Source organism: Bordetella holmesii, from assembly GCF_020735985.1.
In the GTDB taxonomy this organism is placed as follows: Bacteria; Pseudomonadota; Gammaproteobacteria; order Burkholderiales; family Burkholderiaceae_B; genus Bordetella; species Bordetella holmesii.
Map to the genome: position 1 here is coordinate 1481010 of NZ_CP085973.1, position 111212 is coordinate 1592221.

The 111212-nt window shown below is 62.9% G+C and carries 110 protein-coding genes and 8 pseudogenes (1 of these 118 only partly in view); 61 read left to right on the forward strand and 57 right to left on the reverse strand.

From position 1 onward, the window contains the following. The first annotated feature begins 346 nt into the window (after positions 1 to 346). Genes LK440_RS06995 through LK440_RS07005 form a run of 3 tightly spaced genes read left to right on the forward strand, consistent with a single transcriptional unit; the run spans position 347 to position 2569 of the window. Entirely contained in the window at positions 347 to 1288 is a 942-nt protein-coding gene (locus LK440_RS06995; protein WP_005013989.1) for a S66 peptidase family protein, read from the forward strand. Further along, positions 1285 to 1479 (forward strand): Arm DNA-binding domain-containing protein, encoded by a 195-nt coding sequence (locus LK440_RS07000; RefSeq protein WP_005013988.1) that lies wholly within the window; start codon positions 1285 to 1287, stop codon positions 1477 to 1479. The genes LK440_RS06995 and LK440_RS07000 overlap by 4 nt, the downstream gene beginning before the upstream one ends. 34 nt (positions 1480 to 1513) lie before the next feature. After that, positions 1514 to 2569: a sensor domain-containing diguanylate cyclase gene (locus tag LK440_RS07005; protein ID WP_005013987.1), complete on the forward strand. Its 1056-nt coding sequence runs from the start codon at positions 1514 to 1516 to the stop codon at positions 2567 to 2569. Between the two features lie 45 nt (positions 2570 to 2614). Here the strand turns inward: LK440_RS07005 and LK440_RS07010 are convergent, their stop codons facing one another. Further along, positions 2615 to 3412 carry a helix-turn-helix transcriptional regulator gene (locus LK440_RS07010; RefSeq protein WP_005013986.1) on the reverse strand — a complete coding sequence of 266 codons (798 nt, stop codon included), beginning with the start codon at positions 3410 to 3412 and terminating at the stop codon, positions 2615 to 2617. A gap of 272 nt (positions 3413 to 3684) precedes the next feature. Between LK440_RS07010 and LK440_RS07015 the strand changes: the two genes are divergently transcribed. The 3 genes and pseudogenes from LK440_RS07015 (at position 3685) to LK440_RS07025 (ending at position 7232) form a co-directional block, all read left to right on the forward strand. Then, on the forward strand, positions 3685 to 5892 hold the full coding sequence (locus tag LK440_RS07015; protein WP_005013985.1) for a TonB-dependent siderophore receptor: 2208 nt from the start codon (positions 3685 to 3687) through the stop codon (positions 5890 to 5892). Beyond that, positions 5892 to 6086 carry a hypothetical protein gene (locus LK440_RS07020; protein ID WP_032826666.1) on the forward strand — a complete coding sequence of 65 codons (195 nt, stop codon included), beginning with the start codon at positions 5892 to 5894 and terminating at the stop codon, positions 6084 to 6086. Before LK440_RS07015 ends, LK440_RS07020 begins: the two co-directional genes overlap by 1 nt. 23 nt (positions 6087 to 6109) lie before the next feature. Beyond that, positions 6110 to 7232 (forward strand): annotated as a pseudogene (locus LK440_RS07025) (IS3 family transposase). Between the two features lie 97 nt (positions 7233 to 7329). On the opposite strand, the gene LK440_RS17940 reads toward LK440_RS07025, so the two are convergent. The 3 genes from LK440_RS17940 to LK440_RS07040 all read right to left on the reverse strand — a co-directional run bounded on the left by LK440_RS17940 (position 7330) and on the right by LK440_RS07040 (position 9949). Further along, positions 7330 to 7818, reverse strand: coding sequence for a flagellin (locus LK440_RS17940; protein ID WP_080601020.1), 489 nt, complete (start codon positions 7816 to 7818; stop codon positions 7330 to 7332). Further along, positions 7740 to 9080 carry a flagellin N-terminal helical domain-containing protein gene (locus LK440_RS07035; RefSeq protein ID WP_005013983.1) on the reverse strand — a complete coding sequence of 447 codons (1341 nt, stop codon included), beginning with the start codon at positions 9078 to 9080 and terminating at the stop codon, positions 7740 to 7742. Before LK440_RS07035 ends, LK440_RS17940 begins: the two co-directional genes overlap by 79 nt. A 125-nt stretch (positions 9081 to 9205) precedes the next feature. Continuing rightward, positions 9206 to 9949, reverse strand: a complete 744-nt coding sequence (locus LK440_RS07040; RefSeq protein WP_005013982.1) for an RNA polymerase sigma factor FliA — start codon at positions 9947 to 9949, stop codon at positions 9206 to 9208. A 424-nt stretch (positions 9950 to 10373) separates the two neighbouring features. Between LK440_RS07040 and flhD the strand changes: the two genes are divergently transcribed. From flhD to LK440_RS07070, 5 genes and pseudogenes are all read left to right on the forward strand, one after another. Next, positions 10374 to 10697: a flagellar transcriptional regulator FlhD gene (flhD, locus tag LK440_RS07045; RefSeq protein ID WP_005013981.1), complete on the forward strand. Its 324-nt coding sequence runs from the start codon at positions 10374 to 10376 to the stop codon at positions 10695 to 10697. Positions 10698 to 10729: 32 nt separating this feature from the next. Beyond that, positions 10730 to 11302, forward strand: a complete 573-nt coding sequence (flhC, locus tag LK440_RS07050; RefSeq protein ID WP_005013980.1) for a flagellar transcriptional regulator FlhC — start codon at positions 10730 to 10732, stop codon at positions 11300 to 11302. A gap of 234 nt (positions 11303 to 11536) precedes the next feature. Then, positions 11537 to 11755 (forward strand): annotated as a pseudogene (locus tag LK440_RS17945) (motility-associated protein); the annotation flags it as partial. Between the two features lie 309 nt (positions 11756 to 12064). After that, positions 12065 to 13708 (forward strand): annotated as a pseudogene (locus LK440_RS07055) (methyl-accepting chemotaxis protein). A gap of 141 nt (positions 13709 to 13849) precedes the next feature. Then, positions 13850 to 15485: pseudogene (locus tag LK440_RS07070) on the forward strand (methyl-accepting chemotaxis protein). 41 nt (positions 15486 to 15526) lie between these two features. Here the strand turns inward: LK440_RS07070 and fliR are convergent. The 13 genes and pseudogenes from fliR to fliF form a co-directional block, all read right to left on the reverse strand. Beyond that, the gene (fliR, locus tag LK440_RS07075) at positions 15527 to 16315 is read right to left on the reverse strand and encodes a flagellar biosynthetic protein FliR (RefSeq protein ID WP_005013976.1); all 789 of its coding nucleotides are present in this window, start codon (positions 16313 to 16315) and stop codon (positions 15527 to 15529) included. Positions 16316 to 16320: 5 nt separating this feature from the next. After that, positions 16321 to 16590 (reverse strand): flagellar biosynthesis protein FliQ, encoded by a 270-nt coding sequence (fliQ, locus tag LK440_RS07080; RefSeq protein ID WP_005013973.1) that lies wholly within the window; start codon positions 16588 to 16590, stop codon positions 16321 to 16323. Positions 16591 to 16606: 16 nt separating this feature from the next. Continuing rightward, positions 16607 to 17374, reverse strand: a complete 768-nt coding sequence (fliP, locus tag LK440_RS07085) for a flagellar type III secretion system pore protein FliP (RefSeq protein ID WP_005013972.1) — start codon at positions 17372 to 17374, stop codon at positions 16607 to 16609. A 7-nt stretch (positions 17375 to 17381) separates the two neighbouring features. Continuing rightward, positions 17382 to 17696 (reverse strand): flagellar biosynthetic protein FliO, encoded by a 315-nt coding sequence (gene fliO / locus LK440_RS07090; RefSeq protein WP_005013971.1) that lies wholly within the window; start codon positions 17694 to 17696, stop codon positions 17382 to 17384. Between the two features lie 6 nt (positions 17697 to 17702). Further along, on the reverse strand, positions 17703 to 18224 hold the full coding sequence (gene fliN, locus LK440_RS07095) for a flagellar motor switch protein FliN (RefSeq protein ID WP_005013970.1): 522 nt from the start codon (positions 18222 to 18224) through the stop codon (positions 17703 to 17705). After that, entirely contained in the window at positions 18217 to 19221 is a 1005-nt protein-coding gene (fliM, locus tag LK440_RS07100; RefSeq protein WP_005013969.1) for a flagellar motor switch protein FliM, read from the reverse strand. Before fliM ends, fliN begins: the two co-directional genes overlap by 8 nt. A 2-nt stretch (positions 19222 to 19223) precedes the next feature. Beyond that, positions 19224 to 19811, reverse strand: a complete 588-nt coding sequence (locus LK440_RS07105; protein WP_005013968.1) for a flagellar basal body-associated FliL family protein — start codon at positions 19809 to 19811, stop codon at positions 19224 to 19226. 139 nt (positions 19812 to 19950) lie between these two features. Next, positions 19951 to 21219 (reverse strand): flagellar hook-length control protein FliK, encoded by a 1269-nt coding sequence (locus LK440_RS07110; RefSeq protein ID WP_005013967.1) that lies wholly within the window; start codon positions 21217 to 21219, stop codon positions 19951 to 19953. Between the two features lie 13 nt (positions 21220 to 21232). Continuing rightward, positions 21233 to 21679 carry a flagellar export protein FliJ gene (gene fliJ / locus LK440_RS07115; RefSeq protein ID WP_005013966.1) on the reverse strand — a complete coding sequence of 149 codons (447 nt, stop codon included), beginning with the start codon at positions 21677 to 21679 and terminating at the stop codon, positions 21233 to 21235. Continuing rightward, positions 21672 to 22977 (reverse strand): annotated as a pseudogene (locus tag LK440_RS07120) (FliI/YscN family ATPase). The gene fliJ and the pseudogene LK440_RS07120 overlap by 8 nt, the downstream one beginning before the upstream one ends. Beyond that, positions 22959 to 23696 carry a flagellar assembly protein FliH gene (gene fliH, locus LK440_RS07125; RefSeq protein ID WP_005013965.1) on the reverse strand — a complete coding sequence of 246 codons (738 nt, stop codon included), beginning with the start codon at positions 23694 to 23696 and terminating at the stop codon, positions 22959 to 22961. Before fliH ends, LK440_RS07120 begins: the two are co-directional and overlap by 19 nt. Beyond that, positions 23689 to 24699: a flagellar motor switch protein FliG gene (fliG, locus tag LK440_RS07130; protein WP_005013964.1), complete on the reverse strand. Its 1011-nt coding sequence runs from the start codon at positions 24697 to 24699 to the stop codon at positions 23689 to 23691. Before fliG ends, fliH begins: the two co-directional genes overlap by 8 nt. Next, positions 24689 to 26335 carry a flagellar basal-body MS-ring/collar protein FliF gene (gene fliF, locus LK440_RS07135; protein WP_005013961.1) on the reverse strand — a complete coding sequence of 549 codons (1647 nt, stop codon included), beginning with the start codon at positions 26333 to 26335 and terminating at the stop codon, positions 24689 to 24691. Before fliF ends, fliG begins: the two co-directional genes overlap by 11 nt. Positions 26336 to 26613: 278 nt before the next feature. Here fliF and fliE point away from each other — a divergent pair, with 278 nt between their 5' ends. After that, the gene (gene fliE / locus LK440_RS07140) at positions 26614 to 26952 is read left to right on the forward strand and encodes a flagellar hook-basal body complex protein FliE (RefSeq protein ID WP_005013960.1); all 339 of its coding nucleotides are present in this window, start codon (positions 26614 to 26616) and stop codon (positions 26950 to 26952) included. Between the two features lie 8 nt (positions 26953 to 26960). On the opposite strand, the gene LK440_RS07145 is transcribed toward fliE, so the two are convergent. The 7 genes from LK440_RS07145 to LK440_RS07175 all read right to left on the reverse strand — a co-directional run bounded on the left by LK440_RS07145 (position 26961) and on the right by LK440_RS07175 (position 31524). Continuing rightward, positions 26961 to 27368, reverse strand: coding sequence for a hypothetical protein (locus LK440_RS07145; protein ID WP_005013959.1), 408 nt, complete (start codon positions 27366 to 27368; stop codon positions 26961 to 26963). Continuing rightward, positions 27361 to 27666 carry an EscU/YscU/HrcU family type III secretion system export apparatus switch protein gene (locus LK440_RS07150; RefSeq protein WP_005013958.1) on the reverse strand — a complete coding sequence of 102 codons (306 nt, stop codon included), beginning with the start codon at positions 27664 to 27666 and terminating at the stop codon, positions 27361 to 27363. The genes LK440_RS07145 and LK440_RS07150 overlap by 8 nt, the downstream gene beginning before the upstream one ends. Then, positions 27663 to 28811 carry a flagellar hook-length control protein FliK gene (gene fliK, locus LK440_RS07155; protein WP_005013957.1) on the reverse strand — a complete coding sequence of 383 codons (1149 nt, stop codon included), beginning with the start codon at positions 28809 to 28811 and terminating at the stop codon, positions 27663 to 27665. The genes LK440_RS07150 and fliK overlap by 4 nt, the downstream gene beginning before the upstream one ends. Then, on the reverse strand, positions 28808 to 29158 hold the full coding sequence (locus LK440_RS07160; protein WP_017685369.1) for a flagellar protein FliT: 351 nt from the start codon (positions 29156 to 29158) through the stop codon (positions 28808 to 28810). Before LK440_RS07160 ends, fliK begins: the two co-directional genes overlap by 4 nt. A gap of 47 nt (positions 29159 to 29205) precedes the next feature. Beyond that, entirely contained in the window at positions 29206 to 29634 is a 429-nt protein-coding gene (gene fliS / locus LK440_RS07165; protein ID WP_005013955.1) for a flagellar export chaperone FliS, read from the reverse strand. An 11-nt stretch (positions 29635 to 29645) separates the two neighbouring features. Continuing rightward, complete coding sequence (gene fliD / locus LK440_RS07170) at positions 29646 to 30992, reverse strand: flagellar filament capping protein FliD (protein ID WP_322745865.1); 1347 nt, start codon at positions 30990 to 30992, stop codon at positions 29646 to 29648. Positions 30993 to 31152: 160 nt separating this feature from the next. After that, positions 31153 to 31524 carry a flagellar protein FlaG gene (locus tag LK440_RS07175; protein WP_005013953.1) on the reverse strand — a complete coding sequence of 124 codons (372 nt, stop codon included), beginning with the start codon at positions 31522 to 31524 and terminating at the stop codon, positions 31153 to 31155. 149 nt (positions 31525 to 31673) lie between these two features. Here LK440_RS07175 and LK440_RS07180 point away from each other — a divergent pair, with 149 nt between their 5' ends. Continuing rightward, positions 31674 to 32411, forward strand: coding sequence for an IclR family transcriptional regulator (locus LK440_RS07180; RefSeq protein WP_017685370.1), 738 nt, complete (start codon positions 31674 to 31676; stop codon positions 32409 to 32411). Between the two features lie 5 nt (positions 32412 to 32416). Here the strand turns inward: LK440_RS07180 and LK440_RS07185 are convergent, their stop codons facing one another. The 4 genes from LK440_RS07185 to LK440_RS07200 are packed head-to-tail and all read right to left on the reverse strand — an operon-like array spanning position 32417 to position 36171. After that, positions 32417 to 33583, reverse strand: coding sequence for an acyl-CoA dehydrogenase family protein (locus LK440_RS07185; RefSeq protein ID WP_005013951.1), 1167 nt, complete (start codon positions 33581 to 33583; stop codon positions 32417 to 32419). After that, the gene (locus LK440_RS07190) at positions 33583 to 34800 is read right to left on the reverse strand and encodes a CaiB/BaiF CoA transferase family protein (protein WP_005013948.1); all 1218 of its coding nucleotides are present in this window, start codon (positions 34798 to 34800) and stop codon (positions 33583 to 33585) included. The genes LK440_RS07185 and LK440_RS07190 overlap by 1 nt, the downstream gene beginning before the upstream one ends. After that, positions 34797 to 35756, reverse strand: coding sequence for a Bug family tripartite tricarboxylate transporter substrate binding protein (locus LK440_RS07195; RefSeq protein ID WP_005013947.1), 960 nt, complete (start codon positions 35754 to 35756; stop codon positions 34797 to 34799). Before LK440_RS07195 ends, LK440_RS07190 begins: the two co-directional genes overlap by 4 nt. 28 nt (positions 35757 to 35784) lie before the next feature. Then, entirely contained in the window at positions 35785 to 36171 is a 387-nt protein-coding gene (locus tag LK440_RS07200) for a cupin domain-containing protein (protein WP_005013946.1), read from the reverse strand. 162 nt (positions 36172 to 36333) lie between these two features. Between LK440_RS07200 and folC the strand changes: the two genes are divergently transcribed. The 4 genes from folC (at position 36334) to purF (ending at position 40624) form a co-directional block, all read left to right on the forward strand. Continuing rightward, on the forward strand, positions 36334 to 37638 hold the full coding sequence (gene folC, locus LK440_RS07205; RefSeq protein ID WP_005013944.1) for a bifunctional tetrahydrofolate synthase/dihydrofolate synthase: 1305 nt from the start codon (positions 36334 to 36336) through the stop codon (positions 37636 to 37638). A gap of 118 nt (positions 37639 to 37756) precedes the next feature. Further along, positions 37757 to 38575, forward strand: coding sequence for an SPOR domain-containing protein (locus LK440_RS07210; RefSeq protein ID WP_005013940.1), 819 nt, complete (start codon positions 37757 to 37759; stop codon positions 38573 to 38575). Continuing rightward, positions 38572 to 39060: a CvpA family protein gene (locus LK440_RS07215; RefSeq protein WP_005013937.1), complete on the forward strand. Its 489-nt coding sequence runs from the start codon at positions 38572 to 38574 to the stop codon at positions 39058 to 39060. The genes LK440_RS07210 and LK440_RS07215 overlap by 4 nt, the downstream gene beginning before the upstream one ends. A gap of 43 nt (positions 39061 to 39103) precedes the next feature. Beyond that, positions 39104 to 40624: an amidophosphoribosyltransferase gene (gene purF, locus LK440_RS07220; protein ID WP_005013935.1), complete on the forward strand. Its 1521-nt coding sequence runs from the start codon at positions 39104 to 39106 to the stop codon at positions 40622 to 40624. A 91-nt stretch (positions 40625 to 40715) separates the two neighbouring features. On the opposite strand, the pseudogene LK440_RS17860 reads toward purF, so the two are convergent. The 4 genes and pseudogenes from LK440_RS17860 to map form a co-directional block, all read right to left on the reverse strand. Continuing rightward, a pseudogene (locus LK440_RS17860) lies at positions 40716 to 41197 on the reverse strand (disulfide bond formation protein B). A gap of 13 nt (positions 41198 to 41210) precedes the next feature. Further along, positions 41211 to 41924, reverse strand: a complete 714-nt coding sequence (locus LK440_RS07235) for a MarC family protein (RefSeq protein ID WP_005013932.1) — start codon at positions 41922 to 41924, stop codon at positions 41211 to 41213. A 48-nt stretch (positions 41925 to 41972) separates the two neighbouring features. Then, positions 41973 to 44570, reverse strand: a complete 2598-nt coding sequence (locus tag LK440_RS07240) for a [protein-PII] uridylyltransferase (RefSeq protein ID WP_005013930.1) — start codon at positions 44568 to 44570, stop codon at positions 41973 to 41975. A 26-nt stretch (positions 44571 to 44596) separates the two neighbouring features. Next, positions 44597 to 45418 (reverse strand): type I methionyl aminopeptidase, encoded by an 822-nt coding sequence (gene map / locus LK440_RS07245; RefSeq protein ID WP_005013929.1) that lies wholly within the window; start codon positions 45416 to 45418, stop codon positions 44597 to 44599. Between the two features lie 777 nt (positions 45419 to 46195). Between map and rpsB the strand changes: the two genes are divergently transcribed. The 17 genes from rpsB (at position 46196) to LK440_RS07330 (ending at position 62412) form a co-directional block, all read left to right on the forward strand. Further along, a complete protein-coding gene (gene rpsB / locus LK440_RS07250; protein WP_005013927.1) occupies positions 46196 to 46945 on the forward strand; it encodes a 30S ribosomal protein S2 in 750 nt (249 codons plus the stop codon). 148 nt (positions 46946 to 47093) lie between these two features. Next, the gene (gene tsf, locus LK440_RS07255) at positions 47094 to 47972 is read left to right on the forward strand and encodes a translation elongation factor Ts (RefSeq protein ID WP_005013925.1); all 879 of its coding nucleotides are present in this window, start codon (positions 47094 to 47096) and stop codon (positions 47970 to 47972) included. A gap of 105 nt (positions 47973 to 48077) precedes the next feature. Next, positions 48078 to 48794 carry a UMP kinase gene (pyrH, locus tag LK440_RS07260; protein WP_005013924.1) on the forward strand — a complete coding sequence of 239 codons (717 nt, stop codon included), beginning with the start codon at positions 48078 to 48080 and terminating at the stop codon, positions 48792 to 48794. A gap of 13 nt (positions 48795 to 48807) precedes the next feature. Next, the gene (gene frr, locus LK440_RS07265; protein ID WP_005013921.1) at positions 48808 to 49368 is read left to right on the forward strand and encodes a ribosome recycling factor; all 561 of its coding nucleotides are present in this window, start codon (positions 48808 to 48810) and stop codon (positions 49366 to 49368) included. Positions 49369 to 49539: 171 nt separating this feature from the next. Next, entirely contained in the window at positions 49540 to 50298 is a 759-nt protein-coding gene (gene uppS / locus LK440_RS07270) for a polyprenyl diphosphate synthase (protein WP_005013920.1), read from the forward strand. Between the two features lie 30 nt (positions 50299 to 50328). After that, positions 50329 to 51180: a phosphatidate cytidylyltransferase gene (locus LK440_RS07275; RefSeq protein WP_005013918.1), complete on the forward strand. Its 852-nt coding sequence runs from the start codon at positions 50329 to 50331 to the stop codon at positions 51178 to 51180. Further along, positions 51177 to 52376: a 1-deoxy-D-xylulose-5-phosphate reductoisomerase gene (locus LK440_RS07280; RefSeq protein ID WP_005013916.1), complete on the forward strand. Its 1200-nt coding sequence runs from the start codon at positions 51177 to 51179 to the stop codon at positions 52374 to 52376. Before LK440_RS07275 ends, LK440_RS07280 begins: the two co-directional genes overlap by 4 nt. Before the next feature lie 97 nt (positions 52377 to 52473). Further along, the gene (gene rseP / locus LK440_RS07285; RefSeq protein WP_005013914.1) at positions 52474 to 53808 is read left to right on the forward strand and encodes an RIP metalloprotease RseP; all 1335 of its coding nucleotides are present in this window, start codon (positions 52474 to 52476) and stop codon (positions 53806 to 53808) included. A gap of 52 nt (positions 53809 to 53860) precedes the next feature. Beyond that, positions 53861 to 56239, forward strand: a complete 2379-nt coding sequence (gene bamA, locus LK440_RS07290) for an outer membrane protein assembly factor BamA (protein WP_026087822.1) — start codon at positions 53861 to 53863, stop codon at positions 56237 to 56239. 184 nt (positions 56240 to 56423) lie between these two features. Next, positions 56424 to 56972 carry an OmpH family outer membrane protein gene (locus LK440_RS07295; protein WP_005013910.1) on the forward strand — a complete coding sequence of 183 codons (549 nt, stop codon included), beginning with the start codon at positions 56424 to 56426 and terminating at the stop codon, positions 56970 to 56972. 6 nt (positions 56973 to 56978) lie between these two features. Next, positions 56979 to 58064, forward strand: a complete 1086-nt coding sequence (gene lpxD, locus LK440_RS07300; RefSeq protein ID WP_005013909.1) for a UDP-3-O-(3-hydroxymyristoyl)glucosamine N-acyltransferase — start codon at positions 56979 to 56981, stop codon at positions 58062 to 58064. 82 nt (positions 58065 to 58146) lie between these two features. Continuing rightward, positions 58147 to 58602 (forward strand): 3-hydroxyacyl-ACP dehydratase FabZ, encoded by a 456-nt coding sequence (fabZ, locus tag LK440_RS07305; RefSeq protein WP_005013907.1) that lies wholly within the window; start codon positions 58147 to 58149, stop codon positions 58600 to 58602. After that, complete coding sequence (lpxA, locus tag LK440_RS07310) at positions 58603 to 59397, forward strand: acyl-ACP--UDP-N-acetylglucosamine O-acyltransferase (RefSeq protein WP_005013906.1); 795 nt, start codon at positions 58603 to 58605, stop codon at positions 59395 to 59397. Further along, positions 59394 to 60581, forward strand: a complete 1188-nt coding sequence (gene lpxB, locus LK440_RS07315) for a lipid-A-disaccharide synthase (protein WP_005013904.1) — start codon at positions 59394 to 59396, stop codon at positions 60579 to 60581. Before lpxA ends, lpxB begins: the two co-directional genes overlap by 4 nt. Then, complete coding sequence (gene rnhB, locus LK440_RS07320; protein WP_005013901.1) at positions 60568 to 61176, forward strand: ribonuclease HII; 609 nt, start codon at positions 60568 to 60570, stop codon at positions 61174 to 61176. Before lpxB ends, rnhB begins: the two co-directional genes overlap by 14 nt. Further along, positions 61173 to 61952, forward strand: coding sequence for a TrmH family RNA methyltransferase (locus tag LK440_RS07325; RefSeq protein WP_005013899.1), 780 nt, complete (start codon positions 61173 to 61175; stop codon positions 61950 to 61952). Before rnhB ends, LK440_RS07325 begins: the two co-directional genes overlap by 4 nt. A 61-nt stretch (positions 61953 to 62013) precedes the next feature. Further along, positions 62014 to 62412: a hypothetical protein gene (locus LK440_RS07330; protein ID WP_005013898.1), complete on the forward strand. Its 399-nt coding sequence runs from the start codon at positions 62014 to 62016 to the stop codon at positions 62410 to 62412. Positions 62413 to 62422: 10 nt separating this feature from the next. On the opposite strand, the gene ppsR is transcribed toward LK440_RS07330, so the two are convergent. Further along, positions 62423 to 63250 (reverse strand): posphoenolpyruvate synthetase regulatory kinase/phosphorylase PpsR, encoded by an 828-nt coding sequence (ppsR, locus tag LK440_RS07335; protein ID WP_005013895.1) that lies wholly within the window; start codon positions 63248 to 63250, stop codon positions 62423 to 62425. Between the two features lie 158 nt (positions 63251 to 63408). Here ppsR and ppsA point away from each other — a divergent pair, with 158 nt between their 5' ends. Further along, on the forward strand, positions 63409 to 65775 hold the full coding sequence (gene ppsA / locus LK440_RS07340) for a phosphoenolpyruvate synthase (protein ID WP_005013893.1): 2367 nt from the start codon (positions 63409 to 63411) through the stop codon (positions 65773 to 65775). A gap of 79 nt (positions 65776 to 65854) precedes the next feature. Here the strand turns inward: ppsA and LK440_RS07345 are convergent, their stop codons facing one another. After that, positions 65855 to 66592, reverse strand: a complete 738-nt coding sequence (locus tag LK440_RS07345; protein WP_025341447.1) for a glutamine amidotransferase — start codon at positions 66590 to 66592, stop codon at positions 65855 to 65857. A 134-nt stretch (positions 66593 to 66726) separates the two neighbouring features. On the opposite strand from LK440_RS07345, the gene LK440_RS07350 reads away from it, so the two are divergent. The 3 genes from LK440_RS07350 (at position 66727) to LK440_RS07360 (ending at position 69210) form a co-directional block, all read left to right on the forward strand. Next, entirely contained in the window at positions 66727 to 67158 is a 432-nt protein-coding gene (locus LK440_RS07350; RefSeq protein WP_005013878.1) for an NfeD family protein, read from the forward strand. A 33-nt stretch (positions 67159 to 67191) separates the two neighbouring features. Then, positions 67192 to 68115, forward strand: coding sequence for an SPFH domain-containing protein (locus tag LK440_RS07355; protein ID WP_025341446.1), 924 nt, complete (start codon positions 67192 to 67194; stop codon positions 68113 to 68115). Positions 68116 to 68259: 144 nt separating this feature from the next. Then, positions 68260 to 69210 (forward strand): IS481-like element IS481 family transposase, encoded by a 951-nt coding sequence (locus tag LK440_RS07360; RefSeq protein WP_005012808.1) that lies wholly within the window; start codon positions 68260 to 68262, stop codon positions 69208 to 69210. Here the strand turns inward: LK440_RS07360 and LK440_RS07365 are convergent. The 4 genes from LK440_RS07365 to smpB form a co-directional block, all read right to left on the reverse strand. Then, entirely contained in the window at positions 69207 to 70337 is a 1131-nt protein-coding gene (locus tag LK440_RS07365; protein WP_227944800.1) for a GGDEF domain-containing protein, read from the reverse strand. The genes LK440_RS07360 and LK440_RS07365 overlap by 4 nt on opposite strands. A gap of 20 nt (positions 70338 to 70357) precedes the next feature. After that, positions 70358 to 71308 (reverse strand): IS481-like element IS481 family transposase, encoded by a 951-nt coding sequence (locus LK440_RS07370; protein ID WP_005012067.1) that lies wholly within the window; start codon positions 71306 to 71308, stop codon positions 70358 to 70360. A gap of 98 nt (positions 71309 to 71406) precedes the next feature. Further along, positions 71407 to 72357 (reverse strand): IS481-like element IS481 family transposase, encoded by a 951-nt coding sequence (locus tag LK440_RS07375; protein ID WP_005013873.1) that lies wholly within the window; start codon positions 72355 to 72357, stop codon positions 71407 to 71409. A 98-nt stretch (positions 72358 to 72455) separates the two neighbouring features. Continuing rightward, complete coding sequence (gene smpB, locus LK440_RS07380) at positions 72456 to 72917, reverse strand: SsrA-binding protein SmpB (RefSeq protein ID WP_005013871.1); 462 nt, start codon at positions 72915 to 72917, stop codon at positions 72456 to 72458. 65 nt (positions 72918 to 72982) lie between these two features. Here smpB and LK440_RS07385 point away from each other — a divergent pair, with 65 nt between their 5' ends. From LK440_RS07385 to LK440_RS07410, 6 genes and pseudogenes are all read left to right on the forward strand, one after another. After that, the gene (locus tag LK440_RS07385) at positions 72983 to 73417 is read left to right on the forward strand and encodes a type II toxin-antitoxin system RatA family toxin (protein ID WP_005013870.1); all 435 of its coding nucleotides are present in this window, start codon (positions 72983 to 72985) and stop codon (positions 73415 to 73417) included. After that, on the forward strand, positions 73407 to 73739 hold the full coding sequence (locus LK440_RS07390; protein ID WP_005013867.1) for an RnfH family protein: 333 nt from the start codon (positions 73407 to 73409) through the stop codon (positions 73737 to 73739). Before LK440_RS07385 ends, LK440_RS07390 begins: the two co-directional genes overlap by 11 nt. A gap of 177 nt (positions 73740 to 73916) precedes the next feature. Beyond that, positions 73917 to 75071: pseudogene (locus LK440_RS07395) on the forward strand (acyl-CoA dehydrogenase family protein). Then, positions 75068 to 76243 carry an enoyl-CoA hydratase/isomerase family protein gene (locus tag LK440_RS07400; RefSeq protein WP_005013860.1) on the forward strand — a complete coding sequence of 392 codons (1176 nt, stop codon included), beginning with the start codon at positions 75068 to 75070 and terminating at the stop codon, positions 76241 to 76243. The pseudogene LK440_RS07395 and the gene LK440_RS07400 overlap by 4 nt, the downstream one beginning before the upstream one ends. A gap of 44 nt (positions 76244 to 76287) precedes the next feature. Then, on the forward strand, positions 76288 to 77178 hold the full coding sequence (mmsB, locus tag LK440_RS07405; RefSeq protein ID WP_017685965.1) for a 3-hydroxyisobutyrate dehydrogenase: 891 nt from the start codon (positions 76288 to 76290) through the stop codon (positions 77176 to 77178). Between the two features lie 99 nt (positions 77179 to 77277). Then, positions 77278 to 77967, forward strand: coding sequence for a VIT1/CCC1 transporter family protein (locus LK440_RS07410; RefSeq protein WP_005013859.1), 690 nt, complete (start codon positions 77278 to 77280; stop codon positions 77965 to 77967). Between the two features lie 218 nt (positions 77968 to 78185). On the opposite strand, the gene LK440_RS07415 is transcribed toward LK440_RS07410, so the two are convergent. Then, positions 78186 to 79406, reverse strand: a complete 1221-nt coding sequence (locus LK440_RS07415; protein WP_005011985.1) for an ISL3 family transposase — start codon at positions 79404 to 79406, stop codon at positions 78186 to 78188. A gap of 48 nt (positions 79407 to 79454) precedes the next feature. Then, positions 79455 to 80213, reverse strand: coding sequence for a LysR family transcriptional regulator (locus tag LK440_RS07420; RefSeq protein ID WP_005013854.1), 759 nt, complete (start codon positions 80211 to 80213; stop codon positions 79455 to 79457). A gap of 110 nt (positions 80214 to 80323) precedes the next feature. Here LK440_RS07420 and LK440_RS07425 point away from each other — a divergent pair, with 110 nt between their 5' ends. Next, on the forward strand, positions 80324 to 81190 hold the full coding sequence (locus LK440_RS07425; RefSeq protein ID WP_005013853.1) for a TauD/TfdA dioxygenase family protein: 867 nt from the start codon (positions 80324 to 80326) through the stop codon (positions 81188 to 81190). Positions 81191 to 81212: 22 nt separating this feature from the next. On the opposite strand, the gene ygfZ is transcribed toward LK440_RS07425, so the two are convergent. After that, complete coding sequence (gene ygfZ / locus LK440_RS07430; protein ID WP_005013851.1) at positions 81213 to 82187, reverse strand: CAF17-like 4Fe-4S cluster assembly/insertion protein YgfZ; 975 nt, start codon at positions 82185 to 82187, stop codon at positions 81213 to 81215. 130 nt (positions 82188 to 82317) lie between these two features. Here ygfZ and mltG point away from each other — a divergent pair, with 130 nt between their 5' ends. The 12 genes and pseudogenes from mltG (at position 82318) to LK440_RS07490 (ending at position 93196) form a co-directional block, all read left to right on the forward strand. Beyond that, positions 82318 to 83334 (forward strand): endolytic transglycosylase MltG, encoded by a 1017-nt coding sequence (mltG, locus tag LK440_RS07435; RefSeq protein WP_005013849.1) that lies wholly within the window; start codon positions 82318 to 82320, stop codon positions 83332 to 83334. Beyond that, on the forward strand, positions 83334 to 83957 hold the full coding sequence (gene tmk, locus LK440_RS07440; protein ID WP_005013846.1) for a dTMP kinase: 624 nt from the start codon (positions 83334 to 83336) through the stop codon (positions 83955 to 83957). Before mltG ends, tmk begins: the two co-directional genes overlap by 1 nt. Then, positions 83954 to 85009, forward strand: a complete 1056-nt coding sequence (holB, locus tag LK440_RS07445) for a DNA polymerase III subunit delta' (RefSeq protein WP_005013843.1) — start codon at positions 83954 to 83956, stop codon at positions 85007 to 85009. Before tmk ends, holB begins: the two co-directional genes overlap by 4 nt. A 20-nt stretch (positions 85010 to 85029) precedes the next feature. After that, a complete protein-coding gene (locus LK440_RS07450; protein ID WP_005013840.1) occupies positions 85030 to 85800 on the forward strand; it encodes a TatD family hydrolase in 771 nt (256 codons plus the stop codon). A 54-nt stretch (positions 85801 to 85854) separates the two neighbouring features. Next, entirely contained in the window at positions 85855 to 86652 is a 798-nt protein-coding gene (locus LK440_RS07455) for an ankyrin repeat domain-containing protein (protein ID WP_005013838.1), read from the forward strand. A 191-nt stretch (positions 86653 to 86843) separates the two neighbouring features. Further along, on the forward strand, positions 86844 to 87578 hold the full coding sequence (locus LK440_RS07460) for an IclR family transcriptional regulator (protein ID WP_005013836.1): 735 nt from the start codon (positions 86844 to 86846) through the stop codon (positions 87576 to 87578). Between the two features lie 35 nt (positions 87579 to 87613). Further along, positions 87614 to 88357, forward strand: coding sequence for a transporter substrate-binding domain-containing protein (locus LK440_RS07465; RefSeq protein WP_005013834.1), 744 nt, complete (start codon positions 87614 to 87616; stop codon positions 88355 to 88357). After that, entirely contained in the window at positions 88354 to 89022 is a 669-nt protein-coding gene (locus LK440_RS07470; RefSeq protein WP_005013832.1) for an amino acid ABC transporter permease, read from the forward strand. Before LK440_RS07465 ends, LK440_RS07470 begins: the two co-directional genes overlap by 4 nt. Next, a pseudogene (locus tag LK440_RS07475) lies at positions 89019 to 89783 on the forward strand (amino acid ABC transporter ATP-binding protein). Before LK440_RS07470 ends, LK440_RS07475 begins: the two are co-directional and overlap by 4 nt. Further along, positions 89780 to 90727 (forward strand): formimidoylglutamase, encoded by a 948-nt coding sequence (gene hutG, locus LK440_RS07480; RefSeq protein WP_005013831.1) that lies wholly within the window; start codon positions 89780 to 89782, stop codon positions 90725 to 90727. The pseudogene LK440_RS07475 and the gene hutG overlap by 4 nt, the downstream one beginning before the upstream one ends. A gap of 94 nt (positions 90728 to 90821) precedes the next feature. Further along, positions 90822 to 91556, forward strand: coding sequence for a ribonuclease activity regulator RraA (locus LK440_RS07485; RefSeq protein WP_005013828.1), 735 nt, complete (start codon positions 90822 to 90824; stop codon positions 91554 to 91556). Between the two features lie 350 nt (positions 91557 to 91906). After that, complete coding sequence (locus LK440_RS07490) at positions 91907 to 93196, forward strand: Glu/Leu/Phe/Val family dehydrogenase (protein WP_005013827.1); 1290 nt, start codon at positions 91907 to 91909, stop codon at positions 93194 to 93196. A 141-nt stretch (positions 93197 to 93337) separates the two neighbouring features. On the opposite strand, the gene LK440_RS07495 is transcribed toward LK440_RS07490, so the two are convergent. The 7 genes from LK440_RS07495 to LK440_RS07525 all read right to left on the reverse strand — a co-directional run bounded on the left by LK440_RS07495 (position 93338) and on the right by LK440_RS07525 (position 99090). Then, positions 93338 to 94162, reverse strand: coding sequence for an RsiV family protein (locus tag LK440_RS07495; protein WP_005013823.1), 825 nt, complete (start codon positions 94160 to 94162; stop codon positions 93338 to 93340). A gap of 56 nt (positions 94163 to 94218) precedes the next feature. Continuing rightward, positions 94219 to 94995, reverse strand: a complete 777-nt coding sequence (locus tag LK440_RS07500; protein WP_005013821.1) for a lipoate--protein ligase family protein — start codon at positions 94993 to 94995, stop codon at positions 94219 to 94221. Continuing rightward, complete coding sequence (locus LK440_RS07505) at positions 94992 to 95267, reverse strand: lipoate protein ligase C-terminal domain-containing protein (RefSeq protein WP_005013819.1); 276 nt, start codon at positions 95265 to 95267, stop codon at positions 94992 to 94994. Before LK440_RS07505 ends, LK440_RS07500 begins: the two co-directional genes overlap by 4 nt. A 19-nt stretch (positions 95268 to 95286) precedes the next feature. Continuing rightward, entirely contained in the window at positions 95287 to 95751 is a 465-nt protein-coding gene (locus tag LK440_RS07510) for a GNAT family N-acetyltransferase (RefSeq protein ID WP_005019424.1), read from the reverse strand. Between the two features lie 23 nt (positions 95752 to 95774). After that, positions 95775 to 96269, reverse strand: a complete 495-nt coding sequence (locus LK440_RS07515; RefSeq protein WP_005013814.1) for a glutathione peroxidase — start codon at positions 96267 to 96269, stop codon at positions 95775 to 95777. Positions 96270 to 96348: 79 nt separating this feature from the next. Continuing rightward, the gene (locus LK440_RS07520) at positions 96349 to 97530 is read right to left on the reverse strand and encodes a DUF1501 domain-containing protein (RefSeq protein ID WP_005013813.1); all 1182 of its coding nucleotides are present in this window, start codon (positions 97528 to 97530) and stop codon (positions 96349 to 96351) included. A gap of 21 nt (positions 97531 to 97551) precedes the next feature. Further along, entirely contained in the window at positions 97552 to 99090 is a 1539-nt protein-coding gene (locus LK440_RS07525) for a DUF1800 domain-containing protein (protein WP_005013811.1), read from the reverse strand. A gap of 166 nt (positions 99091 to 99256) precedes the next feature. On the opposite strand from LK440_RS07525, the gene LK440_RS07530 reads away from it, so the two are divergent. Then, complete coding sequence (locus LK440_RS07530) at positions 99257 to 99580, forward strand: tetratricopeptide repeat protein (protein WP_076879524.1); 324 nt, start codon at positions 99257 to 99259, stop codon at positions 99578 to 99580. 8 nt (positions 99581 to 99588) lie between these two features. Here LK440_RS07530 and LK440_RS07535 read toward each other — a convergent pair whose 3' ends face one another. Beyond that, positions 99589 to 101001 (reverse strand): cryptochrome/photolyase family protein, encoded by a 1413-nt coding sequence (locus LK440_RS07535; RefSeq protein ID WP_005013807.1) that lies wholly within the window; start codon positions 100999 to 101001, stop codon positions 99589 to 99591. A gap of 175 nt (positions 101002 to 101176) precedes the next feature. Between LK440_RS07535 and LK440_RS07540 the strand changes: the two genes are divergently transcribed. From LK440_RS07540 to LK440_RS07550, 3 genes are all read left to right on the forward strand, one after another. Further along, on the forward strand, positions 101177 to 102610 hold the full coding sequence (locus LK440_RS07540; protein WP_025341444.1) for a CoA transferase: 1434 nt from the start codon (positions 101177 to 101179) through the stop codon (positions 102608 to 102610). A 46-nt stretch (positions 102611 to 102656) separates the two neighbouring features. Beyond that, a complete protein-coding gene (arsC, locus tag LK440_RS07545; RefSeq protein ID WP_005013802.1) occupies positions 102657 to 103016 on the forward strand; it encodes an arsenate reductase (glutaredoxin) in 360 nt (119 codons plus the stop codon). Between the two features lie 86 nt (positions 103017 to 103102). Then, the gene (locus tag LK440_RS07550) at positions 103103 to 103507 is read left to right on the forward strand and encodes a YgiW/YdeI family stress tolerance OB fold protein (protein WP_005013801.1); all 405 of its coding nucleotides are present in this window, start codon (positions 103103 to 103105) and stop codon (positions 103505 to 103507) included. 16 nt (positions 103508 to 103523) lie between these two features. Here LK440_RS07550 and LK440_RS07555 read toward each other — a convergent pair whose 3' ends face one another. The 8 genes from LK440_RS07555 to rbbA form a co-directional block, all read right to left on the reverse strand. Then, positions 103524 to 104078 carry a peroxiredoxin gene (locus tag LK440_RS07555; RefSeq protein WP_005013800.1) on the reverse strand — a complete coding sequence of 185 codons (555 nt, stop codon included), beginning with the start codon at positions 104076 to 104078 and terminating at the stop codon, positions 103524 to 103526. A 15-nt stretch (positions 104079 to 104093) separates the two neighbouring features. After that, the gene (locus tag LK440_RS07560) at positions 104094 to 105551 is read right to left on the reverse strand and encodes a YXWGXW repeat-containing protein (RefSeq protein ID WP_005013798.1); all 1458 of its coding nucleotides are present in this window, start codon (positions 105549 to 105551) and stop codon (positions 104094 to 104096) included. A gap of 281 nt (positions 105552 to 105832) precedes the next feature. Continuing rightward, entirely contained in the window at positions 105833 to 106240 is a 408-nt protein-coding gene (locus tag LK440_RS07565) for a DoxX family protein (protein WP_005013796.1), read from the reverse strand. Between the two features lie 205 nt (positions 106241 to 106445). Further along, positions 106446 to 106874 (reverse strand): universal stress protein, encoded by a 429-nt coding sequence (locus LK440_RS07570; protein WP_005013792.1) that lies wholly within the window; start codon positions 106872 to 106874, stop codon positions 106446 to 106448. Between the two features lie 106 nt (positions 106875 to 106980). After that, positions 106981 to 107724: an acetoacetyl-CoA reductase gene (gene phbB, locus LK440_RS07575; protein ID WP_005013789.1), complete on the reverse strand. Its 744-nt coding sequence runs from the start codon at positions 107722 to 107724 to the stop codon at positions 106981 to 106983. Then, complete coding sequence (locus tag LK440_RS07580; RefSeq protein WP_005013786.1) at positions 107714 to 108184, reverse strand: hypothetical protein; 471 nt, start codon at positions 108182 to 108184, stop codon at positions 107714 to 107716. Before LK440_RS07580 ends, phbB begins: the two co-directional genes overlap by 11 nt. A 39-nt stretch (positions 108185 to 108223) precedes the next feature. Then, complete coding sequence (locus LK440_RS07585; protein WP_005013785.1) at positions 108224 to 109351, reverse strand: ABC transporter permease; 1128 nt, start codon at positions 109349 to 109351, stop codon at positions 108224 to 108226. A 3-nt stretch (positions 109352 to 109354) separates the two neighbouring features. Then, positions 109355 to 111212, reverse strand: the 3' portion of a protein-coding gene (gene rbbA, locus LK440_RS07590) for a ribosome-associated ATPase/putative transporter RbbA (RefSeq protein ID WP_005013781.1). It continues 872 nt past the right edge of the window; 1858 of the gene's 2730 nt are visible here — the last part of the coding sequence; its start codon lies off the right edge, out of view — the gene reads right to left on this strand; it ends in the stop codon at positions 109355 to 109357.

Below are 111212 nucleotides of genomic sequence, written 5' to 3' on the forward strand. Positions count from 1 at the left end.
TGCCTGGCGCCCGCGCAGCAAGGCGCCGCGCATCAGGGCGGGCGTGCAGACGAAGCGGGAGGCGGGGGTAAGGACAGGCATGGGGCAGGATTGTACGAAGGACAGAACGGAAAGTGAAGCCGGGCAGGGCGCCTCAGTTGGTAATGCGTCGGCGATTGGCCATAATCGCGTCATTTGCAATGCAGGAGTAGTCATGACGGATGTCTGGGAGCGGCGGCGTTTTCTCGGCGTGGCAGGCGCTTGCGCAGCCCTAGCGCTGGCAGGCTGTGCGGCACGTCCGCCTCGCGCGGCGCGGGCCGTAAGAGGGGGAGCCGCGGCCGGATCAACGCAGGCGGCCGCGCGACCGGTGCCGGCCCTCAAGCCAGGCGCGGTCGTAGCGGTGATCGCGCCGGCTTCGGCCGTTGACGGTGCCGCCGACGCCGCCGCTGCGTGGCTTCAGGCGCGCGGCTATCAGCCCCGGCTGATGCTGGGCGCGCGCATGGATGCACCTTATGACTATCTGGCTGGATCGGACAGTTTGAGGCTGGACCAACTGCACGCAGCATTTTCGTCTGCCGAAGTGGGTGCCGTGTGGTGCCTGCAGGGCGGGTTCGGATCGTGGCGCCTGCTCGATCAGATCGACTACGCCTTGATCGGCGCCAATCCCAAGCCGTTTATCGGCTACAGCGACATAACCGCCTTGCATCTGGCGCTACAGCAGCGCGTGGGCTTTGTGACGTTTCATGGCCCCATGTTGGGACAGGATTTTATCGTGGGCCGCGCCGAACCCACCGAAAGCCTTGCGTGGGCCATGCTCAGTGGCCAGGTGGGTGCGGGCAGCTGGATCGAGGCGCCGCCAGGCAGCCAGGTGGTGGCGTTGGCTCCGGGCCAAGCCAGTGGCAGGCTGGTTGGCGGCAATCTTGCGCTCATCAGTGCGTTGATGGGCACCGACAACGAGATCGACACGCGTGGCGCCATTCTGTTCATCGAAGATGTCAATGAGTTGCCGCCCCGCGTGGACCGGATGCTCTCGCAATTGGCGGCGGCGGGCAAGCTCGATAGCGTGGCGGGTGTGCTGGTAGGTAACTTCACGAGGGGCTCGCCAGGTAGCGATCCAGCGGGCCAGAGCCTGTACTGGCCGATTCTGCGCGAAACGCTGCAAGGCCGCGGCGTGCCGGTGCTCGCGGGCTGGCCCAGTGGGCACTGGAATCCGAATCTGATGTTGCCGCTGGGCGCACGCGTGACGCTCGATGCCCAGCGCCGCGCCCTGCGCCTGGATCAGGTGATAGTGGAAAACCGAGCAACATGACTGCACCATTCGAAGGCGTGCGTCCGGCGTCAGAGTCATCTATCGAAATCGGCTTTGTGTTCGAAGGCCGCCATTGCGTGCAACGGTTGCGCTTGAAGCCAACGGCGGCCAATCTGAAAAAAGCAGCAATCCGGCGCGCGGAAATCCTTGAAGCGATTGCCCGCGGCGACTATCGTTTGCCCGCTTCATGACGTGGCTTGCGCACCATTCCAGCGGCGCGCTAGGATGGCTGCAACCCTTTGGCACGCCTTTATCATCGTGGAAAACCTTGTTTCTCAGCTCGCCGCATCGCTGCCCGCGGCCAAAACTCTGGAGCAGCTCACCCGCCCTTTGCTGGACATCTTGGGTGCGGTCACAGGAATGGAGTCTACCTATCTGACGGCCATCGACCTGCAGCAAGATGTGCAACAAGTGCGTTTTGCCCGCAATGCCGGATTGATGAAGATCCCCGAGGGTCTGGAAGTCAGTTGGTCAGACACGTTGTGCAAGCGCGCCTTGGATGAGGGCTGCCAGTTCACCAACGACGTCGCCCAGCGTTGGGCTGACTCCGACGCGGCCAGCGCACTGGGCATTCAAACCTATTTAAGTGCGCCCGTGCGCTCCGAGGAGGGGCGTCTGCTGGGTACGATTTGCGCGGCCAGCGCCGAGGTCAAGCCGATACCCATCGATGCGCAGACCGTCATCACACTGTTTTCTACGCTGATCTCGGGCTTTATCGAACGTGAGCGTCTGCTGCGGCAACTGCAATCGGCCAACGAGTCCCTGCGAGTCATTGCCCTGAATGACGCCCTGACCGGACTGCCCAATAGGCGCTCGCTGTACGAGACGTTGGAGATCATGCTGGCCCGCGCGTCGGAGCAAAGCGAAAGCGTCATCGTCGGCCTGATGGATCTGGACGGCTTTAAACAGATCAACGACAAGCACGGCCATCATGCGGGCGACGCTTTGTTGTGCGCGGTGGGCCGGAGAGTCAGCGGCGCGTTGCGTCCGAGTGATGTATTGGGCCGTTTGGGCGGCGATGAATTCATGCTGGTGGCAGCAGGCCCCGCGGATGACGCGCATGCTCGGAACCTGGCTCAAACGTTGGAGCAGCGTATGCAGGCCGAATCCAAGGGAGAGTATGTGCTCAACGACATCAGGCTCAGCTACGCCGGGGCCAGCGTGGGGGTAATCGCCTTCGTGCCGGGCCAGCATACCCATATCGATGCGGATATCCCCGTGCGTCTGGCCGATGCCCGGATGTACGAGGTCAAGCGGCAGCGACGCAACCGCCTGTCGTGACAGCTCACTATGGGTAGGCCCCTGAGCCGCGACAGGCCAGGCGGATTACACCGTTCGCGTGCCGAGCGCCTGGCGCGGCGCCATACCATATGCCCGGCGAAAGGCCGTGGCGAAATTCGCCGGGCTGCGATAGCCGGCGATCTCCGCCGCCCGCGCCACTCTCACGCCCTCACGCTCGAGTGCCGCGCGTGCCCGGCGCAGCCGGGCATCGCGTCTGAACTCATCCACCGCGCACTTCCATGCCGCCCGAAAATGCCGCTGCAGCGTATTGACGCTCAGGTGGTGGCGCGCGGCGATCTGTGCCAACGACCACTCGTCCGCGCAACCGCTTTCAAGCAGTTCTTTGACCTGCACCATGCGCAGGAGCTTGCGCCGGCTCAGTGTGCTGCCCTCGTCGGAAGCATTGCAGAGCAAACCGCCCGTTTCGCGCAGCAGTTCGAGGACCCTGGCTTCCATATAAAGAGGCAGGAGGTCGGGATGCTTGCGCGGGGGATGCAACAGTTGCTGCAAACGGGCCAGTCCGCCTCGCGATAGCGGCCAGCGATAGGGCTGCAAGGGCAACGCCTTGCGCAATGGGTTCTCTGGCGCCAGGCGGCTGGCCAGCCATTCTGGCGTCAAGTGCACCTGAACGGCGCGCTCGACATCACCTCGCCGCGAGTAGCGCACCAATTCATAACTCACATCGGCGCTCCAGGTGACGGCGTGTCCCATCATGGATGTGCGTTGCGCCAATACCGTGTCACCCGCGTACAGGTCGGCTCCGCCACCGGCGACCATCAGCAGATAAAAGCCAGGACCCTCCTGGCTGCGCAGCACACCGCCCTGCAGGTCGCGCCAGTCCATCCGCCTGACCGTCATGCCGGCGCCGAACGCATGCGTTTCGCACCCCCCTCGAAACGAACGCTGCCCGGGGCGAGGACGCTCAAATAGAGGTCTGCCGCAGAAGTTCCGGAATTTGGTTGGGAAGCAAAGGTTTGTGGTGCCACGGCAAATATTTCAAGAATTTCAAGCTGACATAATCACGAACCATAAATGGTATTACAAATCATTCCCACTTAGAAAGTAATGTCCCCATATATTTCATGCGGGGCATGCGTTATTCAGGAGCTTCTCGAATGTCGTTCGCGCGTTTCTCGCGGCATTACGCCCGTACCGCTGTCCTTCTGGCCATGACTGGACCGGCGCTCGCCCAGACCGGGACGCAGGTCCCGCCCCACGTCCAGGAGATGCAGGCCGTTCAGGTGCTGGGAACGGCAGAGGATGAGGTCAAGGAATCGCTGGGCGTATCGATCATTACCGCCGAGGAGATCCAGCGCCGCCCGCCGGTCAATGACCTGGCGGACATCATCCGCCGCGAACCCCGCGTTAACCTGACCGGCAACAGCGCCAGTGGCGCGCGGGGCAATAGCCGCCAGATCGATATCCGTGGCATGGGCCCTGAGAACACGCTGATCATGATCGACGGCAAGCCGGTCAGCTCACGTAATTCCGTGCGCTATGGCTGGAACGGCGATCGCGACACGCGCGGGGACTCGAACTGGGTGCCGGCCGAGGACGTGGAACGCATCGAAGTCATTCGCGGGCCGGCCGCCGCGCGCTATGGTTCGGGAGCCATGGGCGGGGTGGTGAACGTGATCACCAAGCGTCCCACGGACAAGACCGAGGCCTCGGCGACTTATTACGTCAACCAGCCGGAAGACAGCAAAGAGGGGAACACGAACCGGGTGAACTTCCGCCTGTCGGCTCCCATCAGCGACACGCTGTCGATGCGCTTTTACGGCAACTACAACAAAACCAACCCGGATGCGCGCGACATCAACGCTGGCTATGCCTCGGCAGGCACGGCCGGCGTGACATCGACCGCTGGCCGCGAGGGCGTCACGAACCAGGATCTGAACACGATGTTCTCCTGGAAAATGGACCAGAGCAATACGTTCGATCTGGACATGGGTTTCAGCCGCCAGGGCAACCTGTATGCCGGCGACACCATGAATAACGCGAACACCGTCGTGTCCGACGCCATGTACGATCATGAGACCAACATCATGTATCGTGACAATCTCTCCCTCACGCATCGCGGCACTTATGATTGGGGCACGACACGTGCCAGCGTGGGCTACGACTACACGCGCAATTCGCGGCGCGAGGAAGGCCTGGCAGGCGGCCCGGAAGGCGCACCGACCGGCAACGGCTTTTCGACCTCACGGCTCAAGACGTGGCGAGCCGATGGCGAGGTCAACCTGCCTTTCCACCTGGGCGTGAGCCAGGTAGCCACTCTGGGTGTCGAATACGTGCGTGACACCCTGGACGACCCCAGCGGCCTGCGCCAAACCTACACTGGCGGCACCATCGCCGGCACCGAGGCGGGCAATCGCGACACCAAGGCCAAGCAGAACAGCTACGCGTTTTTTGTCGAAGACAATATCGAGGCGACCCGCAGCATCATCCTGACCCCGGGCGTGCGCCTGGACCACAATTCCGAGTTTGGCAGCAACTGGAGTCCGAGCCTGAACGCGTCCTGGGCAGCCACCGACACGTTCAAGATAAAGGGCGGGATTGCCCGCGCTTACAAAGCGCCCAATCTGTATCAGTCCAACCCAAACTATCTGTTGTATAGCCGCGGCCAAGGCTGCCTGTCTTCGGAAACCAACAGCAACGGCTGCTACCTGGTAGGTAATGCGGACCTCTCGCCCGAAATCAGCGTCAACAAAGAAATCGGTTTCGAGTATGACCCGGGCACGTGGCGCACCAGCATGGCGTACTTCCGCAACGATTATCAGAATAAGATCGTCGCCGGCACGGACATCCTTTATCGCCTGAACAACGGCGCGCGGGTCTTGCAGTGGACCAACAGCGGAAAGGCGCTCGTCCAGGGGCTGGAGGGCAACCTGTTCATTCCCATCGCTCATAACGTGGATTGGAATACCAACTTCACCTATATGATCGAGTCGAAGAACAAGAGCACCGGCCAGCCGCTCAGTGTGATCCCGAAGTACACAATCAATAGCACGCTGGACTGGTTCTACACGGAAAAACTGTCATTTCAGGCCAACCTGACCTACTACGGCAAGCAGACAGGCCCTTCGGTCAACGAGCGTACGGGCGTGGATCTGTCAGGCGACGCACTGCAGACAGTCAGCCCTTATGCGCTGGCAGGGTTGAGCGTGGGCTACGAGGTCAACAGAAATCTGCGTTTCCGCGTCGGGGTGAGTAATGTGTTCGACAAGAAACAGTACCGCGAGGGCAACGCCTCGACCGCAGGCGCAGCGACGTATAACGAGCCCGGCCGCGCCTACTACGCCACCATGACCGTGAGTTACTGATGCACTCGCTCCGTTTTGTAGCACTGGCGCTGGCAGCAGGCAGCTCGGCAGCCCAGCCGGGGCCGGCGCCAGCCTTCGATCCGGTGGCTGAACGCGCTCGTCTGGGCGTACTGGGACTGGTGCAACAGCAGGTGATGCCTCGTTCCGATGGTTTAACTGACCTGCTCCCCGTGATTAGTACGAAATCGATGTAGAGTCCGTTCCCAAAGGAATGGCAATGAAGAAACGATTTACGGAAGAGCAAATCATCGGCGTGCTCAAGGAAGCCGATGCAGGTGCCAAGCCCGCAGAGTTGTGCCGCAAGCACGGAATCTCCGAGGCAACGTACTACAACTGGAAGGCGAAGTTCGGTGGCATGACGGTGTCGGACGCTCAGAGGCTCAAGGAGCTGGAGCAGGAGAACAACAAGCTCAAGAAGCTGTTGGCCGAGTCGATGCTGGACAAGGCGGCGCTTCAGGATCTGCTAAGCCGAAAGTAGTCAGCCCGCAGGCCAAACGCGAGGCGGTCAGGACATTAATGACCGAGCGCAGCATGGGTGTTACCCGGGCCTGTGGGCTGGTAGGAATTTCGCGGTCGCTGTTTGCCTACGAGAGCACACGCTCAGGCGATGCTGCGCTGACCGAGCGCATGAAAGAGATGGCAGTGGAGAAACGACGCTACGGCTATCGGAGGATCCATGTGCTCTTACGTCGCGAAGGCTGGCAAGCAAATCACAAGCGAATCTGGCGGCTGTACAGTCTGGCAGGGTTAAGCGTGCGAAAACGAAAGCGTAAGCGAATCGCGGCGACCGAGCGCGTGGTTCGCCCAGCGGCAATCGCGCCGAATCAGAGTTGGTCAATGGACTTTGTGGCCGACGGCCTAGCCTATGGCCGCCGATTCCGCTGTTTGACTATCGTCGATGACTACACTCGCGAATGCCTGGCCATCGAGGTCGATACGTCGTTGCCGGGACTGCGTGTTGCCATGGTGCTGCAACGGCTGGCGGAGATGCGTGGCCTGCCGCGATCTATTACCGTGGACAACGGGCCAGAGTTCGCCGGAAGAGCCTTGGACGCCTGGGGGCCTACCAAGCAGGCGTAAAGCTGTCGTTTATTCGGCCGGGTAAGCCGGTGGAGAACGCTTATATCGAAAGTTTCAACGGCAAGTTCCGCGACGAATGCCTTAACGAGCACTGGTTCTTGTCCCTGCGACAGGCTAAAAGCTTGATCGAAAACTGGCGAGTCGAGTACAACACCGATCGGCCTCACAGCGCGCTCGGATATTTAACGCCGGCGCAATTCGTGCAGGCTCATCAGAAAGAAGGTCTTTTACCCCTGGGCTCTATGTCGGTGCCGTACTAAATCTGGGGGCAGGTCAAAAAGACAAAGGCCGGGAAATCCCCGGCCTTTGTCTTGAATGCGTGACCTGGCGCGTGCTCGGCCAGGCCTGCTTTTGCGATTAACGCAGCAGCGACAGCACCGTTTGCGGCACTTGGTTGGCCTGAGCCAGAACCGAGGTGCCTGCCTGTTGCAGGATCTGCGCCTTGGTCATGTTGGACACTTCCGTGGCGTAGTCCGCATCTTCGATGCGCGAACGTGCGGCCGACAGATTGTTGACCGTGTTGTTCAGGTTGGTGATGGTCGATTCAAAACGGTTCTGAATCGCGCCTAGCTTGCTGCGCAGCGAGTCGACCTTGGACAGCGCCTTGTCCAGCGTGTCGAGCGGATTGGCAGTGGCGGTGCCGGCGTGGGTGGCTTCCGAGGTCAGCGAACTGTCGGTTTCGTCAAGATAGATGGCGGTGCCTTGAGCGGTCGTGACGCTGCCATCTTTTTGGACGTAGTAATCCTTCGTCGTCTTAGGGGTGGTCGTCAGCGAACCATCGGCAGGGTCAATATAAACGTCGGCAGTGGTGCCGACCTTGACGGTCGGGCTGGAGCCCGTGCCGATTGTGTAGGTGTCGGTACCGACGGCAACTTTACCGCCTGCGGCAGCCAGCGCGGCGTCATGTTGGCCTTGCTGTAGCTTAGGCTCGTGGCCGTGATAGGACTTTCGTCGCCAGTTGCGGTGTAGGTGGCGCCATTTTCGAACTTGACCGTGCCGCCGCCGTTTTTCCCGCTGTAGAGAGATGCTGCCAAGCTCTCAGTCGTTGCTGCTTTATCGTTAGGATCAGCACGGGTCTTAGTCAGGTTGTCGGTACCGTCGAGGTAGAGCGTTGCACCGTCATCGGCGGCCTGGATCTTGCCGTCCGACTTGATCAGCACCTCCTGCGACGAGCCGCCGATCGTGACGGTCGCCTTCTGCGAGCCGGTGGCCGGTGTGATCTCGGCAGCGAAATCCGCAGCAGCAGTATCGCCCGTGGCGATCGTCTTGCCGTAGGTGAAGTTGCCCGAGGTGGCGTTGTAAGCATAGGTTGTGCCGTCGACGGTGGCGGTCGAACCCGTCGTCATCTTGCTGTATACGTCGGACAGCGTGGCCTTGGTGTTGTCGGTCGAGACTGCGTACTTCGTGACGCCGTCCGTGGTGCCGATGTTGGTGCCGCGAGAGATCAGATCGGTTTCGGTGGCTGCCTTATTGGCAACAGAAGCCTTGCCGTCGACGTTGAACGTACCCAGCCCCAGGGTCGAGGAGGTGATTTCTTCCAGGTCGATGGTGATGGTTTCACCGTCGTTGGAGCCAACCTGGATGCTCATCTTCTTGTCGGCAGCCAGAACCTTGACGCCGTTGAACTGGGTCTGGCCCGAGACGCGGTCGATTTCTTCGAGGCGTTGGCCGATTTCGTCCTGAATCGACTTCAGGTCGGATGGGGAGTTGGTGCCCGTGGTGGCCTGAACCGTCAGTTCGCGGATGCGCTGCAGGTTGTTGTTGATTTCGTTCAGCGCACCTTCGGTCGTCTGCGCGACCGAGATGCCGTCGTTGGCGTTGCGGGCGGCCTGGGTCAGGCCTTGGACGTTGGCGGTGAAGCGGTTGACGATGGCCTGGCCGGCGGCATCGTCCTTAGCGCTGTTGATGCGCAGGCCGGAGGACAGGCGCTCGATGGCGGTGCCCAGGGCCGATTGCGACTTGTTCAGGTTGTTGGTGGCAACCAGCGACAGGTAATTGGTGTAGATAACAGCAGCCATGGATAGCTCCCAAGAGAGAAAGGCTTCTTCAAACTGGGCAGCGGGGCCGCCCATCATCAGGGGGATGCGTTCGTGGTGCTTGCCCCGCATCTCCCGCTGCCTGGATAACGTCCGCGAGTTTGTGATCTTTAGGAATTTGCGGGCGCGTTACAACTTTTTTTACCGTCGCTGTCGCGGCCGCGCGCCACCGACGGTGTCGGGGCCGCCCGACGACGCTAGATGACGTGCGACAGCAGCTGCGGCTCGGGCAGTTTGGCCCAGGCCAGCTCCTGCAGCGTCGCGCGCAGGCGCGCAGTGGCCTGCGAGCGCAACTGGCATACGCGGGCTTCGGTCACATTGAGTACTGCGCCGATTTCCTTGAGATTGAGCCCTTGCTCGTAATAGAGAGACAGCAGGAGTTGTTCGCGCTCGGGCAGGCGCTCGATGGCCTGGATGAGGCTGGCGCGCAGATCGGAGGCCAGCAGGGCATTGAGCGGGTTGCCGCTGCTCTGCACGCAGGCCGGCTGCCAGTGGCCTGCGCCGCTTTCTCCATCGGCATCGATGTTTTCGTAGTGCAGGATCTGAATGCCCTGCGCGTCCGAGAGCATGGATTGGTATTCGTCCAGCGGCACGCCCAATTCTTCGGCGATCTCGGTTTCGGTGGGAGGGCGCATGAGGCGCTGCTCCTGCCGCTGAATAGCGCTTTCGATGCGCCGGCTTTTGCTGCGCACGCTGCGTGGCAACCAGTCCTGGCTGCGAAGCTCATCCAGCATGGCTCCACGGATGCACGCCGTGGCGTACGTCTCGAACTGGGCGTCGGGCGTTTCCTGGTAGCGGCGTACGGCATCGAGCAGGCCGATGGTGCCGGCCTGCATCAAGTCATCGAGCTGGACGCTGGCTGGCAGGCGGGCAAGCAGTTGCAATGCCAGCTTGCGCACGAGCGGCGAGTATCGGAGCAGGCTTTCTTCTGCGTTGGGCATTCAGGTCCGGGCGACGGGTTCTTGCTGCGTGCGGCTCGATATTGTTGCTGCGCCGCAACGGCCAGGCGGCCAGCAGGCGGCATGCGCAGCCGACTATTTCCACACCGTTATTGTGGGGAATTCCGCCCGTTTCATTCGGGTAATCACGCAACGTTTTGAGCGTTTATTTACGAATTTGCGATGTAACATGTGAAATAGATGCAACAACTGTCGTGTAGTTTTTTTGAAATATTGAAAAAATCAACGTTTAGTTATAAAAATCAGAGAAAATGACAGCAATCATGGTAGGTTTCATGTAAATTGCAATTAACTAATACATTTCGCATTAAGACGAAAATAACAGGTCTGTGCACGGATTTCGGGGGCGCGCGACCTGTTGGCGAGCCCCGACGAATGCCAGCGTTTTAGTCACAGGAGTTAAAAAGTGAATACTGCTGACAGTTCCTTGCTTGCGGATATCCGTGAAGTCAATCTGTCGTATTTGTTGCTGGCGCAGCGTATGTTGCGCGAGGACTATGCAGCCTCCATGTTCCGCCTGGGTTTCAGTAACGAAGTGGCTGACATCCTGATGCGGTTGTCGCCCGCGCAGTTGGTCAAGCTGGCCAGCTCCAGCTCGGTGCTGTGCCGTTTCCGATTTGATGATTACAGCCTGCTGTCGGCCTTGACCCAAGATGTGCTGGGCGGCGCGCTGCAACAGGCTCACGCCACCATCCTGCTGGCCAAGCAACCCGTCGAAGAGATTGCGTAAGACATGGCCTTGAGTAGCGCGGCGGGGCCCTCATGGCGATAAAAAGCGTCGCCCAGGAAGCCGATGAAATTCTGCTGGCCAGCGCGATGATCACGCTCGGCGCGCGCCTGCAGGTCCTGGAGGCTGAGACCAGCCTGAGCCATGATCGGCTGGCACGCCTGTACCGGGAGATACGCGGCTGCTCTCCTCCAAAGGGCATGCTGCCGTTTTCGGTGGACTGGTTCATGACCTGGCTGCCGAATATTCATTCGTCCCTGTTCTACAACGTGTTCTCGTTTCTTCATACGCGAACCCGCAGCAAGGGTATACGGGCGATCATCGATGCCTATCGTCTCTATCTCGAACACGCCGCCGTAGATACGTCCGGCGCGCCTACTGACGAGCCGGTCCTGAGTTTCACGCGTGCGTGGATGCTGGTGCGGTTTTTTGACAGCGGAATGTTGCAACTGTCTGCCTGCCGCCAGTGCGGCGGGCATTTCATTGCCCACGCCCATGATCCGCAAAGCGACTTCGTCTGCGCCATCTGCCGGCCGCCGCCGCACGCCGGCAAAACCCGCGCCGCAGCGCGGGCGCGTGCGGGCGGGCGGGCACCGGCCGGGTCCTAAGGACTGCGTCCTTAACGGCGGCCCGCAGGCGGGCTTAAGGGCGTCAAACAGGTCAACAGCCGCTGAAATCTGCCCCTAACCCACGTTTTGCCGGCAGGCAAGCGCGCGATGATTGGCGCTGTTTGGTCCGCCGGGCCTGTTTTAGCAATGCAAGTGCGTCCCGGGACGAGGCGTAGCCGTGCAGTAAGCGGGGTGCCGGGACGCGATTTTTCTACTCGATGGCAGAGGCCTGATATGTTGGTAGTTATCGGATATGCGGTGGTCATCATCGCAGTGGTCGGCAGTTTCGTCGGGTTGGGCGGCCACCTTGGTGCGCTGTATCAGCCTTTCGAATTGACGCTGATCGCCGGCGCCGCAATCGGTGCCTTTCTTGCCGGCAACAGCCGCAAATCGCTCATATTGGTGCGCCAAGCCATTCCGTGGGCCTTCAAAAGCGCGCCCTACAGCAAAGATCTGTACATGGAACTGATGGCATTGCTGTACGTGCTGCTGAACAAAGCGCGGCGCGAAGGCTTGATGGCCATCGAGTCGCATATCGAGGACCCATCATCGAGCCCCGTCTTCAACGAGTATCCGCGCATCATGAAGGATCCGAAGCTGATGGAGTTCATCACCGATTATCTGCGCATCATGATCAGCGGCAACATGAGCTCCTTCGAGATCGAGACGCTGATGGATGAGGAGATCGAGACCTTCCGTCATGAGCGTGAGGTGCCGACCCATGCCCTGCAGCAGGTCGCCGACGGTTTGCCGGCATTCGGTATCGTCGCCGCCGTGCTGGGCGTGATCAAGGCGCTGGCCGCGGTGGACCAACCGCCCGCCGTGCTGGGAGTGCTGTCGCTGCGCGTGAGCAATGGGACGCTCGAAGACGTACGTCAAACTCAGCCTTTGGTGGACTCGGCGTCCCGCCTGGCGACCGCGGCCAAGGACACCGTAGACGGACTCGGCCGGGTAGGCGTGGCCCACTACGGTGAAATCGTGCGCAGCATAGGGCAGCCGGTCCTGCCGCAACCGGGTTTGTCGCCCGAGGCGGCGGGCTTGCTCGATCGCGCCAAAGCGGCGCTGAATCGAGCGCAAGCCGAAGCCGAGCATTTTCGTGGCCTGCCGCGGCCTGACAGCGCGCGCGACAGCCTGCAGGCCGTCGAGGCGACCTACCTGGCACTGGTGAGTCAGGTGCTCGATCCCATGATCGTCGCGCTCGGCAAGGGCGACATGGCCACCTATCAGGGATTGCTCGGCACGCGGCTGGATGCGTCGGAGGCCGCGTTCGTGCAAGCCATCGCGGGCTTTGATTTCTGGCGGGCCGGCGAATTCCTGAGCGCCTATGACGCTGGCCGGCAACGCTATCGTTTGGTGCTCATGGCCGTTGCCGCAGGCGGCGCCTTGGCCGCGCTGCTGATTGTCATGACCTATCTTTTCCTGCGGCGGCGCGTCTTGCAACCGCTGAGGGCGGCGGGTAGTCATTTTGACCGTATAGCGGGAGGAGATTTGACGGCGCGTGTTGAGGTACGCAGCGGCAACGAGATAGGTCAGTTGTTTGGTTCGCTCAAGCGGATGCAGGAGAGTTTGACGCGTACGGTGTCGTCGGTGCGTCGTGGTGTTGAGGAGATCAATGTGGGTGCCCGGGAGATATCGGCGGGGAACACGGATCTGTCGAGCCGCACGGAGGAGCAGGCGGCGTCGCTGGAGCAGACGGCGGCGTCGATGGAGGAGCTGGCCTCGACGGTGCGTCAGAACGCGGACAATGCGCGGCAGGCGAATCAGTTGGCGGCGAGTGCGTCGGATGTGGCGCAGCGGGGTGGGTCGGCGGTGTCGGAGGTGGTTCAGACGATGCAGGGGATATCGGCGAGTTCGCGCAAGATATCGGAGATTGTGTCGGTGATAGATGGCATTGCGTTTCAGACGAACATATTGGCGTTGAATGCGGCGGTGGAAGCGGCGCGGGCGGGGGAGCAGGGCAAGGGGTTTGCGGTGGTGGCTGGGGAGGTTCGTTCGCTGGCGCAGCGCAGTGCTCAGGCGGCCAAGGAGATCAAGGGGTTGATTGAGGATTCGGTGGGCAAGGTGTCGGCGGGTTCGCAGCAGGTCGAGCGTGCTGGGGCGACGATGCAGGAGATTGTGGCGTCGGTGCGGCGCGTGACGGACATTATGGGCGAGATATCGGCGGCGTCGCAGGAGCAGTCCAGCGGGATCGAGCAGGTCAATCGAGCGGTGACGCAGATGGACGAGGTGACGCAGTAGAATGCGGCGTTGGTCGAGGAGGCGGCGGCGGCCGCGGCGCTGCAGGAGCAGTCCCAGCAGTTGTCCGAAGCCGTGGCGGTGTTCAAGGTCAACACCGGCGAGGTCATCGATGTGGCCACGCCCAAACTGGCCGGCGGCTACCAGTCACCCATGGTGGGCCAACGCTGAAATATGAGGGCTGCCGCGGCGGCCTTTTGCATGGCCCGGGGAATCCCGGGCCAATTCACTTCCCGCGACGATCCGGCCAAACCGGATCGTTTCTTTCTTCAAGAACTTCAGCGCGGATTCAGCAAGACAGGAGATCAGGCAGTGCGTGTCAACCTACCCATTTTCGACGACGAAACCCGTCTGCGCGAGGACCAGTATCTGATCTCGCGCACGGACATCCAGGGCCGCATTGTGTATGCCAATCCGGCCTTCGTGGAGGTCAGCGGTTTCGAACGCGACGAGCTGATCGGGCAGCCGCACAATATTGTGCGTCATCCCGATATGCCGTCCGAGGCGTACGAAGACCTGTGGGACACCTTGCAACGCGGACAGTCCTGGCTGGGCGTGGTGAAGAACCGGCGCAAGGACGGCGGCTATTACTGGGTGCTGGCCAACGCCACCCCCCATCGTCGAAGGCGGCGAAGTCGTAGCCTATTCTTCCGTACGCGTGCGCCCTTCCGAAGAGCAGATAGACGCCGCCGAGGCGTACTACGAGCAATTACGCCAAGGGCGGGGACGAGGTTGGCGCATCAAGGCGGGACAGGTGGTGCCGCGAGGCTGGCGCAGCGTGGTCGCGCGCATGGTTTTCCCCTTGCGCCGGGGCGCCCGTGCCCAGATGCTGCGCGCGGCGTTGCTGTCGAGTCTGTTGTTTGGTGGCCTTGCTGCCTGGATGCTGCACATGCATTGGGCCAGCCTCGATAGCGTACAGGCGGGACTCGGCGTGGCCGGTGCGCTTGCCGCAGTGGCGCTGTTGTGCACGGTGCAATGGCGTCTGGCTCGCGCCGTGCTGCGACCCCTGCGTGAGGCAGCCGACATGGCGCGCCAGGTGGCCGCTGGCAATCTCACCAGCCAGGTGTTCGCCGATACCAAGGATGAGGTCGGCAACCTGGCCTTCTCCCTGGACGTCATGCGCAAGAGCCTGATTGGCATCGCTGGCGACGTGTATCAGGGAATCGCGGGCACCACGCACGCCGCTCAAGGTATTGCCCAGGGCAACCAGCAGTTGGCGCTACGCACCAGTGATCAAAGCACATCGTTGCAGAGCACCGCCTCGAGCATGCAGCAACTGACCACGACGGTGAAACAGAACGCCGATCATGCCCGACAGGCCAACGACCTGGCTGCCAGCAGCATGGATGTCGCCCGGCGCGGCGGCGATGCGGTCGATCAGGTCGTGCACACCATGCATGGCATTTCCGACAGCTCGCGCCGCATTGCCGACATCGTGAACATCATCGAAGGTATCGCGTTTCAGACCAACATACTGGCCCTCAACGCAGCGATTGAAGCCGCTCGTGCGGGCGAGTCCGGAAAAGGATTCGCCGTGGTTGCCGGCGAAGTGCGCAGCCTCGCTCAGAAAAGTGCCCAGGCCGCGCGCGAGATCAAGGATTTGATAGGCGAGTCGGTCCACCGTGTGGCAGAAGGTTCGGCGCAGGCCGAACAGGCGGGCGATACCATGCACGAGATTGTCGACGCCGTGCGCAGGGTCACGGACATCATCGGTGAAATCTCGGTGGCGTCGCAGCAACAGGCCAGCGGCATCGAGCAGATGGAGCACGCCGTGGCCGAAATGGATGGCATGACCGACAAAAACAGCGTTCTGGTGGAGCAACTCGGTGCAGCTGTCGTGCAGTTGAGCGGCCAGTCCGCCGCTTTGCGCGAGACGATCCAGGTATTCAGGCTGACACGCGAGACGGCAGGCAGGCGCCTGGCCTTTGAGGGGGCAACGGCGGGTTGAGCGCTGCTCTGCTCCGTGAGGGACCCGGCACACCGGGCCCCTCACGGGGTGGCGAACCCCTGCGCTACGTCGCTCATGGCTTGCAGGCCCCGCTCGAAGAGACCCTCCAGAAATGGTCCGGCATGCGGAAGCACGATCGCCAGCACCAGCAACCCAACCGTCAACATGATCGGAAAATCCACGGCGAAAACCGTTAGCTGGGGCGCTGCCCGGTTCAGAATACCCATGGCCAGATTGATGGTCAGCAGCGCGCAGACCAAGGGCAGCGACAGCAGAAGCCCGGACACAAAGACGATTCCGGCCCACTGAAGCAATACACCCAGGCCATTGCGATCCAGCATCGCCGGAGTCAGGGGCAGGATGTCGAAGCTGCGCACCAGTGCGGCCAGCATCAGCAGATGGCCGTCGAGGCTCAGAAACACGAGCATGGCGACAATGTTCAGAAAGCGAGACAGCACCGCGGTGTTGGCTCCGGTCGACGGGTCGAAGAAGGAGGCAAAAGACAGCCCCATCTGCAGGCCGACATATTCACCCGCCGTCTGAACGGCGGCAAAGACCACTCGCATGGTCAACCCCATTGCCACACCGATCAGAATCTGTTGCCCAAGCAAAAGCAGGCCCTCGTAGCTGCTGGGCGACACCGTCGGCATGGGTGGCAGCCCAAGCGCGATGGCTGCGGCGAGCATAAATGACAGGCCTATCTTCACCTTGACCGGAATGGCGGATTCAGCAAAAAGCGGCGAGGCGCCCACGAGTGCCAAAATGCGGATGAAGGGCCAGACGAATTGCCCGATCCAGCCATTGAGCTGCTCAATGGTGAAGTTGAACACGGGCGTCAGGAAATCAGCATGGGGATCCCGGAGATCAGTTGCCGGATGTAGTCGACCAGCAAGTCGATCAGCCAGGGGCCGAGTAACACCAGCACGCCACACATCGCCAGCAGTTTGGGGATGAAAGACAGTGTCATCTCGTTGATCTGGGTGGCCGCCTGGAACACACTGATGACCAGCCCGACGACCAGCGTCACCAGCAGCAGCGGCCCGGCCAGCGCCAGCGCGATCTTCATGGCCTGATAGGCCATGGTCATGACGGTGTCTGCAGTCATGGACTCGGCGCTCCTGTCATTGGTAAAAGCTCTGGGCCAGCGAGCCCAGCAGCAGATTCCAACCGTCGGCCAGCACAAACAGCATCAGCTTGAACGGCAGGGAAACCGTGACCGGAGGAACCATCATCATGCCCAAAGCCATGAGCACGCTGGCGACCACCAGGTCAATAATGAGAAAGGGGATGAAGATGGTAAAACCGATCTGGAACGCGGTCTTCAGTTCGCTGGTGATGAAGGCCGGAATCAGAATGCGCATGCGGACCTTGGACGGGTCCTCCATTTTCGGCACATTGGCCATGTTGGCAAACAGGGAGAGATCGTTCTCCCGCGTCTGATGCAACATGAAGGTGTGCAAAGGCGCACCGGCGCGTTCAACGGCCGTCTCGAATCCGATGCTGCCCGCTGACTGCGGTTCATATGCCTCGGTGTAGATTTTGTCGAACACCGGCGACATGGTGTAGAACGTCAAGAACAGCGCGATGCCGACCAGGACGTGATTGGGCGGAGAGGTGGCCGTGCCCATGGCGCTGCGCAGCAATCCCAGCACAATGATGATGCGGGTGAAGCCCGTCATCATCAGTAAGGCAGCAGGCAAGAAAGACAGCGACGTCATCAGCAGCAGGGTCTGCATGCTGAGCGAGTAAGTCTGGGAGCCGTTGGCGCCTGGCGTGGCAGTCAGCGCCGGCAGCGTCGCCTGCGCGATGGCACCGTCGGGCCACAGCGCCAGGATGCTGAGCAGGGATAATCCTGCAGCGGGCAGGCAGAAAGACAGGGCAGGCTTCATGAATGATTTAACGGCGCGTTAGCGCCTGGCCGAGCTTGAGCGCGAACGAGGTGGCGTCGGCGACGGGAAGCTCGCCCGCAGGCAGCGTGTGCAAGGTGGTGATCTGGCCGGGCGTCACGCCCAGCACGAGCCAAGTCTTATCGACCTCGACGATGATCACGCTCTGTCGCGGGCCAAGAGTCTGTGAGGCGATCTGCCACAGCAATGTCCCTTGCGCGCGGGATCCAACTCCGGCGCGGCGCGCCAGCCATCCGGCCACGAGGATGGCGGCCACGACCAGCAACAGGCCGACCACCACGCGCACGAGACTGGCTTCGTTCATGGCGGCTCAGCGGCGGCTGTTCAAGCGATTGATGCGTTCGGACGGGGTGATGATGTCGGTCAGGCGGATGCCGTACTTCTCTTCGACTACCACCACTTCACCCTGAGCGATCAGGTAGCCATTGACGAAGATGTCCATGGGCTCTCCCGCCAGGCCGTCCAGTTCGACCACCGATCCCTGGCCGAGCTGAAGCAGGTTTTTGATGGTCAGCCGGGTGCGACCAAGCTCGACGGTGAGCTGTACCGGAACATCCATCACCAGGTCGATATCGGCGGCGCCGGCGCTGGACTTCTCGCTCAGCGGCTTGAATACGGTGTGCGCGGCAGATTGGGCGGCGGGTGCTGCCTTGGGCACGGCGGCAGCCTGCTCGGCCATGGCACTGGCCCACTCATCCTGTCCTCGCAGACCATCGGCCTGGGTGGGGGTTACGCTGCGCGATTGTTCGGCCAGAGCGTCTGCCCAGTCGTCGGCCGCACTGGAAGCGGCGCCGGCGCCAGCCTGATCGGGTCGCTGGTTCGTGTCAGTCATGATCGGGTGTCTCGTTGGGTTCGTCGTGGTTGAGCATGTTGTGCACGCGTAAGGCGTACTGGCCGTTGAAGACGCCGTAGCTGCATTCCATCAGCGGTACGCCGTCGACGTGGGCGACAACGCTGTGAGGCACTTCCACGGGCAGAATGTCGCCTACTTTCAGTTGCGACAGCGCGCCGATGGTGGAGGGGATATGCGCGAATTCGGCCACCAGGTCCACATCTGCGCTGCGGACCTGGCGCGAGAGCTGCTGCGACCAGCGTTGGTCGACTTCTTCCAGGGCCGCGTCCTGCAGGGGCCGGGTGAGCAGATCACGCACCGGTTCGATCATGGAATAGGGCAGGCAGATATTCAGATCGCCACCCGTGGCGCCAAACTCGATGTGAAAGGACGACACGACAACGACTTCGTTGTCGCCCGTGATGCTGGCAAACTTGGTGTGCATCTCGGAGCGTACGTACTCGAACTCGATGGGGTAGACCGGATCCCAGGATTTACCGTAACTGTCGAGGGTGAGATTGAGCAGGCGGCGGATGATGCGCTGCTCCGTCGTGGTGAAATCACGCCCTTCGACGCGCGTGTGATAACGCCCGTCGCCACCAAAAAGGCTGTCGATCACCAGGAACACCAGGCTCGGGTCGTAGGTAAACAGCGCCGTGCCGCGCAGTGGCTTCATCTGAATCATGTTCAGATTGCTGGGCACCGGCAGGTTGCGCTCGAAATCGGCGTACTTCAGGATTTTTATCGACCCGACGGTGATGTCGGCACTGCGGCGCATGAAGTTGAGCAGCACGTGGCGCATGTTGCGCGCAAAACGCTCGTTGATGAGCTCCAGGGTCTGCATGCGTCGGCGCACGACGCGGTCCGGGAAACTCAGGTCATAGGCCCGGGTGTTATCCGCTTGATTGGCCTGCCCTTGCTTGGCGTCGCTCTCGCCGGTGACGCCGGCCAGCAGCGCATCGACTTCATCCTGAGAAAGAAATGCCTCGTAGGCCATGCTTATTGCACCACGAAGGCGGTAAACAGCACGTCGGAGACCGCCTGGCCGTCAGGCAACGGCGCGAACGGTTTGTTGATGGCGGCTTGCAGGCTTTTGGCCATGGCCTGCTTGCCGGCCAGCGACTGCACGGACTGCGGTGTCTGGGATGACATGACCATCAGAATTCGGTTGCGCACTTCGGGCATGTAGCGCTCTATGCGCTGACGAGATTGCTCGTCACCCAAGCGCAAGGTCAGGCCCACATGCATGATGCGCTCAGATTCCGCGTCATTGATCGTGACGGTGAAGGCCTCGAGCGGGAAAAAGATCGGAGCCGGTACGACTGCCGGGGGCGCCGGCGGCGGCGTGTAGGTGGTTGGCACTGGGCCGGTTGCGCCAGCCTGGCCTTGCTGCTGGCCTATGCCCAATTGCATCGCCGCCTGCAGTTGCTGCTGCTGATAGCGCGACATGAAATACCAGGTTCCCGCCACGCTGGCCACGACCACGAGTACCAGAGTCAGTAGCGCCAGCAGAGGGCGCAACAGTTTTCCTGCGCCGCCGGTGGCGCTACGGGCAGCAGGCATGGCGGGAGATTTGGATGTGGCCATCGTTTGAACAGTTCAGGCTGGGCGAAGGGATTTTTCGTTATCAGGGGAATTCTGCCCCAAGTCGCCTTGAACCAGGGGAGCGAAAAACAGGGCGAAAAGTGTGTATCTCAGCCTATTGGCGTGCAGTGCGCGGGCATCTTCAGGCGTAAGTGTTGACCAGGCCCTCGTGAGCCTGCGTGCGCAGTGCGGCCGCGCTCTCGATGACCACGGCCCCGAGTGCCTGGCGGCCGTCCTTGGCCTGCCCATGGTGGCCAGGCTGACCGGAAGACTGGCCTCCAGCCTGACCTGCCATCGCCGGGGTGCCTTGATCCCCGACATTGGTATGTCCTAGCGAAATCCCTGCCTGTGACAAGGCTTGCTGCAACTGCGGCAGCGCCGTCTCGACGGCCTGCCGCACAGCTGCATGCGCCGAGACGAAACTAGCGCTCGCCACGCCGTCGTTGATGCTCAGCGTCACGCGCAAGGGTCCCAGATCGGGCGGATCCAGGCGCAACTGGGCAGTGTGGCTGCCCTGCGCGAGATTCTCACTGAAGATCACGACCTGCCGGCTCAGTTCCTGCCCCCATTGGGTAGCGCCGACTGGCGAGCTGAGTTGCAAGCCCGTGGTCACGTCGGCCGTTGCGGTGGCCACCGGTAAGCGCGCGGGCGACAGCTCCGCCCAAGCCTGTGCCGCGTCGGTGACCGCGTGCAGCGGCGCGGCGGGGCTAGTCTCCGGGGCGGGCGGCTTGGAGGAGGTTTGGGCCTGCGGGCGCGGCTGGACGGGGGAAACCGCTTCAGCCGTCAACGCCATGTTTGGCACAGGCCGCACGGCGGCGACGTCCTGAGCGCCCTGTTGTTCATCGTCGCTTGAGCCCTTGGCGTGAGACGGCATGCGTGTTGCGGCCGGTTTGGCCGCAGCCGCCGGCTCTGCCGCTGTCGCGCCCAGCGTTCGTGCGGCCAACGTGTGCTCGATCTGCGTGTCGGCTCCTTCGGAAGAGGCGGTATTGGCCGCGGCCACACGTGCCTGAACCTCGGCGACCTGGGCGGCCAGCTCCAGCGTCTGTTGCGGCAGTGCCGGCGCGGCTGGCAGCGGCAGCGCGCCCTGACCCAGGGCAGCGGCGATGTCACTGTTATCTTGAGTACTGCCGGCATGCGGCGAGTCGCTGGTGTCGTCGTCTTGCGCTGCCGGTCGGCTGGCACACGCGGGTGCCGTATCGGCCCGATCCGATGGCATGGCCTGCGGCCGATCGTTGTTGCGCGGGCGTGTGACGGACGCCGCCTGATCGGACCCGCTGGCCTTTTGCGCATTGAGCACGCGGGCAAAGCTGTCGCTGTCGTCGCCCGTGGTCGGCGCCGGGACGCCGGCGGGCGCTGCCGATGGAGCGACCGTGGGGATGGTCAAGGCCAGGGAAGGAGGGTTCATCATCATGGCAGTCAACGTTCTACATGCCGGCTTGCCGGCGGACCAGGCGTGCGGAGATTTCATCATTGGCACGCTGTTCGCGGCGCGCCTCGGTCATGGCTCGGCTGCGCGCATCGCGCTCGGCCAACGTGTCGAAGGAGCTGAGCTTGCGTTTCTCACGCTGCCAGTCAAGACGGCCCTGCAGCAATTGCATGTCGGCCTTTTGCAAGACATTGGTCTGCTGACCGATGGCGTCATCCAGTGTGCCAATGAAACGTTGGTAATTATGGCAATCGGCAGCCGGCATGCCGGCGACCATTGCGTCCTGCAGCCGCTTGAGGTAATCCTGCCGATAGTCGTGCAGCATGGTCAATTGACGTTCGGCATTACTGCGCGCGGCATTGAGGCGGCCCAGTTCGCGGGCTGCTTCATCGGTGCTGTCCTTGGCCAGGCTGATCAGCATATCCAAAGGCAATTGGCTAGGCATGCGTATCTCCGCTTGCGAAAGTGGCGCGCAGGATTTCCACGGCATCGGCATAGCTGACGTTATCGCCGACGTTTTGTTGAAGGTAGGCTTCCAGGCGCGGGTAGCGCGCGATGGCGTCGTCGAGCTGTGGGTCAGCGCCAGGAACGTACGCACCCACGGAAATCAAATCCCGATTGCGCTGATAGCGCGAGAGCACCTGCTTGAAACGGCGCACCATATTGAATTGCTGCTGAGAGATCAGCGACGTCATGGCGCGCGATATCGAAGCTTCGATATCGATGGCGGGGTAGTGCCCAGCCTCGGCCAGCGAGCGCGACAACACCACATGGCCGTCCAGGATGGCGCGCGCCGAATCGGCGATCGGATCTTGTTGATCGTCCCCTTCGGCCAGCACCGTGTAAAACGCCGTGATGGATCCCGCCTTGCCGTTAGGTCCGGGCGCTCCCATACCGGTGCGCTCGACCAGTGCCGGTAGTTTGGCGAATACGGAGGGCGGATACCCTTTGGTTGCGGGCGGCTCCCCGATGGCCAGAGCGATCTCCCGTTGCGCCATGGCGTAACGGGTCAGCGAATCCATGATCAGCAGAACATCCTGTCCCTGATCACGAAAATGCTCGGCCAGGCGGGTCGCATAGGCAGCGCCTTGCAAACGCAGCAGCGGTGAGACGTCCGCCGGCGCGGCGACCACGACCGAGCGGGCCAGGCCTTCGGCGCCCAGATTATGCTCGATGAATTCCTTGACCTCACGCCCGCGCTCGCCAATGAGGCCTACGACGATGATGTCCGCACGCGTGTAACGCGCCATCATGCCCAGCAGTACGCTCTTGCCTACGCCGGAGCCAGCGAACAGGCCCATGCGTTGGCCGCGACCAACCGTAAGCAGGCCGTTGATGGCACGCACGCCGACATCGAGGACGGAGTCGATCGGTGCGCGGGTCAAAGGATTGATGGGATGAGCAGACAGCGGCGCCAGATCAGCACCCGTGAGCGGGCCCAGGCCGTCGAACGGGCGGCAAGCCAGAGATATCCGCCTGCGGCATCAGATACAGGGTGTGGCCGTCGAAGCCGACGACTTCGGCATCGGCCCAATGATCGTGGCCGCGCGCGATTTCGATGCGGCATGCCGCGCCCACGGGCAGCCGCAGGCCTGTGGCGTGCAGCACCAGACCGGTGGCGCGCGTGACGCGGCCGGTGGCTAGGGTGGGCTCGGTCGCCGCCGCTCGGATCGAACCGATCTGCAGCTGGGTCTGCCAGCGATCAATGGCAGGGGCGGGCTTGCTCACGCCCCATCCTCCCAGTCGCTGGCGCGGCCCAGCGATGCCACGACGCGTCGCCAACGGGTTTGCAAGGTCGCGTCGATATCCCCCAACGGAGATTCCGCGCGGCAACCCCCGCGCGTGATGGACTCGTCAGCCAGCACCCGCCAATTGCCGTCGCGCAATTCGTCGGCCAGATGCAGGCGCACGAGCTCCATATCTTGCGGATGTACCCACAGGCGTAAGATGCCGCCGGAACCGGGGGCCGGCATGCGCAGAACTTCGCGTACGGCCTCAAGCATGCTTTGCGGCTGCTCGGCCAGGGTCGTGCGCAGAATCTGCCCGGCGATGTCCAAGGACAGCGTCAAGAGCGCCTGGCCCATGGTTTCTTCCAATTGCTGCAATGAATGGGCAGTCGCCGCGCTGAGCGCAGCCAGTTGCAGCCCTTCCTGCCGGGCCTGCTCGCGCCCCTCGGCCAGACCCGCGGAATAACCCGCCTGATGGCCCGTCTTCCAGCCTTGCTCCTGGCCGCTTTCGAGGCCAGCGGCCAAGCCCGCTTCGTGGCCGCGTGCGTAGCCGTCCTCGCGTCCCTGCGCCTCGGCCTCGGCGCGCCATTGCTGCTTGAGCGTCTCCGGGTCCGGGCCTGGATCCACGGTTGCGGGGGCGGGTTCGGGTTCAGGCTGGGGAAGGTCAAACGAGGTCATCTGCCAACGACGCCAGGCATCCGTGGTCAGCGCACCGTGGGCGCGCGTGTCAGACATAACTGTCCTCGCCCTGGCTGCCAAGCGTGATCTGCCCGCTTTCGGCCAGACGACGCGCGATCTGCAGAATCTTCTTCTGTTCGCCCTCGACCTTGGACATGCGAATCGGTCCCTGGGCATCGAGGTCTTCGCGCAGCGTTTCAGCGGCGCGGCTGGACATGTTGCGCAGAAATTTGGCGCGCAGCTCCTCGGTGGCGCCTTTGAGCGCGACCATGAGCGTGTCGTTGTCGATTTCTTTGAGGATGAGCTGGATGCCGCGGTCTTCGACGTCGATGAGGTTGTCGAAGACGAACATCTCGTCGACGATCTTCTGCGCCAGATCGGCGTCGCGTTCGCGCAGGCTCTCGACGACGGATTCTTCCTGGTTCGAGTTCATCATGTTCAGAATCTCGGCGGCCGTGCGCACCCCTCCCATCTTGCTGCGCTTGGCGCCCTGGCCGGCCAGCACGGAATTGAGCACTTCAGTCAGTTCGGACAGCGCCGCAGGCTGCACCCCGCCGAACGTGGCGATACGCAGCATGACTTCATTGCGCAGACGATCGGGCAGCATGCTCAGTACGCCGGCGGCGCGGTCGCGCTCCAGGTGGACGAGTATGGTGGCGACGATCTGCGGATGCTCGTCGCCGATGAGCTCGGCGACGGTGTGCGGGTCGAGCCAGTTCAGCGCGTCAATGCCGCTGCCGCTGTCGCCGGCCTCGAGAATGTCTTCGATCAGGCCGGCTGCGCGGTCGCTACCCAGGGCCTTGGTCAAGACGGTACGGATATAGTCATCAGAACCCAGGGTGACCGCCATGAACTGGTCGGCTTCCTGGCGAAACTCTTCCAGCACCCCGGCCACGTCGCCGCGCGTGACTTGCTTGAGCGTGGCCATGGCCGCGCCCACCTGCTGCACTTCCCGGGCCGTCAGGTACTTGAAGACTTCGGCGGCGGCATCCTCGCCCAGGGACATCAGCAACACGGCGCTGCGCGTCATGCCGTCGAGCGGCTTGGCATCACTTTTCATCTTTCGTCATCCAGGCGCGCAACACCATGGCCACGGCGCGCGGATCCTTGGTGGCCATTTCGCGGGCGCGTTGCAGATTGTCTTCGTAGCGGTTGACTTCCTTGGCGCGCGCGGTGGCAAGCGCCTCGCGCTCGGCTTCGGCGCGCGAGGCGGCAGCCTCTTCGGGGCTGACCTGCGGATAGAAGTATCCCGTGATCACCGGCCGTATCTTGCGATACAGCCACAGGGCGATCAGGAGGCCGAATACCCAGCCCAGCGCCGTCTTGACCATGGCGAGGAGCTCGGGATCGCGCCACATCGGAACGACAGGCGGGCTGTCGTTGAACTGGCTGTTGACCACGTTCAAGGAGTCGCCTCGAGGCTCGGAGTAGCCCATGGCTTCACGTACAAAATTGGTCAGCTTATTGAGTTCCTCGGGCGGCAGCGCCTGAGGATCACCATCCTTTCCAGGTAGATAATTGACGACCACAGCGACCGACAACCGCTTGAGTTGGCCGACGGGCTGCTTGACATGGCTGATCGTTCGATCGACTTCATAGTTGGTGGTGGCGTCGCGCCGCTCGCTGCCGGGAGCCTGTTGCTGCGCCTGGGTGCCGGTGGCGCTCTGTGTCGGCGATGGCTGACGTGGCGGCTGAGGGGCGGGGTTGGTGACCGGAGCCTGAACGCCGGCGGGTGGCTGATTGCTCAGCGCGCCAGGCACGCCGCTGGCCGCCGTGTTGCCGATCTGCCGAGAGTCGCTGGTCTGCTGGCTGCGCACGGCTGCCTGCCCCGGTTCCTGGTTCGGGCGGTAGCTTTCGGACGTTTCCTCACGGCGGGCGAAGTCCATTTCAGCGCTGGCCTGCACATGGACATTACCTGGGCCGACCAGAGGGTTGAGGATGGTCAGGATACGTTCTACCGTGCGCTGCTCGACTTCGCGCACCAGACGCATCTGATCGGCGTCCATGCCGCGGCCTTCCCCTGCCGGGGACGATAGCAGCCGCCCGTTCTGATCGACGATGGAGACATTGTCGGCAGCCAGATCCGGCACACTGGATGCCACCAGCCACGAGATCGCGGAAACCTGCGCCTGGGCAAGGCTGCGCCCAGGTTGCAGGGTCAGCAGTACCGAAGCGGTCGGCGGTTGTCGATCCCGCACAAACAGAGATTGGCGCGGCAATGCCAGGTGCACGCGGGCGTGCTGCACGGAATGCATGGCTTCGATGGAGCGCGCCAGCTCGCCTTCCAGGCCGCGTTGGTAATTGATCTGCTCGGCAAATTGGCTGGCGCCGAACCGCGCATTGTCCATCAGTTCAAAGCCCACCGAACCGCCTTTTGGCAAGCCCTGACTGGCCAGTTGCATGCGCGCGTCGTAGACCCGGTTGCCAGGCACGAGAATCGCCGTGCCGTTGTCGCTGAAGCGGTACGGGACGTTCATCTGGCCCAAGGCGTTGACGATGGCGCCGCCATCGCGATCGTCCAGGTTCGAGAACAACACCTTGTAATCCGGCTCCCGGCTCCAGAGCGAGACTGCCACCACGATGGCGATCAACGCTGCAGCGCCCGCCAGCAAGAGCGGCTTGGGCAGAGCGCGCGCCTTCGCCAGAAACGGATACCTGGCCAAAAGGGTGCTGCTCAGACTGGCTTGCTGGTTCATGGGCGGCTCCCGCAGGCTACGCGGAGCGGAGGGCAGGACAGCATGGACGGGGTAGGCAAAATGCACGCGAGGGCTATGGGAGGCTGGATTATGGCGGGTCAGCCTGTAAACCCAAGCGTCGAAAACAAGCGTTTTTTGGCGCCTTTTGCCTCTTATGTAGCCGGTTCAGGGGCAAGCGGCGAACTACGCCGGTTTTTGGCGTCTTTTGGGCGCAATGGCCGCGACGTCGAGCCGTTAGGCTTTCGCATATCGTGTCTCGCCCCGAGCAAGGATTGAATATGTCGGTTTCCGGCGTCTCCGGTATCGAAAACATGCTGGAACAGATGCGCGCCGTAATGCGCGCCGCACAGAGTGGTTCGGCGGGTTCCGCCGAGCTGTCGCCCGCGACTGCCCCGGCCAGCTTTGCCGCAGCGTTGCAGAACTCCATCCGCAACGTCTCCAACGCACAGAACGCGGCGACCGTTCAGGCCAAAGCCTTCGAGCTCGGCGCGCCCGATGTGTCGCTCAACGATGTCATGATCGATCTTCAGAAAGCCAGCCTCGGCTTTCAGATGACGGTGCAGGTGCGCAACCGCTTGGTCGCCGCCTACAAAGAAATTTCGTCGATGTCGATCTGAGGCAGAGCTCAGGCCGGCCTGTCCAGGGGGGTCTCCCGGCGCAGCAGTGCCGGAAACTCAGAGACCATGCCCACGCTGGCATCAGAGAAATTCAGTATGGTCGGGCGGCCCGCCTCGAACTGCAGGTGGCTGCCGTCGCCGACCGATATCAGAATCTCGACGGTCAAACTGCCGCTCATGAATGGCGCGCCGCCGGGCATGACGGTTGCCTGTTGCGGGTCGTGCGGGCGCCAGAAGATCAAGCCGGCCTGCCAGTCCGTGCCAAGCAGTTTGATGGGCCAACTGCGGCCCTGACCATCCCGTGCCTGCGCGGCATTGCCCGGGTGAATGACTTCTTTCAGAATGTCCATGATCTGCTGCGTATCGCGCAGCAGTTCGGTGTGATTCAGGGGCGGCGAAGCAGAGGGATTAGGCATGCGAGTGAGAGGCGGCGGTTGCAGGCAGTTCCCGGGCTTCGAGACGGTATAGCCAGGCAAGCAATTCGGCGACCGCGGTATACAACTGCGGGGGGATGTGGGAGTCTAGGTCGACCTGCATCAGCAGGCCGACCAGTTCCGGGGATTCGTGAACATATAGACCATGCTCTTTGGCTGTGCGGACGATCGTGTCGGCCAATTGTCCATAGCCTTTGGCCACCACGCGCGGGGCACCATCGTTCTCATCGTAGCGTAGCGCAACCGAAGCGGTGCGCGAGGAATCTTCGGGTTGGGTCATGCGTCGGATAGCAGGAAGTCGGTTGTCTGGAAACGTTCCGGGTCGACCGCCTGCACGCTCAGGTCACTGAGGGTCAGGCCAGCGCCTGATAGCTGTTGACGCAATGTCTTTGCCTCGTGCTTGAGCTCGGTGGCACTTTGGGGCGCCGTCAGTTGCAGCACCAATTGTGAACCGGCCAGCGAAAGACGGACGTCGATCTCGCCCAGGCGCGGCAGATGCAGCACCAGCCGGCTGGACCAATAGACGGCGTTGTTGGCCAGGATCTCTAACTGCTGGCGGACCAGGGTATTGGTTTGCGAGTGCAGACCGCCTATCGGAGCGCCCGGATCTTGCGCGCGGGCGGTGTCAGCCTCGGCGCTGAGGGTCAGGACGGCCGAAGCGGACGCCTGGGCCGTGTGTGCGGGGGCGGGCGATGCGGCGGGCGCGGAGTAGGCGGGAGCGGCGGGCAGATTAGCCTGCGGCTCATCGCGCAGCGTCTGAGGCGTGCGTTGTCCATAGACCATCTCGGTCAGATGGGACTCGTAAAACAACCCGCTCGTCTGCAGGCTGGCTTTCAACGCCTGTGCGAACAGTGCGGCCGCCGGCTGGCTGCTGGCCGGTGGGCCCTGGACTCCGGAGGCTGCCGGCGCGGGTTTGGCGCCGGACTCACGGGGTTGGTCGGTTTCTGGCTGGGAAATCCGTGGCGCACTGACAGACGGCTCGCGCGCCGCACCGCCGGCGGCATTCTCCGCGGCTTGCGGCGGTGTCCACAGCGCGCTCGCACTTTGCACGGCGGGGGCGGCATTCGGATACTGGGCCAGCAGGGAAAGAATGATGCGCGCGGTGTTTCCCAGTGTCGTAGGTGCAGAGGCCGTGGTGTCGTTGCGGGTAACCAGGCCGCGGGCGGCCAGCGCCAGCGCGGCGGCCGTCTTCGCATCGACGGCGGCCGCCTGGCGGTCGGCTTTACCGCCCGCGCCATCGATCTGGCCTCTCGGATCGCGAGTCGCATCGTCGGTCTGGCCCGTGCGGGCGGCCTGTCCGGGTTGGCCGACAGCATCCGGGCGGGCGCCCGTCAGGGTGTTGGCATGCGCGGCCATCGTCGTGCCCAGCACGGCATCGAGACGCTGCACGAGCACGTTACCCAGAGCAGGCGGGCCTATGCTCATGCGCTGCGCGCCTTGCCACCATAAGTGGCCAGCAGGGATTGCTGCCGTTTCATGCGTCCCAGAAGATCGCCCAACCGAGCCAGTTGGGGCAGGGCGAGATCGCGCACGGCCGCGTCGTTCTCCAGTATGCGTACCAGCAGCTCATACTTCATGGCGCGTGACGCGTCGTCCAGTGGCGAGGCGGGCTCCAAGCCGCGCAGCTGCTCGACCAGCTCGATGTATTGACGACCCAGGTCCAGCACTTGGGTCCAGTCCTCATCTTGAGCGAACACCAGCATCTCGCCTGTCACGGAGGCGATGTCCTGATACAAATCGAGAACGGGGGCTTGCTGCATGAGAGCCGTCATGGATGTCTCGCGGTCAAAGCAAAAGGCAAAAGAGAGAAAGGCGGCGCTCAGGCCGAGGCGCCAGCGGGGGAAGGGTCTACCGAGCTTTCCCACGCGGAAGCCAGGTCGGCCAGAAGACGATCCGCGACATCGAGCTGGGCGGCGTCGGCGTGCAGATTGGCCCTGAGCAGGGTGCGCGTGACGAAGTCGTAGAGCTCGGAGAGGTTGAGGGCCAGTTCGCCGCCCGCCTCCAGGTTGAGCCCTTGTTTCAAGCCTTCGTCGACGATGCGCGTGGCCTTGGAAATGGCCTGGCCGCGTTCGGCGACGCGACCTGCCTCGAGATGAAGCCTGGCCTGGGCGATCGCGGCGCGCGCGCCGCGATACAGCAGAGTAATGAGGCGCTCGGGGGCGGCGCTCAAGACCTCGGTTTCCAGGCCTATGTCCTGATAGGAGCGGGCAGATTGGTAGCCCGTTGGGCGGCGCACGGCATAAGTCATGATTTACAACGCTAGTCGGAGGACGAGGTCAGGGCCGCGAACTGCTGGGTCAGGTATTCGCTGGTGCTCTTGAGTTGCACGACCAGGGCGTCAAGTTTGACGAACTGGGTGCGATAGTTGGCCATGGTCGCTTCGATCTGGCTCTCGGTGGAGTCGTACTGCTTCTGCAGATTCTCGAGCGTTTTGCTCAGGCCGTCGGTCCGGGTCTTGATCGACCCGTTGGTGCCCAGCATCTTGTCTGTCGCTGCCGCCATCTTGGACGCCACGCCGTTGGTGCCGGCAAATACCCACAGCACGTCGTTGGGGTTCTGGCTCAGGGCCTTGTTGAATTTCTCGCTATCGAGGCTGAGTTGGCCGGTCGAAGAATTGATCGAGATTCCCAGTTGACCCAGGTTCTGTACGTTGCCTTCGCCGGTGGCGACCTGCAAGGCGGCGGCCACAGCAGACTGGATGTTGCGTGCCGTACCGTCGCCGGTCAGGGCGCTTTGCGTCTCGTCGTCGACATTGAAGGCCGTCAGATCGGAGATGGTCGTCTGCAGCGAGTTGTAGGCATTGATGAAAGATTGCACCAGTGTGGTGATCTTGCTGCTGTCCTGGGAGATTGTCAGCGTCGCGCCATTGCCGTCGGCCGCCGTGACGGCCGTCAGATTCAGCGTGATACCGTCGATCGCCGTGGTCACTGTGTTGGTCTGACTGACGATGGAAATGCCGTTGATGGTCAACTGGGCGTCGTTGGCCGCGGCAAGCACGGTCATCGGCGAACTGCTGTCGGTGGCGTCGTACTTGAACGTCGCAGCCAGCGTGTCGTTACCCGTGACCGCGATCTTGCTGACGGCTGCCTTGGTGCCTTGGGTGTTGGAGGAGACCATCAGGTAGTAATTGTCGTTGCCATCGTTGACCACGGTGGCGCTCAGGCCCAGCGAGTCCTCGCCATTGATGGCCTTGACAATGCCGTTGAGCGACGTGTCGGATCCCAGGGTAACGGACTTTTCCGTGCCATCGATGGTGAACGTCATGGTGCCGCCCGTGCCCATGCTCTCGACACGACTGCTGTAGGCCTGAGTTTGCAGGGATTGCGCCGTGGCCAGCTTGGAAACCTTGATGTTGTAGGTGCCCGCGGTCGCGCCGGTTCCAATGCTGGAAGTCACGCCGTCGCCCGTCACCTTATTGGTGAGGATGTTAGACCCCGTCATGCCGCTCAGGTCGGAGGCGGCTTTCTGCAAGGCTTCCACCGCGCTCTGGACCTTGCCATAGGCCGAGATGCGGGTCTGCGCACTGGTTTTCTGGTTGGTAATCAGCGTCAGCCGCTGTTCTTCGGCGGCTTGCAGTTTGTCCAGCGTGTAAGCGGCAAACCGGATGAGCCGAGCGACGAGATGGTGGCCATTATTGGGTACTCCTTGCTAGCGAAACGATTCTGTCAAAGATTGTTGCTGCCTTAAGCGCCGGGCAACGGCATAAGGGCGGGCTAATTCGGGGTTTATGCCTGTTCGCACCAAAATGGTGCGGCCTGGCGTCGCATCAGGCCGTCGTCTCCACGGTATTTCCCTGCAACGTCACGATCGTCTTGGCGTATCGCATGACGGCCTCCGAAGGGATGGTGCGCAGCACCTCACCGCTTTCGGCGTCGCGTACGGATATGACGATCCGATTCAAGTCCGGATCCATCTCAAATTGCAGTTCCGTCGACCACGCCTGCAGTTGCTGATTGATCTCCTGCAGCGCCAAGTCGGCCGAAGCCGTCTGGCGTGGTGCGTCGGCGGCCGGGTCATCGACGGCATCCCGGTCAGTGTTCGCTCCGGGCAGCAGGGCGGCCTGATCGACAGAGGGCGCCGCGCCAGCCGCGGAGGGCGTCTGGACCTGCGGGACGAGGTTGATGGGGCGGATTGGCATCTTCACTCCAGCATGCGGGGCGGCGGGATCGCGGTCGCTCGACAATGGCAGATGCACATCATCGCTTGGGTAAAAATCTCAGCTACCATAACGGCAGGCTGAACAATAACTTTAGGCCGTACCTCTTTCCTTTCACATTCAGCTTGGCAATGAGTGTCAAAACCGCCCTTCGCGTGATCGAGATCATCGAGACGTATGCCCGTGAAAAGCGGGCGTTGTCCCTGTCGGAGATGGCGCGCCTGCTTGATGTGCCGGTCTCGAGCTGCCTGGCGCTCATCCGCACGTTGGCCGAGCTGGGCTACCTCTATGAAACCGGGCGGCGCCAGGGGTATTACCCAACCGGCCGCCTGCTGGCCATGGCGCAGCGCATCGCGCGCGCCGATCCTGTGCTGGATCGTGTGTATCCGAGCCTGCTCGAACTGCGAGAGGCCACTCGGGAAACCATCGTTTTTGCCAAACTTGATGCGTTGTCTCGCGTGGTCTATCTTGAGGTTCTGGATTCGCCGCACACCATCAGATATGCTCCGGTTGCCGGCGAGTTCCGCGAGGTTCACGCCAATTCACTGGGTAAAGCGCTGCTTTCGCAATTGCCGCCCGAGCAACGAACCGGCCTGTTGACCCGCACGCCGCTCACACGCTTTAATGCGCGCACGCTGGTCGAGCCAGATGCCGTCGAGGCAGATCTGCAGCAATCGCGCCAGCGGGGATGGTTTTCCAATATCAGCGAATCCATTCCCGACGTGGGCGCAATTGCCTGGCCGCTCAGCCTTTCGGGCGAGAACTACTCGATTTCGGTGGGCGGTCCCGTCTATCGCATCGAACCGCAGCAAGCCGCCTATGCCAGCATTCTGCGGTCGGCCTGCACCGCCCTGGAGCAGAACCACTGAGGTTCCTAATAGGATTTGGGCAGTCCGAGCACCTTTTCCGCGATAAAGCACATGATGAGTTGCGGGCTGACCGGCGCGATGCGCGGAATATAGCTTTCCCGTAACAGGCGCTCGACGTGGTATTCCTTGGCATAGCCCATGCCGCCCAGCGTCAAGACGGCTGTCTGGCAGGCGTTGTGGCCAGCTTCCGCAGCCAGATACTTCGCGCTGTTGGCATACGGGGCGCAGGGTTTTCCGGCGTCATACAGGCTGGCGGCCTTGAACACCATCAGATCGGCGGCTTCCAGTTGCATCCAGGCCTGAGCCAGAGGGTGTTGTATGCCCTGGTTCTGCCCGATGGGGCGACCGAACACCACCCGTTCGCCGGCGTATTGCACCGCCCGTTTCAGCGCCGCCCTGCCGATGCCCACCGCTTCTGCCGCGATGAGGATACGCTCGGGATTCAGGCCATGCAGGATGTACTCGAAACCTCGGCCTTCTTCACCGATGCGATCCTCCAAGGGGATGCGTAATCCGTCGATGAACAACATGTTCGAGTCCACGGCCTTGCGGCCCATCTTGTCGATTTCGCGCACTTCGACCCGCTCGCGATCCAGGTCGGTATAGAAAAGCGTCAAGCCTTGCGTCGGTTTGGACACCTCGGCCAGCGGCGTCGTGCGCGCCAGCAGCAGCATTTTGTGCGCTACCTGCGCGGTAGAGATCCATATCTTGCGACCGTGCACGACATAATGGTCCCCCTGGCGTTCGGCGCGGGTTTGCAGGTGCGTGGTGTCCAGTCCCGCGTCGGGCTCGGTGACAGCAAAACAGGCTTTTTGTTGGCCGGCAATCAGGGGTGGAAGCCAGCGTTGGCGTTGCGCGGCATCGCCAAAGACCACCACGGGATTCAAGCCGAAGATATTCATGTGCACGGCCGAGGCGCCCGCAAACCCGGCCCCACAGGCCGCAATGGTCTGCATCATCAGCGCCGCTTCGGTCATCCCCAGACCCGCGCCGCCGAACTCGGACGGCATGGCAATGCCGAGCCATCCATCGCTGGCCAATGCCGCGTGAAAGTCGTGCGGAAAGCCGCCGACCTGGTCGCGTTCGAGCCAATAGTCATCGGAGAAGCGTTCGCATACGTGGGCGACCGCGTCGCGCACCGCCACTTGGTCTGCAGAGAATTCAAAGTCCATCAGGGTTGTCCATCCAGGGATGCGTGTTGTGCCATCAAGGCGTCTATGGTTGCTTCGTCCAGGCCTGCCTCGCGCAAGAGCTCGCGGCTGTGTTGTCCCAGGCGCGGGGCGCTGCGCCGCAGCGAGGCCGGGGTTCGGGCGTAGTGGCCCAGAGGGGCCGTGGTGCGCAGCCGGCCCTCGGAAGGGTGGTCGACTTCGCGAACGAATCCCGTCTGGAGCAGGTGCGGATCGGCGATCAGATCCTCCATGCCGTACAGGCGCGAGGCAGGGATGTCGGCGGCGTCCAGGTCCCTGAGCCAACTGGCGCTGTCGCGGGTGCCGATCACCTCGGCGACAAAGGCATACACCGCTGCGATGTGGCGGGCGCGTGCCGTGTGGTCGCAGAATCGCGGGTCATCATTGAGTTCAGGCTGGCCGATCAGGCGAAAGAAATTGCGCCAATGCTTGTCGTTGTAAATGAGCAGGCAGATATAGCCATCGGTCGTGGCATAGGGACGTCGATGCGGCGCCAGCAGACGCGCGTAACCCGGCGGCCCCAGAGGAGGCTTGAAGGTGTGGCCGCCGAGGTGATCGCCCAGCACCATGTGCGCCATGCCCTCGAACATGGGGATCTCGATAGCCTGGCCCTGGCCGTCTGCGCGTGCCCGCAGAATACCGGACAGCAGGGCAATGGCGACGTGCAGCCCGACGCTGCGATCGGCCAGCGTCAGCGGCGCGTAACGTGGCAGCTCGCCACTTTGCCGGGCGGCCAGATCGGCAATACCTGTCTGGCCCTGGATGAGGTCGTCGTAGGCTGGGCGCCCGGCATAAGGGCCGCTTTCGCTAAAGCCGTAGGCGCCGACGTAGACAAGGGCCGGATTGCGCGCGGCCACCGCCTCGTAACCCAATCCCAGGCGTGCCATGGCCTGGGGGCGGATGTTGTAGAGCAGGGCATCGCAGCCCTCGGCCAGTTTCAGGCAGGCGTCACGGCCTGCTTCCTGTTTGAGATCCAGCACGATGGAGCGCTTGTTGCGATTCAGGTGCAGGTAGAGGTGACCCATGCCTGGGTTGCGCATGGGACCGACCGCCCGCATGTTGTCGCCCGTTGGCAACTCGACTTTGATGATGTCTGCTCCAAGATCACCCAGAACCTGAGTGGCATACGGTCCCATGACGACCGAGCTCAGATCGAGGATGCGGACTCCTGTCAGTGGACCTGTTGCGGCGTCTGGCGTCATTGAGCGTCGATCCCGGCGTCGCGGATGAGCTGGCCCCATAGATCCCGCTGCGTGGAGACGAAGGCGCTGAAGTCCTGCGGTGTACCCGAGAACGCGTCAAAGCCCAGGCCAGCGAGCTTCTGCTTGACCGCGGGGTCGCGCACGATTTCGTTGATGGCTGAATTCAGGCGTTGCACGACCTCGGCTGGCAGCCCGGCGGGTCCAAAATAGCCATTCCACGAGTTCAGGTCGAAGTCTGCCACGCCGGCCTCTTTCATCGAAGGCAGTTGGGGCACGATGGCGCTGTGCTCGGCCGTCGAGACGGCCAGCGGCCGCAGTTGGCCCGACTGCACGAACGGCAGGCCCGAGGCCAGGTCTGTGAACATGAAGTCCACCTGGCCTCCTACCACATCGGTCATTGCCTGTGGCGTCCCTTTGTAAGGGACGTGGAGGAGGTCGATGCCAGCGCGCCGGGCCAGCGTGGCGCCCGCCACAATGCCCGTGCTGTTGCCGCTGGCATAGGTCACCTTTCCGGGATTCTTATGGGCATAGTCGATCAACTCCTGAACGGTCTTGTAAGGCCGCTTCGGATTGGCCACCAAGATGAAGGGCAGATTCCCTCCGCGAGCGATGGCGGTGAAGTCCTTGACCGGGTCGTAGGGCACCTGCTTCATCAGAAACGGCGCGGCCGAGTGCGAGGTGTTGGTCGTGACAAAGAGCGTACAGCCATCGGGTTTGGCCCGCGCCACGTAATTGGCGGCGATGGTGGCGTTGGCTCCGGGCTTGTTTTCCACCACGATCTGCTGGCCCAGCCGGTTGCCCAGCTCCATGGCAAAAATCCGGCCTACCGCATCCGTGCCGGAACCCGCAGGGAACGGAACGACCAGGGTGATGGGTTTGTCGGGATAGGCGGCGGCCGGTTGCCCAATGGCCGTTGCGGCCAGGCATAGCGTTGCCATCAGTTGCGGCAATTTCATGGTTTTGTCTCCTTGGGGGCGCGTGAGGTCAGCCGCGGATGACGCGGTCAGGGCGCTCTTCGTAGGGCGGGGTGTAAATGACCAGCAGGCGGGCGGGTTGCTCGCTGGTGACGGTAAACAGGTGCGGAATGTCGGCGGGGAAATAACAGCAGTCACCGGCCTGCATTTCGGCGCTCTCCTCACCGACCTGCGCGCGCGCCGTGCCTTCGAGCAGATAACAGACCTGTTCAATGCCGGGGTGGGCATGGGGCAGGGCGCCGCTGCCCTGTTCGATGGTGCCCAGTAACACTTCTACCTGCCGGGAGCCGACCGTCCGAGGGCTGATCAGGCGGCGGTTGGTCGTGCCCGTGTGATTGGCGGGGTGGTAGGCGATGGCGTCGCTCTCGCGCATCAGCCACTTCGGTTTGGCTTGCATCACGTCTCCTGGAAATTCTTATTTGTGAATTTAGTTTCACATATGAGAAAAATAGCAGCAAGCCCCGAGGCTGTTGCGCGCGAGCCATTCCCCTGCGGCGCACCCGGGTAAATACCGAGACGTCCCTGCTAAAATGACGGTTGTCTTACTCCCGTGTCCGCCATGCTCCCTCGTCCAGACGCCACAGCCGGCCTTGCCGACTGGCTGCACTACCTAGAGTCCCTGCACGCCAAGACTATCGATCTCGGGCTGGAGCGCGTCAAAGCCGTCGCCGAGCGGCTGGCGCTGCACCTGGATGCGGTGACGTTTACCGTCGGGGGCACCAACGGCAAAGGCTCAACCTGTGCCATGCTCGAGGCCATTCTCCTGGCGGCGGGCTACCGCGTTGGCCTCTATACCTCGCCGCATCTGATCGATTTCAACGAGCGCGCACGCGTCAATGGCGAGATTGCCTCTGATGCCGCGCTCATTGAGCAGTTCGTGGCGGTCGAAGCCGCACGCGGTGACACCAGCCTGACATACTTTGAATTCACCACGCTGGCCATTCTGCGACTGTTCTCACAGGCCAAGCTCGATGCTGTGGTGCTCGAAGTGGGGCTGGGCGGCAGGCTGGATGCGGTCAACATCATCGATGCGGATGTGGCCATCGTCACCAGCGTGGACCTGGACCACATGGATTACCTCGGTGACACGCGCGAGAAGATCGGTTTTGAAAAAGCCCATATTTATCGCGCAGGTCGGCCGGCCATCTGCAGTGATCCCGTGCCAGTGCAAAGTCTGCTCGATCACGCGGCCGCCATAGGCGCGGACCTGCGGCTGTTCGGCCGTGATTTCAATTATTCGGGCGATCGCCAGCAATGGGCTTATGGCGGCCGGGACGTGCGCCGCAGTTCGTTGGGATACCCGGCGCTGCGCGGTGCCAATCAATTGCTCAACGCCTCGGCCGCGCTGGCCGCGCTGGAGGCGGTGCGTATGCGACTCCCGGTACCCCAGCAGGCAGTGCGTCTGGGGCTGTTGCAAGCCAACCTGCCCGGCCGCTTTCAGATTCTGCCAGGGCAGCCGACGGTCATTCTGGACGTCGCGCACAATCCGCATGCGGCGGCCGTATTGGCGCAGAATCTGGACAACATGGGTTTTCACCCGTATACGCATGCCGTTTTCGGTATGCTCAGCGACAAGGATCTTCCCGGGGTCGTGGCCAAGCTCGCAGGCCGCATCGACCACTGGTATTGCGCCGGATTGCCGGGCGCGCGCGGCAGCGACGGCGCGACCCTTGCCGCGCAATTGCGGCAGGCCCTGCCAGCCTCGCCGGCAGGCGCCGAAGCCCCTACCATCACCGCCTATGACAGCCCCGCGCAAGCCTATGCCGCTGCGCGCGGCAAGGCAGGTGAGGGTGATAGAATCGTAGTGTTTGGGTCATTCCTTACGGTTGCCGGCGTTTTGCAGGCATTGGGCCGCAAGGTATAGACCACGCAACGGCCATGCCTCGCCACCATGACCATGGGCGTAGGCCCTTCGCCAGCAACCGCGGGTTCGTGTGCAGCGGGATGGTTCCCGCCGTGCCGCTCGCCAGGATGTGAGTTCCATGGGTTTGTTCACACGCAAAGATTCCGCCTCTGAATCCTCGCCCTCCCGGCCGCGCCCGTCGGTCTCCAGCGAGGCCCAGGCGGCCGAGTTGCGGGGCCGCGCGCGGCGCCGTCTGGCCGGAGCGGTCGCTCTGGTGCTGGCCGCAGTCATTGTTTTGCCCATGATGCTCGATTCGGAGCCGGTGCCCGTCTCCGATGACATCCCCGTCCGCATTCCGGATCGCAACAGTCCCTATCAGCCCAACGTATCCGAGCCGGTTGCCGTGCCGCAGACACCGGCCTCGCCTGCGCCGCCAGCCGATACGGCTCCAGCGCCTGCCGCCGCGCCGGATGCTACCGTGCCGCCGCCCGAGGCCGTCGCGCAAGTGCCTGCCGTGCCGCCTCCCGTGGCGGCCACCACGCCTCCGCCCCGACCGCTGGACGCGCTCAAACCGGTCGAGAAACCGGCGCTGGTCAAACCTGCGGACAAGCCCAAGAACGAGAGCGGTTCGCGCTCCGATGATGGCGCGCGCGCGCTCGCCTTGCTGGAAGGTCGCACGCCGGCGCCGGCTGCGGCCAAACCGGTAGCCAAGCCGGCGGCCAAGGGCAACTTTGTCCTTCAAGTCGCGTCATATACCACTCAGACCGATGCTCGGGAGCGGCGCGGCAAACTTCATCAGGCGGGTGTAACCAACGCCTTTGTCGAACAGGCCACGATCAGTGGCAAACAGCAGTACCGCTTGCGTGTCGGGCCATTCCCTTCGCGCGAAGCGGCCCAGGCGGCGCAGGCGCGTTTGCGTACCCTGGGTTATGACAACGGCTTCATTGCTGCCCAGTGACTGGCTTCGACTTCGTCGTAATGACGATATTGGCCGTCTCCGGCATCTTGGGGCTGGTTCGCGGACTGCTCAAGGAAATGCTTTCGTTGGCGGCCTATCTGCTGGCTTTCGCTGCCGCGATCTGGTGGGGCCCTACGGTCTATACCTGGCTGCAAGCCTATATCGAGACCAGCGTGCTGCGCATGGGTGTGTCGTACGCGGCGGTCTTCATCATCGTGCTGCTGGCCGTGGGGCTGGTAAACATGACATTGAGCGCGCTGATCCGCAGCACCGGGCTATCTCCGGCGGATCACGGGCTCGGTGCAGTGTTTGGTTTGGCTCGCGGCCTGCTCATGATCGTCGTGCTGGTTGCCCTGGCCGGGTACACGCCACTACCCGAAGAAACCTGGTGGAAGGATGCGATGTTTTCGCATTCGGCGACCGAAGCCGTCAGGCAGCTAAAGGCGGCATTGCCACCGTCGCTGGCAACCTGGCTGCCATATTGAATCATTGATCGTTTTACCGTTTTATATTTACTAGGAACTCACCATGTGTGGAATCGTCGGGGTCATCGGGCGCGGGCCGGTCAACCAGCTGCTCTATGACAGCCTGCTGTTGTTGCAGCACCGAGGCCAGGACGCCTCGGGCATCGCAACGATGCACGGCAATCAATTCAATATGTACAAGGCTCACGGCCTTGTGCGCGACGTCTTCCGCACGCGCAACATGCGGGCGTTGCCCGGCACCAGCGGGGTAGGGCAGGTTCGCTACCCCACAGCCGGCTCCAGCGCCAGCGAAGAAGAGGCGCAGCCCTTCTATGTGAATGCTCCTTTTGGCATCATGTTCGCGCACAACGGCAACCTGACCAACTGGCGCGAGTTGCGCGAGTCGCTCTACCGTGTAGACCGTCGTCATATCAACACCAATTCGGATTCCGAGGTATTGCTCAATGTGCTGGCCCACGAGCTGCAATCGGCCGCCAGCGGCGTGTCTCTGGACGATGATGCGATCTTTCGCGCTGTGTCGGCCCTGCATCGTCGGGTGCGCGGCGCCTACGCCGTCGTGGCGCAGATTTCCGGCTACGGTATGCTGGCCTTCCGTGATCCGCACGGCATCCGTCCGCTCTGTATCGGTCGGCAGGAAACTGACGAGGGCGTCGAGTGGATGGTCGCCTCCGAGTCCGTCGCCCTGGAGGGCAGTGGTTTCAGCTTCGTGCGTGATGTCCAGCCCGGGGAAGCGATTTTCGTCGACCTGGACGGCCGCATGGCCAGCCGCCAATGCGCCGAGAATGCCGAGCTGGTGCCTTGCATTTTCGAGTATGTCTACTTTGCCCGTCCGGACTCGATGATCGACGGCGTGTCGGTCTACGATGCCCGCCTGCGCATGGGCGAATATCTGGCTGACAAGGTAGCGCGCAATATGCGTCTGGGCGATATCGACGTGGTCATGCCCATTCCGGACTCCTCGCGCCCGGCCGCCATGCAATTGGCCGCGCGTCTGAATCTCGATTACCGCGAAGGCCTGATCAAGAACCGCTACGTTGGCCGCACCTTCATCATGCCGGGTCAGGCCGTACGCCGTAAGTCCGTGCGCCAGAAGCTCAATGCCATCGGCATGGAGTTCAAGGGCAAAAACGTACTGCTGGTCGATGACTCGATCGTCCGCGGCACGACCAGCCGCGAGATCGTCGATATGGCGCGAGCCGCCGGGGCCAACAAGGTGTATTTCGCCTCGGCCGCGCCGCCGGTGCGTTTCCCGAATGTGTACGGCATCGACATGCCGACTCAGAAGGAGCTTATCGCCACCGGCCGCAGCGACGAGGAAATCGCGCGCGCCATTGGTACCGATTCGCTCGTCTATCAGGATCTGCACGACATGCAGCAAGCCGTGCGTGACATCAACCCGGCACTCAAGCGTTTCGAGGCCTCATGCTTCGATGGCGAGTACATCACCGGTGACATCACGGCCGAGTATCTCGCGCGCCTGGGTCAATCGCGTGAGACGTCGGCGGGAGAAGATCTGGCTGGTGGTCTGCAGTTCAATATGGGCTACGCTGCCAACGACGTGTGAGTTCGTCGGGCCCCCAAAAAAGGTCGGATCGGCATCCGCCTTTTTGAGGGGGGTCGTCCATGGCGGGTGCTGTTTTTGAGGCGGGCCGGATTCAGCTGCGGTTGCGCAACGTCGGCACCGCCATGAAAAACAGCACCACGAACAAGGCCAGACTCCAGATCGCGTATTCGAGGCCCAATAGACTGACCACGGCGTCCATGCACGTGGCATAAATTCCGAAGACCGAGGGCAGGGCGCCATCCAGTCCGGTGGCCGTGATGAAACGGTCGGCAAAAGTCTGGTCGCAGGACAGCATCTTGGCGGCCACGCTGTATTGATACCAGGCCGCCGCCACGCCGCAGGCGGCCAGTACGGCGCACAGCCCACCGCCCACGCGGGCAGCCAGCGGGGGGGGGCATACGCGGCAACCAGCGCGATCACGCCTATGCACAGGTAGATGAGCCGTTGCAGCACGCACCAGGCGCAGGGCATCATGTCGAAAGCATACTGGGATAGCAGCGCCATGGCGATGGCACCGAAGCTAAACAGCGCAATGAGCAGCAGCAGTCGTCGGCGGGCAGTGGAGGCGTTCATGAGGGATTCATCCTTATAGTTTTGGCGCAGGTATCGCCAGCGCGGATTGGGCAAGCATGGCCAGCAGAAGTTCGCGGGCGCCGTCCCAGAAAATCTGTACGCCCAGGCACAGCATGATGAACGCCGACATACGCATAAAGACGGCCGTGCCGTTTTCGCCCAGCCGGTGCAGGATCTGCGCGGCAAAACGCAGGCAGACATACAGTGTGAGCGAAACCACCATCACCCCGGGCAGCGAGCCGCCGAGTCGCAACAGGCTCACGAGCCGGTCATCGTCGCTGAGAGTGGCGCCCACGGTAATAGCGGCGGCGATGGACCCCGGGCCGCATGTGATGGGAAAGGTCAGCGGATAAAAGGCGCGGGCCTGGGCGGTTTCATTGGTAAAGGGTTCGGCCATGCGCGCTATCCGGCCGGAATCGCCATCGGCCGAGTTGACCAGGCGCCATGCGCTGTAGATGACAAGGATGCCGCCGCCCACGCGCACAATCGCCAGCGAGATGCCGAAGAAACTCAGCACGACGTTGCCGGCCACCATGGCCACGATCAGCATGGCCGCCACATTGACGGCCACCCGTTTTGCCAGCGCGCTGCGCGTCGAGTTCGAGGCGCCGGTGGTCATCGTCCAGAAAATCGGGGCGATGGCCGGGGGGTTCAGAAAGGGCAGCAGGGTCGCCAACGTAAACAAAAAGCTGCGACCCAGGATCAAAGCATAGTCGGTATACGCCATATGCCAGGCAGCTGAGAAAAAAGCCGATTGTATGCGCTTTGCTGGCTCTCAAGCCGCCTTTTGTTGGGGCTCTTCGCCCGCCAGCGCATCCAGTACGGCATGCTCGAACTGCATCTGGGTGCGGGGGCGTTCGAGCACGGAGCCGGAAATGACAAAAACGTCCTCGACCCGATCGCCCAATGTCATGACCTTCGCCATGATGAGGTCGACGCCATTTTCGGCAAACACCTTGGCCAGGGCATACAGCAGGCCGGCACGATCGGTGGCCGTGACCGACAGGCGCCAGGATTGGCTGCGTTCGTCGGGGTGCAGTTCAGCCTGGGGCATGACAGGAAACACGCGCGACAGGCGTGATTGCCGATTGCGGTGATAGCCGTGCGAGCGCGCCAGCGGTGTGTCACCGCGCGCCTGGCGCAGCCTTGCGGCGAGCTCGTGCTCGACCAGGGCGGCTTGAGCGCGTAAATCAGACAGGGGCTCGGTTGGCAGCACGATAAAACTGTCGAGCGCCCAGCCCTGCCGCGTCGTATGGATGCGTGCGTCCTGGATGCTGAAAGCCTTGCCGTCAAAATAGCCGCAGGTATTCATGAAAAGATCCGGAGTGTCCCGGGTGTACACCATGATCTGCAGCCCGGCGCCCTCTTCGGTCGGACGCACCTTGACCACGGCCTCTTCAGGTTGCACCTGATAGTAGAGATACCGGGTGTGCCAGGCGATTTCTGAGGCGTCGTGGCGCAGGAAGTACGCAACGTCGAGCTGTTTCCAGAAGGCGTCGCGGGCATCGTCGCGCAGACCCGCCAGGCGTAACAGCCGGGCGGCTTCTTCCTTGCGCTCGGCCAGCACCGTGTGGGCATCTTGCGCGCCGCCCAGCGCCGTGAGCGTCAGGCGGTACAGATCCTCGAGCAGCTTGCCTTTCCAGGCATTCCAGACTTTGGGTCTGGTGCCGCGGATATCCGCCACCGTCAGAAGGTAGAGTGCGCTCAGATGCCGCTCATCCTTGACCTGGCGCGCAAAGTCATTGATGACATCCGGGTCGGAGAGGTCGCGCTTCTGGGCCACCGCGGACATCAGCAAATGCTGCCGCACCAGAAACTCGACCAGTTCGGCGTCTTCCGGACTCAGGCCGTGCTCGTGGGCGAAACGCCGGACATCGCGCGCGCCGAGCTCCGAGTGATCGCCTCCACGGCCCTTGGCGATGTCGTGAAAGAGCGCCGCCACATAAAGCAGCCAGTGCCGATCCATGCCGGCCATGACCTGGCTGGCCGTGGGATACTCCAGCGCATGCTCAGGCATGGTGAAGCGGCGCAGATTACGGATGACGGCCAGTGTGTGCTGATCGACCGTGTAGACATGGAAGAGATCATGCTGCATTTGCCCGACGATGCGGCGGAATACGGGCAGATAGCGCGGCAGAATATTGAGCATGGTCATGCGGCGCAGCTCATGCACGATGCCGCGCGGCTGCTGCAGGATCTGCAGGAAAAGCCGGCGATTGACAGGGTTGCGGCGGAACTGGGCGTCGATGCGGTGGCGCGAATGCCAGATCGCGCGCAGCGTACGGGCCGACATGCCGGTCAGTTCGGGGTGCTGCTGCATGATGAGGAAGGCGCGCAGCAACAACGTGGGATTGCGCTCGAAACAGTCCTCGCGAACGATGTCGAGCCGCTCGTGCAAGTTGCGGAAGTCTTCATCGATGGGCCGCGCGTCGCTGTCGGGGCGGGGAAGCAGCCTTTCCTCGATGTTTTGCACCAGTATGGCGTTTAGCTGGGTCACCAGACGCGCCGCCCAATAATAACGCTGCATCAACAGTTCGCTGGCGCGACGAGTAACCGTGGAGCTGATGCCGTAGATTTCCGCCAGGGCGGGTTGCAGATCGAACAGCAACCTGTCTTCGCGCCGGCCGGTGAGCAGATGCAGCTCGATGCGCAGCCGCTTGAATGCCTGCTCGGCACGCCGCAAGTCGCGTGCTTCCGAGGTGGTCAGCAGCCCGGCCTTGGCCACCGCGCGCCAATTGCGGCCGAAGCCTGCGGCGCGCGCCATCCACAAAATGACCTGCAGATCCCGCAGCCCGCCCGGAGATTCTTTGCTGTTGGGCTCCAGAGCATAGGGCGTGTCCTGATAGCGGGTGTGGCGTTGCTGCATCTCGACGCGCTTGGCCTGAAAAAAAGCGCGGGCGTCCAGGCGCGCGGCCATGGCGGCTTCGAACTGTTTCATCAGGTTGCGGCTGCCCGCTAGCCAGCGCGACTCCAGCAGTGCGGTTTCGACGGTGATGTCGGCGCAGGCTTCGGCCTCGCAATCGGCCAGGGTGCGCACGCTGTGGCCCGGCTCAAGCCCCAGATCCCAGAGCGCCGCGACCAGGGTTTCGATCGCCTCGGCGGCAGCGCCGGCAGGGGCGTGGGGCAGCAGGATGAGCAAATCCACGTCCGAGTGGGGATAGAGTTCCCCGCGCCCATATCCACCCACAGCAGCCAGCGTGGCGCCGGGCGGCAACGGACATAGCTTGAGCAACTCGCGCAGCGCATGGTCGACAATGCGGCGCAATTCGCCCAGCAAGGTGTCGGGACGGTGGTGGTGGCGGAAATCGGCCACCGCCGCCGCTCTCGCGGCCTGCATGCGTTCCTTGATGGGAAGAAGATCAATCGGAGTCATGCAGGGCCTGCGAGTGCCTGAAGGGGTCAGATAGCCGGGACGATAACCGTGTCCGGAACGAAAGCGGGAGGGCGGGGCATGTTCGGCGAAATGGTCAGCACTTCACAGCCGGTATCGGTGACGCAAATAGCGTGTTCCCATTGCGCCGACAGGCTGTGGTCGCGCGTGACCACCGTCCAGCCATCGGCCAGTTGGCGGATCTCACGCCTTCCAGCGTTGATCATGGGCTCGATCGTAAAGAGCATGCCCGTCTGCAGCTTCACGCCCGAGCCAGGCTTGCCATAATGCAGCACCTGCGGGTCCTCGTGAAAGCGTTGGCCGATGCCGTGGCCGCAGAACTCGCGCACCACGGAAAATCCCTGCGCCTCGGCATACTTCTGGATTGCATGGCCGACATCGCCCAGCGTGGCGCCATTGCGCACGGCCGAGATGCCTTTCCACATGCATTCGAAGGTGATGTCGGTCAGCCGGCGGGCCAGGATGCTGGGCTCGCCCACGTAATACATCCGGCTCGTGTCGCCAAACCATCCATCTTTAATGATGGTGACGTCGATATTTAATACGTCCCCATTTTTTAACGCCTTTTCCCCCGGGATGCCATGGCAGACTTGATGGTTGACCGAGGTACAGATGGCACCCGGAAACGGCGGGTAGCCGGGCGGGGCGTAACCGACGGTGGCGGATTTCACCTTGAGCTCGTCGGTCAGATAGTGCAGGGCCAACTTGTCGAGTTCGCCCGTGGTCACCCCGGGTTTGACGTGCGGAGTGAGGAAGTCGAGAATCTTGGCGGCGTCCTGGCAGGCCGCGCGCATCTTGGCCAGATCGGCCTGGTCGGTAACTATGCCCATGTATCAGCTTGAGTATCGGCTCGGAAAAATAGTAGAATTATAGGCTTGCCTAGAGAAGCGCGCCTGACTTGGATTGTCGCTTGGCCTGGTTGCGACATAGCTTGGTGCCGGTTAGTGCCGCAAACGACGCATAAATCTTAGCGTTATTTGCGGGCTTATCGCACAGCTTGTTCATTTGCCAGTGTTAGTGCGTGTTGCGATGCTCTGGGGCTGTCATGGTGATTGGATTTGCCTGCCGTTGCGAAGGAACGGGCCAGGTGGGTTGGATCAGCGCACAGGCCAGAAACCGCAACTAGCCAAGGTGCTAGCGCCGGATTCGCTTTTTGCGTTTTGGCGCTGCGTCAGGTGGCAAGAGTGATGCGGTGATTTAGGTCAAGTAGTAGTAAAACAGAAATCGGGCGCAATGGGCGCGGCGCAAGCTGCTTCCATAAAGTTTCGATCACGTTTTTGAGCGGCGGTGCAGGCGCGGTGTGGGCGCCCGGTCTAAGTTCGGTGGGTTGCTAACGCCCGACGAAATGCCCCGGGACCTGATTCCAGGATGCCGGATTCCGCCGCCGACGAAACGGTTCGGGCTAGCCATGGCCAAGCGCCATGCCGGTCGTCTGGGTTTGTCGTGTGCGTTTCGGGGTGTCCCGGATGTGGCATGATCGGCCGACCCGTTTTCTGCAAATTATTCTGTCTGGCAATGGAGCCAGCCAGGAAATCGCGCGTCTAGCCACCCAGGGTGCCGGTGATCCGGTGCAGGCGAGACGCAAGACCCAACCCTCGGAGATAGTTATGTCCCTTATGCGCGAAATGCTCGAAGCCGGTGTCCACTTCGGCCACCAGACCCGTTACTGGAACCCGAAGATGGCTCCGTACATCTTCGGCCACCGCAACAAGATTCACATCATCAACCTGGAACAAACCGTCGGCAAGTTCCAGGAAGCCACCAAGTTCGTCAAGCAGATCGCTGCCCGCGGCGGCAACGTGCTGTTCGTCGGCACCAAGCGCGCCGCCCGTGAACTGGTCGCTGCTGAAGCCCAGCGTTGCGGCATGCCCTATGTCGACGCCCGCTGGCTGGGTGGCATGCTGACCAACTTCAAGACCGTCAAGAGCTCGATCAAGCGCTTGAAGGACATGGAAGTCATGGTCGCTGACGGCAGCGTCGAGCGCCTGACCAAGAAGGAAGGCCTGCTGTTCCAGCGCGAACTGGACAAACTGAACAAGTCGATCGGCGGCATCAAGGACATGAACGGTCTGCCCGATGCGCTGTTCGTCATCGACGTCGGCTACCACAAGATTGCTGTTGCCGAAGCTCGCACGCTGGGTATCCCGGTCGTGGCCGTGGTTGATACCAACCACTCGCCCGATGGCGTGGATTACATCATCCCCGGCAACGACGACTCGGCCCGCGCCATCGAACTGTACGCCAAGGGCATGGCCGACGCCGTGCTGGAAGGCCGCGAACAAAATCTGAACGGTCTGGTCGAAGAGATCGCTGAAGGTCAGGAAGAGTTCGTCGAAGTGCAAGAAGGCCAAGCCTGATGCACGGAGCCGCCGGTTGAAACATCCGGCGGCGATCATGCCGAGGCGGGCTCCCGCCTCAGGCCCGGCGCGAGTCGCCGGGCGTCACAACGAATCAAACCATATGCCCCGGTCCTTCCGGGGCATGTCATAGCGAATTGGAGCAAACATGGCTGAAATTACCGCCGCCCTGGTCAAGGAACTGCGCGAAAAGACCGATGCGCCCATGATGGAGTGCAAGAAGGCTCTGACGGAAGCCGACGGCGATCTGGCCCGTGCGGAAGAGATCCTGCGCGTCAAGCTGGGCAACAAGGCCAGCAAGGCAGCTTCCCGTGTGACCGCCGAGGGCCTGATCGGTCTGTTCATCTCCGCGGATGGCAAGCAAGGCGCCGTCATCGAAGTGAACTGCGAAACCGACTTCGTTGCCAAGAACCCGGATTTTGTCGCGTTCGTCAACAAGCTGGCCGAGCTGGTTGCCACGCAGAACCCCGCCGACGTCGCCGCGCTGTCGGCGCTGCCCTTCGGTGAAGGCACCATCGAAACCACCCGTACGGCTCTGGTCGGCAAGATTGGCGAGAACATCTCCATCCGCCGCTTCCAGCGCATCGACACCCCGGACGCGCTGGCCAGCTATGTGCACGGCGGCCGCATCGGTGTTCTGGTCGAGTACGCCGGAGCCGAAGAAGTGGGCAAGGATCTGGCCATGCACATTGCCGCGACCAAACCCAAGGCCTTGAACGCCGACGGCGTATCGGCCGACGACATCGCCACCGAGCGTTCGGTGGCCGAGCAGAAGGCTGCCGAGTCCGGCAAGCCGGCTGAAATCGTCGCCAAGATGGTCGAAGGCTCGGTGCAGAAGTTCCTGAAGGAAGTCACGCTGATGTCTCAGCCTTTCGTCAAGAATGACAAGCAAACGGTCGAGCAGATGCTCAAAGAAAAGGGCGCATCGATCAAGCAATTCGTTCTGTACGTCGTTGGTGAAGGCATCGAGAAGAAGACCACCGATTTTGCCGCCGAAGTCGCCGCTGCCGCAGCTGGCCGCGCCTGAAGCTCAAATTAGTGCCTAAGGGCCGGCGCATAGGGGCCAAATCCTCTGTGACCGGCCTATTTCTTGTCTTACACTTTCGTCGGATCGTTTCTCGGGATATCACCTATGAGCAGCAGACCATATAAACGGGTTCTTCTCAAACTTTCCGGCGAGGCGCTGATGGGCGAAGATGCCTTCGGTATCAATCGCTCCACCATCGTCCGCATGACCGATGAGATCGCCGAAGTCGCCGCCACAGGCGTCGAGCTGGCCATTGTCATCGGTGGTGGCAACATCTTCCGTGGGGTCGCCCCGGGTGCGCAGGGCATGGACCGCGCCACCGCCGACTACATGGGCATGATGGCCACGATCATGAACGCGCTTGCGCTGCAAGATGCGTTAAAGCACAAAGGGGTGGATACCCGCGTGCAATCGGCCTTGAACATCGATCAGGTCGTCGAACCCTATATTCGTCCCAAGGCATTGCGCTACCTCGAAGAGGGCAAGGTCGTCATTTTTGCCGCCGGCACGGGCAACCCGTTCTTCACGACGGATACCGCCGCCGCGTTGCGCGGTGCGGAGATCGGCGCGGAGATTGTCCTGAAGGCCACCAAGGTCGACGGCATCTACAGCGCGGATCCCAACAAAGATCCGACGGCCACGCGCTATGCTCGCATCAGCTTTGATGAAGCCATCGTGCGCCGCCTGGAAGTCATGGATGCCACAGCCTTTGCGCTGTGTCGCGACCAGAAATTGCCTATCAAGGTGTTTTCGATCAACAAATCCGGCGCGCTCAAGCGCGTGGTCGGAGGCGAAGACGAAGGCACGCTGGTGCACGTTTAAAAAAGGAAAGATCATGAGCCTCGCAGATATTCGTAAATCGGCCGAGACCAGGATGAGCAAGTCGCTCGATACGCTCAAGACCAACCTGGCCAAGATCCGCACCGGCCGTGCCCATACCGGCATTCTGGATCATGTCCAGGTGGAGTACTACGGCTCGCCCGTGCCGGTGGGGCAGGTCGCCAACGTCAACCTGATCGACGCCCGCACCATCAGCGTGCAGCCGTACGAAAAGCATATGGGCAGCGCGATCGAAAAGGCCATCCGTGACTCCGATCTGGGCCTGAACCCCGTGTCCATGGGTGACTCCATTCGGGTGCCGATGCCGGCGCTGACTGAAGAGCGTCGTCGCGATCTGACCAAGGTCGTGCGCAGCGAAGGCGAGGACGCCAAGGTCGCCATCCGCAACCTGCGTCGCGAGGCCAACGAAGGCCTCAAGAAGCTGGTCAAGGACAAGGAGATCTCCGAGGACGACGAGCGTCGCGCCCAGGACGACGTCCAGAAGTTGACCGACCGCGCCGTGGCCGACATCGACAAGATGGTCACGCAGAAAGAAGCGGAAATCATGACCGTCTAAGCAGGGAACCGGCCCGGTCGCGCATTTGCGCTCGGGCCGTTTTTCAAGGACGATGATGTTTTGCGCACGCCACTGTCGTGCCGCTGCCAGGTCCGGCAGGGGCGAGGAATAGGGGCGGCGCTGGTTTTTCAAGGCCTCGGTTGCTGCCGAGCAGCGCGAGGCACACATTACATGGCAACAAGTTCCACCCAGGCGATTCCTGAAACCGGCGCGATTCCCCAGCACGTTGCCATCATCATGGACGGCAACGGGCGTTGGGCCACGAGTCGCCATCTGCCCCGCACCGCCGGGCATGCCAAAGGCGTGCAAGCGGTGCGGCGCGTGGTCGAGGCCTGCGGGCGCCGCGGCGTGCGCTATCTCACATTGTTTGCGTTCAGCTCCGAGAATTGGCGTCGTCCGGCCGACGAGGTTTCCCTGCTGATGCGCCTGTTCGTGCAAGCGCTCGAGCGCGAAGTCGACAAGCTCCAGGAGCAGGGCGTGCGTCTGCATGTCGTCGGAGATCTTTCGGCGTTCGAGCCCCGTCTGCAGGAGCTCATTCAGGCTGCTCAGGATCGTACGCGCGACAACGATCGCCTGCATCTGTGCGTCGCCGCCAATTACGGTGGCCGTTGGGACATTCTGCAGGCCACCCGCGCGATGCTGCAGGCCGAGCCTGATCTTGCTTTACGTCCCGCCGATGTGGACGAAGGCCGCCTGTCGCAGTATCTGTCCATGGCATGGGCGCCCGAGCCTGATCTGTTCATCCGCACAGGTGGAGAGCAGCGCATATCCAATTTCCTTATCTGGCAACTGGCGTATACCGAGCTGTTTTTCAGCGACGCGTACTGGCCTGACTTCGGCGCCGAGCATCTCGATGCCGCGTTTGCCTGGTACGGCAGCCGAGAGCGTCGCTTCGGGCGCACCAGCGCTCAACTGGCGCCCGTGCGCTGACGCCTACTAACCAATCCGAGGAGACGGTTCATGCTGGGTCAGCGTATTGTCACCGCCATAGTGCTTCTGATCATCCTGGCTGCCACATTGGTCAGTGCCAATCCGTGGTGGTTCATCGCCTTGCTGGCGCTAGGAGCCTCGTGCGCCGCCTGGGAGTGGCTGCGCCTGACGCTGCCGGCCAGCGCGCGCGTCATCGCCGTGGGCATACCCGTTCTGTTGTTCCTTGCCATGCTGTGGTTGGCCGACATCTGGATGCGGGGACAAGGCGAGGCCGTCTACGTCACTGCCAGGGCAGTCAGGGGACTGATCCCGGCAGTGGCGCTGGTCTGGCTGGTGGGAGCGTTCGCGGTGGTCTACCAGGGCCGTTCCGACGCGGATCCTGTCAGTCTGGGGTGGTCCGTGTTTGCCGTTTTTGCTGTGTTGGCGGCCTGGTCGGCGCTGGCGTTGTTTTTCTTGCTGCGTGGCCCGGTCTATGTCGTGTCCCTGCTGGCGCTGGTATGGGTGGCGGACATCGCGGCGTATTTCGCCGGCCGTGCATTCGGCAAGCGCAAGTTGGCTCCAAGGGTCAGTCCAGGTAAAACCATCGCGGGTGCGGTGGCCGGCGTTGCCGGCGCGGTCATCTGGACGGTGGGCAGCGGATACCTGCCCGGTACGTTCGGCCAGGATCTGCTGCGGCACGGTTTGGTCCTGGCGGTTCCCGCAGCGGCCTTGTTGGGCGCCATGTCTATCGTGGGCGACCTGTTCGAATCTCTGCTCAAGCGCCGCGCCGGCCGCAAGGATTCGAGCAACCTGTTGCCCGGCCATGGCGGCGTCTACGACCGCATTGACGCCGTTCTGCCAGTGGCGCCTCTTGCGCTGCTCATGTCAGGAGTGTTGTTTTGACGGGTTTTAAGCGCATCGCGGTGCTGGGGTCGACCGGTTCGATCGGCGACAGCACCTTGGATGTCATCGCACGCTATCCCGAGAATTTCGGTGTATACGCGTTGTCGGCGTTCAGCCGGATGGACAAGCTGGCGCTGCAGGCTGCCGCGACGGCGGCCGCCGTCGTGGTGGTGCCCGACGACGCTGCTGCAAATCGCTTCCGGCAGGCCTGGCCAGGCGGGGCTGCCATGCCCGACATCCGCGTCGGAGCCCAGGCGCTGGCCGATACCGCCGCCGATCCGGCTTGCGATACCGTGATGGCTGCCATCGTCGGCGCGGCCGGGCTGCCCGCCGCACTGGCGGCGGCACGGGCTGGCAAGCGGGTTCTGCTCGCCAACAAAGAGGCGCTGGTCGCGGCAGGTTCGCTCTTCATGGCGGCCATCCGCCAATCTGGCGCGGAGTTGCTACCCATCGATAGCGAGCACAACGCCATCTTCCAGTGTTTGCCGCACGGGGGGCGCGCCGATGCGCCGCTGGCGCCGGCGCCGGGAGTGCGCAAGCTCATCCTTACGGCATCGGGCGGTCCTTTCCGCTTGCGGGATCTTGCCGATCTGACCGACATTACGCCGGATCAGGCCTGCGCGCACCCCAACTGGAGCATGGGCCGCAAGATTTCGGTCGATTCGGCGACCATGCTCAACAAGGGGCTCGAAGTCATCGAGGCCCATTGGCTATTTGCCATGCCGGCCGATCGCATCGACGTCTTGATCCACCCGCAGAGTGTGGTGCACTCCATGGTCGAGTATGACGACGGTTCCGTGCTGGCTCAGATGGGGCAGCAGGATATGCGCACGCCCATCGCGTACGGCCTGGGATACCCGCAGCGTTTGGGCGCTGGTGTCAGCCCCTTGGATCTGGCCAAATGGGGCAAGCTGGAGTTCGAGACGCCCGATCTGCAGCGTTTTCCATGTCTGGCCCTGGCCTATGCCGCCATGCGCAGCGGGCAGGCCGCTTGCGTGACGCTCAACGCCGCCAATGAAGTCGCCGTCGCCGCATTTCTGGAAGGGCGTCTGCCTTACACCTGGATCCCGCGCGTCATCGAGGCGGCTCTTGAGTGGCAGGCTGGACGTCCTTCTGTTACGCTTGATCGCTTAACTGACGTACTTGATCTGGATGCTGCCGTTCGCTCGTATGCCGGCAACCTGGGTCTGGCCTGATCCGCTGGCCTGGCCGGCCTCATCGGCCCGGCTCGCGGATCCGGCACGTCGATTCCCCGCCGGGCACAATCGCCCGGTTTCGCATGGGCTCGTCTAAATGATCTTCACCCTGCTCGCCTTCGTCGTGGCGCTGGGCATCCTCATCACCTTCCACGAGCTCGGCCATTATTGGGTCGCGCGCCTGTGCGGCGTGCGTGTGCTGCGTTTCTCTGTGGGCTTTGGTCGTGTGCTGCTGCGCCGGCGCGATCGCAATGGCACGGAGTGGGCTGTGTCAGCCATTCCGCTGGGCGGCTACGTCAAAATGCAGGATGACCCACCGCCGGGGGCCTCGGCGCAGCAGGTGGCCGAGTCGTTCAACACGCAGCCGGTGGGCCGGCGCTTTGCCATTGTCGCAGCCGGGCCGGTTTTCAATCTGATTTTGGCGGTTGTCCTGTATGCCGGACTCAGCATGGTGGGTACGCAGGTGCCGGCTCCCATTCTGGGTCAACCGGCGGCCGGAACCGCGGCGGCCATGGCCGGTGTTGCCGCCGGAGATCGCATCGAAGCCGTCGACGGTCGTTCGGTCGAGTCCTGGACTGACGCACGCTGGCGGCTGTTCGATCGGCTGTCTGCCGGACAGACGGTACACCTGGACGTGCGCGCCGGCAATGGCGCTCAGCGCGCGCTGACGCTGACGTTGCCGGCCGAGCAGCAGGTCGATCCTTCCGAAGGCGATCCCGTGCAGATTTCCGGGTTGCGCCTGCAGGCGGCCAAGCCTGTGGTCCGCGGCGTGATGCCTGCCAGCGCCGGCGAGGCGGCAGGCTTGCGCGAGGGGGATCTGGTGCTGACGGCCGCTGGCCAGCCGGTGGCCGATGCCGGCGCGCTGGTGCGTGTGGTGCAGGAATACGCGGGCAAGCCGCTGGCACTGACCCTGGTACGCGATGGCGCAACGCTCGATCTGACAGTCACGCCACGTGCCGAGACGGTGCAGGGTAAGGTCATTGGGCGTATCGGCGTGCAGCTTGGCGGTGACGTGCCGATGGTGACAGAGCGCTTCGGCCCCGTTGACAGTCTCTGGCGCGGCGTACAGCGCACCTGGGACACGGCGTGGTTGTCGCTGCGCATGATGGGCCGCATGGTATTGGGGGAGGTGTCCTGGCGCAATATCAGCGGTCCGGTGACGATTGCCGATTATGCCGGCCAGACCACGCGCATCGGCCTGGAAGCTTATATTGCCTATCTTGCCTTGATCAGTATCAGCCTGGGTGTCCTGAACCTGCTTCCCATTCCTATGTTGGACGGGGGGCATCTGCTGTACTATCTCGTCGAAATTATCAGAGGCCGTCCCGTGCCCGACCGTTGGATAGACGTCGGACAGCGTGCCGGCCTTGGCTTGTTAGCGGGCCTCATGGGGTTGGCCTTGTTCAACGATTTCTCGCGCCTGTTCAGCTAGGCGCGAATCGAATAAAATCCCCCGCCATTTGCACGACCAAGGATAGCAAAGGATGTCTTTTCGCCGGATGAATACTCACCAGAGGGGCGCAATGCAAAAAAGGCACACGCAACGGCAACCGTTCAAAGCCGTCAAACTGCCCAGCCTGATTGCCGCGCTGCTGTTGCCGGCGCTGGCTCATGCGTTTGACCCTTTCGTCGTGCGCGATATTCGCGTCGAGGGTATCCAGCGTACCGACGCGGGCACCGTCTTCGGGTACCTGCCCGTCAAAGTGGGTGAAAAATTCACGGAAGCCGAGGCCTCCGAGGCCATTCGGCGGCTTTACGCTACCGGCTTTTTCAGCGACGTTCAGGTCCGTACCGAGAACAACGTGGTGGTGGTGGTCGTGCAAGAGCGCCCGACCATTGCCTCGATCAGCTTCAACGGCATGCGTGAGTTCGAATCCAAGAACATCATCAAGTCGCTGTCGCAAGTCGGGTTTGGCGAAGGCCGAATCTTCGATCAGTCCATGCTCGAGCGCGCGCAATACGAGCTCAAAGAACAATACCTGAGCAAAGGCAAGTACGGGGTGGAAGTCACCGCCACGGTCACGCCTTTGCCACGCAACCGTGTGGGTGTGAGCTTTGACGTGTTCGAAGGCGATGTGGCCAAGATCCGCGAGATCCGCGTGGTCGGCAACAAGGCTTTCTCGGAGAGCGAGCTGCTGGATCAGTTCGATCTGACCACGCCGGGGTGGCTGACCTGGTACACCAACACCGACAAGTACTCGCGTGAGAAGCTCGAGGGCGATATCGAGCGCCTGCGTTCGTTCTATCTCGATCGCGGCTATCTTGAATTTTCCTCCGAGCCGCCGCAGGTCACGATCTCGCCGGATCGCAAGGACATCTACATTACGGTCACGATCCACGAGGGCGAGCCTTACAAGGTGCGCAGCGTGAAGCTGGCTGGCAATCTGCTCGGCCTGGATGCCGAGATCGAAAAGCTCATCGAGATCAAGCCTAACGAGGTCTTTTCGGCGGCCAAGGCCAATAATTCGGCCAAGGCGATCACCGACTACCTGGGTGAGCTGGGCTACGCGTTTGCCAACGTTAACCCCAACCCGCAACTGGATCGCGAAAAGCACGAAGCCGATGTGACGTTCTACGTCGATCCCAGCCGCCGTGTGTACGTACGCCGCATCCAGATCGGTGGCAACACCCGCACCCGTGACCAGGTCGTGCGGCGTGAAATGCGCCAGCAGGAAGCCGCCTGGTACGACGCCGGCGACATCAAGGTCTCGCGCGATCGCATTGATCGTCTGGGCTACTTCAACGAGGTCAACGTCAAGACCGACCCCGTGCCGGGCTCGCCCGATCAGGTCGACGTCAACGTTGACCTTAAAGAAAAACCCACTGGCATGATCAACCTCGGTGTGGGTTACGGCTCGACCGACAAGGCGATTCTGTCGGCCGGTATCAGTGAAGACAACGTCTTCGGCAGCGGCACCAACCTGTCGTTGCAGGTCAATACCAGCAAGACCAACCGTGCCGCGGTGCTCTCGCATACGGATCCGTACTTCACCAAGGAAGGGATCAGCCGCACCACGTCGCTGTACTACCGCGTCACGGAACCCTGGAACAACAACGACGGTGACTACCGCGTCAAGTCCATGGGTCTGGGCATGAATTTCGGTGTACCGATTTCCGAGTACGACCGGATCTTCCTGGGCGCCAGCCTTGAGCGCAACCAGATCAATCTGTACAGCAACTCGCCGCAGGCCTATCGCAATTTCGTTGACCAGTACGGCGATTCGACCAACGCAGTCATCTTCAGCACGGGCTGGTCCAAGGATACGCGTGACAGCGCGTTGGCGCCGACCAAGGGTTCCTACACCCGGCTCAAGGGCGACGTCTCGACGATGGATCTGAAGTACTACCTGCTGACCGCTCAGCAGCAGTATTTCCTGCCTTTGGGCCGCGACTACACCCTGGCGCTAAACGGTATGGCCGATTACGGCCACTCGTACGGTGGCAAGGATTATCCGGTGATCAAGAACGTCTACGGCGGCGGCATCGGTACCGTGCGCGGCTACGATGGCGCCTCGCTGGGTCCGCGTGACACGCTTACTGGCGACTACCTGGGTGGCTCGCGCCGCCTGATCGCCAACGCGCAGCTGTATCTGCCGTTCCCCGGGGCCAACAAGGACCGCACGTTGCGCTGGTTCCTGTTTGCCGACGCCGGCCAGGTCTCGGCCGGCAGCGGCATGTCGTGCACGGCGGGCAAATCGAGCGATCCGGTCGAAGATACTTGCGGTTGGCGTTATTCGGCGGGTATTGGTCTGTCGTGGCAGTCCCCGCTGGGCCCGCTGCAACTGTCCTACGCCCGTCCGCTCAATTCCAAGCCGGGCGACGACAAACAGAGCTTCCAGTTCCAGATCGGTACCGGATTCTGATAGCTTGAGACGCTGGTTGATTTAAAGGATCGATTAACCTCAAGGCACGCAATTTATTATTTCATCGTGCCGATGGGGTTAATCGTAACGGTTGAAACATGGGGTTATGGGCTTAGGCTCGCTCCCCAGCGGTTTAGTGGCACAATATTGACTTTGCCCTTTACCTCCCAAAGGTGAGATTTTCATGATGTCTGATTACGCACTCAACACCTCGGGCCGGCGCGCCGGCAAACTGGCGACGTCCCTGGCGCTGGCGGGTGCACTGTTGTTCGGCTCTGCAGCGGTCACGACGGCACAGGCGCAAGGCACCAAGATCGGCTTTGTGAACACGGAGCGGATTCTGCGTGAATCGGGTCCGGCCAAGGCGGCGCAAAGCAAGATCGAAGGCGAATTCAAGCGCCGCGACGACGAACTGCAGCGCATGGGTACGCAACTGCGCAGCCAGGCCGAGAAGTTCGACAAGGACGCTCCCGTGCTGTCGGAGTCCGATCGCGTCAAGCGTCAGCGCGAGCTTTCCAATCTGGACATGGATCTGCAGCGCAAGCGCCGCGAATTCCAGGAAGATTTCAATCGCCGCCGCAATGAAGAGTTCTCGGGTATCGTGACCAAGGCCAACGAAGCCATCAAGCGCATCGCCGAGCAAGAGAACTACGACCTCATCGTGCAAGATGCCGTCACCGTCAACCCGCGTGTCGACATCACCGACAAGGTGATCCAGGCTCTGGGCCGCTGATCGTCCATGCCCGTCTTGCTGGATCCTGCCCGGGCACCGCGCCTGGATGCATTGTTGTCCCGGGTCAGTACGCAAGGCCTGGACCCGAAGCTTGATACCGGCGACGCGGAGTTGCCGCTGATTGCCGGTATCGGCACGCTGGCTTCGGCCAGCGCCCAGGAAATCTCTTTCCTCTCAAATCCGCGTTATCAAAGCCAGCTGGCCAATAGCGGCGCCGCGGCGGTGATCGTCACCCCCGAAGTGGCTCAGGCGCAGCGGGAGCAGGGTTGCTCCCAGCTGTACGTGGTTTGCCAACACCCCTATCTGCTGTACGCGCGCCTGGCGCAGTGGTTTGATGCCGAGCGCCGGGGCTTGCCCGTCGCTGGCGTGCATCCGACTGCCGTGGTCGCTGACGATGTCGTGATCGAAGACGGCGCCAGCGTGGGGCCGCAATGCGTCATCGAATCCGGGGTTCATATCGGGCGGGGCGCGGTCATCGGGCCTGCCTGCGTGATTGGCAAGGACTGCCGCATCGGTGCCGACAGCCGCTTGAGTGCCCGTGTCACCCTCTACGAGCGTGTGACGATCGGCGCTCGCGCCATCATCCACAGCGGTGCGGTGCTCGGGGCAGACGGCTTCGGGTTTGCGCCCGACCCGACTCTTGGCAAAGGGGCCTGGGGTAAGATTCCGCAACTGGGCGGCGTCACGATAGGTGACGATGTCGAAATCGGTGCTAACACCACGATCGATCGCGGTGCGTTGGAAGATACCGTCATCGGCAATGGTGCAAAGCTCGACAACCTCATCATGATCGCGCATAACGTACGGGTCGGCGCGCATACCGCGATTGCGGCGTGCACCGGCGTGGCCGGTTCGACCACGATAGGCGAGCGCTGCATTGTGGGCGGGGCGGCCATGTTCTCGGGTCATCTGACCATTTGCGACGACGTGACGATCTCGGGCGGCACGCCCGTGACGTCGAGCATCAGCAAACCGGGCCGTTATACCGGTGTCTATCCCTATGCCGAGCATGGGGAGTGGCAACGCAACGCCGCCGTGATACAACAGCTGGCCCAATTGCGTCGACGGGTGCGCACGCTCGAAAAAGCGTAGGCTGCACACCGCGAAACCTGTTTAGGCGAGGCCGTCCCCGGGCGGCCTCGCGTCATCTATTTACATTGCAGGAATGAAAGACATGGAACTCGATATCAAGGGGATTATGGAGCGTCTGCCGCATCGCTATCCGATGCTGCTGATTGACCGGGTGCTCGAAATGGTCCCTGGCAAGTCCATCGTCGCCATTAAGAACGTCTCGATCAATGAGCCGTTTTTCAATGGCCATTTTCCCCATCATCCGGTGATGCCCGGCGTCCTCATCGTCGAGGCAATGGCGCAGGCTTCGGCCTTGTTTTCGTTTACCGACGAAAACGGTGGCCTCAAATCCGAGGCAGGTAAGACGGCGTATTATCTGGTGGGTATCGACGGTGCGCGGTTCCGTCGTCCGGTGGTGGCGGGCGACCAGTTGCGCGTCGAAGTCCAAGCAGAGCGCCTCAGCCGCACCATCTGCAAGTATCAGGGTCGTGCTCTGGTCGACGGCCAACTGGTAGCCGAGGCCAAACTGATGTGCGCCATTCGCAGTCTGGAAGAGTAAATGTCTGCAAACATTCATCCCACCGCAGTGGTCGATCCGGCCGCTCGTATCGATAGTTCGGCCAAGATAGGTCCTTATTGTGTGGTGGGTCCCGATGTGACTATCGGCGCCGGCACCGAGATCGGGCCTCACTGCGTCATCGATGGCGTCACCACCATCGGGCGGGATAATCGCTTCTACCGGTTCTGCTCCATCGGCGGCATGCCACAGGACAAGAAATACGCTGGCGAAGCGACCCGGCTGGTAATCGGCGACCGCAATACGGTGCGCGAGTTCACCACCTTCAATACGGGCACGGTACAAGACGGCGGTGTGACCACGGTTGGCAATGACAACTGGATCATGGCCTATGTGCACATCGCCCACGATTGTCATATCGCCAACAATACGATTCTGGCCAACTCCGTGCAACTCGGCGGCCACGTCCATGTGGGTGATTGGGCCATTGTCGGTGGCCTGACCGGTGTGCATCAGTTCTCCAAGATTGGCGCGCACAGCATGACGGGGGGCAATAGCTCGCTGATGCAGGACACTCCGCCTTATGTGCTCGGCGCAGGCAACCCCTGCCGGCCTGTCGGGGTCAACGTCGAGGGGCTAAAGCGCCGGGGATTTTCACCCGCCAGCATTTCAGCGCTTCGGGATGCCTACAAGACGCTCTACCGCCGAGGGCTGTCCCTCGAAGAAGCGCGCAACGAGTTGCGTGTTCGCCAACAAGCCGAGCCCGAGGTTGCCGCCGACTTGCAGGTGCTGTTGGACTTTCTGGACGTCTCCAACCGGGGCATCATCCGGCCATGAGTCTGTCCATTGGTATGGTGGCCGGCGAGCCTTCGGGCGACTTGCTGGCCGGACGCATCATCGGGGGCCTGCAAGCGCGGGCCCCCGATCTGCATTGCGCGGGCATCGGCGGGCCGCAGATGCAGGCCCGAGGCTTTCAGGCCTGGCACCCCATGCATGCGTTGTCGGTATTCGGGTATGTGGATGCTCTCAAGCGCATCCCCAGCTTGTTGTCGATTTATGGGGATACCAAGCGGCGCCTGCTCTGCGACAAGCCAAGTGCGTTCGTCGGTATCGACGCGCCCGACTTTAATTTGCGCCTGGAGCTGCAATTACGTCAGGCCGGCATCCCCACGGTGCATTTTGTGGGTCCATCGATCTGGGCATGGCGCTATGAACGTATCCACAAGATTCGCGCGGCCGTCTCGCACATGCTGGTGCTTTTCCCGTTTGAGGAAGAGATCTACCAGAAAGAGGGCATCCCGGTGACTTATGTGGGGCATCCGTTGGCGAACGTGATTCCCATGCACCCGGATCGTGAGGCGGCACGCGCTCGCCTGGGCCTGACGCCCGGCGAGCGCGTGCTCGCCATTCTGCCGGGTAGTCGGTCGTCCGAGATCCGCATCCTCGCGCCGCGCTTTCTGGCGGCGGCGCAGTTGCTGTTGCGCAATGACCCGGCGCTGCGTTGCATCGTGCCCATGGTCAATCCGCAGCGGCGCGCCGAGTTCGAGGCGATTCTGGCGCTGCATCCCGTGCCGGGTCTGCGCTGTGTGACCACCGACGATGTTCAGGGCGACCCGGGCACGCCGGTGGCCTGGAGCGTCATGGAGGCCGCCGATGCGGTGCTGGTGGCCAGTGGCACGGCCACGCTGGAGACGGCGCTCTATAAGCGTCCGATGGTGATTTCTTACGTCTTGTCGCCCTGGATGCGGCGCATCATGGCCTGGAAATCCGGGCAGCAGCGGCCCTATCTGCCCTGGGTGGGCCTGCCGAATGTGCTGCTGAAGGATTTTGCCGTCCCCGAGCTGCTGCAGGATGACGCTACGCCTCAGAAGCTGGCCGAGGCCGTGTGGACCTCGCTCACGGATAAGGACAATGCCGCACGCATCGAGGCTCGCTTTACCGCGCTGCATCAGGAGTTGATGCGCGATACGCCTGCGCTGGCCGCCCGGGCCATACTGGAGGTGGCGCATGGCGCAGGCTGATCTGTTCGGCCAGGCCGAGTATCCGGTGCATGGTGTGGCCGGCGTCGATGAGGCGGGCAGGGGCCCGCTGGCCGGCGCGGTATATGCCGCGGCGGTCATGCTCGACCCGCAGCGGCCCATCGAGGGCCTGGCGGACTCCAAAGTGCTCAAGGCCGGGCGGCGGGAAGTGCTGGCCGAAACCATCAAGGCCGAGGCGCTTGCCTGGTGTATTGCCAGCGCCAGTGTCGAGGAAATCGACAGCCTGAATATCCTGCGAGCCACGTTGTTGGCCATGCGGCGGGCGGTGCTTGGGCTGGGTAGGGCGCCGCAACTGGCGCTGGTCGATGGCAACCAGGCGCCGACGTTGCACTGCACGGTGCAGACAGTGGTCAAGGGCGATGCGCTGGTGCCGGCGATTTCAGCCGCCTCCATTCTCGCCAAAACCGCGCGCGACAGCGATTTGCTTCGCCTGCACACGCTTTACCCGCAATATGCTTTTGATCAGCATAAGGGCTACGGGACGGCGTTGCATCTGGAGCGCTTGCGCGCCCACGGTCCTTGTCCCGAGCATCGCCGCAGTTTCGCACCGATCAAGGCGTTTGGCGCTGTGCTATGAAACTCATTACCTCACGCGAGAATCCGGCTGTCAAAGCCTTGCATCGCCTGGCCGAGCAGGCTGGACGGCGCGGTGCGCCGGTGCTGCTCGAAGGCGTGCATCTGTGCCAGGCGTGGTTGGCACGCCATGGGGCGCCGCAACAGGCCGTCTTTGATGCCGAACGCCTGGATCAGCCCGAACTGGCGGACCTGGCGCGGCGCGTGCCTCAGGATGTCTCGCTGGCCCTGGATTCGCGCCTGATGCGCGGCCTGGGAAGTGTGGAAGGCGATCAGGGCGTGGCTTTTGTGGTGCGCGCTCCGGATGTGGCGCTGCCCGAGACGATTCGTGCCAATTGCGTATGGCTGGACCGCATCCAGGATCCCGGTAATGTGGGCACCTTGCTGCGCACCTGCGCGGCGGCCGGGATACGGCAGGCTTTTCTGGCTACCGGCAGTGCGGCGGCCTGGTCACCCAAAGTGTTACGCAGTGGGCAGGGCGCACATTTTGCGCTGGAAATCCATGAGCATGTCGACCTGCACGCCTTGAGCAGCCGCCTGCGCATTCCGATGGCGGTCACGACCTTGGAGCAATCGCAGGACTTGTTCGCCACGGCGCTGCCTTCTGCCCTGGCCTGGGTATTTGGCCATGAGGGGCAGGGAGTGGATGCCGCCTTGCAGGCGCGCGCCGAACTGCGGCTGCGCATCGCGCATGACACGCATGCCGTCGAGTCGCTCAATGTCGGTGCGGCGGCGGCGATCTGTCTGTTTGAGCAACGTCGGCAGGGCAATTTCGCCTGATTCTCTCGCTCCCGGAGCCTGGTTTCGCTATGCTGGCAGGCATTCAATGGGAGCGGTTTCAATGAATGCATTTTTTCGGCCCGTGCGCGGGCTGGCGGTCGTCATGGCGGTGCTAAGCGGGCTGGCTGCCTGCGCCGGTCATGAGCGCGCCTCGCTGGTGCAAGTGCGCAATGGCGAGGGGGATCGTATCGTGATTCTGTCGCGCGCAGTTGCGGCCGCGGTCTCGGGCGACGATGGCCGCCGCTTGCCGGAAAGCTCACGCTGGCGCCGCATCGGTGCGGTGCCGCAGGGCGACGTTTACCGCCGTCTGGATGATCGTTTCGTGGTGCGCACCCAGGGGCGCGAGCGCGAAGCCTATCTGGTCGAATCCAACGGCAAGCTGATGGGGTTCTATCTGCCGGGCGAGAGCTGGTTCGTGCCCCTGTCCTCGCCCGTGCGCCTGCCGAACTGGCAGCGCTGATCCGCGCCGCTCAATAGCGGCCCAGCCCCACCTCCTGCAACACGGTGGTGGCGATTTCCTCGATGGACTTCGTCGTGGTCGACAGCCACGATATCCCTTCGCGGCGCATCATCCGCTCGGCTTCGGCGACTTCGTAGCGGCATTGCTCGATGGTCGCGTACTGGCTGTTGGGCCGGCGTTCGTTGCGCACTTCGGCCAGGCGGTCTGGTTGGATGGACAGCCCGAAGAGTTTGCTGCGGTAGGGCGCGATGGTCTTAGGCAGCGTGTTGCGCTCGAAGTCGTCCGGCGTGAGCGGGAAGTTGGCCGCCTTGATGGCGTATTGCATGGCGAGGTAAAGGCTGGTGGGCGTCTTGCCACACCGCGATACGCCCACCAGGATGACGTCGGCCTGATCGAGTTGATTGACGAACTGGCCGTCGTCGTGCGCCAGGCTGAAGTTGATGGCGTCGATACGGTTGCGGTATTTCTCGGAATCGGCCGCCATGTGTGAGCGACCGATCGAGTGGCTGGATTTCAGGCCAAGGGCCTGCTCGATGTGACTGACGAAGGTGCCGAACAGATCGAGGAAGATCCCGTTGGCCTGCCGGACCCGCGAGAGGATCTCGGGATTGACCAAGGTGCTGAAGACGATGGGTGGCAGGCCGGTTTCGTCGGCGTTGCGGTTGATGCGGGCGGCCGTTTCTTCGGCCTTCTGCAGCGTGTCGATAAATGGTAGCCGGATGGGCTTGAATTCGACCTCCTCGAATTGCGACAGCACCGAATGGCTGAAGGTTTCGGCGGTGATGCCGGTGCTATCGGAGACGATGTAGACAGTGCGGACTATCGGGCTTGCGGTCATATGTAAAAATTTCCAACCAGGGAAGGGCTAGGGACTACCCGAACGAGTACAATCAGACCCCTGAAAAGTCACCCCAAGGGCACCCAGGCCAGTTTGGTCAGCTCAGGTTTTTCTGTCCTGACCAAACTCGCTTTCTTCCATTGTAAAAGGTGACTTCAATGTCGTATGTCGTTAGTTTCGAGCAGCTCCGCATGACGGATGTGGACTCGGTAGGAGGTAAGAACGCATCGTTAGGTGAAATGATCAGTCAGCTGTCTGGCGCGGGCGTCCGTGTTCCGGGCGGCTTTGCCACGACTGCTCAAGCCTTCCGAGACTTCCTGACGGCTTCCGGCCTGGACAAGCGTATTGCAGATCGCCTGTCCACCCTCAATCCCGAAGACGTGCGTGAGCTGGCCGTGGCTGGCGCCGAGATCCGTCAGTGGATCATCGATGCACCGTTTTCGGCAGAGTTCGAGCAGGCCATCCGCGACAGCTTCGCTAAGCTTGACGCCGATGGCAAGGGTTCGTTTGCCGTCCGCTCGTCGGCCACCGCCGAGGACCTGCCCGATGCGTCCTTTGCCGGCCAGCAGGAAACCTTCCTGAACGTCGTTGGCATCGATGACGTGCTGGACAAGATCCGCCATGTCTTTGCCTCGCTCTACAACGACCGCGCGATTTCCTATCGCGTGCACAAGGGTTACGCCCACGCGGAGGTCGCTCTGTCGGCGGGCGTGCAACGCATGGTGCGTTCTGACAAAGGCAGCGCTGGCGTCATGTTCACCATCGACACCGAGTCGGGATTTGAAGAGGTGGTGTTCATCACTTCCTCGTATGGCCTGGGCGAGACGGTGGTGCAGGGGGCGGTCAATCCGGACGAGTTCTACGTGTTCAAGCACGCTCTGGAAGCGGGCCACTATCCCATTCTCAGCCGCCGCATCGGTTCGAAGCTCATCAAGATGGAATTCGACCCCGAGCGCCCCGAAGGCCGCGCCGTGCGCACGGTGGATGTCCCCGTCTCCGAGCGCAATCGTTATTCGCTGACCGATGACGAAGTCATCGAACTGGCCCGTTATGCCGTCATCATCGAGAAGCACTATCAACGCCCGATGGACATCGAATGGGGCCGCGACGGCGTCGATGGCAAGATCTACATTCTGCAGGCCCGTCCTGAGACCGTGAAGTCCCAGCAAAGCGGCAATGATGTGCAGTTGCGCTACCGCCTGAAGGCCACGGGTCACGTGCTGGCCACCGGCCGCGCCATCGGTCAGAAAATCGGCGCCGGCCCCGTGCGTATCGTCGCCGACGTCTCCGAAATGGACAAGGTCCAGCCCGGCGACGTGCTGGTGACCGACATGACCGACCCCAACTGGGAGCCGGTCATGAAGCGCGCCTCGGCCATCGTCACCAACCGTGGCGGGCGCACCTGCCACGCCGCGATCATCGCGCGCGAGCTGGGCATCCCGGCTGTTGTGGGGTGTGGTGACGCGACCGATATTCTCAAGGAAGGGCAGCCGGTAACTGTCTCCTGCGCCGAGGGTGATGAGGGCCGCATCTATGATGGGCTGATCGAGACCGAAGTCGAGGAAGTCCGCCGTGGTTCGATGCCGCCCATCGACGTGAAGATCATGATGAACGTGGGCAATCCTCAGCTTGCCTTCGACTTCGCTCAGATTCCGAACTCCGGCGTCGGTCTGGCCCGCCTGGAATTCATCATCAACAACAATATCGGCATCCACCCGAAGGCCGTGCTCGACTATCCGAACGTGGATGGCGAACTCAAGCAGGCGGTGGAGTCGGCCGCTCGCGGTCACGCCAGCCCGCGCGCTTTCTTTGTCGAGAAGCTGGCCGAAGGCGTGGCGACCACCGGTGCAGCGTTCTGGCCGAAGTCGGTCATCGTGCGTATGTCGGACTTCAAGTCCAACGAGTACCGCAAGCTGGTCGGCGGTTCGCGCTATGAGCCCGAAGAAGAGAACCCCATGCTCGGCTTTCGCGGCGCTTCGCGCTACATCGCCGAAGACTTCGCCGAGTGCTTCCGCATGGAATGCGAAGCCCTCAAGAAGGTGCGCGACGAAATGGGCCTGACCAACGTCGAGATCATGGTGCCCTTCGTGCGTACGGTGGGCCAGGCGCGCAAGGTTGTCGAACTGCTGGCCGCCCACGGCCTCAAGCGCGGCGAGAATGGCCTGCGCCTGATCATGATGTGCGAAGTGCCGTCCAACGCGATTCTGGCCGAGCAGTTCCTGGAGCATTTCGACGGCTTCTCGATCGGTTCGAACGACATGACCCAGTTGACCCTGGGCCTGGACCGCGACTCCGGTATGGAGTTGCTGGCTGCCGATTTCGACGAACGGGACGATGCGGTCAAGTTCATGCTGCGCCGTGCGATCCAGGCTTGCCTGGCTGCTGACAAGTACGTGGGTATCTGCGGCCAAGGCCCCAGCGACCATCCGGACTTCGCGCAGTGGCTCAAAGACGAAGGTATTCTGTCCATGTCTCTGAACCCGGACACCGTGGTCGATACCTGGCAGCAGCTTGCCAAGGGCTGATCCCGCCAAGGGTCTTGCACCATGAAAAAGGCGGCAACCGCGAGGTTGCCGCCTTTTTTTGTGGCCGGCTCTGGCAGGCTCAGGCCGTGCGCTGGCTGGCAGCGTAATGGGCCACAAAGCGCGCAAGCAGGCCACACGCCTGAGGGGTCGCGCTGACGCCGGCGCTCAGTGCCGCCGTATCCAGGCCCTCGCGCGCGTAGGCGTCACCATGGTGCAGGATGTGGTCGCGCACGAAGTCGGCCTGGAACTCCGGATGAAACTGGGTGCTGTAGACGCCGGGCCGCAACCTGAGCATCTGGTGGGCATCCATGGGCGAGCTGGCCAGCACGATGCTTCCACCCGGGGGCGTGATGACGCTTTGGGCATGCATCATCTGGGCCGGCAGGCGCTGGGGCAGGCCGGCTGTGACCGGGTCGTCCTGGGCGGCTGCCGACAGCGTGATCTCGTGCGTGCCCAACTCACGCCCGGCCGGGTTGTAGTCGACCCGCCCACCCAGGGCGTGCGCGAGCAATTGGTGCCCATAGCAGATGCCAAACATCGGCAGGCCAGCCTCGGCGGCGCTGCGTAACCACAGGGCGCAGGCTTCGCTCCAGTCTTCGTGGTCGGTCACCATGGCCGGAGAGCCGGTGATCAGGGCGGCGCGGTACCTGGAAGGCGCCTCGGGCGACTGGCCCTCGTGCACGGCGACGACGTGGACCTCTGAGCGGGCCAGGCCCGCTGCCCGGCGTATCATTTCCGCATAGCTGCCATGGTGGCTGGCGAGCCCGGCGTCGGGGTCGCCAGTGTGAAGAATGAGGATGGGCAAGGGCAAGGGCATGGGCATGGGCGTCATGATGCGGGAATAAACTCGGAGAATGATAGCTCGCCCTGACCGCCTTTCGGGTTAGAAAGACAGGACTTGCCTTGTGGGAGTCCGTACAATCGGGGCTATCAATTCCCAGGGGCGGTTTTATGTGGATCTGGTTCGGCCTGGCAGCGGTGGCCCTCATCGGTGAGGTGGCTTCGGGCACCTTCTACCTGTTGCTGGTGGCGTTGGGGCTGGCGGCGGCCGGGCTGGTTGCCTGGGGTGGCCTGGCTCTGGAATGGCAGTTGCTGGCCTGCGCACTCATCGCCCTGTTGGGGCTGCTGGTGCTGCGCCGCAGGGGCGTGCTCAAAAAACGCGAAATCGATGCGTCGCGCAATGCCGATGTCAATCTGGATATCGGGCAGACCGTCAGCGTCGAAGCATGGTCGGCAACAGGCGAGGCACGTGTTCAGTACCGCGGCGCGTCATGGCAGGCTCAGTTGGCCGCCGGCCAACCGCGGCAATCGGGCCTTCACGTCATCACCGAAATTCAGGGTGCGGTACTGGTGCTGGCACCCAAGTCTCACCCGGCGCGCTGATGCGGCGCCAGCTCATTTGTAGGGGGAATCATGCTGTTTGATACATCAACCACGGTGCTGGTGGTCGTCGTCGTCCTGGCGCTTCTGGTAGTCATCAAGGCCATTGCCATCGTGCCTCAGCAACATGCCTGGGTGGTCGAGCGGTTGGGCAAATTCGATCGCGTGCTCTCTCCGGGCGCGGACTTTGTGATTCCCTTTATCGAGCGGGTGGCCTACAAACATTCGCTCAAGGAAATTCCGCTCGATGTGCCCAGCCAGGTCTGCATCACGCGTGACAACACGCAGTTGCAGGTCGATGGCGTGCTGTATTTCCAGGTCACTGACGCCATGCGTGCTTCGTATGGTTCGTCGAACTATATTTCGGCCATCACGCAACTGTCGCAGACGACGTTGCGCTCGGTGATCGGCAAGCTGGAACTGGACCGCACCTTTGAGGAGCGCGACTTCATCAATACGACCATCGTGGCCTCGCTGGATGAGGCGGCCTTGAATTGGGGTGTGAAAGTCCTGCGCTATGAAATCAAGGATCTGACGCCTCCGGCCGAAATCCTGCGTGCCATGCAGGCGCAGATCACGGCCGAGCGCGAGAAACGGGCTCTCATTGCCGCGTCCGAAGGCCGCCGCCAGGAGCAGATCAATATCGCCACGGGCGAGCGTGAAGCGGCCATCGCGCGCTCCGAGGGCGAGAAACAGGCGCAGATCAATAAGGCGCAGGGCGAGGCGGCTGCGGTCCTGGCGATTGCCGAGGCCACGGCCAAGGCCATCACCCAAGTGGGCGATGCCGTACGCCAACCGGGGGGCATGGAGGCAGTAAACCTCAAGGTCGCCGAGCGTTATGTCGAGGCCTTTGGCGAAGTGGCCAAAGAAGGCAATACGCTCATTCTGCCTTCCAACCTGTCTGACGTCGGTGGGTTGGTCGCTTCGGCGATGACGATTGTTAAGTCCACCCGTACCTGATTGAGTCGTTCTGGCGCCCTGCGCCGCCATTGATCCGCCATGCTAGCTGTGAAGATTCAATAGGTTGTATGCATGGTTCATCCGAACCGGATTTGAGAAACTGGAAATCGCCAACCCCCCAGTTCACTCAAGGAGCCCGGCCGGATGAACACCCATAAGCATGCCCGATTGACCTTCCTACGTCGACTCGAAATGGTCCAGCAATTGATCGCCCATCAAGTTTGTGTGCCTGAAGCGGCCCGCGCCTATGGGGTCACCGCGCCGACTGTGCGCAAATGGCTGGGCCGCTTCCTGGCTCAGGGCCAGGCGGGCTTGGCCGATGCGTCCTCGCGCCCGACGGTCTCGCCCCGAGCGATTGCGCCGGCCAAGGCGCTGGCTATCGTGGAGCTGCGCCGCAAGCGGCTGACCCAAGCGCGCATCGCCCAGGCGCTGGGCGTGTCAGCCAGCACCGTCAGCCGCGTCCTGGCCCGCGCCGGTCTGTCGCACCTGGCCGACCTGGAGCCGGCCGAGCCGGTGGTGCGCTACGAGCATCAGGCCCCCGGCGATCTGCTGCACATCGACATCAAGAAGCTGGGACGTATCCAGCGCCCTGGCCACCGGGTCACGGGCAACCGACGCGATACCGTTGAGGGGGCCGGCTGGGACTTCGTCTTCGTGGCCATCGATGACCACGCCCGCGTGGCCTTCACCGACATCCACCCCGACGAGCGCTTCCCCAGCGCCGTCCAGTTCCTCAAGGACGCAGTGGCCTACTACCAGCGCCTGGGCGTGACCATCCAGCGCTTGCTCACCGACAATGGCTCGGCCTTTCGCAGCCGCGCCTTCGCCGCGCTGTGCCATGAGCTGGGCATCAAGCACCGCTTTACCCGACCTTACCGCCCACAGACCAATGGCAAGGCCGAACGCTTCATCCAGTCGGCCTTGCGTGAGTGGGCTTACGCTCACACCTACCAGAACTCCCAACACCGAGCCGATGCCATGAAATCCTGGCTACACCACTACAACTGGCATCGACCCCACCAAGGCATCGGGCGCGCTGTACCCATCTCCAGACTCAACCTGGACGAATACAACCTATTGACAGTTCACAACTAGGCCGCCTCGGGGTAGGCCAGGTCTACCCTGCTGCGACCGCCTGCCTTGGCGCGATACAGCGCCCGGTCCGCCCGCTCCATCGCCACGGTCAGGCTCTCGACCCCGTCCCAGGCTGCCACGCCGCCGCTGAAGGTGTAGCGCAACTGGCGATCGCCGTACTGACAGGGCATGGTGCCCAACACGGCAAGCATGCGGGCGGCCAGGGCCTGGGCCTCCAGCACGCTGAGATCCGGCATGGCGGCAATAAATTCCTCTCCGCCCAGGCGCCCGAGCGCATCGCCCGGACGCAGCAGCGCGCCGGCCACCACCGCAAAATGCCGCAGCACGGCGTCCCCGGCCGCGTGCCCCATGCTGTCGTTGACCTTCTTGAAATGGTCGATGTCCAGCACCAGCAAGGCCATGGGCCTGCCCGTGTCGCGGGCATGCTGGCCCATCTCCAGCGCAGCATGCCACCAGGCCTTGCGCGACATCACGCCTGTCAGGAAATCCGTGTTGGCCTCGCGCTCCCGCACGATCAGCATGCGATCGTGGATCATCATGATCAGACCCAGCGTCAAACTGGGCATGACAACGACTCCCAAAGACAGAAACACGACATTCAGCCGCGTGGGCGTGAGCAGATCCGGCACGGCGTCGAGCCCCAAGGCGTAGATCACCAGCCTCGTGGCATGGCCCACGATACCGGCCGAAGCCAGGCACAGCATGAAGATATGACCGTAGGCAAAGCGTTCTCGACGCGACACCCACACCGACCAGACCAGCACGATGAGCAGCACGGTGTAGATGAGCGAGGCCAGCACGATGCGCGCGCCGACATCCGGCGTGACGTACGTGTAGAACGCCAGCCCCACCACGAAAACCCCAACCGAGGCGAGCATCAGCCGCCACGACACGCCCTGGCCCAGGAAGCGGCGCACACCCAGCACGAACAGGCCGCCGCCCAGCGCATACAGCATATTGGCCACCAGGATGCCCAGCCACTGTGGTGCCCACGCCTGCTGCGCCATCAGCAGCATGGCCAGGATGGTGGTCACGTGGCCACTCATGGCCTCGCGTATACCGGGCATGCCGCTGCGCCACAGCGACCCCAGCACGCAAAGCCCGATCAGCGACGCCAGCGCGGTCATCAACAGCAAAGTGGTCGGGGCTAGCTGTGAACTGTCAATAGGTTGTATTCGTCCAGGTTGAGTCTGGAGATGGGTACAGCGCGCCCGATGCCTTGGTGGGGTCGATGCCAGTTGTAGTGGTGTAGCCAGGATTTCATGGCATCGGCTCGGTGTTGGGAGTTCTGGTAGGTGTGAGCGTAAGCCCACTCACGCAAGGCCGACTGGATGAAGCGTTCGGCCTTGCCATTGGTCTGTGGGCGGTAAGGTCGGGTAAAGCGGTGCTTGATGCCCAGCTCATGGCACAGCGCGGCGAAGGCGCGGCTGCGAAAGGCCGAGCCATTGTCGGTGAGCAAGCGCTGGATGGTCACGCCCAGGCGCTGGTAGTAGGCCACTGCGTCCTTGAGGAACTGGACGGCGCTGGGGAAGCGCTCGTCGGGGTGGATGTCGGTGAAGGCCACGCGGGCGTGGTCATCGATGGCCACGAAGACGAAGTCCCAGCCGGCCCCCTCAACGGTATCGCGTCGGTTGCCCGTGACCCGGTGGCCAGGGCGCTGGATACGTCCCAGCTTCTTGATGTCGATGTGCAGCAGATCGCCGGGGGCCTGATGCTCGTAGCGCACCACCGGCTCGGCCGGCTCCAGGTCGGCCAGGTGCGACAGACCGGCGCGGGCCAGGACGCGGCTGACGGTGCTGGCTGACACGCCCAGCGCCTGGGCGATGCGCGCTTGGGTCAGCCGCTTGCGGCGCAGCTCCACGATAGCCAGCGCCTTGGCCGGCGCAATCGCTCGGGGCGAGACCGTCGGGCGCGAGGACGCATCGGCCAAGCCCGCCTGGCCCTGAGCCAGGAAGCGGCCCAGCCATTTGCGCACAGTCGGCGCGGTGACCCCATAGGCGCGGGCCGCTTCAGGCACACAAACTTGATGGGCGATCAATTGCTGGACCATTTCGAGTCGACGTAGGAAGGTCAATCGGGCATGCTTATGGGTGTTCATCCGGCCGGGCTCCTTGAGTGAACTGGGGGGTTGGCGATTTCCAGTTTCTCAAATCCGGTTCGGATGAACCATGCATACAACCTATTGAATCTTCACAGCTAGCTGTGAACTGTCAATAGGTTGTATTCGTCCAGGTTGAGTCTGGAGATGGGTACAGCGCGCCCGATGCCTTGGTGGGGTCGATGCCAGTTGTAGTGGTGTAGCCAGGATTTCATGGCATCGGCTCGGTGTTGGGAGTTCTGGTAGGTGTGAGCGTAAGCCCACTCACGCAAGGCCGACTGGATGAAGCGTTCGGCCTTGCCATTGGTCTGTGGGCGGTAAGGTCGGGTAAAGCGGTGCTTGATGCCCAGCTCATGGCACAGCGCGGCGAAGGCGCGGCTGCGAAAGGCCGAGCCATTGTCGGTGAGCAAGCGCTGGATGGTCACGCCCAGGCGCTGGTAGTAGGCCACTGCGTCCTTGAGGAACTGGACGGCGCTGGGGAAGTGCTCGTCGGGGTGGATGTCGGTGAAGGCCACGCGGGCGTGGTCATCGATGGCCACGAAGACGAAGTCCCAGCCGGCCCCCTCAACGGTATCGCGTCGGTTGCCCGTGACCCGGTGGCCAGGGCGCTGGATACGTCCCAGCTTCTTGATGTCGATGTGCAGCAGATCGCCGGGGGCCTGATGCTCGTAGCGCACCACCGGCTCGGCCGGCTCCAGGTCGGCCAGGTGCGACAGACCGGCGCGGGCCAGGACGCGGCTGACGGTGCTGGCTGACACGCCCAGCGCCTGGGCGATGCGCGCTTGGGTCAGCCGCTTGCGGCGCAGCTCCACGATAGCCAGCGCCTTGGCCGGCGCAATCGCTCGGGGCGAGACCGTCGGGCGCGAGGACGCATCGGCCAAGCCCGCCTGGCCCTGAGCCAGGAAGCGGCCCAGCCATTTGCGCACAGTCGGCGCGGTGACCCCATAGGCGCGGGCCGCTTCAGGCACACAAACTTGATGGGCGATCAATTGCTGGACCATTTCGAGGCGACGTAGGAAGGTCAATCGGGCATGCTTATGGGTGTTCATCCGGCCGGGCTCCTTGAGTGAACTGGGGGGTTGGCGATTTCCAGTTTCTCAAATCCGGTTCGGATGAACCATGCATACAACCTATTGAATCTTCACACCTAGTCGTCGCGGCGGCGCGTATCGTGCTTCATGACACGCTCCCGCTCACGCTCCCAGTCTTTCTCGCGCGCCGTATCGCGTTTGTCGTAGAGCTTTTTGCCGCGGCCCAGAGCGAAGTCCAGCTTGATGCGGCCGTTCTTGTAATGCAGGTTCAACGGCACGAGCGTAAAGCCGCGCTGCTCGACTTTGCCGATCAGTTTGTGAATCTCCTCGGCCTTGAGCAGCAGCTTGCGCGTGCGCACGGCATCGGGGTGAATGTGGGTCGAAGCCGTGGCCAGCGGGCTGACATGCATGCCGAGCAGGTAAAGTTCGCCATCGCGGACGATGACGTAACTCTCCTTGAGCTGGACGCGGCCGGCACGAATGGCCTTGACCTCCCAGCCCTGTAGCACGATGCCGGCCTCGTATCGGTCTTCGATGAAATAGTCGTGCGTGGCCTTGCGATTATCAATAATGCTCATAGACGCAATGAATGGGGCGCGCAATGCCGGTAAAATCTGATCATTCTAGCGATTTGCGATAGGCGATGCACAAAGTACAACGCTCCGTCCTGGTTCCCTACAGCGCGGCCCAGATGTTCGACCTGGTTGCCGCCGTGGAAAAGTACCCTGAATTCATGCCTTGGTGCGGCGGCACCGAGGTGCAGTCGCGCAGCGAGCACGGCATGCAGGCTTCCGTATTGATCAGCTTTGCCGGGATGAAGCAGCGTTTTACCACGCGGAACACCCACGACTACCCGAACCGCATCGATCTTGAGCTGGTTGATGGGCCTTTTTCCAGTCTGGTGGGCCATTGGGTCTTCCAACCGCTGGCCGAGGACGCCTGCAAGGTATTGTTCACCCTGGAGTACGCCTTTTCCAATCGTGCGCTGGAGATGGTCGTCGGGCCGGTGTTCAATCGCATCGCCACCAGTTTCATCGAATCGTTCACCAAGCGGGCGCAGCAGGTCTATGGCGAATGAGCTGCGCGTGACGGTCTGCCATGCGCAGGCCAGCGGTGTCTGGATGCGCGAGTTGACGCTACCGGCCGGCGCCACCGTAGGCGAGGCGTTGATGGCGAGCGGGTTTGGCCAGGCCTTTCCCGACATCGACCCCTGGCAGCAGGGCTTGGGGATATATGGCCAGCGCGCCGAGGCCCATACGCGGCTACATCCTGGCGACAGAGTGGAAATCTACCGGGCGCTGACCTTCGATCCCAAAGAGTCGCGCCGGCGCCGCGCCGAGCATCGTCGCGCACGAGTCAGTAAGGCCGGCGAGCGCCAGCGGCCAGCCGGCCTGCTCTAGCCCTGCCGTAACGCCGCGCCTGGCCGGCGGTTTCTTCCCGCTTTCTCCGCGTTGTCTGCCGCCTGGCATGTCTTGCCTGTGATTTACGTTTACGTTAACGTCATGCACAAATGACGGCGCACGGGTTGTCAGACTGGTGCGCTCAGAGATGGACCATACCCATTTGAGGAGACAGCGGTGGACCTTGAACTCACCGAGGAGCAGCGCGCCTTTGCCCAGGCCGCGCGGGACTATGCGCAGGGTGAACTCGCGCCACATGCGGCGCATTGGGATGCCGAGGGCATCTTTCCGCGCGAGGCCTTCGCCCGCGCCGGCGCCCTGGGCTTTTGTGCGATCTACGCCAGTGAAGACATAGGCGGCCTGGGCCTGCCCCGGCTCGACGCCACGCTCGTCTTCGAAGAAATGGCCGCGGTGGATCCCTCCACGACGGCCTTTCTCACGATTCACAATATGGCCACCTGGATGGTGGGGAAGTGGGGTACTGATGACCTGCGCCAGGAATGAGGGGAGCCGTTGGCCAGTGGGCAGAAACTGGCTTCCTATTGCCTGACCGAACCCAATGCGGGCTCGGATGCCGCTTCCCTGGTCACGCGGGCCGAACGTCATGGTGGCGATTTTCTGATCAACGGCGCCAAGGCCTTTATCTCCGGCGGCGGCGATACCGATTTGCTGGTGGTCATGGCGCGCACGGGCGGGGCCGGGCCGGGCGGCGTTTTGGCGTTTGCGGTGCCGGCCGACGCCGCCGGCATCAGCTACGGCCGCAAGGAAGCAAAAATGGGCTGGAACAGTCAGTCCACACGGCCCATCACCTTCGAAAACGTGCGGGTGCCGGCACATTACCTGCTCGGTGCCGAGGGCGAGGGCTTCAAGATCGCCATGAAGGGGCTCGATGGCGGGCGCATCAATATCGGGACCTGCTCGGTGGGCGCAGCGCAAGGCGCGCTGGATGCGGCGCGTCGTTATATGGACGAAAGGCGGCAGTTCAATCGCAAGTTGGCGGAGTTCCAGGCCTTGCAGTTCAAGCTTGCGGATATGGCTACCCACCTGGTGGCAGCCAGGCAGATGGTGCGTCTGGCCGCCTGCAAGCTCGACAGTGGGTCGGCCGATGCGGGGACCTATTGCGCCATGGCCAAGCGCTTTGCGACCGACATGGGGTTCCAGATCTGTCTGGACGCGCAGCAGATTCATGGCGGATATGGGTATCTGCGGGACTATCCTCTGGAACGCCTGGTGCGCGATACTCGTGTGCATCAGATACTGGAGGGCACCAACGAGATCATGCGTGTGATCGTGGCCCGTCAGTTGCTGGACAAGGGAGTGGATATTCGATGAGCAATGTGGTGCTGTTTGACGAGCGGGTCGCCGACAATGGGGCGCGGTTGGGCGTTGCCACGCTTAATGCGCCTCAGACGCTCAATGGCCTGTCGCTGGAGATGGTCGATCTGCTGGATGCACAGTTGCGCGCCTGGGCCCGGGATCCGGCGGTGGCCATGGTGATTCTGCAGGGCGCGGGCGAAAAGGCCTTTTGTGCCGGTGGAGATCTGCACGGCCTGTATGCCAGCATGCTCGAACACAAGGGGCAGGGCCCCTGGGCCAATACCCATGCGCGCGATTTCTTCGAGCGTGAGTACCGCTTGGATTTTCGCATTCATACCTATCCCAAGCCCATTCTGTGCTGGGGGCACGGCATTGTGATGGGCGGCGGGGTGGGGTTGATGATGGGCGCCAGTCACCGGGTGGTCAGCGAGACGTCGCGCGTGGCCATGCCGGAGAGCACCATTGGATTGTTTCCGGACGTAGGCGGTACCTGGCTGCTCAATCGCATGCCCGGCCGCGCAGGCCTGTTTCTGGCCTTGACGGGTGCCAACCTGAATGCCTCGGATGCGATTTACGCGGGCATGGCGGATTTTCGGCTCGATTCAAGCGTTTGGCCGGCATTTTGCGAAGCGCTGCTGCACCAGCCGTGGGCGACCCAGCCAGACGGGCACGGCAGCGCAAACGTGGCGCCGCGGTCTATCAATGATGGACTGCTGCGCCAGTCATTGATGGCGCACGAGCCCGCAGCGCCGTTGGAGCCCGGGCCGCTGCGCCAGCACGCGTTCCAGATCAACAGTGTGTGCGGCAGCAATCGTCTGGACGAGATCTACGAAGACATTGCCCGCCTGAAAGATCACGCGGATCCGTGGATGACGCGCGCGGCCAAGACCATGCTGGCCGGTGCGCCGGGGTCGGCGCGCCTGGCTTTCACGCTGTTGCAGCGTATGCGCCTGCGTTCACTGGAGGATGTGTTCCGCGCCGAGTATGTGGCGGCATTGGCCTGCGTGGCCGAAGGTGATTTTCAAGAGGGCATACGCGCGCTGCTGATCGACAAGGACAAGCAGCCCCAGTGGCGGCCGGCCTCGCTGGTGCAGGCCGATGAGGCCTGGGTGCAGCAGTTTTTTACTGAGTCCTGGCCCGAGGGTGTCCCGCATCCACTGGCCGATCTGGGGCCACGCTTCGCGTGAGCCCCCCTTCAAAACAAAGAAACCACAGGCAGGAGACAGGCATCATGAGCAGTATTGCATTTATCGGTCTGGGCAATATGGGCGCGCCCATGGCGCTGAATCTGGTCAAGGCAGGGCATCAAGTCGTGGTCTACGACCTGGTTGCCGAGGCCGTGGGCACATTGACGGCGGCGGGTGCGAGCGCCGCAACCAGTGCTGATGCGGCCGTCACTGGCGCCGAGATCGTCATCACCATGTTGCCGGCCAGCAAGCACGTCGAAGGGCTCTACCTGGGCAGCGACCTCTTGGGCAAGATCGAGGCCGGCGCGCTGGTCATCGACTGCAGCACGATCGCACCGGAGTCTTCGCGCAAGGTCGCTGCCGCCGCCTCGGCTCGTGGGTTGGAGATGATCGATGCGCCGGTCTCGGGTGGCACGGGGGGCGCCGTGGCGGGGTCCTTGACCTTTATCGTGGGCGGCGCGGTTGCTGTGCTGGAGCGTGCGCGCCCCGTGCTCGAGAAAATGGGCAAAAATATTTTTCATGCGGGCGATGCGGGTGCGGGTCAGGTCGCCAAGATCTGCAACAACATGCTCCTGGGCATTCTGATGGCCGGCACCTCGGAGGCGCTGGCGCTGGGCGTGGCCAACGGCCTTGATCCCAAAGTGCTGTCCGACATTATCGCCAAGAGTTCCGGCCGCAATTGGGCGACCGAGCTGTATAACCCCTGGCCCGGCGTCATGGAGCACGCCCCGGCCTCCAAGGGGTATGCCGGCGACTTCGGGGTGGATCTGATGCTCAAGGATCTGAGACTGGCAGCCGAGTCAGCCCTGGGGTCGCGCTCTTCCATTCCCCTGGGCGAATTGGCGCGCAATCTGTACAGTCTGCACAGCAATGGGGGCAGCGGTCGGCTGGACTTCTCCAGCATCGTCAATCTGTTTGCCAACGAACGCGAGTGAGGACGGCGGCAGCGGTCATGCAGCTACCAGGCCGCAGCGCTTGGCCAGTGGCACCTGCTGGAGAGCCTATACTCGCGTTGCCCAGAGCCTGGAGTCCGCATGCCCGCCGCCGAACATCACCGTATTTTTCGTGCCAACTGGCTGCGCGCCGCCGTGCTGGGCGCCAACGATGGCATGGTCTCGACGGCCAGCCTGATCATCGGGGTCGCCGCCGCGCAGGCTTCTGATCAGGTCATTCTTACTTCGGGCATGGCCGCGCTGGTGGCCGGCGCTCTATCCATGGCGGCCGGCGAATATGTTTCGGTGCATTCGCAGGCCGATATCGAGGCGGCAGACCTTCGCATCGAGCAACGTGCGTTGCGCGTGAACTCGGCGCAGGAACTCGAAGAACTCACGGGGATTTACGTCGAGCGCGATGTGGCTCCGGAAATCGCCCGCGCCGTAGCGGAGCAATTGACGCGGCACAACGCGCTGGATGCGCACGCTCGCGACGAACTGGGGATTTCGATCTACAACCGCGCCAAGCCCGTGCAGGCCGCCCTGGCCTCGGCCGGGGCGTTTGCCAGCGGCGCGGCGTTGCCGCTGGCCGTGGCGATGGCCGCGTCGGCTGGCCTGGTGATTCCAGCGGTCTCGGTAGCGTCGATCCTGGGATTGGGCGTGCTGGGGGCGATTGCCGCGCGCGCCGGGGGGGCGCCCATCTGGCGGGCCGCGTTACGAGTGACCCTGTTGGGCGCGGCCGCCATGGCACTGACCGCAGGCGTGGGAGCGTTGTTCAACGTCGCGGTCTGAGGTCGGCGCGGGCAGCGCTATCGAGAACCCGGTTTTGAGGCGGCGACGGCCTGCTCCCCGCGCAGGCATTCAACGAGCAGGGCGGCGGCCGGCGCGATGTAGGCGCCTTCGCGGTACGTGACGACCAGTTGCCGATGCATGGTCGTCTGAGTCAGCGGTACTTCGCGCAACACGTCTTTAATGAGTGGCTGGCTAAGGTGATGGCGTGAAAAAAAGGTTCATCGAGGAATACCGGGGAATGCAGACCGGATCTTGAGGAAGAAGTACTCCTGATCGCGGTAGCCGTAGGCGCGGCGCTTGATGACTTTGATGGTGTTGTTGATGCCCTCGACGATGCTGGTGTTGAGCCGGTGGCGACAGCGAGACAGAATCCCGTGCAGATAGGCTTTTAGCTTGAGCGCGAAGTGAGCCAAGGCGGCGATGCCGCTGCCCTGAGCCTGTTGCAGCCAGTGATCCCATGCCTGGCGGGCGTAGCCGGGGTGTTGGTAGAACCACAGCTGTTTGAGCTCATCGCGCATCAGATAAGCGGTGAGCAAGGGCTGGTTGGCCTGGAGCAACTCGTCCAACTTTACCGATTGGCACGGATCGAGGTTTTTGCGATTGCGCAGCAGTAGCCAGCGACTGGACTTGATCACCCGGCGGGCCGGCTTGTCGTGCCGCAACTGGTTCGCTTGGTCTACACGCACCCGGTCTATCACTTCACGGCCGTACTTGGCCACGACGTGGAACAGGTCGTAGACGATCTCGGCGTTGGGGCAGTTGGCCTGGATCTCCAGCTCATAGGCCGTCGTCATGTCGATCGCTACGGCCCGGATCTGCTGGGCAACCCCAGTTGGCAGTTGTTCGAAGAAGGCTCTGGCCGTCTCGCGCGAGCGGCCATCACCGATCCATAGCACCTGACGGCGGATCGGATCGACAACGACCGTGGCATAACGATGGCCCTTGTGTAGAGCGAACTCGTCCATCGCTAGGTAGTGGATCTGGCTCCAGTCCGGCTCTTGGATCGCCCGTCGCAGCAGGGCCTTGTCCAGCGCCTTGACCGTGTGCCAACCCAGTTGGAAGAAGCGCGCCACGGCCAGAATGTTGCTGGACTCAAGCAACTGGCTGACCGCCTCGGCCAGCCGGTCGGTCACTCGCTGGTAACGGCCCAGCCAGCTCAGCCTCTCCAGATGCGGTCCACCGCACTGCTCGCACCAGACCCGCCGACGCGGCACTACCAGCGTCACTCGCAGCGCCATTAGCGGCAGATCCCGCACCCGGCGCGTGGTCGTCTCATGCACCTGCCGACATCGGTTGCCGCAGTGCTCGCAGTGCATCGTTCGCGCTGAAGGCTTCAGGTAAATCGTGACCGTCCGGCTCTCACCTTCAGGCCACACGACCCGCTCCACCCGATAACCTTCCCACCCACCCAACCTCTCGATCGTCTTGCGGTCCAGCATGATCCCGGCCTTGATCCTTGAAAAATCAAGGATCAAGCGTAACGGCAATCAAGCACGGCTCCACGCTATTCCGCGATGAACCGAAAAAAAGCCCAACCAATCGGTGGCGGCGATCAGCGCAGGCAGCATGAGCAACATGGTTGTCTCGAGGCGCACGCGCGGCCTGGGCAGATTGTGACTGTCGAAGGTTTGGTCTATCCAGGCTCGCGTGGGTGAGCCTGGTTGCTGCAACACCCAGTCGTAGTGGGTCATATCCTTGAGCGTGAGCTTTGCTTGTTGCAACAGCGGATGGTTTGCACAAGCCACCACTACAACGTGGTCGCTATGCAAGGGCTCCGATACGAAGCCGGCCTGCGCGCTGTGCTCCGAGATGACCATCAGATCGATTTCTCCGGCACTCAGCAGCACCGTCAGCTCGTCGCGCACACCCACCACGGTCGAGAGCGTGACGCCTGGCGACGTGCGTAGCAACTGCTTGACGGCCGCCGGCAGGATGAATTGGGCGGCAGTGGGCACGATGCCCAGCCTGACATGTCCCCTGATGCCCTGACCGAGATCGGTCATCTCGCGCTTGGCATCCTGAACGTCGTGTTTCAGGCGCTTTGCCCAGCGCAGCAATACTTCGCCAGCCGGAGTGAGCCGCAGCCCGCGTCCGGAGCGTTCGAACAAGGCGTTGCCGCAGCTGGCCTCCAGGCGGCGGATACTGCTGCTGAGCGCCGGCTGCGTCCGGTGCAGCATTTGCGCGGCATGGCCCACGTTACCGAGTTCGGCGATGACTTCGAAGTAACGCAGGTCGCGTAATTCCATGACAATTTGGATTGATCAAAATATAAATTAATGAAAAACGAAATTTAATCAATTAGACGTGTCGTTTCCAGTAAAACACACTGACGGCTCACATTTCACGAGGTGTAATCATGAGCGTCAGCTTCCGACCCCTGTCCCCCGGTTTTGGCTTGGCCGCCGAGGGAGTCAATCTTTCTGAACCGCTGGATGCGGCCGACGCGCGCGCCATCCGTCAGGCTTGGCTAGATGCCAACGGTGTGTTGGTATTCCGGAACCAACAACTTAGCCCGGAACAGCACGTTGCTTTCTCGGCCAATTTTGGCGAAGTCTATGTCGGGGGCGCCACCAATAATCAGGCCCTGGCGCATTACTATCTACCCGGGCATCCGGCAATCTTTCGGGTGTCGAACAAAAAGATCGATGGAAAACCGGCAGGCAGGGAGGACGCCGGCACGTATTGGCACTCGGATGCGTCCTGGCAAGCCAATCCGCCGCGGGGCTGGCTGCTCTATGCCCTGGAGATTCCTTCAGTCGGCGGTGACACGATGTTCTGCGATATGTACCGTGCTTTCGAGAGCCTGTCGGCTCCCATTAGACAGATGCTTGAGGGCCTGCAAGCCGAGCACAGCCTCGCAGCGGCGGTCATGCGAACCAGCTATGCCAAAGAGTTTGCCGGCCGGCTGGATGAAGCGGCCGCCAAGAGAGCAGTCCATCCGGTGGTGAAAGTACATCCGCAAAGCGGCCGCAAAGCGCTTTTCGTTAATCCCGGCTTTACATCACACATCATCGGCATGGGTGCCTCAGAGAGCGCGGCCATTTTGGAAATGTTGTTCGAGCACGCGATCAGCTCCGAGAATGTGTATCGCCACACCTGGCATCTGCATGACCTTGTTATGTGGGATAATCGATGCAATCTGCATTACGCCGTTGCCAATTACAAAGCTCACGGCGATCGCTACATGCATCGCACCACGGTCAAGGATCCGGCTATTGCTTAGGGCGTGCCGGGACGCTATCGGTTCATTGCGGCTGAATGGAGTAGGGCAGCTCGGTCAGAGCGATGGCCGGGCCATCCGGCGCGCCCAGGCGTAGCTGATTGCCGGGCAGGGCCGCCAGCGTGGTTTCGAAAAGCAGGCTGGCGGCATCACCGGCTCGGGCAGCGTCGACGACGCGCCCTACCGGCTCGCCCGGCTCGGCCGCGTCATAGATGTCCACGCCGGGCGCGGGCACGGGCAGCGCCGTCACGCCGCATGCCATGCGGCGTTTGACCGTGCCGCGATAGTGGCTGCGCGCTACTACTTCCTGTCCGGGGTAACAGCCTTTGGTAAAGCTGACTCCGCCGATCAGTTCGAGGTTGACGGTCTGCGGAATGAAGAGGTCCTGCGTTGCCGCGGCAATCCAGGGCAGGCCGGCGGCCAGATCGGCGGCGCGCCAGCTATCCTCGTCGGCCAGACCCAGCACGGCTGCCAGGGCCGAGCCGTGGTGCTGGATCTGATCGGCATCAGCCACCCACCACCAACGCAGACCCGTGCCAGGGGCGGTGATCCAGGTGCCGCTGGGCAACTCGGCACGCGCCCAGGCCACGGTGGGCAGTGCGCCGCCGGCGGCCTGCGACAGCGCGTCCAGGTCCGAGGGGTTGGCGCTCACCCCAGCGATGGCGCGTTCGGTCAGGCTGATCTTGACCTTTGCGCGTAACACGAACATCGACAAGCGCTTGGCCAGCGCCTCGGCCAGATCGGCGCGCACGAGGGCTTGCAGGGACTCCGGGCCATCGCGCCACAGGACCAGCGTGGCCAGCAGCCGGCCTTTGGCCGTGCAATACCCGGCAAAGCGGGCGCCGTCGGCCGGCAAACCGGTGACATCCTGGGTTAATTGCCCGTGCAGAAAGTTCAGGGCATCCGCGCCGGCAGCAGTCAGTACGCGCAAGCTTGGCAAGGGGGTGAAAAGCGGCGAACCTTCGGGGCGGAGGGCGATCGAATCGGTCAGTGGGTGCATGACTGAGGCTGGCGTGGCGAGCGGGTTGTGCAAACGCCTCATGATACCCGTGTGCGGGTGCCCGATGCACCATGACCATGAGCCCGACCGGCGGCGAGGCAGGCCACGATCCTTTAAACTGCGCACTCTTATGAAAAAACGCTTTGGTTTTTATTTTTTGCTGGTTCTGCTGGTAGTGACGCTGGCCGTCGGTGCGACGGTGGCCGGCGCCTGGTACTGGATGAACCAGCCCATGCGGCTGGCGGCAGACCGGGTGGACTTCGTTGTCGATCCTGGTGCTACGCCACGCGCGATCGCGCGTGCGTTGAACGCGGCGGGCGTGCCGGTCTGGGAGCCGGGGTTTGTCTGGATGGCGCGGCTGTCCGAGCGCGACAAGCAGATCAAGGCCGGCGGGTATCAGGCCATCAGCGGCGATACCCCCTGGCTGCTGCTGGAGCGATTGGCTCGTGGCGATATGTCCCAGCGCCAGGTGACCTTCCTGGAAGGCTGGACCTTCCGGCAGATTCGTGCGGCGTTGCGCGAGCATCCCGACGTCAAGCAGACGCTGGGCGACGTCAGCGACGAAGCATTGATGGACCGGCTGGGTGCGCAGATCAAGCATCCCGAGGGGATGTTCTTTCCCGACACCTACGTTTTCACGCCGGGCAGTACCGATTTCGATATTCTGCGCCGGGCCTATCAGGAGGGCCAGCGGGTGCTGGCCTCGGCATGGCTCAAGCGGGATCCGGATCTGCCGATGGCCACGCCCTATGAGGCGTTGATCATGGCGTCCATCGTCGAGAAGGAAACCGGCCACGGGCCGGAGCGCGCGCGCATCTCAGGCGTATTCGCCAACCGGCTGCGCCTGGGCATGATGCTGCAGACCGACCCGACGGTGATCTACGGCATGGGTGAAAACTATCAGGGCCGCATTCGTCGGCGCGATCTGCAGACTGACACCCCCTGGAACACCTATACGCGGCCTGGGCTGCCGCCCACGCCCATTGCGGCCGCCGGCCGCGCAGCGCTGGACGCCGCGGTTCAGCCGGAAAAACACAAATTTCTTTATTTTGTCTCCCGTGGCAATGGCACGAGCGAGTTTTCGGCCAATCTGTCGGAACACAATCGCAATGTATCCCGCTTCATCCTAGGACAAGGGCAGAACTGATGACAGGACGCTTCATCACGCTGGAGGGTGTGGATGGTGCCGGCAAAAGCACTCACACCGGCTGGCTGGTCGACACCCTGCGCGCGCGCGGCCTGGATGTGGTGGCCACGCGTGAGCCCGGAGGCACGCCACTGGGCGAGCGCCTGCGCGAGTTGGTGCTCAACGAAGACATGGGTTTGGATACCGAAACGCTGATCATGTTTGCGGCCCGTAGCGAGCACCTGCGGCAGGTGATCGCACCGGCGCTGGCGCGAGGCGCGTGGGTGGTGTGCGACCGCTACACGGATGCCACCTACGCCTATCAGGGCGGCGGGCGCGAGCTGGGTGCAGCGCGCGTGGCCGAACTTGAACAGTGGCTGCGTCCGCCTTTGCGCCCGGATCTGACCTGGCTGTTCGACGTGCCGTTGTCCGTGGCGCGCGCGCGCATGGCGGGCGAGCGTCAGCTCGATCGATTCGAGCAGGAAGCGGAGGCTTTTTTCGAGCGTACGCGCCAGGCTTACCATGCACGCGCAGCCGCCGAGCCGCAGCGTATCCATATCATCGATGCCAGCCAGTCGCTGCAAGACGTCAGGCTGACCCTGCAGGCGGATCTGCAGCAGTTTGTCGCGCGTCATCTGACATGAGTCAGGCTCAATTCGCTCCTTGGCATCTGGAGACGGCCCGCGCCTGGCTAGGCCAGCGCGAGCGCTTCGCCCATGCCTGGCTCATCCACGGTACGGCAGGAATAGGCAAGCTGGATTTCGCGGCCGCTGCGGCAGCCAGCCTCCTGTGCGAGGCGCCGCAGCACGGCCTGGCTTGCGGGGCCTGCCCGGCCTGTGCCTGGGTGGCGTCGGGCAATCACCCCGATCTGCGCCGGGTGCGCCCGGACGCGCTGGCCGTCGAAGAAGGCGCTGAAGCGGCCGATATCGCCGATGACGGTGGTGAATCGGCCCCGGCTTCGGGCAGCAAGAAGGCACCCTCCAAGGAGATCCGGATCGATCAGATCCGAGCGCTGGAGTCGTGGTTCAACACCGCGACCCACCGGGGCGGCTGGCGCGTGGCGCTCATCTACCCGGCGCAGGCGCTGAACACGGTGGCGGCCAATGCCTTGCTCAAGGTGCTGGAGGAGCCACCAGCCCACACGGTGTTTTTGATTGTTGCCGATGCGCCCGACCGGTTGTTGCCTACGTTGGTGTCGCGTTGCCGCCGCCTGCCCCTGGCCACGCCGGATGGTGCCACCGCGTTGGCCTGGCTGCAGGCCCAGGGCGTGGATCCCGCGGCAGACTGGCTGGCTGCCGCGGGCGGTGCGCCCTTGGCAGCGCGCCGTCTGGCCGCGCAGTCCGACAGCCCGGTGCCCGCCTGGTTGCGCAGTCTGGTCGAAAGCCTGGCGGCGGGCCGCGCGACCGACGTGGGGACGCTGGCCGAGACACTGGAGAAGCTGACTGCGGCCGAGTGGCTGGATACTCTGCAACGCTTCTTTACCGATTTGAGCCTGGCCGCGCATGGCGCAGCCTTGCGGTATTTCCCCAGCCTGGCCCAGGCGGTCGGCACGGTGGCCGCGCGTGCGCAGCCGGCTCAATTGGCTGAAACCGGCCGCTGGCTCACCCGGCAGCGTGGGCTGGCCGGGCACCCCTTGAATGCCAAACTCTTCGCCCATGCCGCCCTGCAGCGTGTGGTGCTATCCTGCCAGAGCTAGGTTTTGCCATTTTTTTGCCCATGTTCGTAGACTCGCATTGTCATTTGAATTTCCCGGAGCTGGCCGCCGATCTGCCCGCCGTGCTGGAGCGCATGGCGGCCAATCAGGTCACGCATGCGCTGGTAGTCAGCGTCAACATGCCGGAATGGCCGGGTCTGATGGATCTTGTCCGTCCGCAGCGCAATCTGTGGGCGTCCGTGGGCGTGCATCCGGATTATGAGGACACGCCCGATCCGCAGCCCGAGGAGCTGGTGCGCCTGGCACAGGATCCCAAGGTCGTGGCCATAGGCGAGACGGGGCTGGACTATTACCGCCTGAGCGAGCCGCTGGACTGGCAGCGCGAGCGGTTCCGGCGCCATATCCGTGCGGCCCGCAGCGCGGGGCTGCCGTTGATCATCCATACGCGCAGTTCGGCCGAAGACACCGTGCGCATTCTCAAAGAAGAGGGTGCCGACGAAATCGGCGGAGTGATGCATTGTTTCACCGAGACCTGGGAGATCGCCCGGGCCGCGCTGGACCTGAACTTCCATATTTCGCTATCCGGCATCGTGACCTTCAAGAATGCGGGCATCGTGCACGAGGTGGCTCGCAATATGCCGCTGGACCGGCTGCTGATCGAAACCGACTCGCCTTACCTGGCGCCGGTACCTTACCGCGGCAAACTCAATGACCCCTCCAAGGTCATTCATGTAGCCGAGAAGATCGCCGAACTGCAGGGCCGTACGGTGGCCGAGGTGGCACATGCTTCGACCGAGAATTTCTTTAAACTTTTCAGCAAGATAGTAAGATAATTGAAGGTAAACTATCAACTTTGAAAGGGGGTTGGCATGGGGGTAAGGATAAAGATGTCCGCGTTGGCGGCCACGGCGCTGCTAGCCCTGACCCTGGCCGGTCACCCGGTATCTGCCCAACAGGTGGAGGTGCCGCAGAATTGGTGGTTTTATGTGCATAACGATCGACCCGCTGAATTGAAGGGCCTGCTCGCACAGGGCGCCGACCCCAATGTGCGCTTCAAGAACGGCCAGCCAGCCATCATGCGTGCGGTCGTCGATGGCGCATGGGGTGTTTTCGACGTCTTGGCCGCGGACCCTCGCACGGACGTCAATATCGAGAATCCTGCCGGCGAAACGCCCCTGATGTACCTGGCCTTGGCGGGCCAGACCGAGCGGGCACGCAAATTGATCGCCCGCGGCGCCCAGGTCAACCGGCTGGGTTGGACACCCCTGCATTACGCTGCTTCCAAAGGTCAAGTCGCCACAGCCAAGATGCTCCTGACCAAGGGCGCCATGGTCAATGCGCCGTCGTCGGAAGGGCGTACGCCGCTCATGATGGCGGGCTATTCCGGTAATCGGGATATGGTGCAGGTGCTGCTCGATGCGGGCGCGGACCCGACCACCCAGGACCTCAAAGGCCAGACCGCCGCCGATTGGGCTCTGGAGGGCAAGTGGGGCACCTTGTCGCAGGAGTTGCAGCGCATTGCCGAGAAAGCCTGGCAGGCCCGGGAAGCGCAGCGGGGTTCGCCCGCGGCGGGCGCGTCCCGCGTGGCCCCGCCCATGCCTGCGGCTCCTGCCGCGCCCACCCATCCCAGCCCCGCCGGGCAAGTGCAAGGCGTCTCCGGCGTTCGGCTCAACACCTACGAGTGAAGGCCGCCGGCGGGCCACGCCTTGTTCGACCAGCCCCGTAAGGGGCTTTTTTTGTGTCCGGATACCCAGAATTCAAGAAATATGACTGGGGTTTTCCCTGTGCATTCTCAGTAAATGGGAATATTGAATTTGTATTTTGAGAAAAATGGATAATCTGTCGTCATTGGGTATCTGTCTGAGAGATCGCTTTGATGCAGGAACAGGTTGCAGGGGGCGCGGATCGCGTGTTGTACGTGCTGGCCACGCTGGCGCGTCACGAAAGTCCGCTGACCATTGCGGCGCTGGCCGAGCAGACCGGACTGGCGCAAAGCACCCTGTATCGGCAGATCGCCTTGCTCAAGCGCTGGGGGTTCGTGCTGGAGCAGGCCGGCGCCTACGGCCCGGGTCCGGCCTGCGTACAACTGGCGCGTGGCTCTGATCAATCGTCGTTTTTGATCCAGGAATCGCAGGACGACATGGCACGCCTGGCTGCCGAGTCCGGCGAAAGTGTCGGTCTGCTGGTGGCCGTCAAGGACCAGGCGGTGTGTCTGGACATGGTCGAGAGCCAGCATCCGCTGCGGTGCTCCTTCGTCAAGGGCCGGGGGCTGCCGCTGGTCAAGGGCGCTTCGGCCAAATCGTTGCTGGCGTTCATGCCGGCAGCCCGCCTGCAGGTGCGGCTCGAGGAACTGGGTGCGGCAGGCGCTGACCTGGCGACGCTGGAGCGCGACCTACTGGTCATACGACGTCAGGGTTATGCGATGACCGACAGTGAAGTTGACGCGGGTGTCTGGGGCGTGAGTGTGCCGGTGTTCCGGCGCCCGTCGCAGGCCGTGGCGTCGATCACGCTCATGGCCCCGTCCACACGCGCCGCTGCGCGCACCCAATCCCTGGCCGCCATGACCGTGGCGGCCGCTGAAAGAATTTCCGCCCGCTTGGCGGCCCATTAAGTAACACGTATCACCTCCGACCGATAGGACGCACCATGACGACTCGCCGCCAACTGCTCACCGCCGCGCTGACACTGGGTCTGACGCTGACCTGCAGCAGCACCTTTGCCGCGGATACCATCCGCGCCGTAACCGATGCCACCTTCCCGCCGATGGAGTTTGTCAAAGACGGCAAACGCACCGGCTTTGACATCGAGCTGGTCGAGGCTCTGGGCCAGGCCATGGGCAAAAAGATCGAGTGGATCGACATTGATTTCAAGGGTTTGATCCCCGCCCTGCAAGCGGGCCGCGCCGACATTGCCGTCTCGGCCATTTACATCACCGATGACCGCAAGAAGGTGGTGGACTTTACGGATCCGTACTACGCCGGCGGTCTGGTCGTGGTGACCAAGAAGGACGGTCCGATCAAGAGCGTGAAGGACCTGGACGGTCACAAGGTATCCGTGCAGGTTGGCACCAAGTCGGTCAACTACCTGCGCGACAACCTGCCCAAGGTGCAGCGCATCGAGGTCGAGAAGAATCAGGAGATGTTCAACCTCGTGCAAATCGGTCGCAGCGATGCGGCCGTCACCGGCAAGCCGGCAGCCAAACTGTTTGCCCAGAGCACGGCGGATCTGACGGTACTGGCCGAGCAGGTCACCACCGAGGAATATGGCATCGCCATTCCCAAGAGCAAACCAGAGCTGACCGCGGAGATGAACGCCGCGCTCAAGAAGATCAAGGCTGACGGCACCTATGACCGTCTGATCAACAAGTGGTTTGAGGCTCCCGCCAAATGATGTTGGATTTTTCTCCTGTCTTCGCTGACTTCGGGGCCTTGCTCGACGGGGCTCTGGTCACCGTCGAGCTGACCGCCTGCTCGTTGTTGCTCGGTTGTGTGATTGGCCTGCTGGTCGGCGTGGGCCGGCTCAATCCCAAGAACCGGGTGGTCTACAACCTGTGCAGTACGTACCTGCTGTTTTTCCGGGGTACTCCGCTGCTGGTGCAGCTTTTCATCTGGTTCTTCGGCTTGCCTCAGTTCGGCATTGTCTTGCCCGCGTTTGCTTGCGGCGTACTGGGGCTGGGTATTTATTCGGGCGCCTACGTATCGGAGATCGTGCGCGGCGCGATTCAGTCCGTGGATCGCGGACAGACCGAAGCGGCCCGTTCGCTGGGCATGTCGTCCGGGCAGGCCATGCGCATCATCATCCTGCCGCAGGCCGTGGTCCGCATGATTCCTCCGCTGGGCAATGAGTTCATCGCCCTGATCAAGAACTCGGCGCTGGTCTCTTTGCTGACCATCCACGATCTCATGCACGAAGGCCAGAAGATCATCAGCGTGTCCTATCGCTCGCTGGAGACGTACTTGGTGATCGCGTTGATGTATCTGGTGTTGACGACGGCGACGACGATGATTCTGCGCAAGATCGAGCAACGCTTGCGCGCCGAAGGGATGGTGCAATGAGCACGCAAGAAATGATCAAGATCCGTGGTCTGCACAAGGCCTTCGGCGACCATGAGGTGCTGCGCGGCATCGATTTCGACGTCAAACCCTCGTAGGTCGTCGTGGTGATCGGGCCTAGCGGTTCGGGCAAGAGCACCCTGTTGCGCTGCTGCAATGGCTTGGAAGTGGCGCAGAAGGGCACCATAGAGATTTGCGGCCATGCGCTGCTGGACCATGGCAAGCAATTGCCGGAAGCCCAACTGAACCGCATGCGCATGCAGGTGGGCATGGTGTTCCAGTCGTTTAATCTCTTTCCGCATCTGTCGGTGCTGGACAACGTGACGGTGGGTCCGCGCACCTTGCGCGGCCTGACGCGCCACGATGCGGAGCAATTGGCGCATGATCTGCTGGCCAAGGTCGGGCTGGCGCACAAGACGTCGGCCATGCCGGGTTCGTTGTCGGGCGGTCAGAAGCAGCGCGTGGCCATCGCGCGCGCGCTGGCGATGAAGCCGGAAGTCATGCTGTTTGACGAACCCACCTCGGCACTGGATCCGGAACTGGTGGGCGAAGTGCTGCAGGTCATGAAGTTGCTGGCCAAGGAAGGCATGACGATGATGGTGGTCACACACGAGATGGGCTTTGCCCGCGAGGTGGCCGATGTCGTGGCGGTGATGGACGGGGGCGTGATCCTGGAGTCCGGCCCGCCGGAGACCATTTTCAGCAATCCGCGCGAGCCTCGCACGCGCGAGTTCCTGCAAGCTGTGCTGAGTTCGCAATCATGAGCGGCGCGGTCCCCGCCATTTGGCGCGCCCGCGACGACAGCGGCGAGCGCGGCGACACGCGCCGTATGGCGCACATCGTTGCTGCCGACGGCCGTCAGCCGGCTGCCGGGGAGGCGGCCTTGCTGGGTTTTGCCTGCGATGCCGGTGTGTTGCGCAATCAGGGTCGACCGGGTGCCGCGCAGGGGCCCGCGGCCATCCGCCGGATGCTGGCCGGCATCCCGGTGCACGGCCTGGATATCCTGCACGATGCCGGCGATGTGGCCTGCGACGGCAGTGACCTGGAAGATGCGCAGCAACGCTATGCCAAAGAGGTGGCGCGTCTGTTGAGCGCCGGCGCGCGCACGCTGGCTTTAGGCGGTGGCCATGAAATCGCCTGGGGCAGCTTCATGGGCTTGCGCCAATGGCTGGATGCCAGCGGCGACGAGGCCGCCGTACTGGTACTAAACCTGGATGCCCATTTCGATCTGCGCACCGGTCGTCCGGCAAGCTCGGGCACGCCATTCGATCAGGTGGTCACGCTATGCGCGCAGCGGGGGCTGCCCGTGCAATACGCCTGCCTTGGCGTGTCGCGCCTGAGCAATACCGTGGCTCTCTTTGACCGGGCCCGGGAAGTGGGAGCCTTCTGGGTCGAGGATGTGGACATGCGCGAAACTGATCTGGCGGCACGCCTGGCCGATGTTGATCGGCTGCTGGAGCAGGTCAGTCATGTCTATCTGACCGTGGATCTGGATGTGTTGCCCGCTGCGGTGATGCCCGGAGTGTCGGCGCCGGCAGCCTATGGCGTGCCACTGGAAGTGGTCGAACGCATCGTCACGCATGTGGCCGCAAGTGGCAAGCTGCGGCTGGCGGATCTGGCCGAGGCCAACCCGGACTTCGACATCGACAACCATGGCGCGCGTGTGGCGGCGCGGCTGGCCTGGCGCATCCTCACCGCCTGGCGGTAGCCCGCTGACGGTACTGTCATGCTTTGGTTTCGGCCGGTTTGCGCTTATTGTGTAAACCGGCCGCGCCATTTGCGCGGGCAATCGGAGAACGCAGATGACGACGCTAGCCCGCGAGCCTTTCCGGGACGACGAGGCCTTCAGGGCGCTCGAAAGGATCACTACCGCCACACTGACCACCGTCCTGCTCAAAAAGGGCCTGCGCAATGTGTGGATACGCGGCGCGTTTCCACTGGCGCCCGGCTTGCCGCGCATCGCCGGGCGCGCTTTTACCGTGCGCTTCATTCCAGCGCGGGAAGATCTGGCCACGCCCGCTTCCTGGAGTTCTCCGACGTCCACGCGCGCGGCCATCGAGCAAATGCCTGCGGGATGCATTGCCGTGGTCGACGCCCAGGGCGTTAAAGACGCCGGATTCTGGGGCGATATCCTATGTGCTCGCATGGCACATCGGGGCGTGGCGGCGTTGGTCAGCGATGGCGCCGTGCGGGATCTGGCCGGTGTCCTTTCCACCGGCCTGCCGGTCTGGGCAGCGGGGACCGCTGCGCCGCCTTCGGTGGCCGCGTTGACGTTCGTCGATTGGCAGCAGCCCGTCGGTTGCGGTGGCGTGGCGGTATTTCCTGGCGACGTCATCGTGGCCGACCAGGATGGCGCTGTCGTGATCCCGGCCGCTTTGCTCGATGAGGTCGTGGCCGAGGCCGTCGAGCAAGAGCGCCTGGAGGGCTGGATCATGCGCGAAGTCGCGCAGGGGCGGGCCCTGCCGGGCTTGTATCCGCCCAATGCCGAGCACAAGGCTCGCTATGAGGCAAGCAAGCGGGATGATGCAGCGACGTGAGCGCTGCGGCAGCGAACGGCCTTTGAAGGCCGTTTTTTTTTATGTGCGGCGCGGTAGGGCTCGACGCCAACGCGCCGCTGTCGCTGGCGGGACTGGTGTGCGGCCGTCTCGGCGGCTTACCGGGCGGTTGTCAATACGAGTGGCCTGACGGCCCTGGGCGTCCCCTGCACGTTCGACACCTCACCAAGCGCGGTCGCGGCGCGTCAGCCTGCAGCGACGACTCCGGGCATGCGGCGCCACTCCGCGTCACCGGCTTATTATGCGTCCCTATTTAAAAAATTAGATATATATATGGTGACACATCTGACTCGCGGGTAGAATTTCGCAAACTCAGCCCGGAGATCGCGTTTATGTCTCAACCCCTCGTTCATGCCTTGCCTTCCTATCTGGATGCCAACCACCTCGGTCCCTGGGGTGTCTATCTGCAGCAGGTCGACCGCGTCACACCCTACCTGGGTTCGTTGGCACGCTGGGTCGAAACGCTCAAGCGCCCCAAGCGCGCGCTGGTGGTGGATGTTCCGATCGAGTTGGACAATGGTCAGATTGCTCACTTCGAGGGTTATCGGGTGCAGCACAATACCTCCCGGGGTCCGGGCAAGGGCGGGGTGCGTTTCCACCAGGATGTGACGCTGTCCGAAGTGATGGCGCTGGCCGCCTGGATGTCGATTAAGAACGCGGCGGTCAATTTGCCCTATGGCGGCGCCAAGGGCGGCGTGCGATTGGATCCGCGCAATATGTCGCAGGCCGAGCTCGAGCGCGTCACGCGCCGTTACACCACCGAAATCGGCGTCATCATTGGCCCATCCAAGGATATTCCGGCACCCGATGTCAACACCAACGCCCAGACCATGGCGTGGATGATGGACACCTATTCGATGAATGAAGGGGCTACCGCCACGGGTGTCGTCACTGGTAAGCCTATCGCGCTGGGCGGCAGCCTGGGCCGCGTCGAAGCCACCGGGCGCGGGGTTTTCGTGGTTGCGTGCGAAGCGGCCCGGGACCGCAACGTGCCTGTGGCCGGTGCAAAGGTCGCGGTGCAGGGCTTTGGCAACGTGGGCGGCACGGCCGCTCGTCTGTTCCACGAAGCCGGCGCACAAGTCATCGCGGCGCAGGATCATACCGGCACCGTGCACAATGGAGCCGGGCTGGATGTGCACAAATTGTTGGCCCACGTGGCTGCCACGGGTGGCGTGGCAGATTTTTCGGGTGGCCAGGCCCTGGACAATGCCGAATTCTGGACGCTTGAAACCGATTTCCTGATCCCTGCAGCGCTGGAGTCCCAGATCACTGAGGCCAATGCTGCCAAGGTGCGGGCCAAGATCGTGGTCGAAGGTGCCAATGGCCCGACCACCCCGCAGGCTGACGATATCCTGCGAGAAAACGGCGTATATGTCGTGCCCGACGTGCTGGCCAATGCCGGCGGTGTGACGGTTTCGTACTTTGAGTGGGTGCAGGATTTCTCGAGCTTTTTCTGGAGCGAGGAAGAAATCAACCAGCGCCTCGAGCGCATCATGCGCGAGGCCTACACGAGCATCGCCCAGGTGGCGCGTGAGCATAATGTCACGTTGCGTACGGCGGCCTTCATTGTGGCGTGCACCCGCATATTGCAGGCGCGTCAGGTCCGCGGCCTTTATCCTTGAGGCCATCCAGACAGGTGTTGGTTACCTGTCATGGCGATAGTCGGGCCTTGCAGCCCCGAAGACCGCGCGGCTGCTGCGTCAGGCAGCGGATGGAGAGCGACAGGGTAGCGCCTGCCGCCGTCTGCCCGAGCTCGGCCGGATTCAGGACGGGCTGAGCAGAAACTCCGGTTTTACCACGCCGCGCAGCTCGCTCCAGGGCAGCAGCAGCTCCGGTTCGCCATGCGAGTACGGCGCAATCGAGTAGGCGTCATACTTGACCACGAGGCCCTCGCGCGTGACCGCGATGTTGTCGGTCACCTGGAAGGGCCACATCTTGTCGTATGCCGCTGGGTCGTGCTTGGCATCCTCATTGGTGGCCAGCCATTTGCGATGCGCCTGCTGCAGGACCTTGTCGTAGGCGGGTCGGCGTCCGGGGATAAGGAGGTCATCGAGGTGCAGCAGACGGCCGCCTGCGATCTGCCAATTGAGATACAGCGTGGCCGGAATACCGTGGGCGGCCCCGGTGAAATACTGATTGGTGTGCAACTCGACCGCAATCACGCCCTGCGCCACGTCTTTGACCGTGGCCTTGAAGAACGTGTTGTCGCGCCCCTGGGCATTGCGCCAGAAATATTGGGTGTACTCGGTGAGGTTGCCGTATTGGCCGCGCAGCTTGCTGTCCACGCCCGTCAGGCTGGCCAGGAGGTGGTCGACCGCCTGCGTCAGTTGGGGGATGTCGGGAAACGCCACGCTATCTATTTCGATGGTGGGGCACTCACCGTTGCAGCCAGGCTTGACGCCTTTCCATTCGATGCGTTGTGTTTTGACGTCGCCAATACTGGCGTTGCTGGTGGCCTGAGGCGAGCCGCCAGCCGGCAGGCTGATATTGGCCGGCGGCGCACTGCTGCAGGCGGCCAGCAAGACGAGGCTGACGCAGGCGCTCAGTTTCGCGACAGATGGGGACAAGGGCAGATTGATCTGGAACATAAAGCCTCTTTCATGCAATACATGCCTGCAGGCGCCGTAAGTCGCGCCTGCAGCGATCAGGGTACGAGGGTCAGCCACTGCTCAGTGGCGAACTTTTCGTCGACCTCTTTTTGGGCTGCCGCGATGGTGCTGTCGGCCAGTGCCACGGGTTGCAGCGGTGCCATGGCGGCGAAGGTCTGGAGCATGCGCTCGATGATCGCGTCGCGCGCCAGGCCGGTCTGGCTGCGCAGGGGGTCGACACGCTTTTTGGCACTGGTCGTGCCTTTGTCGGAGAGCTTTTCTCGCCCGATACGCAAAATCTCGACCATCTTGTCGGCATCGATGTCATAGGACATCGTGACGTGGTGCAGCACGGCTTTGCTGCGCCGCGCCTGCGCCGCGCCGCCGATCTTGCCGCCCTCGGAGGCGATATCGTTCAGGGGCTGATACCAGGCCTTGATGCCCAGGTCGTGCAAGGCTTTGATCACCCAGGAGTCGAGAAAGGCATAGGACTCCTGAAAGCTCATGCCGGCAACGAACTCCTGAGGCACCGACAGCGAGTAGGTGATGGAGTTGCCCGGCTCGATGAACATAGCCCCGCCGCCGCTGACCCGCCGCACGACCGACACCCCGTGGCGGCGTGCGCCTTCGGCGTCGACTTCGTTGCGCAGGGATTGAAAGCGCCCGATGACCACGGCCGGTGCGGCCCATTCCCATATACGCAATGTCGGCGCGCGCACGCCAGCGCCGACCTCATCCGTGATGACGGCATCCAGCGCCATGTGAAGCAGGGGGGGTTGAGGCGCTTCGTGCACCAGCTCCCAGCGATAATCCTTCCAGTCGGGGCGGCTCATGCGAGGGCCCTGCGAACGACAATGGCCACGGCTTCGGGCGAAAAACCGAACATCTCGACATCAGCTGGCAGCGCCTGGCGCACCGCCTGGCTCAGTTGCGCTTCGTCGGCTTGTGCAGGCAGGCCGGTGAGCGCCTGGTTGATGCGGGCCAGGGCTTCCGGCGGCTCCAGGAAGAAGTCGCCGCTGATACGGACATCGCTGAGCAGGCCATCGCTGACCGACAGGTCGGCAACCACCAGTTTGCCGCCCGGGACTTTATATTCGCCATGCATGGGGGCGGACCCTCCTTGATCATTGCAGCGCGAGCTTCATGCCCTCATGGGTGGCATGAAAGCCCAGCGCGAGATAGAAGCGTTGCGCATCGGCGCGTTGCTTGTCGGTTGTCAGTTGTACCAGAGCGCAGCCGCGCTGACGGCATTGCTCGATGGCCCATTCGAAAAAAAGGCGTCCGGTGCCCGCGCCGCGTTCGCTGTGCGCCACCCGGACACTTTCGATCTGGCCACGCCAGGCGCCCAGCCGCGACAGACCGGGGATAAAACTGATCTGCATGCACCCGATGACCCTGCCATCCCTTTGCGCGACGGCGAGCAATTGGTTGGGATCGAGATCGATGGCCTCGAACGCGCGCACATAGGCCAGATTGGGGGGCTGCGAGGCGTCCTCGCGGCTGTGCCCGAGCGCGTCATCGCTCAACAGCGCCACGATCGCGGGCAGATCGCCGGCGCTGGCACGACGAAACGTCAGGGCTTCGGTCAAGGTTGGACTCCGGCGTGTTGGGGTCAAGTCTGAGGGACCGCCAAGGCCTGTTCGATTGCCTCGGCCAGGCTGCCAGGCGCATCGGTCGGCGCGTACCGGGCGATGACCTGGCCATCGCGGCCGACCAGGAATTTGGTGAAATTCCATTTGATGGCTTCGGTGCCCAGCACGCCGGGCTTCTGTTCTTTTAGCCAGCGGTATAAGGGATGGGCATCGCCGCCATTGACGTCGATCTTGGCAAACATCGGGAAGGTGACGCCGTACCGCGTGTCGCAGAAACTGCGGATTTCGGCGGCATCGCCGGGTTCCTGGCGGCCGAACTGATTGCAGGGAAAGGCCAGGACGGAGAAACCTTGCCCGGCAAAGCGTTGTTGCAGCGCTTCCAGGCCGGAATATTGCGGTGTGAAGCCGCAGTGCGAGGCCACGTTAACCACCAGTACGACTTGCCCTCGCCATTGCGCCAGCGGCAGTTCCGTGCCGTCCAGGGATGCCGCACTGAAGTCATAAAGAGTGGTCATACTGCCTCCGGGGGGTGACGGGCCGGACAGGCCCCGAGCCGAAAGTGTAGCTCGCCGCGAGCCTGGCGGCACGGGCGGATCAGACTAACTTCAGGTCGATGGGCCGCACTCCGGGGAAGATGGCAGCCAGGCGTTTGGCGTCCAAGCCGTAGAGGCGCGAGAACAGGCCACCGAAGAGCGCCCGATACTCGTTCAGTACGGGATAGTCGCGATCCTGGAACAGTTTGCCCGGTGCCACGGCGACTTGCTCGCCAGCGATGCGCGCGCCGCGCACTTGTCCGCCCATCACCCAATAGACGGTGCCGTGCCCGTGATCCGTGCCGCGAGTGCCGTTTTCGCGGAAGGTGCGGCCGAATTCACTGATGACCACGATCGTGGTTTTCTTCCAGGCCGGGCCCATGGCCTGCGCGTAGGCGCTCAACGCCTGGCCGAGCTGCTTGAGCTTGCCGGCCAGCGAGCCGCGCGCATCGCCCTGGTTGACGTGGGTATCCCAGCCACCGACATCCACAAAACCGAGGTTGTAGCGTTCGCGCATGAAACCGGCGATGCGTTGCGACTCGGCCTGCAGGCGGCTGACCGTCAGCGATGTGCCGTTGGCCTCGGCCTGTTCGGCATCCATGCGCTGCGCGGCGCTTTTGAGATCCATGCCTTCTGTCACGCGGGCCTCGAGCTCCGTACCCTGGTACATCTGCGTGATGACGCGTCCCTGCGCGTCATTGATGCGGCCTTTGCGAGCCGTCCCTGCCAGGCTGATATTGGGCACGCTGGCCTGTCCACGGAAGATCTGCGGCACATCCTGCGTGAAGGCGACCGCCGGCATGCCCAATTGCTGAGCCAGGCGGTTAAGAAATCCGGAATCCACGCGGGCTTTGCCATCGTGGGCGGCGGCGCCTCGTTCGATGCGGTTCTGTGTTTCGAAATGACTGCGGGTGAGGTCATCGCTGCCAGCGAACGGCACGAAGGCCAGCTCGCCGCGCTGGTAATAGGGCAGCAGCGTGTCGGCAAGCGCGGGGTGCAGCCCCCAGCCATCGTGCAGCGGCAGCGCGGCATCGGCGCCGCTGCCCGCGCGCGCGATGGCGATCGTCGGGCGGCTTTCGTCGTAGAAATCGTTTTGCGGAATCAGCAGACTGGCCGCGTCGTACGCGCCGCGCATGAAGACCACCAGCAGCCGCTGGTCTGTCGCGGGCGCGGCCAGCAAGCGGCTCGCATGGAGCGTCAGCGGCACGCTGGCGGCCAGGGAAAGGAAATCACGTCGGTTCATGGCAGGCCTCGGTTCGTTGGTTCAGCGGCGCATGAAGGGTGGTGCCGCCAACAGATAGGTGTTGGCATCGACCAGGTTGCGTGTCTGAGCGATGACATCGCGGCTGCCTGCCGGCCAGCCCGAAAAAACAGAAGGCTCAGGGTAGGCCTGGCTCAGGCGCGAGAGCGTCATGCGCGGGCGGGGTTCATCCTTTTTTTGGTAAAAGCTGCCGGTGGCCGCTGCGATCGTTCGCGCCGCTTCGAAGCGCGTATTGAGCTGACCGGAGCCAGCCCAGTCGTTCTGCGTCAAGGGATATCCATCCGGAGTCAGCCGGCCGTATAACGGTTGACCCAGCGTATCGATCAGATTGGCGACAGCCTGCGCGTTGCTCAGCGGCGGCTGATCGTGCAGCGCCAACCGCAACGCGGAGTAAACGTAGTGCACGGGATCTTTGAATTTGCCCGTCTTGAGCGAGGCGGAAAATGCCGGTGAGTTGAACAGCGCGCGCAGCACCGCAGCGATATCCCCTTCGCTTTGGGTATAGGCCTGCGCCAACTGATCCACCAGTGCTTTCGGCGGGGTGTCGGCCACGAAGAAGGTGGCGAGCTTGCGGCTGATGTGACGGGCCGTGGCCGGATGGCTGGCCAGAATATCCAAGGCCTGCTCGACTTCGGGCCAGCCACGACCCTTGATAGTATGCCCGAGCAGGACCTTGTCGCCGTAAGCATGACGAGCCGGGTTGAACTCGAACAGGCCCTCGCTGATGAGGTCCGCGGCGTGCGGGCCTTTGGGTTTGGCGGGTTTGCCGCTCAGGTTGATACCGACTCCGGTCAGTACCCGTGCCAGCTCCTGGACGTCATGTTGCGTGTAGCCGCCGTCCACGCCCAGGGTATGCAGCTCCAGCAGTTCGCGGGCGTAGTTTTCATTGACCTTGCCGTTGCGGCTGGCGGCATTGTCCAGATAGACCAGCATGGCGGGCGAGCGTACGGTGGCGGCCAGCAGATCGCGGAACTTGCCCAGCGATCGAGGCCTGACGGCCTGGGCCTCATAGTCGTCCAACGTGGTGCCGACATAGCCTTTGTTGAGCCAGACGTTGAAATGGTTCATCCAGAACCAGGTCATGTGTTCTTGCAGTTGGTTGGGTGAATACAAGGCCAGCCAAACGGCCCGCTCGCGCGCTTGCCGTCCTCTGTCGCGCATGGCGCGGTTGGCCTCGCGACGCGCCTGCACTTGCTGGTCGGGATCGTCGGTCTGTTTGTTTTGGGCAATGCGCTCGCGCAACTCGACGGAGGCCTGCTGCGCGCTGACCGTAGAGATGGGCAGTGCCGCGATGTGTTCGGCAACGTCTGCCGGCAAGACCGGTTTGGCCGGTGGCTCGAGTTGAGATTGCAGCCACGCCTCGTAGCCCACCTTGCGGGCTTGGGCCAGTGTCTCGGGCGTGGCTCCCCACGTGATGCGATCGACGCGTGCGTAAAGATCGTCGGCAGCGTCGGCCGCATGGACGGCACAGGCCAGGCTCGCCGAGGCCAGCAGCAAGGTGAACGAAACATGGCGCGGACGGATCGAAAACAGCGTCATCATGGGGCCTGGAACGACTAAGCAGCGAATCAGACTCCACTATGGCCGATAAATTCCCGGCCAGCTTGCCCCTGAAACTCCGCGACACAGATGGTTTTTACCTGTTTGCAGACGCTCTGGCACTACGATGTCGGCTGCCGAGGAATGTTTTTTCTGGAGTTTCAGCGAGATGCAGGGCCTGACCGAACGTCTGGAAGCCATGCTTGCCAAGGGGCAAGACAACATGTTGTTGCGTTTTTCGCTGGGCAAAGCCTATGTCGAAGCGCAGCGATACGCCTTGGCCATCGCGCATCTGCGCACCGCGTTGGCGTTCGACCCCAACTATTCCATCGCCTGGAAATGGCTGGGCCGGGCGTTGCTGGAGTCGGGCGATGCCGCAGGGGCGCGCCAAGCCTGGGAGTCCGGCACACAGGCCGCGCGCAGCCATGGCGATCAGCAACTCATCAAGGAGCTGACGGTCTTTTTGCGCCGCTTGGAGAAACAGGGGCTCTGAGCCTGTCGTCAGGTCCCTGCGGCGGGCAGGCTGGAGAAGGCCTCGATGGCGCGCAGGCGGCTGGTTTTAAGATCGGCGATGGCTTGCGGATAGCCGGTGGCGCGACGCTGGGCGTCAGAGGGCTCATGGATGGATTTGTCGTCCAGACCGGCCAGTTCGGGCAGCCAGTGGCGCAGAAAGGCCGCTTTGGGGTCGAATCTGCGCGACTGCGTAATGGGATTGAACACGCGGAAGTAGGGCACGGCGTCTGCGCCGGTCGACGCGCTCCATTGCCAGCCGCCGTTGTTGGCGGCGAGGTCGCCATCGATGAGGTGGCCCATGAACCAGGCTTCGCCCAGGCGCCAGTCAAGCAGAAGGTTCTTGGCCAGAAACATGGCGCTGACCATGCGCAGCCGGTTGTGCATCCAGCCCGTGGCCAGCAACTGGCGCTGTGCCGCATCCACCAGCGGGATGCCCGTGCGGCCTTCCTGCCAGGCCCGCAGGTCCTCGGGCGCGCGGCGCCAGGCGAGATAACGGGTTTCCGGTCGCATGGGTTGATGCATGGACAACGCCGGATAAGCCGCCAGCAGATGCAGATAAAACTCGCGCCAAAGCAGCTCGGTGATCCAGGCACGCGCGCCTTGTTGGCCGCTGTCGATTTCACCCTGGTTGGCGCGCAGGGCGGCGCGCAGGCATTGGGCGGGCGAGAGCACGCCGCTGGCCAGGTAGGGCGACAGGGCGCTGGTGCCCGGCAGGGCGGGCAGATCGCGGCGCTCGTGATAGCGCATCAGATCCTGATCGAGAAAATCGCGCAGCCGGGCATGGGCCGCGTCCTCGCCGGCAGGCCAACGCGCGGCGATGCCCGCATCGACGTCGGGCCAGATGTCCGGCAATGACGGGGGCGACGACACCGGGCCTTGAGGCCGAGGCGCCCGCTGCGCGGCCGGCGGGGCGCTGCGCAGAATGTCGCGGCAGGCACGGGCGTAGGGCGTAAAGACCCGGTAGGGATCGCCCTTGCCCGTGCGCACCGTCCCGGGCGGCAAGAGCGTTCCGCAGTGGTGCGTGCTCAGGCTTACCCCGTCGCGCGCTAACCGGTCGGTGCAGGCCTGGTCGCGTCGCCGTTCGTTAATACCCCATTCGGCATTGATGTGCACCTGCTCGATGGCGCGCGCCGCGCAGAAAACCGCCAGCGCCTGCGGTGCCTGCGACCAATCTTTCAGGGTCAGGACGGACAGCTCTATGCCCAATTGCGCCAGCGACGACCCCAGCACCAGCAGGTTACGGCGCCAGAAATCGACCTTGACCGCGGCATCGCCATGCGTTTGCCATTGGCCGGGTGAGGCAAGAAAGACCGCGCGGGTCAGGCCCTGGGTGGCGGCTGCGCTTAGCGCCTGATTGTCATGCAGGCGCAGATCGCTGCGCAGCCAAACCAGGGTGTTCATGGAGGTTCAAGGAAGCCATGTCGAGTGTCATTCTAACGGTCCGTGGTGCGCGGAGGCAGCCGCGAACCCTTCCGGCACCCGGCCAAGCATCGGGAGGCATGCGGCCGTCAGGCTTGACGTCGGGTGACCGATGGACATGTAATCGTAAAGACACCGTGAATCTGACAATCGCGCCATGGGAAATCTGATGGATAGGCATTCGCCGTTGAGCCCGCAGGGCGCTCTGGACAAGCAAGGCAAGCATAGTCTTGAGGCGCTGGGCGACATCTGGCGCGCAGCGGCGCTGCCCGACGAGGCGCTCGATAACGTCGCGCTGACCGGGCAAGACCCCGTACTGCCTTCCTCTTTTGCGGTGGGGGCGGCTGCCCAGGTGAGTATCGCGGCCGCGGGACTGGCCGCGGCCGAACTCTGGCATCTGCGCGGCCAGCCGCGGCAGCGCGTCATGGTCGATATGCTGCAGGCGGCCCAGGAGTGCCGTGGTCATTTCACGATCAATGGTGTGGCGCCGCCGCAGTGGGACAAGATTTCGGGCGCATATCCCTGTGGTGACGGGGGGTGGGTACGTATTCATGCCAAATTCGCGCATCACCGCGACGGCGCGCTGGCGCTGTTGGGCTGTCCTACCGGCGAGGGCGGCACGCGCGAGGCCGTCGCTGCGGCCCTGCAAGGTTGGAAAGCCTTGGAGTTTGAACAGGTTGCCGCCGACGCGGGCCTGGTGGTGGCGGCCATGCGCAGTTTCCAATCATGGGACGCGCACCCCCAGGCGAGGGCGTTGGCCAACCAACCTCTGGTGAGTATCGAGCGCATCGACGCTGCCGATCCGCGGCCTTTGCCCCACTACGGCCCGGAGCTGGCGCGGCCCCTGCAGGGGATCCGCGTTCTGGACCTGACCCGCATCATTGCCGGGCCCATTGCCGGGCGCACGCTGGCGGCTTATGGGGCCGATGTCATGCTCGTCAACGCTCCCCATTTGCCCAATATCGACAACATCATCGAAACCAGTCAGGGCAAGCTTTCCGCTTATGCCGATCTGGAAACGGCTGACGGCCGCATCGCGTTGGGCAATCTGCTGCGCCGTGCGCACGTCTTCGTGCAAGGCTACCGACCGGGAGGGCTGGAGGCGCTGGGTTTCGGGGCGCAGGAGGCCGCCCGCATCCGCCCAGGCATCGTTTATGTATCGCTGTCGGCCTACGGCAGCGAAGGCCCCTGGGCGAGGCGGCGCGGTTTTGATTCCCTTGTACAAACCGCGACGGGCCTGAACCAGGCCGACCCCAAGCCTTTACCGATGCAGATTCTCGATTATGCCTCGGGATTTCTGATGGCCTTCGGCGCACAGGCCGCGTTGATGCGACAGGCCACCGAGGGCGGCAGTTGGCATGTACGTGTTTCGCTGGCACGCACGGGAATGTGGTTGCGCAGTCTGGGCCGGGTGACCGATGGCTTGGCTTGCCCGATGCCGCCAATCGGCGCTCTTCTGGCCACCACGCAGTCCGGATTCGGCACCTTGAGCGCGGTGCAACATGCGGCGCAGTTCTCGGCTACGCCAGCGATCTGGACACGGCCTTCGGTGCCGCCGGGCACCCACCCGACGGTCTGGCCTTTCCAGTGAGTGCTTGCGGGTAGACTAGGGGGCCGATCCATAGCAGGAGCCCCCGATGTCATCCACGCATTCCGCCACCATCTACCACAACCCGCGATGCGGGACCTCTCGCACGGCACTGCAGGCGCTGCAGGACGCCGGTTACGCGGTGACGGTGATTGAGTACCTGAAAACACCGCCCTCGCGGCAGACGTTGGCGGGCCTCATCCGGCAATCGGGGCTGAGCGTGCGCGACGCCATCCGCAGCAAAGAGCCGCTGTATCAGGAGCTGGGGCTGGATGACCCCCAGCGCAGTGACGACGATCTGCTCGACGCCATGGTCGAGCATCCGATCCTCATCAACCGCCCATTCGTGGTGACCGAGAAAGGTGCGCGTCTGTGCCGGCCCGCTGAGGTGGTCCAGCAGATTCTGTGACAGCAAGAGTCCTGTTTTACCGGCCATCGTCCGGCGCGAGAGAAGGTGTTTCTACACTGACACACTTTTTTTTTCGGAGAGAGTTTATGCGTCTGCAGGTGTTGCTGATCAGTGCTGCCACCATTCTGTTGCCCCTGGCGGGCGGCCCGGCCCAAGCCCAGTATGTCGGGCCGGCTTTTAATCCCAATCTCACCGTGCGGCAAATGCTTTCCACCGCGGCGGATGACGCCCACGTCGTGCTGCGCGGCCGTCTGGTGCGGCGGATCAATCACGAAAAGTACCTTTTCGACGACGGCACGGGCCAAGTCCGCGTGGACATCGAGTCGCATCTCTTTCCGCACGGCACGCCCATCAGCGACCAGGCGCTGGTAGAGATCGCGGGCGAGTTCGACCGCGAAATCATCGGTTCCTCGGAGGTCGATGTGGCGTCGCTGCGGGTGCTAAATGGCAGCCCCGCGCACGCCCGCACCGAAGCCACACCCACCCGCTAGTGTATGCGGCGCGCCTTTATTTCCCTAGGGGATGGCTGGCGCGCCACTCGCGCAGGGCTTTCAAGGTATTGGGCACATGGTGTTCGGGGCTGAGGTCCGTGAACTCATATACCACCTCGCCGGCCGGCGAGATTACATAGGAAGTCCGTTTGGCCGACTCGGGGCGTTTATCCGAGACGGCATCGTAGGCCTTCATGATCTTGCCGTCGGTGTCGGCCGCCACGGCAAACTTACCCCCGCATTCGCTGACTGAAAATTTCTTCAGGGTTTCGATATTGTCGGCCGACACTCCAATGACGGTGGCACCCAGCGCCTGATACTGCGGCACGGCTTTGGCGAAATTGCGCGCTTCCAGTGAGCAGCCTTGCGTGAACGCGGCCGGATAAAAGTAGAGCACGACCGGCCCTTTCTGCAGGGCCTGGGCCATGTCGAAGGCAAAAACCTGCCCGCCTTGCGCGGCCTGTGTCGTGAAAGCGGCGGCCTTGGCGCCAGGGGTGAGCGTGGCATGCGCCGCACCCGTGTGGGCTGCCAGCGCCATGGCAGTGGTCAGCATCAGAGCATATGGTTTCATTGACGTCTCCTGGCCCTAGTCCGGCCGGTTGCGGTGCCGTGTCGGCAGGCTGATCTCTAATGTACAGACAGATGCTGCAGGCGGCCAGCGCAGCGCGACGCCCACAGCCGCCAGGTCAGTTGCGCTCCTGGCGCTCGCCACCGCGTCCTGCACCACCGCCTTCGGGACGGCCGCGCCCTTCGCCGCGTGCGGGGCGAGCCTCGTGTGAGGGCGTGTGCATCTGAGCCGGCGGCGTTGTGAGGCGTTCGGGCCGGTTTGCCGGGGAAGGGGCGACGCCGCCGTGGTGGTTTCTGGCGGGGCGACTGGCGGCGTCAGGACGATTGGGTGCCTGAGACGGGGCAGGGCGTTGCGCCGCGCCCGCAGAAGGGTTGGCGCTGCTACTACCCGGATGACCTGGCACTGCTGCGGGTACGGACGGGTTGCCCGCAGGCGTTGTGGGACGATAGACGCCCTCAGGGCGATTGCCTCCCGTCGGTCGATTGCCTCCCGTCGGTCGATTGCCGTGTCCGGCCGAGATCCCATCTGGGGCCGATTGCCGTTGTCTGGCCGCATGTTGCCTTCAGGTCGAGTGCCTGCCGACGGGCGGCCACTATTGGCCTGCCCCCCCGACGGACGAGCGCCGTCTGGGCGGTTGTCGGTGACGGCAGCGCCTGATGGACCGTTGCCCGGTTTGCCCGGGCTACGATAGTCGTCGCTGTTCCAGCGCATGTGGGCACGCGGCCCGCCGATGGGCGCATCGGCCACGGTCTGCCTGGGGCCGTCGCCACGGCCCGCCCATTGGCCGCGGTTATTGCCGGCCCAGCGCGCGTGATCCATCTGATCACGCGACGCCGGCGTACGGTGGTCACCGCGCGCGGCATCTTCCTGCGGGGTGGGGCGACGATCGATCCCGCCCGGCCCGCCGTGGTAACTGATACGCCGCTTGTCGTAGTTGTTGATCGTGACGTTATGGACGTAAATGTTGGTCACGCGTCCCGGGCGCACATTGGTGATGGCCTGGTTGTAGAAGAAGGCGCGGTTGCGCCAATAGCCGCCGACGTAGCCCACGCCGAGGTAGCCGAACCCATAGTTGATGCCGCCGTAAAAGCCGACATGAGGGCCCCAGTAGCCGGCATGCCAGCGGTAGGCGCCCAAGTCGAAGGCCCAGTAGCCGGGCGTCCACAGTGCGCCGACGTAGGGTGCGACGACCCACGCCCCGGGTACCCAATAAAAGCCGTAGGGGTTGCGCGCCCAATATCCGGGAGTCCAGATATAGCCGTCACCCGGGACAGGGGGTTGCTGATAGACCGGTAGCGCCGGCGGCGGCTGGTCACTGACGGAAACGGCAGCCATATTGGCGGAAGCCGGATCGGCACTGGCTGGCGCTGCGGCGGCGGGCGCCGGGTCGTAGCTCACCTGGGCGTGCACGGGCATGGCACAGGCCAGCAGGGCCATACTCACCAGATGGTGATAGCGGAAAGGGCGCGGGATCATGCCAGGCTCCATTGCGGCGTTGCGCAGACAAAAACGCAGGTAAATGCAGTGTGCCCGGATTAGGCCATAAGTGCGGCCCCGGGTTGCACTCGGAAACCACTCCGAAATGACTCAATCGTGACCATTCTTTACGGAGAGGGTGTCGGGCCCAGGGCCTGTGCCAGCCGCCTGGCCATCGGTATGCGTCAGCAGACGCCGCGGCAGTCGCGCCGGAAAAATGACAAAGCCCTCGCTGACTGGAAGGACTTCCAGCCAGCGAGGGCTTTTGCCGCTTGCGAGGCTTAGTTCCAGCGCCCGCCAGCGCCGCCCAGGCTGAAACGCCCGGCACCGGTGAACATCAAGGCCAGAGCCGTGAACAGAAACATGCCTTGCAGTTCCAGCGCCCATCCGCCGGTTTGGGGATTGATGTTGCCAAACTGACCCGAATGCACCAGCAACAGTACCACGACCATGTTGGCGAAAACCAGGAAAGCGCCCAAGCGCGTGAAAACGCCTACGATCAGCAACAGCGGACCGACGATTTCGCCCAGATAGGCCCCGTAGGCCAGGAAGCCTGGCAGTCCATGAGAAGACAGCATGCCGGCGATACCACCCACCCCGGTGCTCAGCTTGGCGACGCCATGCATGAGGATGAGTATGCCCAAAGCTAATCGCAAAATCAGTTTGCCGGTGTCGTCAGATTTATTCATAGGAATCTCGCCGGTTGAGTGAAGCAGGAAGGGGCGGCTGCGCGCCCCACGGGAAAAGGCGCGGCCATTATGGCAAATTCCGTTCAGGCGACACAAGCCGCGCGCGGCAAATCGTCGTCGCCAGGCGTGCCTCGGCAGGCGCCAGTTCGAGCGTGTCGGACAAAAAAAGCGGGCCGCAAGCCCGCTTTTGCCGGCAAGCTCCGCGTTACTTGACCAAGGTGACAGGGACCGGCGAGAGGTGGATGACCTTCTGCGCGACCGACCCGAGCACCAGTCCGCCGACGGCACCCAAGCCGCGTGTTCCCATGACGATTCGGTCGCAGTGGTGTTCCTTGGCGTACTTGGCGATGGTTTCGCCAAGCGGCCCGGGACGCATTTCAGCCGTATAGGCCACTCCCGAGGTTTCTGCCGCGGCACGGGCTGTGGCCAGTGCTTCATCGCTTTCAGCTTTGTAATAGTTGTCGATGGTTTCTTTGCTCAAAAACATCTTGGCATGGCCCGATACGATGGGCAGTTGCACGTTGAGCAGATGGATCTGAGCGTCGCCGCCGCTTTCTTTGGCCAGACCGATGGCATCATGCAGTGCGCGTACGGCGCATTCGGAACCGTCAATGGGGACAAGAATCTTCAGCATGGCGACCTCTATGTGAGTGTTATGTAAAAAGGAACCCGCGTATTTATTCTAAGCCCGTGAACCGTGGCCATGCTTGACGCGGCGCAAGCCTCCACGGCTGAGCCCATCAATACTGGCCACCGTTCATGGCGACGTTGCTGCCGGTCATGAAGCCGGCCAGGTCGCCGCAGATGAACGCCACCAGAGCGGCGATCTCCTGCGGCTTGCCCAGACGGCCCACCGGTATCTGTGGCAGCACGTTGTCGCGCAGCACGTCGGGGGGGACGGCCGACACCATGGGTGAATCCAGATAGCCTGGCGACACCGTATTGACCGTCACGCCCTTGCGTGCGACTTCCAACGCCAGTGATTTGGTGAAACCATGTATGCCGGCTTTGGCGGCCGCGTAGTTGGTTTGCCCGAATGCGCCCTTGAAACCGTTGACCGACGACGAAATATTGACGATGCGGCCCCAGCCGCGTGCGGTCATGCCTTCGACAAAGGGCTGGGTCATATTGAACATGGAGTCAAGATTGGTGCGCAGCACGTCGGTCCAGTCTTGGGGGAGCATCTTGCGCAGGCTGGCATCGCGAGTCAGACCCGCGTTGTTGACCAGAATATCGACGGCCAGCCCGTCGGCGGCCAGTTGTTCGGCCAACTGCCGGCAACTGGCGTGGTCGGCGACGTCCACCGCATAGGCCAGAAATTCGCGCCCGGCAGCTTTGTGTTCGCGTAACCGCGCCTGGGTGGCAGGGCCGCGCCGATGGCAGGTGACAATGACGCGATGCCCGGCGTCATCCAGGGCGTGGGCGATCGCCTGGCCCAGCGCGCCCATGCCCCCGGTGACCAACGCCGTGAGCTTAGCGTTCATCGCGCGCTCCCATGGCCTGCAGCGACTGGGTGGCAGCGCTCATCTGTTCGGCCAAGGCGGCCCAGACCTTGCCAGCCGGCGAGCCGCTCAGGCCATTGCAGGCGTCGCCCGCGTCCTGCAGCCATGCATTCGCCGCCTGGGACACCCCTGCGGCCAGGGCAGCCTGCTCGGACAAAACGGTGTGCACGAGGGCGGAGGTGGTGTTCAGGCGTGCCTGCCATTGGTTGCGCGCGAGATCGCCGATTGCGGGCGCGAGCGCCTGCCATTCTTGCGTCTGGGCCAAGGGGGCCAGGGTAGCCTGGTACTGGCTGGCGTGGTCGCGCCAGATCTGCTGCGCCAGCGCGGCCCACCGGCCCTGGCTTTCCTGCGCCAGAGTGGCCAAGCGCTGACAATACGCGAGATTGGCGGCAAAAAGAGACGCCGCAGGAGGGTTGCTGGGTTGTGAAGCGGTTTTCTTCATGATCCGTCCTTGCACTAAGGTAAAAAGGAGGAGCCCGGGTCAGGCAAGCTGACTGAGGGTTTTGCGAAAACGTCCAAGCGAGAAGGCGAACAGCACGCTGCCGATGATCAGCAGCGCCAGGAAGGGCACCCACACCACGTTCAGCCCCGCGCCTCGATACAGGATAGCCTGTCCCAGCTCCACAAAGTGTGTGGTGGGAGCGGCCAGCATGATGTCCTGGACGAATTGCGGCATGCTTTCGCGTGGCGTATTGCCGCCGGAGAGCATCTGCAGGGGCAGCAGAACCAGCACCAGCAGCATGCCGAACTGCGGCATGCTGCGGGCCAGCGTGGCCAGGAAAATCCCCATGGAGGTCGTGGCAAACAGGTGCAACGCCGCACCCACAAGAAAAAGGACAATCGAGCCCTCGATGGGGATGTGCAGCGCTCCGCGCACGACGAAGGTCAGCGACAGGCCGGCGGCCACCAGCACGACCAACCCCATGGACCAGACCTTGCCCAACATGATTTCAGCCGGTGTGACCGGCATGACCAGCAGGTGTTCGATGGTGCCGTGTTCGCGCTCGCGGATCAGTGCGGCCCCGGTCAGGATGATGGACAGCATCGTGACGTTGTTGATGATCTCCATCATGGCGCCGAACCAGGCCTGGGTGAGATTGGGATTAAAGCGCATGCGTATCGCCAGATCCACGGGCGGGGTATCGGCCTTACGGTAGCGCTTGACGAAGGCGTTGACCTCGTCGCTGATGATCTGCTGGATGTAGCCGCTGCCGGTGAACGCCTGACTCATCCGTGTGGCATCGATATTGAGCTGGATCTCGGCGGGACGTCCGGCAAGTACGTCGCGCTGGAAGTTGGGCGGAATGTTGATCCAGAAGGTGTAGAGCCCGCGGTCCATGCCTGCATCGGCCTCGGCGGCCGAGACGTGGGCCGGCGGGGTGAAGTGTGGAGGATAAAAGGCCGAGACGATGCGCTGCGACATGGGTGAGCTGTCTTCGTCGACCACGGCGATGGGCGCGTTGTGCAAGGACTCCGGCACGGCCGTTGCGGCCGTGTAGATCATGATGGTGAAGGACACCCCGATCAGGATCAGCATCATGGGGTCGCGCGCCAGGCTCCAGAGCTCCTTGATGCCCAGGCGGTAAATGTTGGCAATGTGACGCCCCATGACTCACACCTCCTGCTTTTTGAGTAGCAAGACCGAAACGCCCAGAATGATGGGCACGGCAAGCAGCAGCGGCCAGAAGGCGCTGTAGAGGTCGTGCATATGCAAGGCCTTGCTGAATACGCCGCGTGAGATGGTCAGCATATGCGTGGCCGGATAGATCTGGCCAATCAGGCGGCCGCCACCTTCGAGCGATGAGACCGGGTTGATCAGGCCGGCGAACTGCACGGCAGGCACCATGGTGCCCATCATGGTGAAAAACAGCGCGGCGATCTGGCTGCGCGTGAACGTCGAGGCGAGTAACCCTATGGCCGTGGCGATGACACTGTAGACAAGCGCGGCCAACAGCAGGGTGACGAAACTTCCCGTAATCGGTACGCCGAATACCGTCACGGCCAGCAAGACCATGAGCAGGAAGTTGAGCATGGCCAGCGCGACGTAAGGCGCCTGCTTGCCGAGGAGAAATTCCAGGCGCGAGACCGGCGTGACGTAGAGGTTGATGATGGAGCCCAGCTCTTTTTCGCGCACGACCGAAAGCGCGGTGAGCATGGCGGGCATCATCAGCAACAGCAAAGGGATGACTGCCGGCACCATGGCCGGCAGGCTGCGCACATCCGGGTTATAGCGAAAGCGGGCCTCGGTGCTGACGGCCAGATGGGCTGAAGAGCCGGATTGCTTGCGCGCCTGATCGAGCAACCAGCCTTGATGCATGCCTTGCACATAGCCGCGCACGGTCTCGGCGCGCTGCGGCATCGCCCCGTCTATCCAGACGCCGATCTGCGCGGGCTTGCCGCGCTGCACATCGCGCGCGAAGCCGACGGGAATCTCTATGGCCAGCGCCAGCTTTCCGGCGCGCATGCGTTGGTCCATATCCGAGTAGTCGGTGATCGGCGACTGCTCGATGAAATAGCGCGAGCCGGACAGATTCAATGCGTAGTCATGGCTCAAGCCAGTCTGATCGCGGTCCAGTACGGCATAGCGCAGATCCTCCACGTCCATACTGATGCCGAAACCCATCACGAACATCAGGATCAAGGAGCCCACCAGCGCGAGCGTGGCTCGCACCGGGTCGCGGCGCAGCTCAAGCGCCTCGCGCCACATGTAGCTGGCGGCCCGGCTGAAGTGAAATCCTCGCAGGGTGTGAGCCGGCGCGGGAGGTGGCGATGGCACGGCTGCGGATGCGGTTTCGGGTGGGACTTGTGTGCCGGCCCCGGCTTGCACCAGGTAGTCGATGAACGCCTCTTCGAGCGTGGCTGCTCCACATTGCTCGATGATGGCCTGCGGGGTGTCGCTCACCAACACCTTACCGGCATGCATGAGCGAGATTCTGTCGCAGCGCTGGGCTTCGTTCATGAAGTGGGTGGAAATGAAGATCGTGACCATGTCCTGGCGCGCCAGGTCGATCAACAGGCGCCAGAAGTTTTCGCGCGCGACCGGGTCCACGCCGGAGGTGGGTTCATCGAGGATGAGCAGTTCGGGCTTGTGTACCATGGCCACAGCCAGCGAAAGTCGCTGGCGCACACCCAGCGGCAGGCTGTCCGGAACACTGTCGAGCACGGCGGCGAGGTCGAAGCGTTCGACCATCTCTTTCACGCGGTCGGCGATGGCCGCTTCGGGCACATGAAACAGGCGCGCGTGCAGCACGAGGTTCTGCCTTACGGTGAGCTCGCCATACAAAGAGAATGCTTGTGACATATAACCCACCCGGCGGCGAGTATCGATGTCGCGGGGATCGACTTCATGGCCGAACAACCAGGCTTGGCCTTCGCTGGCCGGCAGCAGTCCCGTCAGCATCTTCATGGTGGTGGACTTGCCGCAACCATTGGAGCCGAGGAACCCGAAAATCTCGCCTTTGCGGATACGG

What these genes read in the sequence shown, in the direction of transcription:
- LK440_RS07000 (WP_005013988.1), top strand. Translation starts at nt 1,285, where the DNA reads ATGACTGCACCATTCGAAGGCGTGCGTCCGGCGTCAGAGTCATCTATC.
- LK440_RS07005 (WP_005013987.1), top strand. Translation starts at nt 1,514, where the DNA reads ATGGCTGCAACCCTTTGGCACGCCTTTATCATCGTGGAAAACCTTGTT.
- LK440_RS07010 (WP_005013986.1), bottom strand. Translation starts at nt 3,412, where the DNA reads ATGGACTGGCGCGACCTGCAGGGCGGTGTGCTGCGCAGCCAGGAGGGT.
- LK440_RS07015 (WP_005013985.1), top strand. Translation starts at nt 3,685, where the DNA reads ATGTCGTTCGCGCGTTTCTCGCGGCATTACGCCCGTACCGCTGTCCTT.
- LK440_RS07020 (WP_032826666.1), top strand. Translation starts at nt 5,892, where the DNA reads ATGCACTCGCTCCGTTTTGTAGCACTGGCGCTGGCAGCAGGCAGCTCG.
- LK440_RS07035 (WP_005013983.1), bottom strand. Translation starts at nt 9,080, where the DNA reads ATGCGGGGCAAGCACCACGAACGCATCCCCCTGATGATGGGCGGCCCC.
- LK440_RS07040 (WP_005013982.1), bottom strand. Translation starts at nt 9,949, where the DNA reads ATGCCCAACGCAGAAGAAAGCCTGCTCCGATACTCGCCGCTCGTGCGC.
- flhC (WP_005013980.1), top strand. Translation starts at nt 10,730, where the DNA reads ATGGCGATAAAAAGCGTCGCCCAGGAAGCCGATGAAATTCTGCTGGCC.
- fliQ (WP_005013973.1), bottom strand. Translation starts at nt 16,590, where the DNA reads ATGACTGCAGACACCGTCATGACCATGGCCTATCAGGCCATGAAGATC.
- fliP (WP_005013972.1), bottom strand. Translation starts at nt 17,374, where the DNA reads ATGAAGCCTGCCCTGTCTTTCTGCCTGCCCGCTGCAGGATTATCCCTG.
- fliO (WP_005013971.1), bottom strand. Translation starts at nt 17,696, where the DNA reads ATGAACGAAGCCAGTCTCGTGCGCGTGGTGGTCGGCCTGTTGCTGGTC.
- fliN (WP_005013970.1), bottom strand. Translation starts at nt 18,224, where the DNA reads ATGACTGACACGAACCAGCGACCCGATCAGGCTGGCGCCGGCGCCGCT.
- fliM (WP_005013969.1), bottom strand. Translation starts at nt 19,221, where the DNA reads ATGGCCTACGAGGCATTTCTTTCTCAGGATGAAGTCGATGCGCTGCTG.
- LK440_RS07105 (WP_005013968.1), bottom strand. Translation starts at nt 19,811, where the DNA reads ATGGCCACATCCAAATCTCCCGCCATGCCTGCTGCCCGTAGCGCCACC.
- LK440_RS07110 (WP_005013967.1), bottom strand. Translation starts at nt 21,219, where the DNA reads ATGATGATGAACCCTCCTTCCCTGGCCTTGACCATCCCCACGGTCGCT.
- fliJ (WP_005013966.1), bottom strand. Translation starts at nt 21,679, where the DNA reads ATGCCTAGCCAATTGCCTTTGGATATGCTGATCAGCCTGGCCAAGGAC.
- fliH (WP_005013965.1), bottom strand. Translation starts at nt 23,696, where the DNA reads ATGTCTGACACGCGCGCCCACGGTGCGCTGACCACGGATGCCTGGCGT.
- fliG (WP_005013964.1), bottom strand. Translation starts at nt 24,699, where the DNA reads ATGAAAAGTGATGCCAAGCCGCTCGACGGCATGACGCGCAGCGCCGTG.
- fliF (WP_005013961.1), bottom strand. Translation starts at nt 26,335, where the DNA reads ATGAACCAGCAAGCCAGTCTGAGCAGCACCCTTTTGGCCAGGTATCCG.
- fliE (WP_005013960.1), top strand. Translation starts at nt 26,614, where the DNA reads ATGTCGGTTTCCGGCGTCTCCGGTATCGAAAACATGCTGGAACAGATG.
- LK440_RS07145 (WP_005013959.1), bottom strand. Translation starts at nt 27,368, where the DNA reads ATGCCTAATCCCTCTGCTTCGCCGCCCCTGAATCACACCGAACTGCTG.
- LK440_RS07150 (WP_005013958.1), bottom strand. Translation starts at nt 27,666, where the DNA reads ATGACCCAACCCGAAGATTCCTCGCGCACCGCTTCGGTTGCGCTACGC.
- fliK (WP_005013957.1), bottom strand. Translation starts at nt 28,811, where the DNA reads ATGAGCATAGGCCCGCCTGCTCTGGGTAACGTGCTCGTGCAGCGTCTC.
- LK440_RS07160 (WP_017685369.1), bottom strand. Translation starts at nt 29,158, where the DNA reads ATGACGGCTCTCATGCAGCAAGCCCCCGTTCTCGATTTGTATCAGGAC.
- fliS (WP_005013955.1), bottom strand. Translation starts at nt 29,634, where the DNA reads ATGACTTATGCCGTGCGCCGCCCAACGGGCTACCAATCTGCCCGCTCC.
- LK440_RS07175 (WP_005013953.1), bottom strand. Translation starts at nt 31,524, where the DNA reads ATGCCAATCCGCCCCATCAACCTCGTCCCGCAGGTCCAGACGCCCTCC.
- LK440_RS07180 (WP_017685370.1), top strand. Translation starts at nt 31,674, where the DNA reads ATGAGTGTCAAAACCGCCCTTCGCGTGATCGAGATCATCGAGACGTAT.
- LK440_RS07185 (WP_005013951.1), bottom strand. Translation starts at nt 33,583, where the DNA reads ATGGACTTTGAATTCTCTGCAGACCAAGTGGCGGTGCGCGACGCGGTC.
- LK440_RS07190 (WP_005013948.1), bottom strand. Translation starts at nt 34,800, where the DNA reads ATGACGCCAGACGCCGCAACAGGTCCACTGACAGGAGTCCGCATCCTC.
- LK440_RS07195 (WP_005013947.1), bottom strand. Translation starts at nt 35,756, where the DNA reads ATGAAATTGCCGCAACTGATGGCAACGCTATGCCTGGCCGCAACGGCC.
- LK440_RS07200 (WP_005013946.1), bottom strand. Translation starts at nt 36,171, where the DNA reads ATGCAAGCCAAACCGAAGTGGCTGATGCGCGAGAGCGACGCCATCGCC.
- folC (WP_005013944.1), top strand. Translation starts at nt 36,334, where the DNA reads ATGCTCCCTCGTCCAGACGCCACAGCCGGCCTTGCCGACTGGCTGCAC.
- LK440_RS07210 (WP_005013940.1), top strand. Translation starts at nt 37,757, where the DNA reads ATGGGTTTGTTCACACGCAAAGATTCCGCCTCTGAATCCTCGCCCTCC.
- purF (WP_005013935.1), top strand. Translation starts at nt 39,104, where the DNA reads ATGTGTGGAATCGTCGGGGTCATCGGGCGCGGGCCGGTCAACCAGCTG.
- LK440_RS07235 (WP_005013932.1), bottom strand. Translation starts at nt 41,924, where the DNA reads ATGGCGTATACCGACTATGCTTTGATCCTGGGTCGCAGCTTTTTGTTT.
- LK440_RS07240 (WP_005013930.1), bottom strand. Translation starts at nt 44,570, where the DNA reads ATGACTCCGATTGATCTTCTTCCCATCAAGGAACGCATGCAGGCCGCG.
- map (WP_005013929.1), bottom strand. Translation starts at nt 45,418, where the DNA reads ATGGGCATAGTTACCGACCAGGCCGATCTGGCCAAGATGCGCGCGGCC.
- rpsB (WP_005013927.1), top strand. Translation starts at nt 46,196, where the DNA reads ATGTCCCTTATGCGCGAAATGCTCGAAGCCGGTGTCCACTTCGGCCAC.
- tsf (WP_005013925.1), top strand. Translation starts at nt 47,094, where the DNA reads ATGGCTGAAATTACCGCCGCCCTGGTCAAGGAACTGCGCGAAAAGACC.
- pyrH (WP_005013924.1), top strand. Translation starts at nt 48,078, where the DNA reads ATGAGCAGCAGACCATATAAACGGGTTCTTCTCAAACTTTCCGGCGAG.
- frr (WP_005013921.1), top strand. Translation starts at nt 48,808, where the DNA reads ATGAGCCTCGCAGATATTCGTAAATCGGCCGAGACCAGGATGAGCAAG.
- uppS (WP_005013920.1), top strand. Translation starts at nt 49,540, where the DNA reads ATGGCAACAAGTTCCACCCAGGCGATTCCTGAAACCGGCGCGATTCCC.
- LK440_RS07275 (WP_005013918.1), top strand. Translation starts at nt 50,329, where the DNA reads ATGCTGGGTCAGCGTATTGTCACCGCCATAGTGCTTCTGATCATCCTG.
- rseP (WP_005013914.1), top strand. Translation starts at nt 52,474, where the DNA reads ATGATCTTCACCCTGCTCGCCTTCGTCGTGGCGCTGGGCATCCTCATC.
- bamA (WP_026087822.1), top strand. Translation starts at nt 53,861, where the DNA reads ATGTCTTTTCGCCGGATGAATACTCACCAGAGGGGCGCAATGCAAAAA.
- LK440_RS07295 (WP_005013910.1), top strand. Translation starts at nt 56,424, where the DNA reads ATGATGTCTGATTACGCACTCAACACCTCGGGCCGGCGCGCCGGCAAA.
- lpxD (WP_005013909.1), top strand. Translation starts at nt 56,979, where the DNA reads ATGCCCGTCTTGCTGGATCCTGCCCGGGCACCGCGCCTGGATGCATTG.
- fabZ (WP_005013907.1), top strand. Translation starts at nt 58,147, where the DNA reads ATGGAACTCGATATCAAGGGGATTATGGAGCGTCTGCCGCATCGCTAT.
- lpxA (WP_005013906.1), top strand. Translation starts at nt 58,603, where the DNA reads ATGTCTGCAAACATTCATCCCACCGCAGTGGTCGATCCGGCCGCTCGT.
- lpxB (WP_005013904.1), top strand. Translation starts at nt 59,394, where the DNA reads ATGAGTCTGTCCATTGGTATGGTGGCCGGCGAGCCTTCGGGCGACTTG.
- rnhB (WP_005013901.1), top strand. Translation starts at nt 60,568, where the DNA reads ATGGCGCAGGCTGATCTGTTCGGCCAGGCCGAGTATCCGGTGCATGGT.
- LK440_RS07325 (WP_005013899.1), top strand. Translation starts at nt 61,173, where the DNA reads ATGAAACTCATTACCTCACGCGAGAATCCGGCTGTCAAAGCCTTGCAT.
- LK440_RS07330 (WP_005013898.1), top strand. Translation starts at nt 62,014, where the DNA reads ATGAATGCATTTTTTCGGCCCGTGCGCGGGCTGGCGGTCGTCATGGCG.
- ppsR (WP_005013895.1), bottom strand. Translation starts at nt 63,250, where the DNA reads ATGACCGCAAGCCCGATAGTCCGCACTGTCTACATCGTCTCCGATAGC.
- ppsA (WP_005013893.1), top strand. Translation starts at nt 63,409, where the DNA reads ATGTCGTATGTCGTTAGTTTCGAGCAGCTCCGCATGACGGATGTGGAC.
- LK440_RS07345 (WP_025341447.1), bottom strand. Translation starts at nt 66,592, where the DNA reads ATGCCCTTGCCCTTGCCCATCCTCATTCTTCACACTGGCGACCCCGAC.
- LK440_RS07350 (WP_005013878.1), top strand. Translation starts at nt 66,727, where the DNA reads ATGTGGATCTGGTTCGGCCTGGCAGCGGTGGCCCTCATCGGTGAGGTG.
- LK440_RS07360 (WP_005012808.1), top strand. Translation starts at nt 68,260, where the DNA reads ATGAACACCCATAAGCATGCCCGATTGACCTTCCTACGTCGACTCGAA.
- LK440_RS07365 (WP_227944800.1), bottom strand. Translation starts at nt 70,337, where the DNA reads ATGACCGCGCTGGCGTCGCTGATCGGGCTTTGCGTGCTGGGGTCGCTG.
- LK440_RS07370 (WP_005012067.1), bottom strand. Translation starts at nt 71,308, where the DNA reads ATGAACACCCATAAGCATGCCCGATTGACCTTCCTACGTCGACTCGAA.
- LK440_RS07375 (WP_005013873.1), bottom strand. Translation starts at nt 72,357, where the DNA reads ATGAACACCCATAAGCATGCCCGATTGACCTTCCTACGTCGCCTCGAA.
- smpB (WP_005013871.1), bottom strand. Translation starts at nt 72,917, where the DNA reads ATGAGCATTATTGATAATCGCAAGGCCACGCACGACTATTTCATCGAA.
- LK440_RS07385 (WP_005013870.1), top strand. Translation starts at nt 72,983, where the DNA reads ATGCACAAAGTACAACGCTCCGTCCTGGTTCCCTACAGCGCGGCCCAG.
- LK440_RS07390 (WP_005013867.1), top strand. Translation starts at nt 73,407, where the DNA reads ATGGCGAATGAGCTGCGCGTGACGGTCTGCCATGCGCAGGCCAGCGGT.
- LK440_RS07400 (WP_005013860.1), top strand. Translation starts at nt 75,068, where the DNA reads ATGAGCAATGTGGTGCTGTTTGACGAGCGGGTCGCCGACAATGGGGCG.
- mmsB (WP_017685965.1), top strand. Translation starts at nt 76,288, where the DNA reads ATGAGCAGTATTGCATTTATCGGTCTGGGCAATATGGGCGCGCCCATG.
- LK440_RS07410 (WP_005013859.1), top strand. Translation starts at nt 77,278, where the DNA reads ATGCCCGCCGCCGAACATCACCGTATTTTTCGTGCCAACTGGCTGCGC.
- LK440_RS07415 (WP_005011985.1), bottom strand. Translation starts at nt 79,406, where the DNA reads ATGCTGGACCGCAAGACGATCGAGAGGTTGGGTGGGTGGGAAGGTTAT.
- LK440_RS07420 (WP_005013854.1), bottom strand. Translation starts at nt 80,213, where the DNA reads ATGGAATTACGCGACCTGCGTTACTTCGAAGTCATCGCCGAACTCGGT.
- LK440_RS07425 (WP_005013853.1), top strand. Translation starts at nt 80,324, where the DNA reads ATGAGCGTCAGCTTCCGACCCCTGTCCCCCGGTTTTGGCTTGGCCGCC.
- ygfZ (WP_005013851.1), bottom strand. Translation starts at nt 82,187, where the DNA reads ATGCACCCACTGACCGATTCGATCGCCCTCCGCCCCGAAGGTTCGCCG.
- mltG (WP_005013849.1), top strand. Translation starts at nt 82,318, where the DNA reads ATGAAAAAACGCTTTGGTTTTTATTTTTTGCTGGTTCTGCTGGTAGTG.
- tmk (WP_005013846.1), top strand. Translation starts at nt 83,334, where the DNA reads ATGACAGGACGCTTCATCACGCTGGAGGGTGTGGATGGTGCCGGCAAA.
- holB (WP_005013843.1), top strand. Translation starts at nt 83,954, where the DNA reads ATGAGTCAGGCTCAATTCGCTCCTTGGCATCTGGAGACGGCCCGCGCC.
- LK440_RS07450 (WP_005013840.1), top strand. Translation starts at nt 85,030, where the DNA reads ATGTTCGTAGACTCGCATTGTCATTTGAATTTCCCGGAGCTGGCCGCC.
- LK440_RS07455 (WP_005013838.1), top strand. Translation starts at nt 85,855, where the DNA reads ATGTCCGCGTTGGCGGCCACGGCGCTGCTAGCCCTGACCCTGGCCGGT.
- LK440_RS07460 (WP_005013836.1), top strand. Translation starts at nt 86,844, where the DNA reads ATGCAGGAACAGGTTGCAGGGGGCGCGGATCGCGTGTTGTACGTGCTG.
- LK440_RS07465 (WP_005013834.1), top strand. Translation starts at nt 87,614, where the DNA reads ATGACGACTCGCCGCCAACTGCTCACCGCCGCGCTGACACTGGGTCTG.
- LK440_RS07470 (WP_005013832.1), top strand. Translation starts at nt 88,354, where the DNA reads ATGATGTTGGATTTTTCTCCTGTCTTCGCTGACTTCGGGGCCTTGCTC.
- hutG (WP_005013831.1), top strand. Translation starts at nt 89,780, where the DNA reads ATGAGCGGCGCGGTCCCCGCCATTTGGCGCGCCCGCGACGACAGCGGC.
- LK440_RS07485 (WP_005013828.1), top strand. Translation starts at nt 90,822, where the DNA reads ATGACGACGCTAGCCCGCGAGCCTTTCCGGGACGACGAGGCCTTCAGG.
- LK440_RS07490 (WP_005013827.1), top strand. Translation starts at nt 91,907, where the DNA reads ATGTCTCAACCCCTCGTTCATGCCTTGCCTTCCTATCTGGATGCCAAC.
- LK440_RS07495 (WP_005013823.1), bottom strand. Translation starts at nt 94,162, where the DNA reads ATGTTCCAGATCAATCTGCCCTTGTCCCCATCTGTCGCGAAACTGAGC.
- LK440_RS07500 (WP_005013821.1), bottom strand. Translation starts at nt 94,995, where the DNA reads ATGAGCCGCCCCGACTGGAAGGATTATCGCTGGGAGCTGGTGCACGAA.
- LK440_RS07505 (WP_005013819.1), bottom strand. Translation starts at nt 95,267, where the DNA reads ATGCATGGCGAATATAAAGTCCCGGGCGGCAAACTGGTGGTTGCCGAC.
- LK440_RS07515 (WP_005013814.1), bottom strand. Translation starts at nt 96,269, where the DNA reads ATGACCACTCTTTATGACTTCAGTGCGGCATCCCTGGACGGCACGGAA.
- LK440_RS07520 (WP_005013813.1), bottom strand. Translation starts at nt 97,530, where the DNA reads ATGAACCGACGTGATTTCCTTTCCCTGGCCGCCAGCGTGCCGCTGACG.
- LK440_RS07525 (WP_005013811.1), bottom strand. Translation starts at nt 99,090, where the DNA reads ATGATGACGCTGTTTTCGATCCGTCCGCGCCATGTTTCGTTCACCTTG.
- LK440_RS07530 (WP_076879524.1), top strand. Translation starts at nt 99,257, where the DNA reads ATGCAGGGCCTGACCGAACGTCTGGAAGCCATGCTTGCCAAGGGGCAA.
- LK440_RS07535 (WP_005013807.1), bottom strand. Translation starts at nt 101,001, where the DNA reads ATGAACACCCTGGTTTGGCTGCGCAGCGATCTGCGCCTGCATGACAAT.
- LK440_RS07540 (WP_025341444.1), top strand. Translation starts at nt 101,177, where the DNA reads ATGGGAAATCTGATGGATAGGCATTCGCCGTTGAGCCCGCAGGGCGCT.
- arsC (WP_005013802.1), top strand. Translation starts at nt 102,657, where the DNA reads ATGTCATCCACGCATTCCGCCACCATCTACCACAACCCGCGATGCGGG.
- LK440_RS07550 (WP_005013801.1), top strand. Translation starts at nt 103,103, where the DNA reads ATGCGTCTGCAGGTGTTGCTGATCAGTGCTGCCACCATTCTGTTGCCC.
- LK440_RS07555 (WP_005013800.1), bottom strand. Translation starts at nt 104,078, where the DNA reads ATGAAACCATATGCTCTGATGCTGACCACTGCCATGGCGCTGGCAGCC.
- LK440_RS07560 (WP_005013798.1), bottom strand. Translation starts at nt 105,551, where the DNA reads ATGATCCCGCGCCCTTTCCGCTATCACCATCTGGTGAGTATGGCCCTG.
- LK440_RS07565 (WP_005013796.1), bottom strand. Translation starts at nt 106,240, where the DNA reads ATGAATAAATCTGACGACACCGGCAAACTGATTTTGCGATTAGCTTTG.
- LK440_RS07570 (WP_005013792.1), bottom strand. Translation starts at nt 106,874, where the DNA reads ATGCTGAAGATTCTTGTCCCCATTGACGGTTCCGAATGCGCCGTACGC.
- phbB (WP_005013789.1), bottom strand. Translation starts at nt 107,724, where the DNA reads ATGAACGCTAAGCTCACGGCGTTGGTCACCGGGGGCATGGGCGCGCTG.
- LK440_RS07580 (WP_005013786.1), bottom strand. Translation starts at nt 108,184, where the DNA reads ATGAAGAAAACCGCTTCACAACCCAGCAACCCTCCTGCGGCGTCTCTT.
- LK440_RS07585 (WP_005013785.1), bottom strand. Translation starts at nt 109,351, where the DNA reads ATGGGGCGTCACATTGCCAACATTTACCGCCTGGGCATCAAGGAGCTC.